This is a genomic window from Agromyces albus, assembly GCF_030815405.1.
GTDB lineage: Bacteria > Actinomycetota > Actinomycetes > Actinomycetales > Microbacteriaceae > Agromyces > Agromyces albus_A.
In genome coordinates this window covers 1,712,078-1,824,989 of record NZ_JAUSWX010000001.1, presented here as the reverse complement: position 1 = coordinate 1,824,989, position 112,912 = coordinate 1,712,078, and the positions used below count along the sequence as shown (strand labels likewise).

At 68.7% G+C, this 112,912-nt stretch carries 108 protein-coding genes, 1 tRNA gene and 1 pseudogene (2 of these 110 cut by a window edge); 62 read left to right on the top strand and 48 right to left on the bottom strand.

From position 1 onward, the window contains the following. The 3 genes from QFZ29_RS08570 to QFZ29_RS08560 all read right to left on the bottom strand — a co-directional run. A protein-coding gene (locus QFZ29_RS08570; RefSeq protein WP_306893735.1) for a carbohydrate ABC transporter permease crosses the window boundary here: on the bottom strand, positions 1–263 show its beginning. 556 nt of this gene lie to the left of the window's left edge; 263 of the gene's 819 nt are visible here — the first part of the coding sequence; the start codon lies at positions 261–263; its stop codon lies off the left edge, out of view. Next, positions 260–1,114, bottom strand: a complete 855-nt coding sequence (locus QFZ29_RS08565) for a carbohydrate ABC transporter permease (protein ID WP_306893734.1) — start codon at positions 1,112–1,114, stop codon at positions 260–262. The genes QFZ29_RS08570 and QFZ29_RS08565 overlap by 4 nt, the downstream gene beginning before the upstream one ends. Before the next feature lie 179 nt (positions 1,115–1,293). Continuing rightward, positions 1,294–2,577 carry an extracellular solute-binding protein gene (locus tag QFZ29_RS08560; RefSeq protein WP_306893733.1) on the bottom strand — a complete coding sequence of 428 codons (1,284 nt, stop codon included), beginning with the start codon at positions 2,575–2,577 and terminating at the stop codon, positions 1,294–1,296. Positions 2,578–2,913: 336 nt separating this feature from the next. Between QFZ29_RS08560 and rpsA the strand changes: the two genes are divergently transcribed. Beyond that, positions 2,914–4,362: a 30S ribosomal protein S1 gene (rpsA, locus tag QFZ29_RS08555; protein WP_129521207.1), complete on the top strand. Its 1,449-nt coding sequence runs from the start codon at positions 2,914–2,916 to the stop codon at positions 4,360–4,362. A gap of 53 nt (positions 4,363–4,415) precedes the next feature. Here the strand turns inward: rpsA and QFZ29_RS08550 are convergent, their stop codons facing one another. Next, positions 4,416–5,018, bottom strand: coding sequence for a DUF4126 domain-containing protein (locus QFZ29_RS08550; protein WP_306893732.1), 603 nt, complete (start codon positions 5,016–5,018; stop codon positions 4,416–4,418). Positions 5,019–5,070: 52 nt separating this feature from the next. Between QFZ29_RS08550 and coaE the strand changes: the two genes are divergently transcribed. From coaE to QFZ29_RS08490, 12 genes are all read left to right on the top strand, one after another. Further along, positions 5,071–5,700 (top strand): dephospho-CoA kinase, encoded by a 630-nt coding sequence (gene coaE / locus QFZ29_RS08545; RefSeq protein WP_306893731.1) that lies wholly within the window; start codon positions 5,071–5,073, stop codon positions 5,698–5,700. 10 nt (positions 5,701–5,710) lie between these two features. After that, positions 5,711–7,777, top strand: coding sequence for an excinuclease ABC subunit UvrB (uvrB, locus tag QFZ29_RS08540; RefSeq protein WP_306893730.1), 2,067 nt, complete (start codon positions 5,711–5,713; stop codon positions 7,775–7,777). 128 nt (positions 7,778–7,905) lie between these two features. Continuing rightward, positions 7,906–10,797, top strand: a complete 2,892-nt coding sequence (uvrA, locus tag QFZ29_RS08535) for an excinuclease ABC subunit UvrA (protein WP_306893729.1) — start codon at positions 7,906–7,908, stop codon at positions 10,795–10,797. A gap of 3 nt (positions 10,798–10,800) precedes the next feature. Next, entirely contained in the window at positions 10,801–12,735 is a 1,935-nt protein-coding gene (gene uvrC, locus QFZ29_RS08530) for an excinuclease ABC subunit UvrC (protein ID WP_306893728.1), read from the top strand. A gap of 37 nt (positions 12,736–12,772) precedes the next feature. Beyond that, complete coding sequence (gene rapZ / locus QFZ29_RS08525; RefSeq protein ID WP_306893727.1) at positions 12,773–13,648, top strand: RNase adapter RapZ; 876 nt, start codon at positions 12,773–12,775, stop codon at positions 13,646–13,648. Between the two features lie 61 nt (positions 13,649–13,709). Next, positions 13,710–14,690 (top strand): DNA-binding protein WhiA, encoded by a 981-nt coding sequence (whiA, locus tag QFZ29_RS08520; RefSeq protein ID WP_129521200.1) that lies wholly within the window; start codon positions 13,710–13,712, stop codon positions 14,688–14,690. A gap of 134 nt (positions 14,691–14,824) precedes the next feature. Further along, entirely contained in the window at positions 14,825–15,451 is a 627-nt protein-coding gene (locus QFZ29_RS08515; RefSeq protein ID WP_306893726.1) for a superoxide dismutase, read from the top strand. 93 nt (positions 15,452–15,544) lie between these two features. Continuing rightward, entirely contained in the window at positions 15,545–16,549 is a 1,005-nt protein-coding gene (gap, locus tag QFZ29_RS08510; RefSeq protein WP_129521198.1) for a type I glyceraldehyde-3-phosphate dehydrogenase, read from the top strand. A gap of 11 nt (positions 16,550–16,560) precedes the next feature. Further along, on the top strand, positions 16,561–17,775 hold the full coding sequence (locus QFZ29_RS08505; protein WP_306893725.1) for a phosphoglycerate kinase: 1,215 nt from the start codon (positions 16,561–16,563) through the stop codon (positions 17,773–17,775). Beyond that, entirely contained in the window at positions 17,766–18,554 is a 789-nt protein-coding gene (gene tpiA / locus QFZ29_RS08500; protein WP_306893724.1) for a triose-phosphate isomerase, read from the top strand. The genes QFZ29_RS08505 and tpiA overlap by 10 nt, the downstream gene beginning before the upstream one ends. Positions 18,555–18,635: 81 nt before the next feature. Further along, on the top strand, positions 18,636–18,887 hold the full coding sequence (gene secG, locus QFZ29_RS08495) for a preprotein translocase subunit SecG (protein ID WP_022888045.1): 252 nt from the start codon (positions 18,636–18,638) through the stop codon (positions 18,885–18,887). A gap of 14 nt (positions 18,888–18,901) precedes the next feature. After that, positions 18,902–19,258 (top strand): RNA polymerase-binding protein RbpA, encoded by a 357-nt coding sequence (locus QFZ29_RS08490; protein ID WP_306893723.1) that lies wholly within the window; start codon positions 18,902–18,904, stop codon positions 19,256–19,258. Between the two features lie 78 nt (positions 19,259–19,336). On the opposite strand, the gene pgl is transcribed toward QFZ29_RS08490, so the two are convergent. The 6 genes and pseudogenes from pgl to tkt form a co-directional block, all read right to left on the bottom strand. Then, entirely contained in the window at positions 19,337–20,107 is a 771-nt protein-coding gene (gene pgl, locus QFZ29_RS08485; protein WP_306893722.1) for a 6-phosphogluconolactonase, read from the bottom strand. Then, positions 20,104–21,069: a glucose-6-phosphate dehydrogenase assembly protein OpcA gene (locus QFZ29_RS08480; RefSeq protein WP_306893721.1), complete on the bottom strand. Its 966-nt coding sequence runs from the start codon at positions 21,067–21,069 to the stop codon at positions 20,104–20,106. The genes pgl and QFZ29_RS08480 overlap by 4 nt, the downstream gene beginning before the upstream one ends. Continuing rightward, entirely contained in the window at positions 21,066–22,607 is a 1,542-nt protein-coding gene (gene zwf, locus QFZ29_RS08475) for a glucose-6-phosphate dehydrogenase (RefSeq protein ID WP_306893720.1), read from the bottom strand. Before zwf ends, QFZ29_RS08480 begins: the two co-directional genes overlap by 4 nt. 17 nt (positions 22,608–22,624) lie before the next feature. After that, the gene (locus tag QFZ29_RS08470) at positions 22,625–24,229 is read right to left on the bottom strand and encodes a glucose-6-phosphate isomerase (protein ID WP_306893719.1); all 1,605 of its coding nucleotides are present in this window, start codon (positions 24,227–24,229) and stop codon (positions 22,625–22,627) included. Further along, a pseudogene (gene tal / locus QFZ29_RS08465) lies at positions 24,226–25,339 on the bottom strand (transaldolase). Before tal ends, QFZ29_RS08470 begins: the two are co-directional and overlap by 4 nt. A 26-nt stretch (positions 25,340–25,365) precedes the next feature. After that, positions 25,366–27,456: a transketolase gene (gene tkt / locus QFZ29_RS08460; RefSeq protein WP_306893718.1), complete on the bottom strand. Its 2,091-nt coding sequence runs from the start codon at positions 27,454–27,456 to the stop codon at positions 25,366–25,368. A gap of 324 nt (positions 27,457–27,780) precedes the next feature. Between tkt and QFZ29_RS08455 the strand changes: the two genes are divergently transcribed. Continuing rightward, positions 27,781–28,701, top strand: a complete 921-nt coding sequence (locus tag QFZ29_RS08455) for a heme o synthase (RefSeq protein ID WP_306893717.1) — start codon at positions 27,781–27,783, stop codon at positions 28,699–28,701. Positions 28,702–28,720: 19 nt separating this feature from the next. Here QFZ29_RS08455 and QFZ29_RS08450 read toward each other — a convergent pair whose 3' ends face one another. Further along, complete coding sequence (locus QFZ29_RS08450; protein ID WP_306893716.1) at positions 28,721–29,092, bottom strand: hypothetical protein; 372 nt, start codon at positions 29,090–29,092, stop codon at positions 28,721–28,723. Between QFZ29_RS08450 and QFZ29_RS08445 the strand changes: the two genes are divergently transcribed. Next, positions 29,093–31,981, top strand: a complete 2,889-nt coding sequence (locus QFZ29_RS08445; RefSeq protein WP_306893715.1) for a helix-turn-helix transcriptional regulator — start codon at positions 29,093–29,095, stop codon at positions 31,979–31,981. A gap of 37 nt (positions 31,982–32,018) precedes the next feature. Here the strand turns inward: QFZ29_RS08445 and QFZ29_RS08440 are convergent, their stop codons facing one another. Continuing rightward, positions 32,019–32,636, bottom strand: a complete 618-nt coding sequence (locus tag QFZ29_RS08440; RefSeq protein WP_306893714.1) for a gamma carbonic anhydrase family protein — start codon at positions 32,634–32,636, stop codon at positions 32,019–32,021. 32 nt (positions 32,637–32,668) lie between these two features. Next, positions 32,669–33,607, bottom strand: a complete 939-nt coding sequence (locus QFZ29_RS08435) for a COX15/CtaA family protein (RefSeq protein WP_306893713.1) — start codon at positions 33,605–33,607, stop codon at positions 32,669–32,671. Positions 33,608–33,866: 259 nt separating this feature from the next. On the opposite strand from QFZ29_RS08435, the gene sufB reads away from it, so the two are divergent. Genes sufB through QFZ29_RS08410 form a run of 5 tightly spaced genes read left to right on the top strand, consistent with a single transcriptional unit; the run spans position 33,867 to position 37,948 of the window. Continuing rightward, the gene (gene sufB / locus QFZ29_RS08430; RefSeq protein ID WP_306893712.1) at positions 33,867–35,285 is read left to right on the top strand and encodes a Fe-S cluster assembly protein SufB; all 1,419 of its coding nucleotides are present in this window, start codon (positions 33,867–33,869) and stop codon (positions 35,283–35,285) included. Positions 35,286–35,314: 29 nt separating this feature from the next. Continuing rightward, complete coding sequence (sufD, locus tag QFZ29_RS08425; RefSeq protein WP_306893711.1) at positions 35,315–36,469, top strand: Fe-S cluster assembly protein SufD; 1,155 nt, start codon at positions 35,315–35,317, stop codon at positions 36,467–36,469. Between the two features lies 1 nt (position 36,470). After that, a complete protein-coding gene (locus QFZ29_RS08420; protein WP_306893710.1) occupies positions 36,471–36,797 on the top strand; it encodes a non-heme iron oxygenase ferredoxin subunit in 327 nt (108 codons plus the stop codon). Between the two features lie 50 nt (positions 36,798–36,847). Continuing rightward, positions 36,848–37,609: a Fe-S cluster assembly ATPase SufC gene (gene sufC, locus QFZ29_RS08415; RefSeq protein WP_129521183.1), complete on the top strand. Its 762-nt coding sequence runs from the start codon at positions 36,848–36,850 to the stop codon at positions 37,607–37,609. Between the two features lie 9 nt (positions 37,610–37,618). Continuing rightward, positions 37,619–37,948 (top strand): metal-sulfur cluster assembly factor, encoded by a 330-nt coding sequence (locus QFZ29_RS08410; protein WP_129521182.1) that lies wholly within the window; start codon positions 37,619–37,621, stop codon positions 37,946–37,948. Here QFZ29_RS08410 and QFZ29_RS08405 read toward each other — a convergent pair whose 3' ends face one another. Further along, positions 37,949–39,991, bottom strand: a complete 2,043-nt coding sequence (locus QFZ29_RS08405; RefSeq protein ID WP_306893709.1) for a M3 family metallopeptidase — start codon at positions 39,989–39,991, stop codon at positions 37,949–37,951. A gap of 53 nt (positions 39,992–40,044) precedes the next feature. On the opposite strand from QFZ29_RS08405, the gene QFZ29_RS08400 reads away from it, so the two are divergent. Continuing rightward, complete coding sequence (locus tag QFZ29_RS08400) at positions 40,045–40,878, top strand: methyltransferase domain-containing protein (RefSeq protein ID WP_306893708.1); 834 nt, start codon at positions 40,045–40,047, stop codon at positions 40,876–40,878. 10 nt (positions 40,879–40,888) lie between these two features. Here the strand turns inward: QFZ29_RS08400 and QFZ29_RS08395 are convergent, their stop codons facing one another. From QFZ29_RS08395 to QFZ29_RS08365, 7 genes are all read right to left on the bottom strand, one after another. After that, the gene (locus QFZ29_RS08395; protein WP_306893707.1) at positions 40,889–41,113 is read right to left on the bottom strand and encodes a hypothetical protein; all 225 of its coding nucleotides are present in this window, start codon (positions 41,111–41,113) and stop codon (positions 40,889–40,891) included. Then, positions 41,113–41,559 carry a GNAT family N-acetyltransferase gene (locus tag QFZ29_RS08390; protein WP_306893706.1) on the bottom strand — a complete coding sequence of 149 codons (447 nt, stop codon included), beginning with the start codon at positions 41,557–41,559 and terminating at the stop codon, positions 41,113–41,115. Before QFZ29_RS08390 ends, QFZ29_RS08395 begins: the two co-directional genes overlap by 1 nt. Positions 41,560–41,567: 8 nt before the next feature. Beyond that, positions 41,568–44,150, bottom strand: coding sequence for a valine--tRNA ligase (gene valS / locus QFZ29_RS08385; RefSeq protein ID WP_306893705.1), 2,583 nt, complete (start codon positions 44,148–44,150; stop codon positions 41,568–41,570). Positions 44,151–44,277: 127 nt separating this feature from the next. Continuing rightward, positions 44,278–45,933, bottom strand: coding sequence for a dipeptide ABC transporter ATP-binding protein (locus QFZ29_RS08380; protein ID WP_306893704.1), 1,656 nt, complete (start codon positions 45,931–45,933; stop codon positions 44,278–44,280). Beyond that, complete coding sequence (locus QFZ29_RS08375; RefSeq protein ID WP_306893703.1) at positions 45,930–46,805, bottom strand: ABC transporter permease; 876 nt, start codon at positions 46,803–46,805, stop codon at positions 45,930–45,932. The genes QFZ29_RS08380 and QFZ29_RS08375 overlap by 4 nt, the downstream gene beginning before the upstream one ends. After that, positions 46,802–47,785, bottom strand: a complete 984-nt coding sequence (locus tag QFZ29_RS08370; RefSeq protein WP_306893702.1) for an ABC transporter permease — start codon at positions 47,783–47,785, stop codon at positions 46,802–46,804. The genes QFZ29_RS08375 and QFZ29_RS08370 overlap by 4 nt, the downstream gene beginning before the upstream one ends. After that, positions 47,763–49,421 carry an ABC transporter substrate-binding protein gene (locus tag QFZ29_RS08365; RefSeq protein WP_373426197.1) on the bottom strand — a complete coding sequence of 553 codons (1,659 nt, stop codon included), beginning with the start codon at positions 49,419–49,421 and terminating at the stop codon, positions 47,763–47,765. The genes QFZ29_RS08370 and QFZ29_RS08365 overlap by 23 nt, the downstream gene beginning before the upstream one ends. Before the next feature lie 129 nt (positions 49,422–49,550). Between QFZ29_RS08365 and QFZ29_RS08360 the strand changes: the two genes are divergently transcribed. The 5 genes from QFZ29_RS08360 (at position 49,551) to ndk (ending at position 55,669) form a co-directional block, all read left to right on the top strand. Then, entirely contained in the window at positions 49,551–49,946 is a 396-nt protein-coding gene (locus QFZ29_RS08360) for a GntR family transcriptional regulator (RefSeq protein WP_306893701.1), read from the top strand. 224 nt (positions 49,947–50,170) lie between these two features. Then, positions 50,171–53,476, top strand: a complete 3,306-nt coding sequence (gene ileS / locus QFZ29_RS08355; RefSeq protein ID WP_306893700.1) for an isoleucine--tRNA ligase — start codon at positions 50,171–50,173, stop codon at positions 53,474–53,476. Next, complete coding sequence (locus tag QFZ29_RS08350) at positions 53,473–54,852, top strand: bifunctional folylpolyglutamate synthase/dihydrofolate synthase (RefSeq protein WP_306893699.1); 1,380 nt, start codon at positions 53,473–53,475, stop codon at positions 54,850–54,852. Before ileS ends, QFZ29_RS08350 begins: the two co-directional genes overlap by 4 nt. Next, positions 54,849–55,250 (top strand): DUF4233 domain-containing protein, encoded by a 402-nt coding sequence (locus tag QFZ29_RS08345; RefSeq protein WP_306893698.1) that lies wholly within the window; start codon positions 54,849–54,851, stop codon positions 55,248–55,250. The genes QFZ29_RS08350 and QFZ29_RS08345 overlap by 4 nt, the downstream gene beginning before the upstream one ends. Beyond that, on the top strand, positions 55,247–55,669 hold the full coding sequence (gene ndk / locus QFZ29_RS08340; protein ID WP_129521790.1) for a nucleoside-diphosphate kinase: 423 nt from the start codon (positions 55,247–55,249) through the stop codon (positions 55,667–55,669). Before QFZ29_RS08345 ends, ndk begins: the two co-directional genes overlap by 4 nt. A 48-nt stretch (positions 55,670–55,717) precedes the next feature. Here ndk and QFZ29_RS08335 read toward each other — a convergent pair whose 3' ends face one another. Beyond that, entirely contained in the window at positions 55,718–56,344 is a 627-nt protein-coding gene (locus QFZ29_RS08335) for a vitamin K epoxide reductase family protein (RefSeq protein WP_306893697.1), read from the bottom strand. A gap of 275 nt (positions 56,345–56,619) precedes the next feature. Here QFZ29_RS08335 and QFZ29_RS08330 point away from each other — a divergent pair, with 275 nt between their 5' ends. Beyond that, positions 56,620–59,238: an Rne/Rng family ribonuclease gene (locus QFZ29_RS08330; protein ID WP_306893696.1), complete on the top strand. Its 2,619-nt coding sequence runs from the start codon at positions 56,620–56,622 to the stop codon at positions 59,236–59,238. Here the strand turns inward: QFZ29_RS08330 and QFZ29_RS08325 are convergent. After that, on the bottom strand, positions 59,221–59,517 hold the full coding sequence (locus QFZ29_RS08325) for a DUF4031 domain-containing protein (protein ID WP_306893695.1): 297 nt from the start codon (positions 59,515–59,517) through the stop codon (positions 59,221–59,223). The two genes, QFZ29_RS08330 and QFZ29_RS08325, sit on opposite strands and share 18 nt — an antisense overlap. Before the next feature lie 215 nt (positions 59,518–59,732). Here QFZ29_RS08325 and rplU point away from each other — a divergent pair, with 215 nt between their 5' ends. The 10 genes from rplU (at position 59,733) to QFZ29_RS08275 (ending at position 66,646) form a co-directional block, all read left to right on the top strand. Then, on the top strand, positions 59,733–60,041 hold the full coding sequence (gene rplU, locus QFZ29_RS08320; protein ID WP_129521794.1) for a 50S ribosomal protein L21: 309 nt from the start codon (positions 59,733–59,735) through the stop codon (positions 60,039–60,041). Between the two features lie 21 nt (positions 60,042–60,062). Further along, positions 60,063–60,320, top strand: a complete 258-nt coding sequence (rpmA, locus tag QFZ29_RS08315) for a 50S ribosomal protein L27 (protein WP_129521795.1) — start codon at positions 60,063–60,065, stop codon at positions 60,318–60,320. A gap of 74 nt (positions 60,321–60,394) precedes the next feature. Then, complete coding sequence (obgE, locus tag QFZ29_RS08310; RefSeq protein ID WP_306893694.1) at positions 60,395–61,981, top strand: GTPase ObgE; 1,587 nt, start codon at positions 60,395–60,397, stop codon at positions 61,979–61,981. Beyond that, positions 61,978–62,796 (top strand): glutamate 5-kinase, encoded by an 819-nt coding sequence (proB, locus tag QFZ29_RS08305; protein ID WP_129521797.1) that lies wholly within the window; start codon positions 61,978–61,980, stop codon positions 62,794–62,796. Before obgE ends, proB begins: the two co-directional genes overlap by 4 nt. 9 nt (positions 62,797–62,805) lie before the next feature. Beyond that, on the top strand, positions 62,806–64,074 hold the full coding sequence (locus QFZ29_RS08300; RefSeq protein WP_306893693.1) for a glutamate-5-semialdehyde dehydrogenase: 1,269 nt from the start codon (positions 62,806–62,808) through the stop codon (positions 64,072–64,074). A gap of 51 nt (positions 64,075–64,125) precedes the next feature. Next, a complete protein-coding gene (locus QFZ29_RS08295) occupies positions 64,126–64,332 on the top strand; it encodes a hypothetical protein (RefSeq protein WP_306893692.1) in 207 nt (68 codons plus the stop codon). 12 nt (positions 64,333–64,344) lie between these two features. Beyond that, positions 64,345–64,947, top strand: a complete 603-nt coding sequence (gene nadD / locus QFZ29_RS08290; protein ID WP_306893691.1) for a nicotinate-nucleotide adenylyltransferase — start codon at positions 64,345–64,347, stop codon at positions 64,945–64,947. Between the two features lie 449 nt (positions 64,948–65,396). Beyond that, positions 65,397–66,062, top strand: coding sequence for a hypothetical protein (locus tag QFZ29_RS08285; protein ID WP_306893690.1), 666 nt, complete (start codon positions 65,397–65,399; stop codon positions 66,060–66,062). Between the two features lie 44 nt (positions 66,063–66,106). Continuing rightward, complete coding sequence (gene rsfS / locus QFZ29_RS08280) at positions 66,107–66,481, top strand: ribosome silencing factor (protein ID WP_306893689.1); 375 nt, start codon at positions 66,107–66,109, stop codon at positions 66,479–66,481. 92 nt (positions 66,482–66,573) lie between these two features. Then, positions 66,574–66,646, top strand: a tRNA-Ala gene (locus tag QFZ29_RS08275). Between the two features lie 162 nt (positions 66,647–66,808). Here QFZ29_RS08275 and QFZ29_RS08270 read toward each other — a convergent pair. The 7 genes from QFZ29_RS08270 to QFZ29_RS08240 all read right to left on the bottom strand — a co-directional run bounded on the left by QFZ29_RS08270 (position 66,809) and on the right by QFZ29_RS08240 (position 72,432). Then, the gene (locus QFZ29_RS08270) at positions 66,809–67,816 is read right to left on the bottom strand and encodes a HoxN/HupN/NixA family nickel/cobalt transporter (protein WP_306893688.1); all 1,008 of its coding nucleotides are present in this window, start codon (positions 67,814–67,816) and stop codon (positions 66,809–66,811) included. A gap of 79 nt (positions 67,817–67,895) precedes the next feature. Next, positions 67,896–68,618, bottom strand: a complete 723-nt coding sequence (locus QFZ29_RS08265) for an urease accessory protein UreD (protein WP_306893687.1) — start codon at positions 68,616–68,618, stop codon at positions 67,896–67,898. After that, positions 68,615–69,409 carry an urease accessory protein UreG gene (ureG, locus tag QFZ29_RS08260; protein ID WP_306893686.1) on the bottom strand — a complete coding sequence of 265 codons (795 nt, stop codon included), beginning with the start codon at positions 69,407–69,409 and terminating at the stop codon, positions 68,615–68,617. The genes QFZ29_RS08265 and ureG overlap by 4 nt, the downstream gene beginning before the upstream one ends. After that, positions 69,402–70,076, bottom strand: coding sequence for an urease accessory protein UreF (locus QFZ29_RS08255; RefSeq protein ID WP_306893685.1), 675 nt, complete (start codon positions 70,074–70,076; stop codon positions 69,402–69,404). The genes ureG and QFZ29_RS08255 overlap by 8 nt, the downstream gene beginning before the upstream one ends. 9 nt (positions 70,077–70,085) lie before the next feature. Further along, positions 70,086–71,783, bottom strand: coding sequence for an urease subunit alpha (locus tag QFZ29_RS08250; protein ID WP_306893684.1), 1,698 nt, complete (start codon positions 71,781–71,783; stop codon positions 70,086–70,088). Further along, positions 71,770–72,120, bottom strand: coding sequence for an urease subunit beta (gene ureB / locus QFZ29_RS08245; protein ID WP_306893683.1), 351 nt, complete (start codon positions 72,118–72,120; stop codon positions 71,770–71,772). The genes QFZ29_RS08250 and ureB overlap by 14 nt, the downstream gene beginning before the upstream one ends. 9 nt (positions 72,121–72,129) lie before the next feature. Next, positions 72,130–72,432 (bottom strand): urease subunit gamma, encoded by a 303-nt coding sequence (locus QFZ29_RS08240; RefSeq protein WP_306893682.1) that lies wholly within the window; start codon positions 72,430–72,432, stop codon positions 72,130–72,132. A 465-nt stretch (positions 72,433–72,897) separates the two neighbouring features. Here QFZ29_RS08240 and urtA point away from each other — a divergent pair, with 465 nt between their 5' ends. From urtA to QFZ29_RS08200, 8 genes are all read left to right on the top strand, one after another. Next, positions 72,898–74,205, top strand: coding sequence for an urea ABC transporter substrate-binding protein (gene urtA / locus QFZ29_RS08235; RefSeq protein WP_306893681.1), 1,308 nt, complete (start codon positions 72,898–72,900; stop codon positions 74,203–74,205). 98 nt (positions 74,206–74,303) lie between these two features. Next, the gene (urtB, locus tag QFZ29_RS08230; RefSeq protein ID WP_306893680.1) at positions 74,304–75,188 is read left to right on the top strand and encodes an urea ABC transporter permease subunit UrtB; all 885 of its coding nucleotides are present in this window, start codon (positions 74,304–74,306) and stop codon (positions 75,186–75,188) included. 38 nt (positions 75,189–75,226) lie between these two features. Continuing rightward, positions 75,227–76,288, top strand: a complete 1,062-nt coding sequence (gene urtC, locus QFZ29_RS08225) for an urea ABC transporter permease subunit UrtC (RefSeq protein ID WP_306893679.1) — start codon at positions 75,227–75,229, stop codon at positions 76,286–76,288. Between the two features lie 2 nt (positions 76,289–76,290). Further along, positions 76,291–77,103 (top strand): urea ABC transporter ATP-binding protein UrtD, encoded by an 813-nt coding sequence (gene urtD / locus QFZ29_RS08220; RefSeq protein ID WP_306893678.1) that lies wholly within the window; start codon positions 76,291–76,293, stop codon positions 77,101–77,103. A gap of 1 nt (position 77,104) precedes the next feature. Continuing rightward, positions 77,105–77,791 (top strand): ATP-binding cassette domain-containing protein, encoded by a 687-nt coding sequence (locus QFZ29_RS08215; protein WP_306893677.1) that lies wholly within the window; start codon positions 77,105–77,107, stop codon positions 77,789–77,791. Between the two features lie 81 nt (positions 77,792–77,872). Next, complete coding sequence (locus QFZ29_RS08210; protein WP_306893676.1) at positions 77,873–79,579, top strand: purine-cytosine permease family protein; 1,707 nt, start codon at positions 77,873–77,875, stop codon at positions 79,577–79,579. A gap of 11 nt (positions 79,580–79,590) precedes the next feature. Then, entirely contained in the window at positions 79,591–80,145 is a 555-nt protein-coding gene (locus tag QFZ29_RS08205; protein ID WP_306893675.1) for a TetR/AcrR family transcriptional regulator, read from the top strand. Positions 80,146–80,176: 31 nt separating this feature from the next. Next, positions 80,177–80,764, top strand: coding sequence for a TetR/AcrR family transcriptional regulator (locus QFZ29_RS08200; RefSeq protein ID WP_306893674.1), 588 nt, complete (start codon positions 80,177–80,179; stop codon positions 80,762–80,764). Between the two features lie 217 nt (positions 80,765–80,981). Here the strand turns inward: QFZ29_RS08200 and QFZ29_RS08195 are convergent, their stop codons facing one another. After that, positions 80,982–81,407, bottom strand: a complete 426-nt coding sequence (locus tag QFZ29_RS08195; RefSeq protein ID WP_306893673.1) for a DUF1801 domain-containing protein — start codon at positions 81,405–81,407, stop codon at positions 80,982–80,984. 141 nt (positions 81,408–81,548) lie between these two features. On the opposite strand from QFZ29_RS08195, the gene QFZ29_RS08190 reads away from it, so the two are divergent. The 3 genes from QFZ29_RS08190 to QFZ29_RS08180 all read left to right on the top strand — a co-directional run bounded on the left by QFZ29_RS08190 (position 81,549) and on the right by QFZ29_RS08180 (position 83,393). Then, complete coding sequence (locus QFZ29_RS08190; protein WP_306893672.1) at positions 81,549–82,247, top strand: HNH endonuclease family protein; 699 nt, start codon at positions 81,549–81,551, stop codon at positions 82,245–82,247. 32 nt (positions 82,248–82,279) lie between these two features. Next, on the top strand, positions 82,280–82,777 hold the full coding sequence (locus QFZ29_RS08185) for a glutathione peroxidase (RefSeq protein ID WP_306893671.1): 498 nt from the start codon (positions 82,280–82,282) through the stop codon (positions 82,775–82,777). A gap of 106 nt (positions 82,778–82,883) precedes the next feature. Further along, positions 82,884–83,393 (top strand): hypothetical protein, encoded by a 510-nt coding sequence (locus QFZ29_RS08180; RefSeq protein WP_306893670.1) that lies wholly within the window; start codon positions 82,884–82,886, stop codon positions 83,391–83,393. Between the two features lie 47 nt (positions 83,394–83,440). Here QFZ29_RS08180 and QFZ29_RS08175 read toward each other — a convergent pair whose 3' ends face one another. The 6 genes from QFZ29_RS08175 to QFZ29_RS08150 form a co-directional block, all read right to left on the bottom strand. Further along, positions 83,441–84,874: a dihydrolipoamide acetyltransferase family protein gene (locus QFZ29_RS08175; RefSeq protein ID WP_306893669.1), complete on the bottom strand. Its 1,434-nt coding sequence runs from the start codon at positions 84,872–84,874 to the stop codon at positions 83,441–83,443. After that, on the bottom strand, positions 84,871–85,896 hold the full coding sequence (locus QFZ29_RS08170; RefSeq protein WP_306893668.1) for an alpha-ketoacid dehydrogenase subunit beta: 1,026 nt from the start codon (positions 85,894–85,896) through the stop codon (positions 84,871–84,873). Before QFZ29_RS08170 ends, QFZ29_RS08175 begins: the two co-directional genes overlap by 4 nt. Continuing rightward, complete coding sequence (gene pdhA / locus QFZ29_RS08165) at positions 85,893–87,014, bottom strand: pyruvate dehydrogenase (acetyl-transferring) E1 component subunit alpha (protein WP_306893667.1); 1,122 nt, start codon at positions 87,012–87,014, stop codon at positions 85,893–85,895. Before pdhA ends, QFZ29_RS08170 begins: the two co-directional genes overlap by 4 nt. 107 nt (positions 87,015–87,121) lie before the next feature. Next, complete coding sequence (locus QFZ29_RS08160; RefSeq protein ID WP_306893666.1) at positions 87,122–87,616, bottom strand: Lrp/AsnC family transcriptional regulator; 495 nt, start codon at positions 87,614–87,616, stop codon at positions 87,122–87,124. Further along, a complete protein-coding gene (locus tag QFZ29_RS08155; RefSeq protein ID WP_306893665.1) occupies positions 87,540–88,439 on the bottom strand; it encodes an oxygenase MpaB family protein in 900 nt (299 codons plus the stop codon). The genes QFZ29_RS08160 and QFZ29_RS08155 overlap by 77 nt, the downstream gene beginning before the upstream one ends. Continuing rightward, positions 88,439–89,572, bottom strand: a complete 1,134-nt coding sequence (locus QFZ29_RS08150; RefSeq protein ID WP_306893664.1) for a hypothetical protein — start codon at positions 89,570–89,572, stop codon at positions 88,439–88,441. The genes QFZ29_RS08155 and QFZ29_RS08150 overlap by 1 nt, the downstream gene beginning before the upstream one ends. Before the next feature lie 79 nt (positions 89,573–89,651). On the opposite strand from QFZ29_RS08150, the gene QFZ29_RS08145 reads away from it, so the two are divergent. Both QFZ29_RS08145 and QFZ29_RS08140 read left to right on the top strand, forming a co-directional pair. Then, positions 89,652–90,833, top strand: a complete 1,182-nt coding sequence (locus tag QFZ29_RS08145; RefSeq protein ID WP_306893663.1) for a glycoside hydrolase family 3 N-terminal domain-containing protein — start codon at positions 89,652–89,654, stop codon at positions 90,831–90,833. A 98-nt stretch (positions 90,834–90,931) separates the two neighbouring features. Further along, positions 90,932–91,495 (top strand): YceI family protein, encoded by a 564-nt coding sequence (locus tag QFZ29_RS08140; RefSeq protein WP_306893662.1) that lies wholly within the window; start codon positions 90,932–90,934, stop codon positions 91,493–91,495. Between the two features lie 55 nt (positions 91,496–91,550). Here the strand turns inward: QFZ29_RS08140 and QFZ29_RS08135 are convergent, their stop codons facing one another. After that, entirely contained in the window at positions 91,551–92,660 is a 1,110-nt protein-coding gene (locus QFZ29_RS08135; RefSeq protein ID WP_306893661.1) for a winged helix DNA-binding domain-containing protein, read from the bottom strand. A gap of 139 nt (positions 92,661–92,799) precedes the next feature. Here QFZ29_RS08135 and QFZ29_RS08130 point away from each other — a divergent pair, with 139 nt between their 5' ends. After that, the gene (locus QFZ29_RS08130; protein ID WP_306893660.1) at positions 92,800–94,398 is read left to right on the top strand and encodes an ABC-F family ATP-binding cassette domain-containing protein; all 1,599 of its coding nucleotides are present in this window, start codon (positions 92,800–92,802) and stop codon (positions 94,396–94,398) included. Between the two features lies 1 nt (position 94,399). Here the strand turns inward: QFZ29_RS08130 and QFZ29_RS08125 are convergent, their stop codons facing one another. The 3 genes from QFZ29_RS08125 to QFZ29_RS08115 are packed head-to-tail and all read right to left on the bottom strand — an operon-like array spanning position 94,400 to position 95,891. Beyond that, positions 94,400–95,230 (bottom strand): SURF1 family cytochrome oxidase biogenesis protein, encoded by an 831-nt coding sequence (locus QFZ29_RS08125; RefSeq protein WP_306893659.1) that lies wholly within the window; start codon positions 95,228–95,230, stop codon positions 94,400–94,402. Further along, the gene (locus QFZ29_RS08120; RefSeq protein ID WP_373426196.1) at positions 95,227–95,508 is read right to left on the bottom strand and encodes a hypothetical protein; all 282 of its coding nucleotides are present in this window, start codon (positions 95,506–95,508) and stop codon (positions 95,227–95,229) included. Before QFZ29_RS08120 ends, QFZ29_RS08125 begins: the two co-directional genes overlap by 4 nt. Next, the gene (locus QFZ29_RS08115; protein WP_306893658.1) at positions 95,505–95,891 is read right to left on the bottom strand and encodes a DUF3099 domain-containing protein; all 387 of its coding nucleotides are present in this window, start codon (positions 95,889–95,891) and stop codon (positions 95,505–95,507) included. Before QFZ29_RS08115 ends, QFZ29_RS08120 begins: the two co-directional genes overlap by 4 nt. 132 nt (positions 95,892–96,023) lie before the next feature. On the opposite strand from QFZ29_RS08115, the gene QFZ29_RS08110 reads away from it, so the two are divergent. After that, complete coding sequence (locus tag QFZ29_RS08110; RefSeq protein WP_306893657.1) at positions 96,024–96,734, top strand: beta-ketoacyl-ACP reductase; 711 nt, start codon at positions 96,024–96,026, stop codon at positions 96,732–96,734. 58 nt (positions 96,735–96,792) lie between these two features. On the opposite strand, the gene serB is transcribed toward QFZ29_RS08110, so the two are convergent. Both serB and QFZ29_RS08100 read right to left on the bottom strand, forming a co-directional pair. After that, positions 96,793–97,455, bottom strand: coding sequence for a phosphoserine phosphatase SerB (serB, locus tag QFZ29_RS08105; protein WP_306893656.1), 663 nt, complete (start codon positions 97,453–97,455; stop codon positions 96,793–96,795). Further along, on the bottom strand, positions 97,452–98,699 hold the full coding sequence (locus QFZ29_RS08100; protein WP_306893655.1) for a glucose-1-phosphate adenylyltransferase: 1,248 nt from the start codon (positions 98,697–98,699) through the stop codon (positions 97,452–97,454). Before QFZ29_RS08100 ends, serB begins: the two co-directional genes overlap by 4 nt. Before the next feature lie 81 nt (positions 98,700–98,780). Between QFZ29_RS08100 and glgA the strand changes: the two genes are divergently transcribed. The 3 genes from glgA (at position 98,781) to QFZ29_RS08085 (ending at position 101,184) form a co-directional block, all read left to right on the top strand. Next, positions 98,781–99,968 (top strand): glycogen synthase, encoded by a 1,188-nt coding sequence (glgA, locus tag QFZ29_RS08095; RefSeq protein ID WP_306893654.1) that lies wholly within the window; start codon positions 98,781–98,783, stop codon positions 99,966–99,968. A gap of 59 nt (positions 99,969–100,027) precedes the next feature. Beyond that, the gene (locus QFZ29_RS08090; protein ID WP_129520625.1) at positions 100,028–100,813 is read left to right on the top strand and encodes an ABC transporter ATP-binding protein; all 786 of its coding nucleotides are present in this window, start codon (positions 100,028–100,030) and stop codon (positions 100,811–100,813) included. 122 nt (positions 100,814–100,935) lie between these two features. Then, entirely contained in the window at positions 100,936–101,184 is a 249-nt protein-coding gene (locus QFZ29_RS08085) for a type B 50S ribosomal protein L31 (RefSeq protein WP_129520626.1), read from the top strand. Positions 101,185–101,252: 68 nt separating this feature from the next. On the opposite strand, the gene QFZ29_RS08080 is transcribed toward QFZ29_RS08085, so the two are convergent. Next, positions 101,253–101,954 (bottom strand): exonuclease domain-containing protein, encoded by a 702-nt coding sequence (locus QFZ29_RS08080; RefSeq protein ID WP_306893653.1) that lies wholly within the window; start codon positions 101,952–101,954, stop codon positions 101,253–101,255. Between the two features lie 112 nt (positions 101,955–102,066). Between QFZ29_RS08080 and QFZ29_RS08075 the strand changes: the two genes are divergently transcribed. Further along, complete coding sequence (locus tag QFZ29_RS08075; protein WP_306893652.1) at positions 102,067–102,960, top strand: alpha/beta fold hydrolase; 894 nt, start codon at positions 102,067–102,069, stop codon at positions 102,958–102,960. Then, positions 102,957–104,054 (top strand): glycosyltransferase family 4 protein, encoded by a 1,098-nt coding sequence (locus QFZ29_RS08070; RefSeq protein WP_306893651.1) that lies wholly within the window; start codon positions 102,957–102,959, stop codon positions 104,052–104,054. The genes QFZ29_RS08075 and QFZ29_RS08070 overlap by 4 nt, the downstream gene beginning before the upstream one ends. Before the next feature lie 31 nt (positions 104,055–104,085). Here the strand turns inward: QFZ29_RS08070 and QFZ29_RS08065 are convergent, their stop codons facing one another. Further along, complete coding sequence (locus QFZ29_RS08065; RefSeq protein WP_306896659.1) at positions 104,086–104,868, bottom strand: Sir2 family NAD-dependent protein deacetylase; 783 nt, start codon at positions 104,866–104,868, stop codon at positions 104,086–104,088. Positions 104,869–105,018: 150 nt separating this feature from the next. Here QFZ29_RS08065 and QFZ29_RS08060 point away from each other — a divergent pair, with 150 nt between their 5' ends. Beyond that, entirely contained in the window at positions 105,019–105,825 is an 807-nt protein-coding gene (locus QFZ29_RS08060) for a TrmH family RNA methyltransferase (RefSeq protein ID WP_306893650.1), read from the top strand. Positions 105,826–105,835: 10 nt separating this feature from the next. Next, positions 105,836–107,128, top strand: a complete 1,293-nt coding sequence (locus QFZ29_RS08055; protein WP_306893649.1) for a D-alanyl-D-alanine carboxypeptidase family protein — start codon at positions 105,836–105,838, stop codon at positions 107,126–107,128. On the opposite strand, the gene QFZ29_RS08050 is transcribed toward QFZ29_RS08055, so the two are convergent. After that, the gene (locus QFZ29_RS08050) at positions 107,110–107,895 is read right to left on the bottom strand and encodes an SGNH/GDSL hydrolase family protein (protein ID WP_306893648.1); all 786 of its coding nucleotides are present in this window, start codon (positions 107,893–107,895) and stop codon (positions 107,110–107,112) included. The genes QFZ29_RS08055 and QFZ29_RS08050 overlap by 19 nt on opposite strands. 62 nt (positions 107,896–107,957) lie before the next feature. Here QFZ29_RS08050 and QFZ29_RS08045 point away from each other — a divergent pair, with 62 nt between their 5' ends. Continuing rightward, positions 107,958–109,757, top strand: a complete 1,800-nt coding sequence (locus QFZ29_RS08045; protein WP_306893647.1) for a DEAD/DEAH box helicase — start codon at positions 107,958–107,960, stop codon at positions 109,755–109,757. 15 nt (positions 109,758–109,772) lie between these two features. Here the strand turns inward: QFZ29_RS08045 and QFZ29_RS08040 are convergent, their stop codons facing one another. After that, positions 109,773–111,041 (bottom strand): trans-sulfuration enzyme family protein, encoded by a 1,269-nt coding sequence (locus tag QFZ29_RS08040; RefSeq protein ID WP_306893646.1) that lies wholly within the window; start codon positions 111,039–111,041, stop codon positions 109,773–109,775. A gap of 108 nt (positions 111,042–111,149) precedes the next feature. On the opposite strand from QFZ29_RS08040, the gene QFZ29_RS08035 reads away from it, so the two are divergent. Both QFZ29_RS08035 and QFZ29_RS08030 read left to right on the top strand, forming a co-directional pair. Further along, positions 111,150–111,626 (top strand): Lrp/AsnC family transcriptional regulator, encoded by a 477-nt coding sequence (locus QFZ29_RS08035; RefSeq protein ID WP_129520635.1) that lies wholly within the window; start codon positions 111,150–111,152, stop codon positions 111,624–111,626. A 168-nt stretch (positions 111,627–111,794) separates the two neighbouring features. Further along, positions 111,795–112,886 (top strand): VIT1/CCC1 transporter family protein, encoded by a 1,092-nt coding sequence (locus QFZ29_RS08030; protein WP_306893645.1) that lies wholly within the window; start codon positions 111,795–111,797, stop codon positions 112,884–112,886. A gap of 1 nt (position 112,887) precedes the next feature. Here QFZ29_RS08030 and QFZ29_RS08025 read toward each other — a convergent pair whose 3' ends face one another. Further along, on the bottom strand, positions 112,888–112,912 hold the end of the coding sequence (locus QFZ29_RS08025) for a DUF3097 domain-containing protein (protein ID WP_306893644.1). It continues 842 nt past the right edge of the window; 25 of the gene's 867 nt are visible here — the last part of the coding sequence; its start codon lies off the right edge, out of view; the stop codon is at positions 112,888–112,890.

Genomic DNA, 112,912 nt, shown 5'->3' with positions numbered 1-112,912 from the left:
ATCGCGCTCACGATGACGGTGAAGGCCGTGGTGACCACTGCCACGACCGTGGTGTTGATGAAGTACTGCTGGAAGTCGAAACGGTTCCACGCGGTCACGAATCCCGCGACCGTCCAATTACGCGGGAGGATCGTCAGCGGCAGGCTGAAGAGCTCGGACCCGGGCTTCAACGAGCTGAGGAGGAACCACGCCGTCGGGAACAGGTAGAGCGCGGCGAGAACCCAGAGGATGATCGTGCTCGGGGCGGCACGGAACGTCTTCATGCGAGGTCCCGCTTCCGGTCGAATTGCATCTGGACGAGCGCGATGAGCACCAGGATCGCCATGAGCACCATCGACGCGGCGCTCGCGTACCCGATGTCGGCGCGCTCGAACCCGGTGCGGTAGATGTACTGGACGATGAACATGTTCTGCGTGCCGGGGCCGCCGCCGTTGAGGGCCTGCACCATCGCGAATTCCTTCATGGAACCGATCGTGGTCAGCAGGATCACCATGAACGACGTGGGGGCGAGCAGGGGCAGCGTGATGCGACGGAAACGAACCCAGGCGTTGGCGCCGTCGATCTCAGCCGCCTCGAGGTAGGACTTCGGAATGTTCCGGATTGCGGCGATGAACAGCAACATGTTGAACGCGGTGGTTGCCCACGTGCTCACGATGAGGATGAGGGCGAGTGCGAGGGATGCATCGGTCTGCCAGTGCAGTCCGTCGCCGCCGAGGAGGGTGACCACGAAGTTGACGAACCCGAAATTCTCGCCGAACAGCCACCGCCAGATGACGCCGGCGACGATCGGCGAGATCAGCCACGGAAGGAAGAAGATCACGCGTGCGGAGGACTTCCCCTTCGCGAGCGAGCTGGCCAGGAGCATCGCGATCCCCAGTGACACCACGTAGTGCAGCGGGACCGAGAGCGCGGTGTAGAGGAAGGTCCGCGCCAGCGATGCGTAGAACGCATCGTCGGCGAAGAGGTCGACGTAGTTGTCGAGTCCGATGAAATCGAGGTCCCCCACGCCGCTGTAGTCGGTGAAGGAGTACAAGAGGCCCAGGGCTCCCGGCCAGACGAAGAACAGCAGGAAGAGCACGACGGCGACGGAGATGAACACGAGCGGCGCCAGCACGTGGGTCGTCGACGTTCGACGCTTTCGTGTTCGACCCGCGCGGGGTATCGGTGCGGGCGGTTCTGCCGTGGTCGGCGTCGTCAGCGTTCTGACGCTCATGCTGTCTCCCGGGTCGAGTCGATCGGTGCGGTGCGGCGGTGTGGCCGCCCGGCGTGAGAGCTCCGGGCGGCCACACTCGCTCACGGCAGTGCGCCGAGTTGGTCGGAGAGCTGGTCGATGATGTTCTGGATCGTGGTGTCGACGTCTTGCTCGCCGTTGAGGTACTTGACCGTCTCATCGCGCACGGGGTCGCCCTCGGTGGTGACGCCGAGCACCTCGTACGCGAGATCGTTCTTCTTGATCTTCGCGGCGATCGCGTCGGAGGCGGCGATCTCCTCGTTGTAGAGCTCGAAGTCCTCGGCGTTGCTCGAGTAGGTGACCTCGAGGCCGTCGATCACCGGGAGGAAGCCGGATGTCTCGGCCAGCTCGCGGTAGTTCTCGGGCTCGTACAGCCACTCGACGAAGGCGAGCGCTGCATCCTCCTGGCCGCTGCCCTCGAAGACGACGATGTTCGCGGCGTTGCCGTAGTTCGTCGAACGGATGGGCTGCTTCGGCATGCGCACGGACTCCCATTCGAAGTCGGCGATGTTGACCGCGAAGTCGGCGATCTGCCACGACCCCGACATGTACGCCACGACGTCGCCGCTCTTGAAGAGGCCGTTCGGATCGCCGTCGGACAACCAGACCGACCGGGGCATGAACGAGTCGTCGTTGAGCGACGCGAAGTACTCCAGCGCTTCCTTGGTGGCGCCGTTCGTCTCGAACTGCCCGTCTTCGTCCGGCTGGAAGTAGTCAGACCCGAATTCGTAGAGGAACGCCTTGAGGCGGTGGGACGAACGGTCCATGACCATTCCGTACGTCGCCCCGGTGTTCGCCTGGACCTGCTTCACCGCGGCGACGTACTCGTCCCAGGTCCAGATGTCGTCGGGGCTCGTCGGGTAGGCGACGCCCGCCTGGTCGAAGAGCGTCTTGTTGATGAAGAGGCCGACCGCGGTGATGTCGGTGGGCACCGAGAGCACCTTGCCGTCCTCGTCGACGGCGGCGAGGTCGGTGCGGATATCGCTGCCCTCGGTGACGCTCGCGAGATCTACCGTCAGGTCCTTCCACACCGGGTCGATCCCTCCGACGCGGGCGAGGGCCGGCAGGTCGTTCGCCTGCGCGGCGTTCTTGAGCTTCGTGGGCAGGTCCTCGTTGGCGATGTCGACGATCTCGACCTCGACGCCGGTCTCCTCCTCGTAGAGCTCCGCCATGTGGGCGAAGCCGCCGCCCTGGTTCGCGTCGCCGGAGAGGAAGAACTGCAGCGGTTCGTCCGTGGCCTCTTCTTCGGCAGCCGGGCCGCCGGCGCAGGCCGTCATGAGCGCGAGCGTCGCTGCTGCCGCGAGGACGCCCATCGCACTGCTGCGTCGTCTTGGTTGGGATCGCATCATTGCCTCCTTCGTGATCGCTCGTCGCGGAGCGTCCATGAGATTCTCGCCGTCGCCGTGTGCACCGGCAATTCGGGAAAACGCTTTCAGGTTGGGCCATACTTTGTCAAGATAAACTTACAAAGTCCGGACAAGTGTCCACGACAGCACGCGTGAGCCGGGGGGACAGCCTCCCTCGGCGGGGCACGATCGTGCTCGGTTGCCGCCCGCGCCCGGATTCCGTTAGGATGGATCGTCACTCGTGTGACATCCCTGTCCGCATGCCCATCGCGGAACCAACAACACGCTCTACCTCTGCGACGGGCCCGATATTGTCCAATACGGAGCATTCACTACATGACAACCGCAACGACCAAGGCACCCAAGCAGGTCGCGATCAACGACATCGGATCTGCTGACGATTTCCTCGCCGCGGTCGAGAAGACTTTGAAGTTCTTCAACGACGGCGACCTCATCGAGGGTACCGTCGTGAAGATCGACCGCGACGAGGTGCTCCTCGACGTCGGATACAAGACCGAGGGTGTGATCCCCTCCCGTGAGCTTTCCATCAAGCACGACGTCGATCCCACGGAGGTCGTCAACGTCGGCGACACCGTCGAGGCGCTCGTCCTTCAGAAGGAAGACAAAGAAGGCCGCCTCATCCTGTCGAAGAAGCGCGCTCAGTACGAGCGTGCGTGGGGCGACGTGGAGAAGATCAAGGAAGCCGATGGCGTCGTGACCGGTTCGGTCATCGAGGTCGTCAAGGGCGGCCTGATCGTCGATATCGGCCTTCGCGGCTTCCTCCCGGCTTCGCTCATCGAGCTGCGCCGCGTGCGCGACCTCACGCCGTACCTCGGCCAGGAGATCGAAGCGAAGATCCTCGAACTCGACAAGAACCGCAACAACGTCGTGCTCTCGCGCCGTGCGCTTCTCGAGCAGACGCAGTCCGAGTCGCGTTCGACGTTCCTCGCGAACCTGCACCCGGGCCAGATCCGCAAGGGCGTCATCTCCTCGATCGTCAACTTCGGCGCGTTCGTCGACCTCGGCGGCGTCGACGGCCTCGTGCACGTCTCCGAGCTGTCGTGGAAGCACATCGAGCACGCCAGCGAGGTCGTCGAGGTCGGCCAGGAGGTCACCGTCGAGGTGCTCTCCGTCGAGCTCGACCGCGAGCGCGTCTCGCTCTCGCTCAAGGCGACGCAGGAGGACCCGTGGCAGGTCTTCGCCCGTACCCACGCGATCGGTCAGGTCGCGCCGGGCAAGGTCACGAAGCTCGTGCCGTTCGGTGCGTTCGTTCGCGTGGCCGACGGCATCGAGGGTCTCGTCCACATCTCCGAGCTCTCCGGCAAGCACGTCGAGCTCGCAGAGCAGGTCGTGTCCGTCGGTGAAGAGGTCTTCGTCAAGGTCATCGACATCGATCTCGAGCGTCGCCGCATCTCGCTGAGCCTCAAGCAGGCCAACGAGGGTGTCGACCCCGAGGGCACCGAGTTCGACCCGGCCCTTTACGGCATGCTCACCGAGTACGACGAGCAGGGCAACTACAAGTACCCCGAGGGCTTCGACCCCGAGACCAACGAGTGGCGCGAGGGCTTCGAAACCCAGCGCGAGAAGTGGGAGCAGGACTACGCTGCCGCCCAGGCTCGTTGGGAGGCGCACAAGAAGCAGGTCGCGCAGGCGAACACCGTCGCGGCCACCGACGAGACGTTCGCCGGTGCTGCTTCGTACTCGAGCGATGCCGCCGGCGCGGGAACCCTCGCCGACGACGCGTCGCTCGCAGCGCTTCGCGAGAAGCTCTCAAGCAACAACTAGTCGTTCGCGACGAACGGAAGGCCGGTCCCCGCGGGGGCCGGCCTTCCGCCGTTTCAGGGAGCGGTCTGCGGATGTCGCGAGCGCCGGTTCCGCCGGCGGCGCACGAGCACGACCACCATGATCACGATGAGCACGATGCCGACCACGACGAGCAGCGGGGCGAGGAGCGCCGCGAAGGCGAGGGCGAAGCTGCCGACATCTTCAGCGGCACTTGCGACGGGTGCGCCGACGCCCGCGGTCGCGGCATTGATGACCGGACGAGCGACCGCCTTGGCCAGGTGGACGAGGAGCGCGAGCACCACGCCGATCGCCACGGGCACCCAGTCCTGTGAAGCGACGAAGGCCTCGGGATCGGTCACCGCGGCCGTCGTGGCGCTGACTCCCGAGCCGAACGCGAGCCCGCCCGCCGTGGGCCTCACGATGGTCTGCACGAGGTCGTTCACGGAGTCGAAGCCCGGAATCTTGTCGGCGATGAACTCGACGACGAGCAGCACGACGAGAATCGCGAGGACCCACTCGTTCGAGAGCCACGCCCAGCCGGGCGGCAGGTCGATGAGCCCAGTGAAGCGGTCGAGTGCGCCGATGACCACGAGAGGAATCCACGCGTTCAGACCGGCCGCGAGTGCAAGCCCTGTTCCGGTCAGCAACTCGAGCATGCGCGCCCCTTCTCGGTCTTCGCGTCGAGTGTCGCACGATTAGAGTGGATGCGTGTATCTGATCGGTCTCACTGGCGGAATCGCCTCTGGAAAGTCCACCGTCGCGAGAAGGCTCTACGAGCACGGAGCAGTGCATATCGATGCCGACGACCTCGCGCGTCGCGTCGTGGAGCCGGGCAAGCCGGCGCTCGCGGCGATCGCCGAGGAGTTCGGCCCCGGCGTCCTCCGTCACGACGGCTCGCTCGATCGGGCGAAGCTCGGTGAGCTCGTGTTCGGCGACGACGAGGCCCGAGCCCGGCTCAACGCCATCGTGCATCCTGCGGTGCGGGAGCTGTCCGGCCGGCTGATCGCGAAGGCGGAGCAGGAAGACCCCGACGCGGTCGTCGTATACGACGTGCCCCTGCTCGTCGAGGCATCCGTCGATCACCCCTTCGATCTCGTGGTCGTCACGAGCGCACCGCGCCGCACGCAGGTCAAGCGCCTCGTCGAGGAGCGCGGGCTCGATCCGATCCAGGCGGAGGCGCGCGTCGACGCCCAGGCCGACAATGCCGCGCGGTTGGCGATCGCCGACGTCGTCATCGACACCGACGGCACGCTCGCGCACACCATGAGCCAGACCGACGCCCTCTGGCATCGCATCGAGGAGGAGCAGGCCGGCCGTAGTGTCGGCGGGCGATCCTAGACTGGAGAGCATGCAGGCCACCCGATCCGTTCGACCGTTCGAGGTCGTCAGCGACTATCGCCCGAGCGGCGACCAGCCCGCTGCGATCGCCGAGCTCGCGGGGCGCATCAACGCGGGTGAGACCGATGTCGTGCTGCTCGGCGCGACCGGCACTGGCAAGTCCGCGACCACCGCCTGGCTCATCGAGCAGGTGCAGCGGCCAACGCTCGTGCTCGCGCACAACAAGACGCTCGCCGCGCAGCTCGCCACCGAGTTCCGCGAGCTCATGCCCAACAACGCCATCGAGTACTTCGTCTCGTACTACGACTACTACCAGCCCGAGGCCTACGTGCCGCAGACCGACACCTTCATCGAGAAGGACTCGTCGATCAACGCCGAGGTCGAGCGGTTGCGTCACTCCACGACGAATTCCCTGCTCAGCCGGCGCGACGTCGTCGTGGTCTCGAGCGTCTCGTGCATCTACGGACTCGGCACGCCCGAGGAGTATCTCGGCGCAATGATGCCGTTGACGGTCGGCCAGCGCGTCGATCGCGACTGGCTCATCCGCAAGTTCGTCTCGATGCAGTACCAGCGCAACGACGTCGACTTCTCCAGGGGCAACTTCCGGGTGCGCGGCGACACGATCGAGATCATCCCGATCTACGAGGAACTCGCGATCCGCATCGAGATGTTCGGCGACGAGATCGAGGCGCTCTACAGCCTGCATCCGCTCACGGGCGAGGTCGTGGCCAAGCTCGACGCCGTGCCGGTGTTCCCCGGCTCGCACTACGTCGCGAGCACCGACGTGATGCAGCGCGCGATCGGCACGATCCGCGTCGAGCTCGAGGAGCGCCTCGCCGAGCTCGAGCGCGAGGGCAAGCTCCTCGAGGCGCAGCGCCTTCGCATGCGCACGACGTTCGATCTCGAGATGATGGAGCAGATCGGGTTCTGCTCGGGCATCGAGAACTACTCGCGGCACATCGACGGCCGGGCCGCCGGTGAGGCGCCGCACTGCCTGCTCGACTACTTCCCCGACGACTTCCTCGTCGTCATCGACGAGTCGCACGTGACCGTGCCGCAGATCGGCGCGATGTACGAAGGAGACTCGTCGCGCAAGCGCACCCTCGTGGAGCACGGCTTCCGACTGCCGAGCGCGCTCGACAACCGGCCGCTGAAGTGGGACGAGTTCAAGGCGCGTGTCGGCCAGACGGTCTACCTCTCGGCGACGCCCGGCCGATACGAGATGGGCATCGCCGACGGGATCGTCGAGCAGATCATCCGCCCGACCGGCCTCGTCGACCCGCAGATCGTCGTGAAGCCGTCGAAGGGGCAGATCGACGACCTGCTCGAGGAGATCCGGCTTCGCGCCGGGCGCGGCGAGCGAGTGCTCGTCACGACGCTCACGAAGAAGATGGCCGAAGAGCTCACCGACTTCCTCACCGAGGCGGGGGTCCGCGTGCGATACCTGCACTCCGACGTCGACACCCTGCGCCGGGTCGAGCTGCTCACCGAGCTCCGTGCGGGTGTCTACGACGTGCTCGTCGGCATCAACCTGCTGCGCGAGGGTCTCGACCTGCCCGAGGTCTCGCTCGTCGCGATCCTCGATGCCGACAAGGAGGGATTCCTCCGCTCGTCGACGTCGCTCATCCAGACGATCGGTCGCGCGGCGCGAAACGTCTCCGGCGAAGTGCACATGTACGCCGACGTGCTCACCGACTCGATGAAGTCCGCAATCGACGAGACCACTCGTCGCCGCGACCGGCAGCTCGAGTACAACCGCGCCAATGGCATCGATCCGCAACCGCTGCGCAAGCGCATCGCCGACATCACGCAAGTGCTCGCTCGCGAAGAGGCCGACACCGCGGCGCTCCTCGCCGGTCGTGACGCGAAGCGCAAGGCTCCCGTGCCGAACCTCCGTCGTGAGGGCATCGCGGCGGCAGGGGCCAACGACCTCGAAGAGCTCATCCGTGATCTCAACGAGCAGATGCTGCAGGCCGCGGGTGAGCTGAAGTTCGAGCTCGCCGCACGGTTACGCGACGAGGTCTCCGACCTGAAGCGTGAGCTTCGCCAGATGGAGAAGGCCGGGCACCTCGGCTGACCGATCTGCCGCATTTGGGCGGCGACCGATTGCAGGCGCAGCGGGCGAAACCGAGAATCGAACGTATGTTCGCTGACAGCACGCGCTCTCCGGGTGGGGGTGTCAGTGGGCTTCTCTAGACTCGTAAGGTGCCAGTTTCACGTCTCGATGCCCATTCGCACCTGAGTGTTCGCGGTGCCCGCGTTCACAATCTGCAGAATGTCGATGTGGAGATCCCGCGCGACGCGATGGTCGTTTTCACCGGGCTGTCGGGGTCGGGCAAGTCGTCGCTCGCCTTCGACACGATCTTCGCCGAAGGGCAGCGCCGGTATGTCGAGTCGTTGTCGGCCTATGCACGCCAGTTCCTCGGCCAGGTCGACCGCCCCGACGTCGACTTCATCGAGGGCTTGAGCCCGGCCGTGTCGATCGACCAGAAGTCGACCAACCGAAACCCGCGGTCGACCGTCGGCACGATCACCGAGATCTACGACTACATGCGGCTGCTCTGGGCTCGCATCGGCGTGCCGCACTGTCCGGAGTGCGGCGAGCGCATCCAGCGGCAGACGGTGCAGCAGATCGCCGATCAGCTCATGGAACTGGCAGAGGGCACACGCTTCCAGATCGTCAGTCCCGTCGTCTCGCAGAAGAAGGGCGAGTTCGTCGACCTCTTCCGCGAGCTCGCGGCACAGGGCTATTCGCGCGCGGTCGTCGACGGCGACGTGATCCGGCTGTCCGAGCCGCCCACGCTGAAGAAACAGGTCAAGCACGACATCTCGGTCGTGATCGACCGGCTCGTGGCCGGTCCCGATGTGCTCGGCCGCCTCACCGATTCGCTTGAGACGGCGTTGCGCCTCACCGACGGGCTCGTTCAGGTGAACTTCGTCGACGAGACCGGTCCCGCCGCGTGGAGCACCTTCTCCGAGAAGCTCTCGTGCCCCAACCAGCACCCGATCCAGCTCACCGAGATCGAGCCACGCACGTTCTCCTTCAACGCGCCGTTCGGCGCCTGCCCCGAATGCTCGGGCCTCGGCACACGCATGTCGGTCGACGACTCGCTCCTGCTCGGCGATCCCACGCTCAGCATCTCCGAGGGCGTCATCCTGCCGTGGACCTCACAGGGCAAGAGCCTCTACAACTACTACGAGAAGCTGCTCGACGGCCTCTCCCGCGATCTCAAGTTCTCGCTCGCCACCCCGTGGGAAGAGCTCGCCGACGACGCACGCGCTGCGGTGCTCCGGGGCGACAACTTCGAGGTCAAGGTGCGCTGGCGCAACCGCTACGGTCGCGAGATGAGCTACAGCTCCGGTTTCGAGGGCGTGGTGCCCTACATCGAGCGCCAGTACCTCCAGGCCGAGACCGATGCGCAGCGCGCACGCTGGTCCGAATACCTTCGCGAAGTGCCCTGCCAGGTGTGCGACGGCAAGCGGCTGAAGCCCGAGGTGCTCTCGGTGCTCGTGCACGACATGAGCATCGCCGATGCGTGCCTCCTGAGCCTCACCGACGCCCGTGCCTTCATGGACCGCCTCGACCTGACGCAGCGCGAGCAGACCATCGCGGCCCAAGTGCTCCGCGAGATCAAGCTGCGCCTCGACTTCCTCATCCGGGTCGGGCTCAGCTACCTCGACCTCGCTCGGGCCGCCGGCACGCTCTCGGGCGGAGAGGCACAGCGCATCCGGCTCGCCACCCAGATCGGCTCAGGCCTGACCGGTGTGCTCTACGTGCTCGACGAGCCGAGCATCGGACTCCACCAACGCGACAACCGCCGGCTCATCGACACGCTCATCGCATTGCGCGACCTCGGTAACACGCTCATCGTCGTCGAGCACGACGAAGACACCATCCGCACGGCCGACTGGATCGTCGACATCGGACCGGGCGCGGGAGTCAACGGCGGCACGGTCGTCCACTCTGGCAGCTACGCCGACCTGGTGAAGAACACGCGCTCGCTCACCGGCGATTACCTCTCGGGCCGCAAGGAGATCCCCATTCCCTCGCACCGTCGCCCCATCGATCCCGAGCGGATGATCCACGTGCAGGGCGCCGAGGCGAACAACCTCCGTGGTGTCGACGTCGAGTTCCCGCTCGGCACGTTCACCGCCGTCACCGGGGTGAGCGGTTCCGGCAAGTCATCGCTCGTGAACGACATCCTCTATCGCGTGCTCGCGAACCGCTTGAACGGAGCCCGCAAGGTGCCCGGCAAGCACCGCCGCGTCACCGGCCTTGATCAGCTCGACAAGGTGGTGCACGTCGACCAGGCACCGATCGGTCGCACGCCGCGCTCCAATCCCGCCACGTACACCGGGGTGTTCGACCGGATCCGCACCCTCTTCTCCGAGACGAACGAGGCGAAGGCTCGCGGGTACCTCCCCGGCCGCTTCAGCTTCAACGTCAAGGGCGGCCGATGCGAGGCGTGCTCGGGCGACGGCACGATCAAGATCGAGATGAACTTCCTGCCCGACGTCTATGTCGCGTGCGAGGTCTGCGGCGGCAAGCGCTACAACCGCGAGACGCTGCAGGTGCACTACAAGAGCAAGAACATCGCCGAGGTGCTCGAGATGCCCATCAGCGAGGCGGCGGAGTTCTTCGAGCCGATCTCGGCGATCCACCGCTACCTGAAGACGCTCGTCGACGTCGGTCTCGGCTACGTGCAACTCGGCCAGAGCGCCACGACCCTCTCGGGCGGCGAGGCGCAGCGAGTCAAGCTCGCGACCGAGCTCCAGCGACGTTCGAACGGTCGAAGCGTCTATGTGCTCGACGAGCCCACCACGGGCCTGCACTTCGAAGACGTGCAGAAGCTGCTCAAGGTGCTCGGCAAGCTCGTCGAGAAGGGCAACACCGTCATCGTCATCGAGCACAGCCTCGACGTCATCAAGTCGGCCGACTGGATCATCGACCTGGGGCCAGAGGGCGGCTCCGGCGGAGGGCAGGTCGTCGCCACGGGCACGCCCGAGCAGGTCGCAGAGGTCCACGACAGCCACACCGGCTATTTCTTGCGTGAGATCTTCGGAGCGGCATCCGTCCGCGCCGAGGTCGCCAGCTAGGCGATGAACGAGACCGTCGCGTACCGCCCGAGGGTGGGGGAGATCCCGACCGCTCCGGGCGTCTACCGTTTCCGTGACGCCGATCGCCGCGTGCTCTACGTCGGCAAGGCGAAGAATCTCCGGGCGCGGCTGTCGAACTACTTCGCGCCGTTGCGGAGCCTGCACGAGCGCACGCGCCGAATGGTCACCACTGCGACCTCCGTCGAATGGACGGTGGTCGCGAACGATGTCGAGGCGCTGCAACTCGAGATCACGCTCATCAACGAGTTCAGCCCGCCGTTCAACGTGCGATTCAAAGACGACAAGTCCTACCCCTACCTCGTCGTGACGCTCGCCGACGAGGCGCCGCGGGCCATGGTGTCGCGTCGCCGCGGCATCCCCGGTGCACGGTACTTCGGGCCGTATCCGAAGGTCTGGGCGGTCAACGAGACGCTCGAGGTGCTGCTCAAGCTGTTCCCGATCCGCACGTGCAAGGACTCCGACTACAAGCGCGCCATGGCGAGCGGCCGGCCTTGCTTCGCAGGGCAGATCGGACGCTGCTTCGGCCCCTGCTCGAGGCTCGTCACGATCGAGGAGCACCGCGAGAACGTCGACCGATTCGTCGCGTTCATGCAGAACCAAGACCGGCGCATCATCGGCGAGCTGACGCAGCAGATGAAGGCGGCGGCGGCGGCGCAAGACTATGAGACTGCCGCGCGCAGGCGCGACCAGCTCCAGGCCGCCGAGTCCTTCTTCGAGAAGAGCGCGGTGGTGCTCGGCGAGTCGGTCGACATCGACGTGTTCGGCATCGACCACGACGAGCTCTCCGCGGCGGTGCAGCTCTTCATCGTGCGTGGCGGTCGGGTGCGCGGCGTCCGCTCCTGGACGGTCGACAAGGAGCTCGACGTTCCGCTCGGCGAACTCGTCGACTCGGTCGTGCAGAACGCCTACGTCGACGACATCCGGCCGCCGGGCGAAGTCGTCGTACCCGAACTGCCCGACGACGCCGCCGCGCTCGAGACGTGGCTCGCAACGCTCGCGGGGCGCAAGGTGCGGCTCCGCGCCGCCCAGCGCGGCGACAAGGCGGCGCTGCTCCAAACCGCGACCCAGAACGCGAAGCAGTCCCTGATGCTCTACAAGACGCGTCGGAGCGCCGACTTCACCACCCGGTCCCGCGCGCTCGAAGACATCCAGGAGGCGCTCGGCATGGCCGACGCGCCGCTGCGAATCGAGTGCTTCGACGTCTCGCATCTCAGTGGCACCAACATCGTCGCGTCGATGGTGGTGTTCGAAGACGGCCTGCCGCGCAAAGACGAGTACCGCCGATTCACCATCCCGCAGTCGAGCGACGACACCGATTCGATCCACCAGGTGCTCACCAGACGGCTCGCCTACCTCTTGCAGCCCGGGTGGAACGGTGAGGTCGGCGACGTCGGTGCGGCGGGCCTCGAAGGGCCGGATGCAGCGACGGATGCCGCCGCGGCATCCGGATCTCGCAAGAAGTTCGCCTATCGCCCCAACCTCCTCGTCGTCGACGGAGGCCAGCCGCAGGTCGAGGCCGCGGCGCGGGCCCTCGCCGAATCCGGGGTCGAGGGCATCGCGCTCTGCGGCATCGCGAAGCGGCTCGAGGAGATCTGGACTCCCGATGCCGACTTCCCCGTGATCCTGCCGCGCAACAGCGACGCGCTCTTCCTCTTCCAGCGTGTTCGCGACGAGGCGCACCGGTTCGCCATCACGCATCAGCGACAGCGTCGCAAGCGCGACATCGGCTCGGTGCTCTCCGAGATCCCGGGTCTCGGCCCGTCGCGCGTGAAGCAACTCCTGCGTCACTTCGGCTCGGTCACGCGACTTCGTGCCGCGACCGAAGTCGAGATCGCAGAAGTGAGCGGCATCGGGCCGGTGCTCGCGGCGACGGTGCATCGTCAGCTGCGCGCTGACGGCGTGTCGGCGCCCCGGTAGGCTGGGGTGTCGACACGCGGAAGGGGACCTCGAGACGATGGCAGCTGAGGCCGAGCAGCAAGAGATGCTCATCGTCACTGGGATGTCCGGTGCGGGCCGGTCGACCGTCGGCAATGCTCTCGAAGACCTGGGCTGGTATGTCGTCGACAACCTGCCTCCGCAGATGCTGCGCCCGCTCGTCGAGCTCGTCGAACGCGCCGGCGCCTCCTTGCCCCGCATCGCGGCGGTCGTCGACATCCGCGGCGGCGACTTCTTCTCGGAACTCCGAGAGATCATCCAGGCGCTGCGCACGGGGGTGAACGTGCGCGTCGTCTTCCTCGACGCGACCGACACCGTGCTCGTGCGCCGCTTCGAATCGGTGCGACGACCGCACCCGCTGCAGGGGTCGGGCACGCTGCTCGACGGCATCGGCGACGAGCGTGCGCGTCTGGCCGAGCTTCGAGAGGCGAGCGACATCGTCATCGACACCACCGATCTCAACATCCACCAGCTCGCGAATCTCATCACCGAGACCTTCGCCGAAGAGGGCCAAGCCGGACTCCGGGTGACCATGCTGAGCTTCGGGTTCAAGTACGGCGTGCCCTCCGACGCCGATCTCGTGGCCGATGCCAGGTTCCTGCCGAACCCGTTCTGGGTTCCCGAGCTGCGCCATCTCTCCGGTGAAGACCGCGCGGTGTCGGAATTCGTGCTCGAGCAAGCGGGCGCGCGTGAGTTCATCGACGCCTATGCCAAGGCGCTGGAGCCGGTCCTGGCGGGCTACCAGCGTGAGAACAAGCGGCACGCGACGATCGCCATCGGATGCACCGGGGGAAAGCACCGATCGGTCGCCATCATCCGAGAGCTCCGCAAGCGAATCGAGAAGATGCCCGGGGTCGCCGTGAGTGTCAAGGATCGCGACCTCGGCCGCGAGTGACTCGGCGCGGCGTGACATTCGATGAGGCGCGACGACAAGATGACGAAAGATTGGACGTGAAGTGGCATTGACCGCGGATGTGAAAGAAGAGCTCGCGCGAGTCGACGTGCCGAAGACCAGCGTGAGGGCGGCTGAGCTCGCGGCGGTGCTGCGCTTCGCCGGCGGCCTTCACATCATCTCCAGCCGCATCGCGATCGAGGCCGAGCTCGACTCACCAACGATCGTGCGCCGGGTGACGCGCGACCTCGGCGAGATCTACGGCGTTCGCCCCGACGTGTCGGTGATCTCCCCTTCCGGCATCCGTCGTTCGAACCAGTACCTCGTGCGCGTGCTCGACGGGGGAGAGACCCTCGCCCGGCAGACCGGCCTCCTCGACGCGCGCCGACGACCGGTGCGAGGACTGCCGAACAAGCTCACGACGGGTTCGCGCGATGAGGTCGCGGCCATCTGGCGGGGCGCCTTCCTCGCTCAGGGGAGTCTCACTGATCCCGGCCGTTCGGCCGCACTCGAGATCACCTGCCCCGGCAACGAGACCGCGATGGCGCTCGTCGGCGCCGCCGGCCGGCTCGGCATCTCGGCGAAGGCACGTGAAGTGCGCGGCGTGCACCGGGTCGTGATCCGCGACGGCGAGGCGATCAGCGCGATGCTCGCCGTGATGGGCGCCACCGAGACGGTGCGCAACTGGGAGGCGCTCCGGCAGCGGCGCGAGGTGCGGGCCACGGCGAACCGGCTCGTCAACTTCGACGACGCGAACCTGCGGCGATCGGCGCAAGCCGCCGTCGCAGCCTGCGCACGCGTCGAACGTGCCATGGAGCTCTTGAGCGACGGCATCCCCGATCACCTGAAGTACGCCGGAGAACTTCGGCTCGCCCACCGCGATGCAAGTCTCGACGAGCTCGGCCACTACGCCGACCCGCCGATGACGAAAGACGCCGTGGCCGGCCGCATCCGCCGCCTGCTCGCAATGGCCGACAAGCGCGCCGCCGAACTCGGTGTACCGGGCACGGAGGCGAGCCTGCCCGCCGACCTCGACGAGGTCTGATCGCCCCTCGCTCTCGAGCGTCGTCCCGCGTCATACGCCACGCGGGCACCGCTCGCGACGGGCATAGACTCGAAAGGCAGCCGCGGAACACCGGGCAGGAGCCCGGCACGCCCGGCATCTGAGAAGGAGAAGCAATGGCTGACTACACCCTCCCGGATCTCGCCTACGACTACTCGGCGCTCGAGCCGAGCATCAGCGGCACGATCATGGAATTGCACCACTCGAAGCATCACCAGGCCTACGTCACCGGCGCGAACACCGCGCTCGCGCAACTCGCTGAAGCCCGCGACTCGGATAACCTCGCGAACGTCAACAAGCTCGAGAAGGACCTCGCGTTCAACCTGGGCGGGCACATCAACCACTCGATCTTCTGGACGAACCTCTCGCCCAACGGCGGCGACAAGCCCGCCGGTGAGCTCGCGTCGGCGATCGACGACGCATTCGGTTCGTTCGACAAGTTCCAGGCCCACTTCACGGCGACCGCGCTCGGTGTGCAGGGTTCCGGGTGGGCAGTGCTCGCCTGGGATTCGATCGGACAGCGCCTCATCATCGTGCAGTTCTTCGACCAGCAGGGAAACCTCCCCGCCGGCATCGTGCCCCTCCTCATGCTCGACGTCTGGGAGCACGCGTACTACCTCGACTACAAGAACGTGCGTGCCGACTACGTGAAGGCGTTCTGGAACATCGCAGACTGGGCGAACGTCCAGGAGCGCTTCACCACCGCACGCGAGAAGACCTCAGGGCTGCTGCTACTGTCGTAGCGGATGGTGTCCCCGGACCCGTCCGGGGACACCGCTGTCCGATCAATTCACCCTTGCAATAGCGCGATCGCGCACGTCAAACAGGAGACATCCGTGTCTGTAAAGATCGGCATCAACGGCTTCGGCCGCATCGGCCGCAACTACTTCCGCGCCGCCCTCGCGCAGGGCGCAGACCTCGACATCGTCGCGGTGAACGACCTCACCGACAACAAGACGCTCGCACACCTGCTGAAGTACGACTCGATCACCGGGCGACTCGACGCGACCGTCGAGTTCGACGAAGGACAGATCATCGTCAACGGCAAGGCGATCAAGGTCTTCGCAGAGCGCGACCCCGCCAACCTGCCGTGGGGCGAGCTCGGCGTCGACATCGTCATCGAGTCGACCGGCTTCTTCACGAAGGCCACCGATGCGCGCAAGCACATCAACGCCGGCGCCAAGAAGGTGCTCATCTCGGCTCCCGCCACCGATGAGGACGCGACGTTCGTCATGGGCGTCAACGAGCACGAGTACGACGCCGAGAAGCACCACATCATCTCGAACGCCTCGTGTACCACCAACTGCCTCGCGCCGCTCGCCAAGGTGTTCAACGACGAGTTCGGCATCGAGCGCGGTCTCATGACCACGGTTCACGCGTACACGGCCGACCAGAACCTCCAGGACGGCCCCCACAAAGACCTGCGTCGTGCACGTGCGGCCGCCGTCAACATCGTGCCGACCTCTACCGGCGCCGCGAAGGCCATCGGTCTCGTGCTGCCTGAGCTCGTCGGCAAGCTCGACGGCTTCGCCCTGCGCGTCCCGGTTCCCACCGGTTCGATCACCGATCTCACGGTCACCTCCTCTCGCCCGGTCACCGTCGACGAGGTCAAGGCCGCCTACAAGGCCGCCGCAGAGGGGCCCATGAAGGGCATCCTCAAGTACACCGAAGACGAGATCGTCTCGAGCGACATCGTCAGCGACCCGCACTCGTCGATCTTCGATGCGGGCCTGCTGCGCGTCCTCGGCGATCAGGTGAAGCTCTCGAGCTGGTACGACAACGAGTGGGGTTACTCCAACCGCCTCGTCGACCTCACCGAGTACGTCGCCGAACGTCTCTGAGCCGAGTCATCGTGACCCTGCGAACGATCGATACTCTCGGTCCGCTCGCCGGCAAGCGCGTCGTCGTCCGTTGTGACCTGAACGTTCCTCTGCAGAACGCGGTCATCACGGACGACGGCCGCGTGCGGGCATCGGTCCCCACGCTCGAGGCCCTCATCGGCCAGGGCGCCCGCGTCATCGTGGTCTCCCACCTCGGGCGGCCCGACGGAGCGCCCGACCCGAAGTACAGCCTCGCTCCCGTCGCGGCGCGCCTCGGCGAGCTGCTCGACGCTCCGGTCGGCTTCGCCGCCGACACCGTCGGAACGGATGCCGCGGCCAAGGTCGCGGCGCTCGGCGACGGCGAGGTGCTCGTGCTCGAGAACCTCCGGTTCAACCCGGGCGAGACCAGTAAGAACGAGGCGGAGCGCACCGCGTTCGCGGGCGAGCTCGCCGCGTTCGCCGACGCCGTGGTTTCCGACGGGTTCGGCGTCGTGCATCGCAAGCAGGCGAGCGTCTTCGAACTCGAGGAGCTCCGGCCGAGCGCGGCAGGACTGCTGATCGCCGCCGAGCTCGAAGTGCTCGACCGGCTCACCGAATCGCCTGAGCGCCCCTACACGGTCGTGCTCGGCGGATCGAAGGTCTCCGACAAGCTCGGCGTCATCGCACACCTGCTGCCCCGAGTCGACACCCTGCTCATCGGGGGCGGCATGCTCTTCACCTTCCTCGCTGCACAGGGCCACAAGGTCGGCTCGAGCCTGCTCGAGGAAGACCAGATCGAGACGGTGCGCGGCTATCTCGCCGAGGCGACGGAGCGTGGCGTGTCGATCGTGCTGCCGACTGACGTCGTCGTTGCGTCAGCCTTCTCGGCCGAGGCAGAGCACGTCGTGACGCCCTCGGATGCGATCGAGGAGACGCCGTTCGGGGCATCCGGACTCGGACTCGACATCGGGCCCGACACCGCAGCGGTCTTCGCCGAGCACATCCGCGGTTCGAAGACGGTGTTCTGGAACGGGCCCATGGGCGTGTTCGAGCTCGCGCCGTTCGCTGCAGGCACCCTCACGGTCGCCGAGGCCCTCACGGCCGTCAATGGGCTCAGTGTCGTCGGCGGCGGCGACTCCGCCGCCGCGGTGCGGCAGCTCGGGTTCTCCGACGACCAGTTCGGTCATATCTCAACGGGCGGAGGCGCAAGCCTCGAGTTCCTCGAAGGCAAGAAGCTTCCCGGACTGGAGGTCCTCGGATGGCAGTGAAGCGCACTCCGTTCATCGCAGGGAACTGGAAGATGAACCTCGATCACCTGCAGTCGATCGCGTTCGTGCAGAAGCTCGCGTGGAGCCTCGCCGACGCGAAGCACGACTTCGCCGACGCCGAGGTGGCGGTGTTCCCGCCGTTCACCGACCTGCGATCGGTGCAGACGCTCGTCTCGGCTGACTCGCTCCCGATCGCGTACGGCGCACAGGATGTCTCGGCGCACGACTCCGGGGCATACACGGGTGAGATCTCGGGGGCGTTCCTCGCGGCACTCGACTGCCGGTACGTGATCATCGGCCACTCCGAGCGACGCACCCTGCATGGCGAGCGCGATGCCGACATCAACGCGAAGGTGCTCGCTGCGCACCGCCACGGCCTCATCCCCGTGCTGTGCGTCGGCGAGACCGCCGAAGACCTCGAGGCGCATGGCCCGAGTGCCGTGCCGGTCGCGCAGCTGCGCGCCGCGCTGGAAGGCGTCGACGGGTCGAAGGGACTCGTCGTCGCCTACGAGCCGGTCTGGGCCATCGGCTCGGGTCAGGCCGCGACGCCCGATCAGGCCGAGCAGGTCGCCGCAGCTCTTCGTGGCGTGCTCACCGAGGTGTTCGGTGACGAGACCGCCCAGGCGACGCGCGTGCTCTACGGCGGCTCGGTGAAGGCGGCGAACATCGCCTCGTTCCTTCGCGAACCGAACGTCGATGGGGCACTCGTCGGCGGAGCGAGCCTCGACATCGCCGAGTTCTCGAGCATCGCGCGGTTCAAGAAGCACGTCGGAGCCTAGCCCGCCTCCTCGGCCGCGGCTCGCGTGCCGTTATACTGATTGTCGGCCCGACCCCCTGCGTCGTGCCCGGAAAGGTTCACCGTGGAGATTCTCCAGGTCGTCCTGCAGGTGCTGCTCGGTCTCACGAGCCTCCTGCTGACACTGCTCATCCTGTTGCACAAGGGCCGCGGTGGCGGTCTCTCCGACATGTTCGGAGGAGGCGTCACCTCGAGCCTCGGCGCATCGGGTGTCGCCGAGCGAAACCTCAACCGGATCACGGTCATCCTCGGACTCATCTGGGTGACCTGCATCGTCGTGCTCGGTCTCATCACCAAGTTCGACGCCGGAATCTGACGGGGGAGAAGAAGATGGCTTCAGGAAACAGCGCCATTCGTGGCTCGCGCGTGGGCGCCGGGCCGATGGGCGAACAGGATCGTGGCTTCCACGCCGATCGCGTCGCGGTGAGCTACTGGGACGCCCAGGGCAATGAGACGGTGCGGTACTTCGCAGCGAACCTGCCCGAAGAGGAGATCCCCGACACCATCGACAGCCCCTCCACGGGGCTGCCCGCCGGGCGCGATCGCGAGAACCCGCCTTCGGTCTCGAAGCTCGAGCCGTACAAGACGCACCTCGCCTACGTCAAGGAACGTCGCACCGACGAAGAGGCCGCTGCCCTGCTCGACGACGCACTCACGCAGTTGCGCATCCGGCGCGGACAGGCCTGAGGCACCGAACCAGAACCAGACATGAAGCAGGGCCGGCTCCAAAGGGCCGGCCCTGCTTCATGTCTGCGACGGACGTGTTCAGTAGTCGGGCGTGATGAGCTCTTCGGGAACTTCGGCAGCCGCTTCACGGTCCACGAAGAACACCGTGCGTCGGCGTCCCTTGATGCCGGCGACGGGCACTTCGTCGCGGCTCGCACCGGCGAGGGCGAGTCCGAGCGCTGAGGCCTTGTCGGCTCCTGCGAGCACGATCCAGATGCGCTGCGACGCGTTCAGCACGGGTCGTGTGAGGCTCAATCGCTCGGGCGGCGGCTTCGGCGAGTTCCGCACCGGGATGACCGTGCGGTCGGTGACCTGGATTCCCGATCGATGCGGGAACAGCGAGGCGATGTGCCCGTCGGGGCCGGCGCCGAGGAACGTGATGTCGAAGACGGGGTGCGGCAATCCGTCGACGCCGTGCGCCGCGAGTTCGGCTGCGTAGACGTCGGCGGCCTCGTCGAGCGAGATGCCGGCATCCGATGCCGGGAACGGGTGGACGTTCTCGGCCGGAAGCTCGAGCCGGTCGAGGAGGGCGGCTCGCGACTGTCCGTCGTTGCGCTCGGCATCTCCGGCGGGCACCCACCGCTCGTCGCCCCACCAGAAGTGCACGCGCGACCAGTCGACCGAGGTGTGGGCCGGCGACGACGCGACCGCCTCGAGCACAGAGGCGCCCATCGTGCCGCCGGTGAGCACGATGTGCGCGAGCGGTTGCGCGTCGAGGATGTCGAGCGTCTTCGTGATGAAGCGCGCCGCCACCGCTCCTGCGAGCGAGGCCTTGTCGGGGTGTACGAGCACGCGGCGCTCATTCGTCATGCGGCGCGGCCTCCTCCATCGTCGGCGTCCTCGAGCAGGGCGAGCCCGCTCGTGATCACTTCACCGTACAGCTCATCGGGGTCGAGGCGTCGGAGCTCGTCGGCGAGGCAGTCACGGAGATTCCGCCGCGGCAGGGCGAGATCGTGCAGCGGCTGGCTCGGCTGACGAAGCGTCGCGATGCCGGGCACGTCGCGCACGAGTTCGATGGCGCCGCCATCCCGCCCGAGTCGCACCCCGTGGATGCCGTGCGAACCGGCTTCCACACTCGTCAACTCGTAGGTGGTCGGAGCCGACAGCTGCAGCTTCAGCCACGCCGCGAGCAGTGTCGTCGAGGGGGAGTCGATCGCCCCCGTCACGTGGACGTCGGTGACGGGTTCGTATGGCGGCTGGTCGAGCACGGCGGCGAGTTGCGCGCGCCACAGTGTCAGGCGAGTCCACGCGAAGTCAGCGTCGCCTGGGGTGTAGCTCGAGGCGAGATTGTGAAGCGCGGCCTGGGGATCGGGCTGCGTCGAGGCATCCGTGATCCTGCGGTGTGCGATGCGGCCAAGCGGCGACTTGCCGGGAACCTCGGGTGCGGCAGCGGGCCACCAGGTCACCACGGGGGCATCGGGCAGCAGCAGGCCCATCACGAGGCTCTCCTCGTCGCTGGCCGCATCGCCGCACGCTCGAAGCACGATGACCTCGCTCGCGCCGGCGTCGCCGCCCACACGGATCTCGGCATCGAGCCGCGGCTCGACCGCCGAGGTCTCGGTGCCCGGCTCCCGTGAGACCACGATCACGCGCATCGGATGCTCGCGCGACGCGTCGTTGGCGGCCTCGATGGCCTCCTCTTCGGCGCCGGGGGAGGTGGCGATGACGAGCGTGAGCACCCGACCGAGCGCAACGACGCCGCCCTCTTCGCGGATCTTCACGAGGGTCTTCGAGACCTGGCTCGTGGTGGTGTCGGGCAGATCGACGATCATGGGCGTCTCCAGCTTCGTCCGTCGCGTTCCAGCAGCTCATCGGCCGAGGCGGGCCCCCAGGTGCCGGGGCGGTATTGCTCGGGCTGGCCCTGGGTCTCCCAGAACTCCTCGATCGGGTCGAGGATCTTCCACGAGAGCTCGACCTCCTCCTGACGGGGGAAGAGCGGCGGGTCGCCGAGCAGCACGTCGAGGATGAGGCGTTCGTACGCCTCGGGGCTCGCCTCGGTGAACGCGTGCCCGTAGCCGAAGTCCATCGTCACGTCGCGCACCTGCATGCCGGCGCCGGGGACTTTCGAGCCGAAGCGGATGGTGACCCCTTCGTCGGGCTGTACCCGGATGACGAGGGCGTTCTGCCCGAGTTGCGACGTCTGGCTGGCGGCGAAGACCTGCTGGGGTGCCCGCTTGAAGACGACGGCGATCTCGGTGACCCTGCGGCCGAGTCGCTTGCCCGCACGAAGGTAGAACGGCACGCCGGCCCATCGGCGGGTGCCGATGGTCAGCTTCATGGCCGCGTAGGTCTCGGTGGTGGACTCGGGGTCCATGCCGTCTTCGTCGAGGAAGCCGATGACCTCTTCGCCTCCCTGCCAGCCGCCCGCGTACTGCCCACGTGCGGTGCCCGTCGCGAGGTCTTCGGGCAGTCGCACCGCGGCGAGGATCTTCTCCTTCTCGGCGCGGAGGTCGCTCGCCTCGAAGGAGATGGGCTCCTCCATGGCGGTGAGCGCGAGCAATTGCAGCAAGTGGTTCTGGATGACGTCGCGGGCCGCGCCGATGCCGTCGTAGTAGCCGGCACGGCCGCCCACGCCGATGTCCTCGGCCATCGTGATCTGCACGTGGTCGACGTAGTTCGCGTTCCAGATCGGCTCGTAGAGCTGGTTCGCGAACCGGAGGGCCAGGATGTTCTGCACCGTCTCCTTGCCGAGATAGTGGTCGATGCGGAACACGGAGTCGGGCGGGAACACCGAGGCGACGACGTCATTGAGCTCGCGCGCCGTCTGGAGGTCGGACCCGAACGGCTTCTCGATCACGACGCGGCGCCACTGGTCGCCGTTCTGCTCGGTGAGCCCGGATCGCTTGAGCTGCTCGGTGACGAGCGGGAAGGACTTCGGCGGGATCGACAGGTAGAACGCGTGGTTGCCCATCGTGCCCCGCTTCTCGTCGAGTTCGCCGACGACCTCACGCAGGCGGTCGAATGCGGCGTCGTCGTCGAAGTCGCCCTGCACGAAGCGGATGCCGCGAGCGAGCTGCTTCCAGACGTCCTCACGAAATTCGGTGCGGGCATACTGCTTCACCGAATCGTGCACGACCCGTTCGAAGTCCTCGTCGGCCCATTCGCGGCGTGCGAAGCCGACGAGCGCGAAGCCGGGCGGCAACAGGCCCCGGTTCGCGAGGTCGTAGACCGCGGGCATGAGCTTCTTGCGCGACAGGTCGCCCGTCACGCCGAAGATGATGAGGCTCGAGGGGCCGGCGATGCGATTCAGCCGGTAGTCCTTCGGGGAACGCAGCGGATTGTGCTGCGCGGTGATCGGGGCCGGTTGCATGCGGTTCCTTCCGGCTCTCAGCCGACGGCGTCGAAGAGCGTGGCGATGTTCGCCCGGGGCTCGGTGAGCGTGAGCGTGAGCACGGGCCGGCCGTGCTCGGCGAGCACGCTCGCGTCGCCCGACGCCTGTGCGGCGATCAGCTGACCGAAGGTGAACGGGCGCTCGGGAATCTCGAGGTCGTCGTCGGCGGCCTGCGTGATCTGCAGGAACACGCCGACGGCGGGGCCGCCCTTGTGGAACTGCCCGGTCGAGTGCAGGAACCTCGGGCCCCAGCCGAACGTCACCGGGCGGCCGGACCGCGCGGCGAGCGCGTCGCGGAGGCGCGCGAGCTCGGGATGTGCGACGCGGTCGACGTAGGCCTGCACCGAGATGTAGCCGTTCGCCGGCAGCTCTTCGAGCAGCACGTCGATCGCCGAGACGAGATCGCTCGCCGCGCCGATGACTTCGGGAGTGCCGCGCACCTCGATGCCGTCGGCGACGAACGCCGCCGGGGCAGGCTCGGGCCGCGAGTCGAGAAGTCCGCGAGCGGCGATCTTCGCCGACTCGACGTCGGGCTGGTCGAAGGGGTTGATGCCGAGGATGCGGCCCGCGACGACGGTCGCGTACTCCCAGACGAGCAACTGCGCGCCGAGCGTGCCCGAGACGCGGATCTCTCCGGAGTCGTCGTGGCCGAAGACCTGGTCGCCCGCATCGCGGACGAGCCGCACGACCTGGAGGTCGGGGAGGTCGGCGCCGAGTTCGGGCGCGTCGACGTCGAGCACGACGGGCAGGATGCCGGTGCCGTTCTTTCCCGTCGACTCGGCGATGAGCTGCTCGGCCCAATCGGCGAATCCGACGATGTGGGTGCCGTCGGAGATGATACCGAGCTTGTCGCGGAGCGGTGCCGTTGCGGCCATCGCGGCTCCGAGCACGAGGCCCGGATTGTCCTCGGTGTCGACGGCGAGCGAGAGCTCGATCGTCTCGGCCTCGTCGAGGAGCTCGGAGATGTCGACGCCGGCGAGCCCTGACGGCACGAGGCCGAACGCTGTGAGCGCCGAGTAGCGCCCGCCGACGTTGGGGTCGGCGTTGAACACGCGGTATCCCGCAGCGCGGGCCGATTCGTCGAGCGGCGAGCCGGGGTCGGTGACCACGATGATGCGCGAGACGGGGTCGATGCCGGCATCGCGGAACGCCTGCTCGTAGACCCGGCGCTGGCTGTCGGTCTCGACGGTCGAACCCGACTTCGACGAGACGACGAGGGCGGATGACGCGAGCCGGTCGGCGAGCGCAGCGCGCACCTGCCCGGGTTCGGTCGAGTCGAGCACCGTGAGGGGCACCCCGCTCGTGCGGGTGATGACCTCTGGGGCGAGCGACGAACCGCCCATGCCGGCGAGGACGATGTGGTCGACGCCGTCGGCGCGGAGGCTGTCGCGAAGCGCGAGGATCTCGGGAACGAGCGGCCGCGAGATCGCGACGGCCTCGGTCCAGCCGAGCCGCTTCGAAGCCTCCTCTTCGGCCTCGGGCCCCCAGAGTGCGGCGTCGAGTCCGGTGATGCCGCTCGCGAAGTAGTCGGCCACGAGCCCGGGGACGGTGGCGCGCACGGCGTCGGCCGCGGCCCCGCTCACGGAGATGCGGAAGCTCATGCTGCTGCCTCCAGGGCACCGCGCACGGTGTCGAGCAGTTCGTTCCACGAGACGATGAACTTCTCGACGCCCTCGCGCTCGAGGAGCGCGGTGACGTCGTCGTAGTCGACGCCGACGCGAGCGAGCGCGTCGAGCACGGCGCCGGCATCGGCGTAGGCGCCGGTCACGGTGTCGCCGACGATCTCGCCGTGGTCGAAGGTGGCTTCGAGGGTCTTCTCGGGCATCGTGTTGACGACGCCCTGGGCGACGAGCTCGGTGACGTAGAGGGTGTCGGAGAGCGACGGGTCCTTCACACCGGTCGAGGCCCACAGCGGGCGCTGACGGTTCGCGCCGGCGTCGAGCAATGCGGTGGCACGCTCGTCGGCGAAGACCTGCTCGTAGAGCTCGTAGGCGAGCCGCGCATTCGCGACGCCGGCCTTGCTCTTGAGCCCGAGGGCCTCATCGGTGCCGATCGCGACGAGTCGCTTGTCGATCTCGGTGTCGACGCGCGACACGAAGAACGAGGCCACGGAGTGGATGGTGCTGAGGTCGATGCCGGCGGCCTTCGCACGCTCGAGCCCTGTGAGGTACGCGTCGATGACCTCGCGGTAGCGGTCGAGGCTGAAGATCAGCGTGACGTTGACGCTGATGCCGGCGGCGATCGTCTCGGTGATCGCGTCGAGCCCTGCGAGCGTCGCGGGGATCTTGATCATGACGTTGGGCCGGTCGACCTTCGCCCACAGTTCCTTCGCCTGCTCGATGGTCGCGGCCGTGTCGTGGGCGGAGGCCGGGGGCGACCTCGATCGAGACGCGACCGTCGTATCCGCCGGTGCGGTCGTAGACGGGGCGGAAGTGCTCGGCGGCGTCGCGCACGTCGTCGGTCGTGATCTCGAAGACCGCGGTGTCGACGTCGGCGCCTGCGGCGGAGAGCGCGTGCAGCTGCTCGGCGTAGGCGGCGCCGTTCGCGAGCGCACCGGCGAAGATCGTCGGGTTGGTGGTCACGCCGACGACGTCACGCTCGGCGATGAGCCGCTCGAGTCCGCCGGAGACGATGCGTTGACGCGACAGGTCGTCGAGCCAGATGCTGACGCCGGCCTCTGAGAGCGCGGCGGTGGGGGTGTTGCTTGACATGAGGGTGTTTCTCCTTCGTGCTCGCGTCAGGACGCGAGCGATTCCTTCGCGGCGGCGACGACGGCTTCTGTCGTGATGCCGAACTCGCGGAACAGGGTCTTGTAGTCGGCGGATGCGCCGAAGTGATCGATCGAGACGCTGCGGCCCCGGTCGCCGACGTAGCGCTGCCAGGTGAGCGCGATGCCGGCCTCGACCGACACTCGAGCCGTCACGGCGGCGGGCAGCACCGAATCGCGGTACGCGGCATCCTGCTCCTCGAACCATTCGAGGCTCGGCGCGGAGACCACTCGGGCCTCGATGCCGTCTGCAGCGAGCTCGTCTCGCGCGCCGAGTGCGAGCTGCACCTCGGAACCCGTGGCGATGAGGATGACGTCGGGCGTGCCCGACGGTGCGTCGGCGAGCACGTAGGCGCCCTTGGTGAGGTTCGAGGCGGCGGCGAGGGTGTCGCCGGATGCCGCGCCGTCGCCGCGCTCGAACACCGGGATGTTCTGGCGCGTGAGGGCGATGCCGACGGGGGCGTCGCGACGCTTCAGGATCTCGAGCCACGCTTGCGCGACCTCGTTCGCGTCGGCCGGTCGCACCACGGTGAAGCCGGGGATCGCGCGGAGCGTCGCGAGCTGCTCGATGGGCTGGTGCGTCGGGCCGTCTTCGCCGAGCGCGACGGAGTCGTGCGTCCAGACGAAGATCGAGGGCACCTTCATGAGCGCGGCCAGGCGAACGGCCGGGCGCATGTAGTCGCTGAAGATGAGGAACGTGCCGCCGAACGCGCGCGTCTTGCCGTGCAGGACGATGCCGTTGAGGATCGCGCCCATCGCGTGCTCGCGGATGCCGAAGTGCAGCACACGCCCGTAGGGGTTGCCCGCGAACTCGTGCGTCGACCACTCGGAGGGGATGAACGAGGGCGCGCCGTTGATCGTCGTGAGGTTCGACTCGGCGAGGTCGGCCGAGCCGCCCCAGAACTCGGGGAGCGCGCCGGCGAGGGCGTTGATGACCTTGCCGGATGCTGCACGGGTCGACACCTCGGTGCCGCCCTCGAAGCTCGGCAGCACCGATTCGATGTCGGCGGGAAGCTCTCCGGCCTCGAGTCGGTCGAGCAGTGCCTTGCGGTCGGGGTTCGCCTCGGCCCACTCGTCGAAGGAGCGCTGCCATTCGGCGCGTGCCGCTGCGCCACGCTCACCCGCACGACGCGTGTGCTCGAGCACCTCGGCGTCGACGACGAAGTTCAGCTCGGGGTCGAAGCCGAGCACCTCCTTCGTCGCGGCGAGCTCGGCGGCGCCGAGCGCCGATCCGTGGATCTTGCCGGAGTTCTGCTTGCCCGGGCTCGGCCAGCCGATGATCGTCTTCAGGATGATGATGGAGGGCTTCGACGTCTCGCCCTTCGCGGCCGCGATCGCGGCGTCGAGCGCGGGCACGTCTTCGACATACTCGCCGGTGCCTTTCCAGTCGACGGTCTGCACGTGCCATCCGTAGGACGCATACCGCTCGGCCACGTTCTCGGTGAAGGCGATGTTCGTGTCGTCTTCGATCGAGATCTGGTTCGAGTCGTAGATGACGACGAGGTTGCCGAGCTGCTGGTGGCCGGCGAGCGAGGATGCCTCGCTCGTCACGCCCTCCTGCAGGTCGCCGTCGCCGGCGATGACGTACACGAAGTGGTCGAACGGGCTCGTGCCGGGGGCTGCCTCGGGGTCGAAGAGACCGCGCTCGAAGCGAGCGGCGTAGGCGAAGCCGACGGCCGAGGCGAGGCCCTGGCCGAGGGGGCCGGTGGTGATCTCGACGCCCGCGGTGTGACCGTACTCGGGGTGGCCGGGCGTCTTCGAGCCCCACGTGCGCAGCGACTCGAGGTCGCTGAGCTCGAGGCCGTCGCCGGCGAGGTAGAGCTGCACGTACTGGGTGAGTGAGCTGTGGCCCGCCGAGAGCACGAAGCGGTCGCGACCAAGCCAGTCGTGGTCGGCCGGGTCACGGCGCATGACCTTCTGGAAGAGCAGGTAGGCGGCGGGAGCGAGGCTCATCGCCGTGCCGGGGTGACCATTGCCGACCTTCTCCACGGCGTCGGCCGCGAGGACGCGGGCGGTGTCGACCGCGCGGTCGTCGAGGGGTTCCCATTGCAGAGGTGCCACGAGGTGCTGTTCCTTCCGATCGTGACGGCGTCGGGCAACCGATCTGCCCCCGACCCGCCGAGGACGTTGCGGCGCGGTTCCGCCTGGCGAACAACCCGGTCGCAAGCCTCAACTGAACGGCGATTCCGGGTCACGCCGCCGGGCGCGCTTTCCTCAGTATATGGACTTGACGAGGCTCTGTGACGGGGCGTGACTTCACAGCGAGCGTCTGGGATTGTGAGGTTTCGGGCGTGCTCCGGAGCATCCGGATGACGCGCATGGCCTAGAATCGTCTGGGGTCGCGCGAGGTCCGCAGAAACCTGCCCGCGCGCCGGAAGAGGAACGATGCAGGCGACCGTAGACACCCGTGGCGCACGACCGGCGATGACCGCTCGGCGCAAGCTCGCCGCCTACCTCGCACTCACGAAGCCGCGCGTGATCGAGTTGCTGCTCGTGGTGACGGCGCCGACGATGATCCTCGCCCAGCAGGGGCTGCCCGACCTCTGGCTGCTGGTCGCGACCCTCATCGGTGGTGCGATGAGCGCGGGCTCGGCGGGTGCGTTCAACTGCTACATCGACCGCGACATCGATCGGCTCATGAAGCGGACGCGCGGTCGCCCGCTCGTCACCGGCGAATTGAGCGACCGAGAGGCGCTCGTCTTCGCCTACGCGCTCGGCGCCGCCTCGATCGCCTGGCTGTGGCTCTTCACGAACTGGCTCGCGGCGGTGCTCTCACTCGGGGCGATCCTGCTCTACGTCGTCTTCTACAGCCTCATCCTCAAGCGCCGCACCTCGCAGAACATCGTGTGGGGCGGGGTCGCGGGCTGCATGCCCGTGCTGATCGGCTGGGCAGCGGTCACCGGGAGCCTCGACTGGGCACCGTTCATCCTCTTCCTCATCATCTTCCTGTGGACCCCGCCGCACTACTGGCCGCTGTCGATGAAGTACAAAGACGACTACGCCGCCGCGGGGGTGCCGATGCTCGCCGTGGTGCGCGGCCGAGCGCAGGTCGGCCTCCAGGTCATCCTCTACGCGTGGGCCACGGTGGCCTGCTCGCTCCTGCTCATCCCGATCGCCGGCATGGGGCTCGTGTACTCCACGGTCGCGGTCGTCACGGGCGTGTGGTTCATCTCCGAGACGCATCGTCTCTACAGCCTCGCGATCCGGCACGAGCAGGTGTCGCCGATGCGCGTGTTCCACGGCTCGATCGCCTACCTGTCGCTCGTGTTCCTCGCGATCGGGATCGACCCGCTGCTCCCATTCTGAGTTCAGCCTCCGGATGCCGCTACCGCTGCTCGGGCACCCATGACGGCGCGGCGACGCCCGCGCCGGTCAGGTTGTCGCAGCGCACGAACTGGTTCCCGATCCGCGTGAGCTGGCAACGCTGCGCTGGACTGGACTGGACGATCGAGGCCGGTGGTGGCGTGTCCGGGCGTGCGCTGGCTGGACCCGCCGCCGCGAGCGAGAGGAACGCGGCGCCGGCCACGATGAAGACGCCGGTGCGGATGATCGATGGTGCGGGCATGATGGTGCCGCCTTTCGGATTGTGGTGGTGGGGCCACCATCCGCTCGGCGCGTCCGTGCCGCGTCGGGCATCGACCCTCAGATCCGTCTCGAAACCCCTGATTTGCGCGGGGTTCGGTGTCAGACTTGCCACGTGGCCGTGCCATCCGAGCCGTTGGACTCGGTATTCATCGGACGCGAACGGGAGCTCGGCAGCATCCGATCGCTGCTTCATCGCGCGGCGGGTGGGGAAGCGCAGGCGCTGGTCGTCTCCGGTGACGCGGGCGTCGGGAAGACCGCGCTCGTCGCGCGGGCCTGCGCGACGCTCCCGGACGCCTTCACTCTTGTCGGCACATGCCTGCCGCTGACGTCGATGTCCATACCGCTGCTTCCGATCCGTTCAGCCCTGCGCGGCTTCGGCCGCCCTGAGCCGGCACCGCCCGACTCGGTCGACACAGGAGAGGAGCGCGACTACGCCGTGCACTTCGACGCGTGGCTGGATGAGCTGTGCGAGCTCCAACACGTGACCTTCGTCATCGACGATCTCCAATGGGCAGATCGCAGCACGCTCGACACGCTCATGTACGTGTTGGCGGGCCCGGTGCGTCGGCGTCTCGCACTGGTGGCGACGATCCGTCGCGAAGAGGTCGGCGCGGGCCACCCGCTGCAGCGTTGGCTCGCGGACGTCCGTCGACTGCCCCGCGTCACCGAACTCGACCTCGATCCACTCGGCCGCCCGGAGACGGGGCAGCAGATCAGCGCATTGCTCGGCGCATCGGCGCATCAATCACTCATCGAGGATGTACACCGCCGAACGAGAGGGAACCCGTACTTCAACCGGCTGATCGTCGCTGGGCTCTTCCCGAACGCGCGGAACGTGTCGGAGACGTTCCCTTCGGACCTCAGATCTGCGGTCCTGCAGTCCTGGTACCGCCTTCCCGCTCCCACCCGGGAACTTGCGACGGTCCTGGCGGTCGGTGGCGCCGCCATGCACGCTGACGAGCTGGCCCGGGTCGTGGGCACGACCGAGGTCGACGAAGTCAGGGATCGGCTCCACGCCGCGGTGGACGCGGGGACTCTCGACCTGCAAGCCGACGGCGCGTTCTGGTTCCACCACCCGATGAACGTGGAGGTGCTGGAGGCCGTGCTCGCCCAGGACGAACGACGCGTGTGGCACGTGAGATTCGCGGAGCTACTCGAGGCTCGATTCACGAGCGGTTCGACCGACTTGGAGACCGTCGTGGCCATCGCGGACCACCGCTACCGCGCGGGCGACGCCCGCGCAGGGTATGACTGGGCACTCGTCGCGTCCGAGGCGATCGGCGTTTCAGGCGGCGCCGCCGAACGCCTCCGTCTGCTGCGGCGCGCCGTCACGCTGCGCCCAGAGCTGACGGACGTCGCGGTATCGCTCGACGACCTGCTTCGGAGACTTCGCTCGGCGGCCGCAGAAGTCGGCGCACATGCCGACGAATTGGACGCCGTCGAGCAGCTCCTCGACCGTACCGATCGGGCGACATCGCCGCTCGTCGCGTCCGAGCTCCTCGTGCGTCGCATGCACCTTCGCTTCTCGATGGGACTCTCGTTCATCGATCAAGCGGAGATGCGGGAGGCCGTTCGGCTCTCGCAGGTTGCGCCGTCGAGTTCCGAGTACGCACTTGCGTTGGCCGAGCTCGCACACGCCGAGTTGTGGCACGACAGCCCGGACGCGCATGAACACGCTCGCCGCGCTCTCGAGGTGGCACGTGCGTCAGGCGACACTCGTGCGCTCGCCTATGCACTCGGCGCGAACGCGATGGGCGCCGCTCAGGCGGGCGACGGCGCGAGGGCGGCGGCGTTCGCACGAGAGGGGATCGACTGCGCCATGCGCGTTCGCGACTGGTGGGCCTGCACGCACGCGGTGTTATGGGAGGGCAACGCACTGGACATGCGAGGTGCCGAGGGGTTCGCCGAGCTCCTCCGCCGGCGTCGAGAGCAGATGGAGACGCACGGCGCGCCGCATGCCTACCTCGCCTGGGTCTCCGCGAGCGAGGCCGCGGGCCGGATGGATGTCGGCTCGTGGCGAGAGTGCGAGGAATGCCTCCGGCTCGTGCTCGGCTCCGACCCGGGACCGTTGGCTGACGTGAGCGCGAGGCTGACGGCCGCCCGCCTCGCCACGTGGCAGGGACGCCAGAGCGAAGCGGAGAACCACCTCCAACGAGCCGACGAACTGATCGTGGCGGGCTCGCAGTTCCTCGCGTTCGAGTTCGCCACCGTGCGCGCGGAGGTGCGACTCGGCGCCGGCGACCCGGCGGGTGCGTTCCGCGCGGCGCTCGCTGGGGCATCGACCGAGGGGATCGCGCCGACGATGTGCGAATGGCTCATGCCGCTCGCGGCACGAGCGCTCGCCGACCAGGTGCAAGCCGCACGAGACGAAGGTCGTGCGGCGGCGGAGGTTCACGACGAGCTGGATGCACTCGTTGCGCGCTTCCCCCACGTGATCAGGGACATCGGACCGTCGACGGAACTGTGGGAGCACCAGATCGTCGCGCTCGACGCCATGTACGTGGCTGAGCGATTCCGCGCCCGCAGCGACCCCCGTCAAGCAGAGGCGTGGGTCACAGCAGTGACGGAGTGCGCGAGGGGCAACCTGCTCTGGGAGGAGGCGTACTCGACTTGGAGAGCGGCCGAGGCGCTCCTCGGTGGCCTACGTGATCGGTCGCGCGGCGCCGCGATGCTCCGCGACGGCCTCGCCCTCGCGGGGCGCCTGTGCGCCCGGCCGGTGGAGGAGGAATTGAGGGAGCTCGCGACCAGGGCGCGCATCGCTACAGCCGAGCCGGTCGCCGCGTCGTCGGTGGAGCCCGCGGCGTTGCACGGGTTCACCGCTCGGGAACGCGAGATCCTCGACCTCGTTGCCGTCGGTCGCACATATTCCGAGATTGCTCGCGCGTTGACGATCAGCGAGAAGACGGTGAGCTCCCACGTATCGCACCTGCTCGCGAAGACCGGCACCGCGAACCGGGTTGAGCTCGCCGGTCTCGTGCATCGAATCGCCCGGAACCGCTGATGGGCGCGCCCTCGGCCGCCGCTCGCCGATGGGCGACTCAGGTGCCGTTGGACGACTCGCCCGCGTCGAGCACCACGTCATTGGTGTGCGCCCCGTAGTACTCGGACTGCCGCCGCATGATCTCGCGCATGCCCGAGGGCGCCGGAGTGCCGTAGACGGTGCCCGTGAAGTCGAGACCGCGCTGGATCGCCCAGATCTCTTCGTGGCGCTCCGGAGGCAGGATGGTGGCGGGGTTGCCCACGGCGATCCACCCGATCGGGACGACCGATCCGGGCTCGACACGGCTGTTGACCTGCACGACGCCGTTGATCCGGACCTCGGCGCCGGTTCCGACGACCGCGCCGGGGAAGAGCGAAGCTCCGGTCGCGATGAACGCCTCCGATTCGACGATCGCGCCATTGACGTGCGTGTGCGGGCCGATCATGACGTCGTCGCCGACCACGGCAGGATGCGTCGCTCGGCCACGGATGAGCGCGTGCTCCATGATGACGACACGCGCACCGATCCGCACTTCGCCGTCCTCGGCGGTGAGCACGGCTCCGTGCAGGATGCGCGCGCCAGGCCCGACCGTCACGGCCCCCGAGAGCACCGCCGTGGGCGCGACGTACGCGGACGGGTCGACCTGCGGTCGGCCGCCTCGGTGTTCGATGCGCATGCTGGGTTCCCTTCCGTGCATCGAGGGGTGTCTCAGCGAGCGGATGCCGCGGCCGGCGTCTCCGACTGCGACTGCGGCGTGCCCACGGGACGCTTGATCCGCAGCACGACCACCGTCATCGCGGCGGCCGTGAGGGCGGCGAGCACCATGTGGACGCCGACGAGCAGGGGCGGCAGGCCCGAGCGGGCCTGGATGAGTCCGATTGTCACCTGCACGAGCTCGACCGCGAGGAGCGCGAGCGCCCAGCGCAGCGTCGGCAGGCGAAGTTGCCACGCTGCGGCGGCGAGTGCGAGCGTGAGGGCGAGGAGCGCATAGCCGGGCCAGGCGTGCACATGCTCGAGGAGCTCGGAGTCGAATCCGGTGCGACCGGCATCCGTGTCGCCGGAGTGGGGCCCGGAGCCGGTGGTGAGCACGCCGAAGACGATCGTGATCACGAGCACCGCGCTCGTCGCGTGCGTGAGCCCGGCGTACCAACCCGGCACGGCACGTTCGCGCGGCCCGGGGGACTGGTCCATGCGGGCGATGAACGCGGCCGAGACGCACACGAGCACGAGCGAGGAGACGTAGTGGAAGCCCACGATGAACGGGTTGAGGCCCGTCCACACGGTGATGCCGCCGACGATCGCCTGGGCGACGACCCCGGCGCCGACGATGAACGCGAGAGTGAAGAGGTCGCGCCGCTCGGCGCGGATGCGCCAGACGAGCACGAAGAGCACGAGGGCGATGATGCCGACGACGCCCGTCATCATGCGGTTCCCGAACTCGATGAGGCTGTGGTAGTCGAGCTCTTCGGTGGGCACGAGCGAGTCGGCCGTGCACGTCGGCCAGGTGGGGCAGCCGAGGCCCGAACCGGTCAGCCGCACGGCGCCGCCGGTGGCGATGATCATCGTCTCGGCGATGAACGAGAGCCATGCCACGAGGCGGACCTTGCCGTCGAGTCGATCTGGCAGCCACTCGCTGAGCCGATTCACGCTCGTTCGATCCTGATCCGGGCGCGCTGTGACGGTACTGGGAGTACTGACAGTACTGACCCACCGGCAGTGCGACCCTATAGACTTGAAGGGTTGGAGATTCCCGCGAGGCGCGCGACAACGCGCGATGCGGGTTCCCAGCCATCTTAGGTTCGCACTGGAGCCACCCGCACATCATCGCCCGATCCCGAGCACCTCGACTCGCGAGGGGAATGAGCCGGACTGATAACCGGTTGCACGGGAGGAGAAGAGGGAGAGCATGACGGACGTACTGATCGACCGCCCAGAACTTGCAGGACTCGGAGTCTACGAGTTCGGTTGGGCCGACTCCGACGCGGCCGGGGCATCTGCCCGCCGCGGCATCTCGCCCCAGGTGGTGGCCGACATCTCGGCGCTGAAGAGCGAGCCCGAATGGATGCTCCAGCGCCGGCAGCGCGCGCTGCAGCTCTTCGAGCGCAAGCCGATGCCCACGTGGGGTGCAGATCTCTCGGAGATCGACTTCGACAACATCAAGTACTTCGTGCGCTCCACCGAGAAGCAGGCCCAGACCTGGGAAGACCTGCCCGACGACATCAAGAACACCTACGAGAAGCTCGGCATCCCCGAGGCTGAGCGCCAGCGCCTCGTCGCGGGCGTCGCCGCCCAGTACGAGTCCGAGGTGGTCTACCACCAGATCAACGAAGAGCTCGAGCGTCAGGGCGTCATCTTCATGGACACCGACACGGCGCTTCGCGAGCACCCCGAGTTCTTCGAGGAGTACTTCGGGACCGTGATCCCCGCGGGCGACAACAAGTTCGCTGCGCTGAACACGGCCGTGTGGTCGGGCGGATCGTTCGTCTACGTGCCGCCGGGCGTGCACGTCGAGATCCCGCTGCAGGCCTACTTCCGCATCAACACCGAGAACATGGGCCAGTTCGAGCGCACGCTGATCATCGCCGACGAGGGCAGCTACGTGCACTACATCGAGGGCTGCACCGCCCCGATCTACAAGTCCGACTCGCTGCACTCGGCCGTCGTCGAGATCATCGTGAAGAAGAACGCCCGCGTTCGCTACACGACGATCCAGAACTGGTCGAACAACGTCTACAACCTCGTCACCAAGCGCGCCACCGCTGCCGAAGGCGCCACCATGGAGTGGATCGACGGCAACATCGGCTCGAAGGTCACGATGAAGTACCCATCGATCTTCCTCATGGGCGAGCACGCCAAGGGCGAGACGCTCTCGGTCGCGTTCGCGGGCCCGGGCCAGCATCAAGACGCCGGCGCGAAGATGATCCACATGGCGCCGTACACGCAGTCGTCGATCGTCTCGAAGTCGATCGCCCGCGGCGGCGGTCGTGCGGGGTACCGCGGTGAGGTCCGCATCGATGCCAACGCGCATCACTCGGCCAACACCGTGCGCTGCGACGCCCTCCTCGTCGACACCATCTCCCGGTCCGACACCTACCCCGCGATCGACATCCGCGTCGACGACGTGAAGCTCGGCCACGAGGCGACGGTCTCGAAAGTGAGCGAGGAGCAGCTCTTCTACCTGATGAGCCGCGGCCTGCCCGAAGACGAGGCGATGGCCATGATCGTGCGCGGCTTCATCGAACCGATCGCCCGCGAGCTCCCGATGGAGTACGCGATGGAACTCAACAAGCTCATCGAGATGGGCATGGAAGGATCGGTCGGTTAAGAATGGCCGCCGCAACGCAGAGCACAGCTATGCCCACCGCCGAGCAGCACGGTTTCCGACCGCACACCGACGGCCCCGTCGTGCCCGTCCAGACGCGATCCGAGCGATTCCGCTCCGTGAACGTCGACGACTTCGCGCAGGTCACCGGCCGCGAGCACGAGTGGAAGCTCTCGCCCGTCGCCACGTTCGCCGACCTCACCGGTGGCGAACTCGACGGCTCACGACTCGAGATCGAGGCGACGGATGCCGCGGGCGTGGAGGTCTCCTGGATTGACCGCGGCGACACACGCATCGGCCGCGCCGGCATCCCTGAGGAGCGGGCCGCCGCCAACGCGTGGAGCTCGTTCGACGAAGCGCTGCTCATCGCCGTCACCGGTGAAGACGAGAAGGTCGTCGCGGTCACCCGCTCCGGCCTCGGCGCCACGCCGCGCGCAGCGCACACGATCATCGAGGCGGCGCCGAACAGCCGCGGCCTCGTCGTGCTGCGCGGAATCGGCGACGCCCGGCTCTCGGAGAACGTCGAGATCATCGTCGGCGAAGGCGCGTTGCTCACCGTCGTCGCGCTCCAGGAGTGGAACGACGACGCGGTGCACCTCGCGAGCCACTTCGCCCGCCTCGACCGCGACGCGTTCCTCAAGCACATCGTCGTCTCGCTCGGCGGCAAGGTCGTGCGAGTGAATCCGTCGACCCACCTCGCCGAGCAGGGCTCCGACATCGAGGCGCTCGGCCTGTACTTCGCCGACGCCGGCCAGCACCTCGAGCAGCAGGTGTTCGTTCACCATGACGCCCCGCACACGCGCAGCCGCGTCACCTACAAGGGTGCGCTCCAGGGTCAGGGCGCCCGCACGGTGTGGATCGGCGACGTGCTCATCGGCAACGCGGCGGTCGGCACCGACAGCTACGAGCAGAACCGCAACCTCGTGCTCACCGACGGCACACGTGCCGACTCCGTGCCGAACCTCGAGATCGAGACCGGCGACATCGCCGGCGCCGGGCACGCGAGTGCGACCGGCCGATTCGACGACGAGCAGTTGTTCTACCTGATGGCGCGCGGCATCCGCGAAGACGAAGCGCGACGCCTCGTGGTGCGCGGCTTCCTCCTGGAGATCGTGCAGAAGATCGGCTCACCCGACCTCGAGGAGCGGCTGACTGCCGCGATCGAGTCTGAGCTCCTGGGGAGCTGACGTGGCATCCGTTCGCGTCTGCAGCATCGATGAGCTGGCCGTCGACCAGGCGGCCCGCTTCGTCATCGACGGAATCCCCATCGCGGTCGTGAAGGACTCGGCCGGCGACATCTTCGCGATCGGCGACACCTGCACGCACGGCGACATCTCGCTGGCCGAGGGGTTCGTCGAAGACGACACCCTCGAGTGCTGGGCGCACGGCTCCAAGTTCTCGCTCCGCACCGGCAAGCCACTCACCCTGCCCGCCTACGAACCGGTGCCGGTCTTCCGCGTCGAGCTCGTCGACGGCGGCGTCCACATCGATCCCTCGGTCACCCTGACCGTCTGACACAGCCTCCGGCCCGAGCGGCCGGCTACCGAAAGAGACCACACACGAACATGTCCGTTCTCGAGATCAAGAACCTGCACGTCAACGTCGAGACCGACCAAGGCACCCGCGAGATCCTCCGCGGCGTCGACCTGGTGATCAACGAGGGCGAGATCCACGCCGTCATGGGGCCGAACGGCTCCGGCAAGTCCACCCTCGCGTACACGATCGCCGGACACCCGAAGTACCAGGTCGTCCAGGGCGAGATCCTCCTCGACGGCGAGAACGTGCTCGAGATGTCGGTCGACGCTCGCGCTCGTGCCGGTCTCTTCCTCGCGATGCAGTATCCCGTGGAGATCCCGGGCGTGACGATCACGAACTTCCTCCGCACCGCGAAGACCGCGATCGACGGCGAAGCGCCGGCGATCCGCGGTTGGGTGAAAGACGTGCGGGAGTCGATGTCCGCCCTCAAGATGGACTCGGCCTTCGCCGAGCGCAACGTCAACGAGGGCTTCTCGGGCGGCGAGAAGAAGCGCAACGAGATCCTCCAGCTCGAGCTCCTGAAGCCGAGGTTCGCGGTGCTCGACGAGACCGACTCCGGCCTCGACGTCGATGCGCTGAAGATCGTCTCCGAGGGCGTCAACCGCGCGAAGGCCAACACGGGCCTCGGCATCCTCCTCATCACGCACTACACGCGCATCCTGCGCTACATCACGCCCGACTTCGTGCACGTGTTCGTCGCCGGCCGGATCGCCGAGCAGGGCGGCCCCGAACTCGCCGACCGTCTCGAGGACGAGGGCTACGACCGCTACCTCGAGCCCGCGGCGAAGTAGACTGCTGACATGGTCACCTCACTCGCTCCTGAGCGCTTCGACCAGGTCACCGAGGCGCTGAAAGACGTCATGGACCCTGAGCTCGGCGTCAACATCGTCGATCTCGGGCTCATCTACGACCTCGGCTGGGATGAGGAGAACGACGCCCTCATCATCCACATGACGCTCACGAGCGCCGGATGCCCCCTCACCGACGTCATCGAAGAGCAGACCGCCGAGGCACTCGACGGCACCGTCGACGCGTTCCGCATCAACTGGGTCTGGATGCCGCCGTGGGGTCCTGAGCGCATCACCGACGACGGACGCGACATGATGCGCGCCCTCGGCTTCGCGATCTGATCAACCGGCCAAGCCCCGTCGCCTGAGCAGCGGCTCGATCGCGGCATCCTGCCCGCGGAACTCCCGGTACGCCTCGAGCGGGTCCTTGCTGCCGCCGATCGCGAGCAGGTGGCCCCGGAACCGTTCGCCGTTCTCACGCGTTGCTCCGCCGTGCTCCTCGAACCACTCGATGGCGTCGGCGCCCGGCACCTCGCTCCAGATGTAGGAGTAGTAGCCGGCGTCGTAGCCGCCCGCGAAGACGTGCGCGAAGTACGTGCTCGCGTACCGGGGCGGAACGAGCGCGTCGTCGAGCCCCGCCGCGTGGAGCGCGGAGTGCTCGAACGCCTCGACATCCGTGACGAGGTCGTCGGCGGCCAGCCGGTGCCAGGCCTGGTCGAGCATTGCCGCAGCGAGGTACTCCGTCGTGGAGTAGCCCTCGTTGAAGCCGCGCGACTCGAGCAGGCGGTCGACGAGCTCTTGCGGCATCCGCTCGCCCGTCTGGTGATGCACGGCGTAGTTGCCGAGCACCTCGGGGCGGAGCATCCACATCTCGTTCACCTGGCTCGGGAACTCGACGAAGTCGCGATACACGTTCGTGCCGGCCTGCGACGGGTAGCTCACGCGCGCGAAGAGCCCGTGGAGTGCGTGGCCGAACTCGTGGAAGAGGGTCTCGGTCTCGTCGAACGTGAGCAGCGTCGGCTCGCCCGCAGCCGGCTTCGACACGTTGAGGTTGTTGACGACGACAGGAAGCGTGCCGGCGAGCGCGGACTGCTCGACGAGGGAGCTCATCCAGGCCCCGCCGCGTTTGGAGTCACGAGTGTACGGGTCGATGAGGTACATGCCGACGGGTGAGCCGTCGTCTTCGGTCACCTCGAAGATCCTGGTGTCGGCGTGGTACCCGATGAGATCGGTGCGCTCGCTGAACTGTACCCCGTAGAGCAGCGTCGCCGCGTGGAAGACGCCGTCGCGCAGCACGCGCTCGAACTCGAAGTACGGGCGCATCGCCTGCAGGTCGACGGCGTACCGCTCGGCGCGCACCTGCTCGGTCAGGAAGGCCCAGTCGGATGCCGTGACGGCACGTTGCCCGAGCTGCGCCGCTCGCGTTGCGAGATCGGCGGCCTCGCGGCGCGCATTGTCGGCGGCGATCGGCGCGAGGCGCTCGAGCAACGCGGCGACCGCCTCGGGCGTCCCCGCCGTCTCGTCGGCGGTGACCGCCGCCGCATGGTTCGGGAAGCCCAGGAGGCGTGCCCGCTCGGCGCGGAGGCGCACGAGCTCGAGGAGCGTCGCGCGCGTGTCGTGCTCGCCGCCGCGGCATCCGCGAGCCCGCGAGGCCGCGAGGAGCCGGTCGCGCACCTCGGGCGACTCCAGGTTCGCGAGCGCCGGTTGGCTCGTCGGTAACACGAGCGTGAGCAGCCAGCCGTCGAGGCCGCGGGCGCTCGCAGCCTCGCGCGCGGCCGACTTCGTGCCGGAATCGAGGCCCGCGAGCTCGGCCTCGTCGGCGAGGTGGAGCGCGAGGTCGTTCGTGTCGGCGAGCAGGTGCTGCTGGAACGCGGTCGTGAGCGTCGAGATGCGCTCGTTCAGCGCAGTCAGCCGTTCGCGCTCGGCCTCGTCGAGGGCGGCGCCCGCGAGGGTCGCCTCGCGGTGGTATCGCTCGAGCAGGTACGCCGACTCGGCATCGAGATCGAGTTCATCGGCAGCGGCGCGGAGGGTGTCGATGCGGGCGTACAGCCGCGGGTCGAGCCGGATCGCATCGCGGTGCGCCGACAACAGCGGCGCGAACTCCGACTCGATGGCGTCGATCGCGTCGTCGGAGTTCGCCGAGCTCGCATTCTCGAAGACGGGGAGCACTCGCCGCAGCAACTCGCCCGATCGCTCGAGCGCGACGATCGTGTTCGAGAAGGATGCCGGTTCGGTGCTGGCCGCGATCGCCTCGACCTCGTCGCGCTGCTCGCGCATGCCGATCGTGATCGCCTCGCGATAGTGCTCGGACCCGATGAGGGCGAACTGCGGAAGCAGGTACGGGAGCGGACTCGGTTCGAGGAACGGGTTCGTCTGATCGCCCATCCGTCAACCATAGTTCGTGTCGCGCGGCTCGCCCGGGAGCATAGGGTCGAGGTATGGACGAACACGCCCGGCCCGGCCCGGCTGCACCTCGAGACGCCTACACCCATGGCCATCACGAGAGCGTCCTTCGGATCCACTCCTGGCGCACAGTTGAGAACTCCGCCGCGTATCTCGTGCCCCACCTCAGGGAGGGTCTCCAGATCCTCGACGTCGGCAGCGGGCCGGGCACGATCTCGATCGACCTCGCCCGTCGGGTGCGGCCCGGCCGAGTCATCGGTGTCGACGCGTCGGAAGAGGTCGTCGCGAAGGCCAACGGCCTCGCTGAGAGCGAAGACGTGCACAACGTCGAGTTCCGGGCCGGCGATGCCTACGCGCTCGACTTCGACGACGACACGTTCGACGTCGTGCACGCACACCAGGTGCTGCAGCATCTCGGGCGACCGGTCGAGGCGCTGCGCGAGTTCCGGCGTGTGCTGAAGCCGGGCGGCATCGTCGCCGTTCGCGACGTCGACTACGGCGGCGTGATCTGGAGCCCCCCGTCAGCGGGCCTCACCCGGTGGCTGTCGCTCTACCACGACGTGCACGAATGGAACGGCGGCGAGCCCAATGCCGGTCGCCATCTGAAGCGGTGGGCGCGAGAGGCCGGGTTCTCCGACCTCGAGGCCGGCGGCACGACCTGGGTCTTCTCCTCAGCGCTCGAGCGTGAGTGGTGGGGCGGCTCTTGGGCCGAACGGGCGACCGAGTCGCAGTTCGCGGCGCACGCGATCGAGTCGGGTCACTCGAATCCTGAGGAGCTCCGCCAGATCGCCGAGGCGTGGCTCGATTGGGCGGCCGACGACGACGGATGGTTCCTCATGCCCCACGGCGAGATCATCGGCCGAGCCTGACGAGCGCGCGCTACCAGTCTTCGTCGACGTCGTGGGCGTCGACGATGGTGTCGCGCACGACGGTGCCGTCGTCGAGTTCGGCGATCGGTCGCCCCTCGAGCCAGGTGAGGGTCCAGTGACGGTCGGCGCCGTCGCCCGGGTGGGCCGCCTCCGCGGCGGCGATGCGGTCTCGGAGCTCCGCCGGAACGGATGCCGGCGGCTCAGCGCCGAACGCCCACCGCGTGCCGAGTCGCATCACGCGTCCATCTCGTAGGTCACCCAGCTCGTGCGCCGGGCGAGCTCGTCGTAGAGTCGCTGCGCCTCGTCGTTGTCGGCCGCCGTCGTCCAGGTCACGCCACCCGTGCCGAGGTCGGCGGCGCGAGCGTGCACGAACTCGATGAGCCCGCGCCCGATGCCGGCGCCGCGGTGCTCCTCATCGACGTAGAGGTCGTCGAGGTGGATGCCACGGGTCGCCCTGAGCGTGTCGGGTACGGCGCGGAACTGCGCGAGACCCACCGGCCGACCCTCGTCGTCGACCGCGAGCGCGGCTTCGAGCGGGTTGGCGTCGTCGCGTATCCAGTTCCACACGATGAGCGCCTTTGCGTCATCGAGTTCGGTGTCGTAGAAGTTGCAGTAGGCCTCGAAGAGCGGCAGCCAGCCGAAGAAGTCCTCATCACCGGCCATCCGGATCTCGTGCGTCATGGTTCCTCCTATTCCGACATGGTCTCGAAGACGACGTCGCGGACGTGGAACTCGTCGGCCTCGACGAAGTCGAGCTCTGCGATGCGTCCCACGGCCCGCAAGTCGGGTGCCGCCGCTTCGAGCAGGGCGATCGCCGCGGCGGGCGCCGCGATCGCGGCGCTCACGACCGGCGTCTTCTGCGATGCCTTGGCATCGGTCTTCGCGCGGCGGATGCCCGTGAGGGCGAGGCTCGCGAGTTCGAGGAGCTCGACGCCCGCTTCGCCGCGCGCGGCGAGTTCATCATCGGTCGGCCAGGGAGCGGTGTGCACCGAGGTCGAGTTGGACCAGCGCCAGGCCTCCTCGGTCGCGAAGGGGATGACCGGGGCGAAGAGTCGGAGCAGCACGCTGAGCGCGGTCTTCAGCGCGGCGACCGCCGAGGCCTGCTCGGGGCTCGGCGCGCCGTAGGCGCGCTCTTTCACGAGTTCGAGGTAGTCGTCGCAGAACGTCCAGAAGAACGTCTCGGCGGACTCGAGCGCGCGAGCGTGGTCGTAGGCGTCGAGCGCCCGCGTGGCGCGGTCGACGACGTCGCTCAGCTCGGCGAGCATGCTGCGGTCGACGGGCACGGTGACCGGGGCATCCGCCGATCCCTCGAAGCCCAGGATGAACTTCGCCGCGTTCAGCACCTTGATCGACAGTCGCCGGCCGATCTTCACCTGCGTCGGGTTCTGCGGATCGAACGCGGCATCGGTGCCGAGGCGCGAGGATGCCGCCCAGTAGCGCACCGCGTCGGAGCCGTGCTGCTCGAGCAGGGCCGCCGGAGTGACGACGTTGCCCTTCGACTTCGACATCTTCTTGCGGTCGGGGTCGACGATGAATCCCGAGATCGCCGCGTTGGACCACGGCGCGACGCCGTGCTCGAGCTCGGCGCGAAGCGTCGTCGAGAACAGCCACGTGCGGATGATGTCTTGACCCTGCGGGCGCAGCGAGTATGGGAAGACGAGCTCGAAGAGCTCGGGGTCGCGCTCCCACCCGCCCGCCAGCTGCGGGGTGAGCGACGAGGTCGCCCACGTGTCCATGACGTCGTGCTCGCCGACGAAGCCGCCGGGAACCCCGCGCTGTGCCTCGTCGAAGCCGGGAGCCGCTGCCGACGACGGATCGACGGGGAGCATCTCACGGGTCGCGACGATCGGCTCGTCGAAGAGCGGCTCGCCGGCCTCGTCGAGCGGGTACCAGACAGGGATCGGCACGCCGAAGAAGCGCTGCCGGGAGACGAGCCAGTCGCCGGAGAGGCCGCCCACCCAGTTCTCGTAGCGCACTCGCATGAAGTCGGGACGCCAGTCGATCTCTCGCCCGTGGCTGAGCAGGCGGGACCGGAGCTCTTCGTCGCGCGCGCCGTTGCGGAGGTACCACTGGCGGGTCGAGACGATCTCGAGCGGCCGGTCGCCCTTCTCGTAGAACTTGACCGGGTGGGTGATCGCCTTCGGCTCGCCGAGGAGGTCGCCCGAAACGCGGAGGCGCTCGACCACGGCCTGGCGAGCGGAGAAGGCGGTCTTGCCAGCCAGTTCGGCGAAGGCCGCGCGGCCCGCCTCTGACGTGATCGCGTCCGGGGTGTCGGCGATGATGCGACCGTCGAAGCCGACGATCGCGCGGTTCGGCAGTTCGAGCTCACGCCACCAGACCACGTCGGTGATGTCGCCGAACGTGCAGATCATCGCGATGCCGGTGCCCTTGTCTTTTTGGGCGAGATGGTGCGCCACGATCGGCACCTCGACGCCGAAGACCGGCGTCGTGACCGTGGTGCCGAAGAGCTGCTGGTAGCGCTCGTCGTCGGGGTGGGCCACAAGCGCCACGCAGGCCGGGATGAGCTCTGGGCGACTCGTCTCGATCTCGATGCCATCGCCGTCGGCTCGCCCGAAGGTCACCCGGTGGTAGTGCCCGGGCTGCTCGCGGTCTTCGAGCTCGGCCTGGGCGACGGCGGTGCGGAAGGTGACGTCCCAGAGCGTCGGGGCGAGTGCCTGGTAGGCCTCGCCGCGTTCGACGTTGCGCACGAAGGCGAGCTGCGACGCGAAGATCGACTCGTCGCCGATCGTGCGGTAGGTCTGGGTCCAGTCGACCGAGAGGCCGAGCATGCGCCAGACCGCCTCGAACTGCTGTTCGTCTTCGACGGTGAGGCGCTCGCACAGCTCGATGAAGTTGCGCCGGCTGATCGGCACCTGATCGGCGGCCTTGCTGCTCTTGCCGTCGCCGCCCTCGAACGGCGGCACGAAGCCCGCGACGTAGGGCAGGGTCGGGTCGCAGCGTACGCCGTAGTAGTTCTGCACGCGCCGCTCGGTGGGCAGGCCGTTGTCGTCCCAGCCCATCGGGTAGAACACGCTCTTGCCACGCATGCGCTGGAACCGCGCGACGACGTCAGTGTGCGTGTACGAGAAGACGTGGCCGATGTGCAGCGAACCCGACGCCGTGGGCGGGGGAGTGTCGATGGAGTAGATCTGCTCGCGAGTCGCCGATTCGCGGTCGAAGCGGTAGATGCCCTCACGCTCCCATGCGTCTCCCCAGACGGATTCGAGGCCCTCGAGAGCGGGCTTGTCGGGAATGCGCGGGGTGTCGGTCATGATGCTCCGGTTCGATATCGGCGGCACCGTGTCTGTGGTGAGGTGCCTGATTGTGACGATCCAGCCTAGCGGAGACCCTCGCGGGCACCGATGGCGCGATCTGGGACCCGCGGCAGCTCTTCGGCAGTCAGTGCACGAGTCGCGGCGAGTCGGCGACGAGTTGCGCGGTGTACGGGTGCGCCGGTTGGGCGAACACCTGCTCTGCGGCGCCGGTCTCGACGATCCTGCCGCCCTGCATCACCGCGACGCGGTCGGCCATGTGCCGCACGACGCCGAGGTCGTGCGAGATGAAGAGGCACGCGAGTCCGCGCGAGCGCTGGAGCTCGTCGAGCAGGTCGAGGATCTGCGCCTGGATCGTCACGTCGAGGGCCGAGACCGGTTCGTCGCAGATCAGCACTTCGGGCGACGCGGCGAGCGCGCGAGCGATCGCGACGCGCTGGCGCTGCCCTCCCGACAGGGTGAGCGGGCGCCGGTGGGCGACGGATGCCGCGAGCCCGACCTGCTCGAGCAGCGCAGCGACGCCCGGGGCGGGGGCGCCTCGCTCGGTGCCGGACGCCGCATCGGCGAGGATCCGGCCGACGTTCCATCGCGGATCGAAGGAGCTCAGCGCGTCTTGGTAGATCGCTCCGATCCGTGGGCGCATCGGACGTCGCTCCGCCTCGCGGAGCCGTGACCACTCGGTGCCGTCGAGCACGACGTCGCCGGAGTCGGGCTTCGTGAGCGCGAGCGCGAGTCGCGCGACGGTGGTCTTGCCCGAACCCGATTCGCCGACGAGTCCGAGCGTCTCGCCGCGGCGGACGCTCAGCGACACGTCGTCGACGGCGGTGAAGCGCCCGCCCGCGATCTCGAATGACTTGGTGACGTGGTCGAGTGCCAGCAGCGGGCGCTCGTCGTAGAGAGCGGCTGACGGCGCCGTGATCGCATCCGGAGCAGCAGCAGCCGCCTCGGCTGCGGCGGCGAACGGACGATCGACGACGCTGAGCGGCATCCCACGCGGCGTGCCGCTCGGGACGGCGGCGATGAGCGCACGCGTGTACGCGGTGCGCGGCACCCCGAGCACCTCGGCCGCCGTGCCCTCCTCGATGACCGTCCCATCGCGCATCACGAGGATCCGATCGGCGAGCTCGTGGACGACCGCGAGATCGTGGCTGATGAGCAGCAGCCCGGTGCCGTTCGCCGTGAATCGGGCGAGCAGCGCGAGGATCCGTGCCTGCACGCTCACGTCGAGCGCGGTCGTCGGCTCGTCGGCGATGAGCAGGGGCGGATCGAGCGCGATGGCTGCCGCGATGAGCGCGCGCTGGCGCAGTCCGCCCGACAGCTCGCCCGACCGCTGGCGCGCCGCGTAGGCGGGATCCGGCATGCCGACGCGGTGGAGGAGCTCGAGCACCCTCGCGCGGCGGCCGGCCGGCGGCATCCGCTCATGGAGGCGCAGCGGGTCCTCGATCTCGCGGCCGACGGGACGGAGCGGGTCGAGTGACACGAGGGCGTCCTGCAGGATGAGGCCGACGTCGCGCGCACGTACCCGCTGCCACTCCCGCTCGCCCGCCGACCCCAGCTGGCGACCCCGCACGCGCAGCCGCTCGCTCGTGGTGCTGGCGTTCGAGCCGGCGAGGCCGAGGAGGGCGCGCGCGGTGACGCTCTTGCCCGAACCCGACTCGCCGACGATCGCGACGCATTCGCCCGGGCTGATGCGAAGGGAGACGCCGCGCACGACCTCGGTGCCGCCGAACGCGACCCGGAGGTCGGCGACGTCGAGCACGGGGGAGTCGGGATCGATGCTCACGATCGCCCCCTGCCCCGCCGGGCGAGCGCTCGACCGAGCACGGTCGTGGCGATTGTGGTGCCCACGATCATGAGGCCCGGGAACACGGTCATCCACCAGGCGCCGGCGAGGTAGGTGCGACCGGCGGCGAGCATCGCGCCCCACTCGGCGGCCGGCGGCTGCGCCCCGAGTCCGAGATAGCTGAGTGCGGACGCCCACACGATCGCCTGGCCGATGCCGAGCGTGGCGAGCACGAAGATCGGCACGAGCGCGTTCGGCACGATGTGCCGGGCGAGGATGCGCGCGGAGGAGTGCCCGAGCACGCGAGCCGACTCGACGAACTGCGCCGAACGGATCGAGACGAGCTGCCCCCGGATGATGCGGGCGTAGCCGGGTGCGGTCGAGAGCCCGACGGCGATGGTGGCCGTGACCGGGCCCGGCCCGTAGATCACGATCACGAGGAGCGCGAGCAGCAGGCCGGGGAACGCGAAGAGCACCTCGACGACCCGGCTGACGCCGAAGTCGAGCGCGCGCCCGCCGAAGCTCGCGAGCACGCCGAGGGCGAGACCGAATGCGAGGCCGATGGACGTCGCCGTCACGCCGATGAGCAGGGACGTGCCGGTGCCCGCGATGACTCGGCTGTACACGTCGCGCCCCGATTCGTCGGTGCCGAACCAGTGCGCGAGCGACGGCGACCGGAATGCCTCGGCCGCCGCGATCTGGTTCGGGTCGTGCGTGGCGACGAGCCCCGGGAAACACGTCGCGGCGACGAGGAACACCACGAACGCGGCGGCGAGCAACGTGCCGACGCGCGGCAGCCGATCGCGGCGACGCGGCGGACGATGCTCAGCGGATGCCTCGACCGTCGTCTGGCGCAGTTCGAGCTCGCTCATCGGTTCGCCTCCTGCCGCAGCCTCGGGTCGGCGATGCGCGACGAGACATCCGTGAGCACCGTCATGAGCACGTAGACGAGCGCGATGAGCAGCACGACGCCGGTGACGACGGGGATGTCGCGGAGGGTGACGGCTTGCAGCAGCGTGCGGCCGAGTCCTGGCATCGCGAAGATCGTCTCGACGACGACGGCGCCGGAGAGTAGCCAGCCGAGTGCCCAGCCCGAAAGGCTGATGCCGGGCAGCGCTGCATGCCGGACGGTGTGCCGGAGCCGAACGCCCGTGGTGCTCTCGCCGCGCGCTCGCGCGGAGACGACGAAGGGCTGCTGCATCGCGTCGAGGAGGCTCTCGCGCATCACCTGGGCGAGGAAGCCGGCGAGCGGCACCGCGAGCGTGACGACGGGCAGCACGAGTCCCGCCGGCGTGCCGGTCGCGACGGGCGGCAGCCAGCCGAGGCCCGAGCTGAAGATCGCGATGAGCACCGCGGCGAGCCAGAAGTGCGGCAGCGCGGCCGCCGTCAGCTCGATGCCCTCCCCGACGGCCGTCGAGATGCGACCGCGTCCCGTTGACCAGAGCGAGAGGCCGAGCGCGAGGATCCACGCGAGCACGAGGGAGAGGAGCGCGAGGAGCATCGTGCCGCCGAGTTGCGCGCCGAGGAGCTCGGCAACCGGGACCTTGAGGGCGTACGACGTGCCGAGGTCGCCGCTGAGCAGCCGGCCGAGCATCGCGAGGTACTGCACGAGGAGCGGCTGATCGAGCCCGTAGTCGCGTCGCACCTGGTCGAGCGCCTCTTGCGAGGCCTGCGAGCCGGGGCCCCCGAGGATCGCTTGTGCGGGGTCGCCTGGGATCAGCCGGATCGCGAAGAACGTGAGGGTCGCCACTGCCCACATGACGAAGACCGCGCCGGCGACGAGGAGGCCGGCGTGGCGGATCGTGCGACCTCGCCGCTGCCTCCGCGGGTCAGCCGGCGAGCCACGCGTCATAGAAGCTCGGCGTCGAGACGGTGGAGATGGCGCGAGCCCCCTGCACCTCCGTGCTCAGCAGGAAGCTGTTCTGCTGGTCGTAGAGCGGCAGGAGGTAGTAGCCGCCGAGGATGAGCTGCTGTGCCTGCTCGTAGAGCTCGGCGCGCGCGTCGGGCTCGATCGTGGCGGCCGCTTCGGTGAGCAACGCGTCGACATCCGGGTCGTTCAGCTGGGAGAGGTTCGCGAAGTACCCGCTCGGCGCCGGGGTGAGGCTCTCGGAGTGGTAGACGATGCGCAGCACGTCGGGTCCGACCTTGGTGTACGGGGCGCTCACGATCTCATACTCGTGGGCGAACAGGGCGCCGTACCAGCCCGAGAGGTCGAGAAGCTCGATGACGACCTCGAACCCGGCGTCCTTCGCCGTGGCCTGCACCTGCTCGAACAGCGACTGCTCTGCGGGGATCGACTGGTTCGTGCTCACCGGGAAGCGGAGCGTCAGCCGGGCGCCGTCCTTGATGCGGTAGCCCTCGGCGTCGCGCTCGGTCCAACCGGCTTCGTCGAGGAGCTCGTTCGCCCGGTCGAGATCGGTCTCGAACAGCGACTCGTCGGAGTAGGCGAGCGCCTCGACGGAGGAGAGCGCGGAGTACGACCGCTCGGCGGTGCCGAAGAAGAGCGCGTCGATGCCGTCGTTGACGTCGACGGCGCGGATGAACGCCTCACGCACGCGCTCGTCGTCGAACGGGGCCTGGCCGGAGTTCAACTCGATGCGGTTCGAGGCGCCGGGGCGCGGCGCGTCGATCCACGTGAACGTGTCGCCCTGCTCGGCGGCGGCGATCGTGTCGGGCTGGGGATTGTCGATGACGTCGACCTGGCCGCCCTGCAGCGCCGCGTAGCGCGAGGCCGAGTCGGGCACGAACCGCCACTCGATGCCCTCGATGTAGGCGGGCCCGTCGTGCTCGGCATCGGCGGGCGGCGACGAGTAGTCGTCGTTGCGCACGAGGGAGATGTGGTCTTGCTTCACCCACTCGTCGACGATGAACGGGCCGGTGCCGACGGGCGCCTGGCAGTTCTCCTCCATGCCGCGGGCGATGCCGGCCGGCGACTGGATGGCGGTCCACGGCTGGCTGAGGGACTCGAGGAGCGCGCTGTCGGGCGTGGTGAGCACGAAGCGCGCCTCGAGGTCGTCGACGACCTCGACCTGCTCGACCTTGCCGAGCGCGAGGTAGCCGGTCGACGATTGCGTCGCCGGGTCCTGCAGGTGCTCGACGTTCGCCTTGACCGCCTCGGCGTCGAACGGCGTGCCGTCGGTGAAGGTCACGCCGTCGCGGAGCGTGAAGTCCCAGACGAGGCCGTCGGAGGAGACCTCCCACGAGTCGGCGAGCCACGGGATGATCTCGCCCGAGTCGTCGCGCGAGACGAGCGACTCGAGGAACTGGCCGGCGATGAGCGCCTGCGGGTAGTTGCCGCCGACGTGCGGGTCGAGGCACGTGGGTTCCGCGTCGCCGCTCGCGTAGGTGAGGGTGCCGCCGGAGACCGGGTCGCCGGATGCCCCGGGCTCGGCAGCCTGACAGCCGGCGAGCGCGATCATCGATGCGAGGCCGATGGCGAGGATGCCGAATCGGCGGTTCGGGCGGGTGGTCACTGGTGCAGCACGCATCGAGGTCCTAGCAGGAGGGGGAATTGAAGTCGGGGCGCCCTTCGTCGCGTGCCCGGACTCATCCTGTCACCGCGCGTCGCGGGCAACAAGCAACTTGTTCTACTTTCGATAGAACAATAGACTCAACACGTGCTCATCCGCATCGACCCGGCTCGATCGACGCCGCTCTACGAACAACTCGCCTCGGCGATCAGGGCGTCGATCATCGACGGCCGCATCTCGGGAGGCGAACGCCTTCCGGCGGCGCGCGAGCTCGCGTCCTCGCTCGACGTCAACATGCACACCGTGCTCCGCGCCTACCGGCTGCTGCGCGACGAGCACCTCATCGAGCTGCACCGAGGGCGCGGCGCGGTGGTCGCCGTGCGCATCGGCGGCCACGGCGCCCTCGCGGGCGCCATCCATGACCTCGTCGACGAGGCGAAGGCGCACGACGTTCCCGAGCAGGCCCTGCTCGAGCTCATCAGCGAGGCGTACCGGTGGAGCCCGTCGGCCCACGGCATGGTTCGTCCGGCGGCGACACGATAAGCTGGGGCGACCGACATCGATCCGGCCATCACCGGGGAGTCTTCGGAAGAACGCGAACGGATGCCTCGAGGCATCCGCTCGTCACTAGAACCGAACGGGCAGGCCCGTCACAGCCGACAATGAGGGGTCCCGGAGCATCCGGGGCAAGCGAGGTGGTACCGCGGCGGAGCTCGATCGAGCGGCCGGCGTCCTCGTGTGAGCATCCGTCCCCGCAAGGAGCGAGCGTGTACCCGCGTACCCCAGACGACCACGGCGTCGCCCCGTCGCCCGACTTCCCCGCCGTCGAGCGCGAGGTGCTGGCCTTCTGGAAGGCCGATGGCACCTTCCAGGCCTCGGTCGACCAGCGCGAGGGCGCGCGCGAGTGGGTGTTCTACGACGGCCCGCCGTTCGCCAACGGCCTCCCGCACTATGGCCACCTGCTCACGGGCTATGCGAAAGACCTCTTCCCGCGCTTCCAGACGATGCGCGGCTACCAGGTGCACCGCCGGTTCGGCTGGGACACCCACGGCCTCCCCGCCGAGCTCGAGGCGGAGCGCCAGCTCGGCATCACCGACAAGAGCGAGATCGAGGAGATGGGCATCGCGGCGTTCAACCAGGCCGCTCGCGACGCCGTGCTCCGCTACACGAAGGAGTGGGAGGAGTACGTCACGCGCCAGGCGCGCTGGGTGGACTTCGAGAACGACTACAAGACGCTCGACGTGACCTTCATGGAATCCGTCATCTGGGCGTTCAAGACCCTGCACGACGAGGGCCTCGCCTACGAGGGCTACCGGGTGCTGCCGTACTGCTGGCGCGACCAGACGCCGCTCTCGAACCACGAGCTGCGCATGGACGACGACGTCTACAAGATGCGTCAAGACCAGACGGTGACGGTCACCTTCCCGCTGACCGGGCCCAAGGCGGAGTCGCTCGGGCTCACGGCCGTGCGGGCCCTCGCCTGGACCACGACGCCGTGGACGCTGCCGACGAACTTCGCGCTCGCGGTCGGCCCCGATATCGAGTACGCGGTCGTGCCGGCGGGCCCGAACGGCACGCCCGACGCGACGGTACTCCGCGAGCGGGTCGGTGCATCCGACACCGAGGTGCTCGGCGGCGAGTACCTCCTCGCGCTCGATCTCGTCGGCAACTACGCCAAGGAGCTCGGCTACGAGGCCGCCGATGACGCGCGCGCCGCGGTGTCGCGCACGGTGCGCGGAGCCGAACTGGCCGACGTCACCTACGACCGCCTCTTCGAGTACTACGCCGACGTCGAGCACTTCGGGCTGCAGCGTGCCTGGCGCGTCCTCGTGGCCGACTACGTCACGACCGAAGACGGCACCGGCATCGTGCACCTGGCGCCCGCCTACGGTGAAGAAGACCAGAAGATCGGCGAGGCCTCCGGCATCCCTGTGGTCATCTCGCTCGATGAGGGCGGCAGGTTCCTGCCCGACGTCACGGATGTCGCGGGCCTGCTCTGGAGCGACGCCAACAAGCCGCTCACCCAGATCCTCAAGGCCGAAGGGCGCTTGCTTCGCCAGGCGAGCTACGAGCACTCGTACCCGCACTGCTGGCGCTGCCGCAATCCGCTCATCTACAAGGCGGTCTCGAGCTGGTTCATCCGCGTGCCCGAATTCCGCTATTCGATGGTCGAGCTCAACCAGCAGATCAACTGGGTGCCCGACAACGTCAAAGACGGCCAGTTCGGCAAGTGGATCGGCGGCGCCCGCGACTGGTCGATCAGCCGCAATCGATACTGGGGCTCGCCCATCCCGGTGTGGAAGAGCGACGATCCCGCGTTCCCGCGCGTCGACGTCTACGGCTCGCTCGCCGAGCTCCAGCGCGACTTCGGCGCGCTCCCGGTGAACGCCGCCGGCGAGCCCGACTTGCACCGGCCCTACATCGACGAGCTCACGCGTCCGAACCCCGACGACCCGAGCGGCCGCGCGACGATGCGACGCATCCCCGACGTGCTCGACGTGTGGTTCGACTCGGGCTCGATGCCGTTCGCCCAGGTGCACTACCCCTTCGAGAACCGTGAGTTCTTCGAGGCGCACAACCCGGCCGACTTCATCGTCGAGTACATCGGGCAGACTCGCGGATGGTTCTACACACTGCACGTGCTCTCCACGGCGCTCTTCGGCCGCCCCGCGTTCAAGAACGTCGTGAGCCACGGCATCGTGCTCGGCAACGACGGCCAGAAGATGTCGAAGTCGCTGCGCAACTACCCCGACGTCAACGAGGTGTTCGACCGCGACGGCTCCGACGCGATGCGCTGGTTCCTGATGTCGAGCTCGGTGCTGCGCGGCGGCAACCTCATCGTCACCGAGGAGGGCATCCGCGAGGGCGTGCGACAGCTCATGCTGCCGCTCTGGAGCACGTGGTACTTCTTCTCGCTCTACGCGAACACCGCTCGCGAGGGTGGCTACGAGGCATCCCGCCAAACCTCCTCGCCGGATGTGCTCGACCGGTACCTGCTCGCGAAGCTCGGCGACCTCGTGACCGCGGTCACAGCCGATCTCGAGGACTTCGACTCGCCGCTCGCAGCGGCGAAGCTCCGGGACTTCGGCGACGTGCTCACCAACTGGTACGTCCGGCGCTCGCGCGACCGGTTCTGGGCGGGGGTCGGCACTGACGGCGCCGGTCGTGAGGCGTTCGACACGCTCTTCACCGTGCTCGAGACGCTCACGCGGCTCGCGGCGCCGCTTCTGCCGCTCGTCTCCGACAAGATCTGGCGGGGACTCACCGGCGGGCGCAGCGTGCACCTCACCGACTGGCCCGAGGCGGCGGAGTTCCCAGCCGATCCGGCGCTCGTCGCCGCAATGGATTCCGTGCGCGAGATCAGCTCGGCGGCGCTCTCGCTGCGCAAGCAGTCCGGTCGCCGGGTGCGACTGCCACTTGCGAGCCTCACGGTCGTCACGACGGATGCCGCGGCGCTCGCGCCGTTCGAGGGCATCCTCCGCGACGAGCTCAACGTCAAGGCCGTCGACCTCGTCGCCCTCGACGAGTCGAGCGCGGGCGCCTACGGCGTCACGAAGCGGCTCACCGTCAACGCGCGCGCGGCCGGGCCGCGGCTCGGCAAGACCGTGCAGCAGGCGATCAAGGCCGCGCGCGACGGCGACTGGACGCTCGACGGCGACACCGTCGTCGCGGGCGGCATCGCCCTCGAGGCCGGCGAGTACGACCTGGTGCTCGAAGCCGGTGGCGCGGGCGACGGGTCGCGAGCGCTCGCGCTCCTCGCCGACGGCGGATTCGTCATCCTCGACACCTCCACGACGCCCGAGCTCGCGGCGGAGGGCCTCGCTCGCGACGTCGTGCGTGCCGTTCAAGAGGCGAGGAAGTCAGCCGGGCTCGCCGTGGGCGACCGGATCCGCCTCGGCCTCACGCTCGATCACGCCGGCGCCGAGGCGGCGACCCGGCACCGTGGGCTGATCGCGGGCGAGACGCTCGCGGTGGAACTCGACATCGCCGCGGCATCCGATGTCGCGAACGCCGTCGCCGCGAAGCCCGTCGGCGATGGATCCGCCCTTCTCATCGACTTGGAGCAGCGATGACCGACGACCAGACCGAGGCCTTCGACCGCGAAGAGCGCGAGGCCGCCGACGCCGTCTACGAGACGCTGCTCGCACGAGTGGGCGAGGGCTCGCCCGAGCCCCGGCTGCAGCCCACCCGGCGTGCCGTCGAACTGCTCGGCGACCCGCACCGCGCGGCGCCCGTCATCCACATCACGGGCACGAACGGCAAGACCTCGACGAGCCGCATGATCGAGAGCCTCCTGCGTGCGTCGGGCCTGCGCACGGGCCTGCTCACGAGCCCGCACCTCGAGCGGTTCACCGAACGGATCCGCATCGACGGCGAGCCCATCTCCGATGAGGCGATCGCTCGCAACTGGGAGGAGACCGCGCCGTTCATCGCGATGGTCGACGCCGAGCTCGAGGCGACCGATTCCGCGCCGCTCACGTTCTTCGAGGTGCTCACGGTGCTCGCGTTCGCGTGCTTCGCCGACGCTCCGGTCGACGTGGTCGTGCTCGAGGTCGGCATGGGCGGCGAGTGGGACTCGACGAACGTCGCCGACGGCCAGGTCGCGGTGTTCACGCCCATTGCGCTCGACCACCAGAGCCGGCTCGGGTCGACGATCGAGGCGATCTCACGCACGAAGTCGGGCATCATCAAGCCCGCGGCATCCGTCGTCTCGGCGAAGCAGCCCGACGCAGCGCGCGCGGTGCTCGCGGAAGCCGCCGAGTTCACCGAGTCGAGCCTCGCATTCGAAGGAGACGCCTTCGACGTGCTCGACTCCCGCGTGGCCGTGGGCGGCCAGCTCGTGTCGATCCGGGGCCTGGCAGGGGAGTACACCGAGGTCGTGCTGCCGCTCTTCGGGCGCCACCAGGCCGAGAACGCGGCCGTCGCCGTCGCCGCCGTCGAGACGTTCATCGGCGGGGGAGCGGTGCGGCTCGCTGACGAGGTCGTGCACGAGGGGCTCGGCACCGCGTCATCCCCCGGGCGCCTGCAGAGCATCGCCGCCGACCCAGCGGTGCTCGTCGACGCGGCGCACAACCCCCACGGCGCCGCAGCGCTCGTGACGGCCCTCGACGAGTACTTCGACTTCGACGAGGTCGCGTTCGTGTTCGGCGTGCTCGCCGACAAGGACGCCGCCGGCATCGTCGACGCCCTCGCGGGCACCGCTGGCATCTTCGTCGTGACCGAACCCGAATCCGACCGGGCCCTGCCCGCGGCGGAGCTCGCCGCGTTCGTGGCCGCCCGCGTCGGCGCAGAGCGCGTGCAGTTCGCGGAGCGCATCGACGACGCACTCGAGGACGCGCGCGGGTGGGCGGCCGATGCGCCGAAGCGTGCCGTCGTCGTCACGGGCTCGATCGCCCTCGTCGGCGAGGCGATGGCCATCGCCGCCGACCGCGGATGGGGCCGCGCATGAGCGAGGCCGCACCCGCCGCGGCGCCGCGCTCCCTGCAGCAGACCCTCGCGTCGATCGTGCTCGCCTTCGAGGTGATCGTCGTCTTCCTCGCGTCGCTCGTCATCTGGGGCCTCGCGGCTCCTGCCGGCGAGGGCGACCTGCCCGCCTGGGTCGCGCTCCTCGCGGGCGGCGTCATGATCGTCGCGCTCATCGCGACGATCGGCCTGCTGCGATTCCGCTGGGCGTATGCGCTCGGCTGGCTCATCCAGGCGCTGATCCTCGCCGCGGGGTTCCTCAACCCGACGATGTTCGTCGTCGGGGCACTGTTCGGCGGCATGTGGTGGTACTGCATGGTCGTCGGCGCACGAATCGACCGAGCACGGACGGCTGCAGCCGATCCAGGAAAGGAACAGGAATGACCACCCCGATCGAAGAGACCCTCGTGATCGTCAAGCCCGACGGCGTCGCACGCAACCTCACCGGAGAGATCCTCCGTCGCATCGAGGCGAAGGGCTATTCCCTCGTCGACATCCGGCTCGTCCAGGCCGACCGCGAGATCCTCGCGAAGCACTACGCCGAGCATGAGGGCAAGCCGTTCTACGAGCCGCTCGTCGAATTCATGCAGTCCGGGCCGGTGGTCGCCATGCGCGTCGCCGGCAACCGGGTGATCGAGGGAATCCGCTCGCTCTCGGGGGCGACCGACCCGACGACCGCGGCCCCCGGCACGATCCGCGGCGACTTCGGCCGTGATTGGGGCCTGCGCGTGCAGCAGAACCTGATCCACGGCTCGGACTCGCCCGAGTCGGCCGAGCGCGAACTCGACCTCTGGTTCACCTGAGCGGATGCCAGGCCGGCCGGTTGAACCGGCCGGCGGGCGCCCCTCGACTCAGCGGGACAGGTTCTGCAGGTCGATCATCACGAGCGGGATCGCGTTCATGTGCACTTGTGCGAGCGCGACGACGATGCCGTAGCAGACGACGGTGATGAGCGGGATCCACTTGAACCACGCGGCCGCAACGCGCTGCACACGTGCCGATGAGGGAATATTCCCGGCTCGCAGGTTGTGCAGGGTGACCGCCCAGAACGTTGGGATCGTCACCGCCCAGGTGAGCATGCACCACGGGCAGAGCACGTAGAGCACGTAGATGCTCTGCGCGATGAGCCAGACCACGAACACGAGCGCACCGGCCACGCCGAGGTTGAAGACGACCCAGAACCAGCGTGGGAAGCGTGCGCCGGCGAGCACCGCCACTCCGACGAAGATCACCGCCGGCCACGCCATGAGGCCGATGAACGGGTTCGGGAACCCGAACACCTCTCCCTGGGCGGAGTCGAGATTCACGCTGCATCCGACGAGAACGCCGACATTGCACGACGGAACATGGCCGGCATCGGCGAGCGAGAGCACCTTCTCGACCGACAGTTCGAACGCGGCGAGGAGGCCGAGGGCCCCTGCGATCACGAGGAGGATCGCCAGGGCGACGGGCCGAGCCTGCCGGGAAGAGTCCGCCATGCTCGGATTATGGCACGCCGTATCCACACCATGCTGTGAGACCGTGCGATAATCGAATGAGTCGTCCGGGCCGCGCCCGGCACGACGCCAATGAAGGCTTTGAGGATGCACCGCATCCGAGTGGGCGGGCGAACGCACCGCGAGACGTGGCGACACAGGCAACCTGCCGGTCGCAGTAATGAAGGATTGGCGGTTCTGCGCACGGCGTAGAACCGCTCGAGACGAGTACGGAACGACGGCGCGGCCGTCGGAACCGGCGTAGGAGTGCACCAGAGATGGTGGAAGGCAACGAGAAGAACAACAACGAACCCGAAACCGGCAGTGGCGCACCGAAGCGACGTGGGGGCCTTTTCGGAGCCCGACGTTCGGCTCGGAGCCGCGCGGGTCAGGAGCAGCGGCCTGCCGCGATCCTCGAACCCGCGCCCGCGTCGCCCGAGGTGATCGATACTGCGGCACCGGAGGCCGTGCAGACGGCGCCCGTGCTCGAGCGCGCGACCGCAGCCGGAGGCGACGACACGACGGCGGGGCCCATCACTGCGGTCGCGGTGAGCGACGAGGTCGCGACATCCGACACCGATGATGTACCGGCTCGCGCCAAGCGCTCGCCGATTCCGGCCGTGCTCTCGACGACGTCCCTGATCTTCCACGCCCCGCCCGTGCTCGTCACGCCCGAGGGCGAAGAGCCGCAGGCGCGTGGCGAGCGACCCGAGCGCGGCGAACGGCCTGAACGCGGTGGCTCGCCCGAGGGCGACGAGCCGTCGAGCGTGCGCCGCCGCACTCGCCGCCGAAGCGGCGAAGAGGGTCGCGCCACCGGCGATGAGTCGGCCAACACGGTCGTCAAGGTGCGCAAGCCCCGCGAGCCCGAGCTCATCACCGAGCCGCAGAAGGTCAAGGGCTCCACGCGACTCGAGGCGAAGAAGCAGCGCCGTCGTGATGGTCGCGATGCCGGCCGCCGCCGGACCGTGATCACCGAGGCCGAGTTCCTCGCCCGCCGGGAGTCCGTCGACCGCAAGATGGTCGTGCGCTCGAAGGCCGGACGCATCCAGATCGGCGTGCTCGAAGACGGGGTACTCGTCGAGCACTACGTCGCGCGCAATCAGGACTCCTCGCTCATCGGCAACGTCTACCTCGGTCGCGTGCAGAACGTGCTGCCGAGCATGGAGGCCGCGTTCGTCGACATCGGCCGCGGCCGGAACGCCGTGCTGTACTCCGGCGAGGTCGACTGGGATGCCGCCGCCGAGAACGGCCATGCGAACCAGCCGCGACGCATCGAGCTGGCTCTGAAGCCCGGCGATCGCGTGCTCGTGCAGGTGACGAAGGACCCGATCGGCCACAAGGGCGCCCGGCTCACGAGCCAGGTGTCGCTGCCGGGCCGTTACCTCGTGTACGTGCCGAACGGGTCGATGAACGGCATCAGCCGCAAGCTTCCCGACACCGAGCGCGCTCGCTTGAAGAAGATCCTGAAAGAGGTGCTTCCCGACAACGTCGGCGTCATCGTGCGCACCGCGGCCGAAGGTGCCACCGAGGAGCAGCTGACGCTCGACGTGAACCGTCTCATCGCGCAATGGGCCGACATCTCGAGCCAGCTCGAGAAGGTGCAGGCGCCCGCGCTGCTGCACTCCGAGCCCGACCTGCTCATCAAGATCGTGCGCGACGTCTACAACGAGGACTTCCAACAGATGGTCATCGCCGGCGACGAGGCGCGGCAGACGATCGAGTCCTATGTGCGCCAGGTCGCCCCCGACCTGCTCGAGCGAATCCAGCCCTACGAGGGCGAGCGCGACGCGTTCGACGAGTTCCGCATCTCAGAGCAGATCGAGAAGGCGCTCGACCGCAAGGTCTGGTTGCCGTCGGGCGGCTCGCTCGTGATCGATCGCACCGAGGCCATGACCGTCATCGACGTCAACACGGGCAAGTTCGTCGGCTCGGGGGGCAACCTCGAAGAGACGGTGACGAAGAACAACCTCGAGGCGGCCGAGGAGATCGTGCGCCAATTGCGCCTGCGTGACATCGGCGGCATCATCGTCGTCGACTTCATCGACATGGTGCTCGAGTCGAACCGCGACCTCGTGCTGCGCCGGCTCGTGGAGTGCCTCTCCCGCGACCGCACAAAGCACCAGGTGGCCGAGGTGACGTCCCTCGGCCTCGTGCAGATGACCCGCAAGAAACTGGGCCTCGGCCTGCTCGAGTCGTTCAGCGAGCCGTGCGAGGTCTGCGCCGGTCGCGGCATCATCGTGCACCACGAGCCGGTCGTGAAGCACCGCCAGCAGCAACAGCAACAACAGCAGCCCGAGCGGCGTCGTGGTCGCGGCGGTGCGCCGTCGCAGGCGGCCCAGCAGCCCGACGAGCCCAAGGCGCAGACGGGCACCCACGCGATCACCGACGATGTGAAGCATGCGCTCGCGCAGATCGCGGCGTCGACGATCGTGCACGCCGAGCAGAAGCCCGAGACCGCGGCATCGAATGCCGTGAGCACGACGCGGTCGGCTGACGAGTCCGATGGCGCCCCTGCGGCATCGACAGGGAGGACCGCGGGCGGTCGCCGCAGCCGTCACCGCCGGGTGACGCAAGAGCAGGGCGCTGCGGAGTCCGCTCCCGCCGCCGAGCCGACCGGCTCGACCGCGACCGTGCCGGTCGACGACACTGCTCGCGACAGCGTGCAGCTGCTCGATCTTCCGGTGCCGCCGGTGGAGCGCAAGCGTCCCGCGCGAGCGCCCGAGGCCGAGGTGCTGCTCGATTCGGTGCTCGACGCGCTGCCTGCTCCGAAGAAGGCGGGCGAGGGTCGCGCACGCAGCCGTCGCGTGTCGACTGCGGCGCTCAGCGGTGCCGGTGGGGCGCCCGTGATCACGCGCGCCGACGGCTCCGATGCCTCCGAGTCATCCGTCGACGACTGATCCCGACGCGCGGGCACGCCGTTCACGCGGCGTGACCCGCAGCCCGCTGCGGCGGAGCCGGGCGACGAGCTCGCGCGGCGAGACCGGCTCTGCGCCGGCCGCGACGAGCTCGTCGTACCGCTCGACGGGCACGTCGAAGTGGTCGAGGTCGAACGAACGCGGCGGCAGCCCGACGCGGCGGGCGAAGGCCTGGAGCTCCTCGATCGAGGCGTCGCTCACGAGGTGCGCCCACACGGTGCCGTGCTTGGGCCACAGTGGCGTATCGATGAGCACGGTCATGCGCCGATCCTACGCGGGAGGGTCCGCGACGCGCCGTAAGTCGCGCGTTTGACCGGCCACCCCTGATCGGATAAACTCGACCGTTGGTGCCACCGCTTATCACGGTGTGCCCGCACAGTTTTCTGGCAGTGACGACCCTCCTCCCCGCTGGGGTCCCGCGCAGTGACATCCCATCAGCAGCCGGAGCTCCGGCTCCCCAGAGATAGGTACGAGTAGTGGTTTACGCAGTAGTGCGCGCCGGCGGTCGGCAGGAGAAGGTCGAAGTCGGCACCATCGTGACGATGGACCGTATCAAGGCAGACAAGGACGGCAACGTCTCACTCGCCGCGGTCCTCCTCGTCGACGGCGAGAAGATCACCTCCGACGCCGAGTCGCTTGCCAAGGTCACGGTTACCGCCGAAGTCCTCAACGACCTCCGCGGTCCGAAGATCGTGATTCAGAAGTTCAAGAACAAGACCGGGTACAAGAAGCGCCAGGGGCACCGTCAGGAGCTCACGCGCGTCAAGGTCACCGGCATCAAGTAGCGGCCGCAAGGAGAATCAGACATGGCACACAAAAAGGGAGCGAGCTCCACTCGCAACGGTCGTGACTCGAACGCCCAGCGCCTCGGCGTGAAGCGCTTCGGCGGCCAGGTCGTCGGCGCGGGCGAGATTCTCGTCCGCCAGCGCGGCACGCACTTCCACCCCGGTGCAGGCGTCGGTCGCGGTGGCGACGACACGCTCTTCGCACTCGAGGCCGGTGCGGTCCAGTTCGGCAAGAAGGGTGGCCGCAAGGTCGTCAACATCGTGGCGGCCGGCGAATAGTCGACCGAACGATTCTGTGAGGGCGGGCTTCGGCTCGCCCTCACGCGTTTTCATCCGTGAGGAGGATGCAGCACATGGTCAGCTTCGTCGACGAGGTGACACTGTTCGTGCGTGCCGGTCACGGTGGGAACGGGTGCGTCTCAGTACGCCGCGAGAAGTTCAAGCCCCTCGCGGGCCCTGACGGCGGCAATGGCGGCAACGGTGGCGACATCGTGCTCATCGCCGACCCGAACGTCACCACCCTGCTCGGCTTCCACCGCCGTCCGCACCGTTCATCGGAGAACGGCGGACCCGGCATGGGCGACCACCGTTCCGGCGCGGCCGGCGAGACGCTCGAGCTGCCGGTGCCCGTCGGCACCGTCGTGAAGGACCACGACGGCGAGGAGCTCGCCGACCTCGCTGAGCCCGGCATGCGATTCGTCGTCGCGCCCGGCGGCCAGGGTGGTCTCGGCAATGCCGCGCTCTCGTCGACGAAGCGGAAGGCTCCCGGCTTCGCGCTGCTCGGCACGCCCGGGTTCGAGGGCGAGGTCATCCTCGAGCTGAAGACGATCGCGGATGTCGCGCTCGTCGGCTTCCCCTCGGCCGGCAAGTCGAGCCTCATCGCCGCGCTGTCGGCGGCGCGCCCCAAGATCGCCGACTACCCGTTCACGACGCTGCATCCGAACCTCGGCGTCGTGCAGGCCGGCGAGAGCCGGTTCACCGTCGCCGATGTTCCGGGCCTCATCGAGGGCGCGAGCGAGGGCAAGGGCCTCGGGCTCGAGTTCCTGCGCCACGTCGAGCGCTGCTCGGCCCTGCTGCACGTCATCGACTGCGCGACGCTCGAGCCGGGCCGCGACCCGATGAGCGACCTCGACGTGATCCTCGGCGAGCTCGGCGCGTATCCCGTGCCCGAGGGCCAGGTGCCGCTGCTCGAGCGGCCGCAGTTGATCGCGCTGAACAAGATCGACGTGCCTGAGGCACGCGAGCTCGCCGCGTTCGTGCGGCCCGAGTTCGAGGCGCGCGGCTACCGCGTGTTCGAGATCTCCACGGTGAGCCACGAAGGATTGCGTCAACTCGGGTTCGCGCTCGGCGAGGTCGTCGAGAACGCGCGACGCGAGGCGGCCGAAGCCCCCGCTGCACCGCGCATCGTCATGCGCCCGAGGAGCGTCGACGACGCCGGATTCACGGTGCGCGCCGAAGGCGGCAGCTACGGCACCCTGTACCGGGTGCTCGGCTCGAAGCCCGAGCGATGGGTCGCGCAGACCGACTTCACGAACGACGAGGCCGTCGGCTACCTCGCCGACCGCCTTGCACGACTCGGCATCGAAGATGCGCTCGTGCGCGCCGGAGCGACTGCCGGTTCGGCTGTCGTCATCGGCCCCGGTGCCGGAGTCGTCTTCGACTGGGAGCCGACGCTCACGTCCACCGCCGAGCTCATCACGGCCCCGCGCGGTTCCGACCTCCGTCTCGACGAGCAACGACGTGCCACGCGCAACGAGCGCCGCAGCGACTACCACGAGCGCATGGACGCGAAGGCCGAGGCTCGAGCCGAGCTCGAGCGCGAGCGCGCGGCCGGCATGTGGTCGGAGTCGGATGCCGAGGGCGAGCCCGTTGTCGAGGGCGAGCCGTCGAACGCCGCTGTCTCCGCTCAGGAGGGTGCGGGCGAGGAGGGCCAACGGTGACACCCCGGCGGCGCACGGAGATCCCACACGCCACCCGCATCGTCGTGAAGGTCGGCTCCTCCTCGATCAGCGGAGACAACGCCGGCCAGATCGCGCCCCTCGTCGACGCGCTCGCCGCCGCACATGAGCGCGGCATCGAGGTCGTGCTCGTCTCCTCCGGGGCCATCGCGACCGGCATGCCCTATCTCAAGCTCGACGAGCGACCCACCGATCTCGCGACCCAGCAGGCCGCGGCATCCGTCGGGCAGAACCTGCTCGTCTTCCGCTACCAGGACTCGCTCGACCGCTACGGCATCGTCGCGGGGCAGGTGCTCCTCACCGCGGGCGATCTCGAGAACCCAACGCCGCGCTCGAACGCGCAGCGCGCGATGGACCGGCTGCTCGCGCTGAAGATCCTGCCGATCGTGAACGAGAACGACACCGTCGCGACCCATGAGATCCGGTTCGGCGACAACGACCGGCTCGCGGCCCTCGTCGCGGAGCTGATCGGCGCCGACCTGCTCGTGCTGCTCTCCGACGTCGACGCGCTGTACACGAAGCCGCCGCACCTCGACGGGGCGAAGCGCATCGAGCACGTGCCGTTCGGCGACGCCCTCACGGGCGTCGAGATCGGTTCGGTCGGACGCGCCGGCGTCGGCACCGGGGGAGCGGAGACCAAGGTGTCGGCGGCGCGCATCGCGGCCGAGGCCGGTGCCGCCGTGCTGATCACGGCGACGAGCCTCGTCGCCGACGCGCTGGCCGGACGCGAGGTCGGCACGTGGTTCGAGCCCGCCCCCGAACGTCACACGGCCGATGGCGAACCGGCGCTCGCCTAGGCTGATTCCATGGAGCACCATGAAGTCGACACGAGCCTGATCGACGTGCGGCTCGCTGCCGCGAAAGACGCGTCATTCCGGCTCGCGCAGGCGACGACGGCCGAGAAGGATGCCGCCCTCGAACAGGTTGCCGCCATCCTCCGGGAGCGGTCGGCCGACATCGTCGCCGCGAACGCGCTCGACCTCGCCGCGGGCCGCGAAGCCGGCCTCGCCGCCGGGCTCCTCGACCGCCTCGAGCTCGACGAGCGGCGGGTCGACGCACTCGCCGAGGCGGTGCTCGAAGTCATCGCGCTCACCGATCCGATCGGCGAGACCGTGAGCGGCCGATCGCTCCCGAACGGCATCCGCATCGACCAGGTGCGCGTGCCGCTCGGCGTCGTCGGTGCGATCTACGAGGCACGACCGAACGTGACCGTCGACATCGCCGTGCTCGCGCTGAAGAGCGGCAATGCCGTCGTGCTCCGCGGCGGCAGCGCGGCAGAGCAGACGAACCGCGTGCTCGTCGCAGCACTGCGCGACGCGCTCGACGCGGCCGGTCTTCCGGCCGACGCCGTGCAGACCGTCGATGACTTCGGCCGCGCCGGTGCTCGCCATCTCATGCAGGCCCGCGACTACGTCGACGTGCTCATTCCACGTGGGAGCGCCGGCCTCATCCGTGCCGTCGTCGACGAAGCGCGAGTGCCGGTCATCGAGACGGGCGCCGGGGTCGTGCACATGTTCCTCGATGAGAGCGCGCGGGAAGACTGGGCCGTCGAGCTCGTACACAACGCGAAGGTGCAACGACCGAGCGTCTGCAATGCCCTCGAGACCCTGCTCGTGCACGAGGCGGCGGCTGCGCGGCTGCTGCCCGCGGTGCTCGACCGGCTCGAGGCATCCGGTGTCACGATCCATGCCGACGAGCGGGTGCGGGCACTCCGGCCCGAGGCGCTGCCCGTCACCGACGAGGACTGGGCCACCGAGCACATGAGCCTCGACCTGTCCGTCGGCGTCGTCGACTCGATCGACGACGCGCTGCGGCACATCCGTCGCTACTCGACGAAGCACACCGAGTCGATCGTGACGAACGACCTCGGCAACGCGGAACGCTTCCTGAACGAGGTGGATGCCGCGGCCGTCATGGTGAACGCCTCGACTCGCTTCACCGACGGTGCGGAGTTCGGCTTCGGTGCCGAGGTCGGCATCTCGACGCAGAAGCTGCATGCACGGGGCCCCATGGGACTGCCCGAGCTCACGAGCACGAAGTGGATCGTGCGCGGCGCCGGGCATGTGCGTGCCTGACCTCGCTAGACTGTCCGGAGCGACACCCGCAGGATTCGAAAGGAACGGCGAATGAGCCTCGTGACCGCAGTGCTGACCGAGACGGTGCACGCCAGGGAACTGCCGATCGACTCGTGGGTCTACGGTCTCATCGCGCTCGTCATCTTCGCCGTGCTCGCCATGATCGTCGCGTCGTACCGCGACGTGGCCAACCGCCACAGCAGCAAATCGGCAGCCTATGCTGCCCGCCACTCAGGAGACGAGCACGGCGGTCACTGAGCGGGCGGTCGCGTGATCACGGGCGAGGAACGCCGACCACGGGTCGGTGTGATGGGTGGCACCTTCGATCCCATCCACCACGGGCACCTCGTGGCCGCGAGCGAGGTCGCTCAGCACCTCGAGCTCGATGAGGTCGTGTTCGTGCCCACCGGCCAGCCGAGCTACAAATCCGACGTCACGCAAGCCGAGCACCGTTATCTCATGACCGTCATCGCAACGGCGTCGAACCCGCGGTTCACCGTGAGCCGCGTCGACATCGATCGTCCGAAGCCGACGTTCACGATCGACACGCTCCACGACATCAGGAGCCAGCGCCCCGACGCCGACCTGTACTTCATCACCGGTGCCGACGCGATCGCCCAGATCCTCTCCTGGAAGAACGTCGGCGAACTCTGGGAGCTCGCGCACTTCGTGGCTGTGAGTCGCCCGGGACATGTGCTCTCCGTTTCGGGTTTGCCAGAGCAAGACGTAAGCTTGTTGGAGGTTCCGGCACTTGCGATCTCGTCAACCGACTGCCGGGACAGGGTGCGCCGGGGATTCCCGGTGTGGTACTTGGTGCCCGATGGGGTCGTCCAGTACATCTCCAAGCACCACCTCTATCGGAGTGTCGAATGACGTCGTCACAGGAACCACCGCTCACGCGCCGCGAGGCTCGTGAGCGTGAGCGCCTGCGAGAGCAGCAGGCGCCTTCGACGACCCCGGATGCCGCACCCCCCGCTCCGCGCGATCAGCAGGCCGATCAGCCCGTTCGGGCCGTCCCGCCGCAGCCGGCCGCACCGCCCGCGCCGCCACAGAACCCGGCTCCCGCACCGGTCTTTGCAGCGCCGCGCCCCGCAGGAGGGTCCGGCCAGCAGCCGTCGCCGTTCGGGGGAACCCTGGCCGCACCGCCGCAGCAGAATCCGTTCGCCCCAAGGCACCCGCAGCCCGCCGCATCGCCGCCCGCACCTGCCGCACCTGCGCAGTTCGGATCGCGGTTCTCCGCGCCGACGGCGCCCCCGCAGCGGCAACCGAGCGTCGAGCCCAGCGCTCCCGAGCGTACGCTGACGCGACGCGAACTCCGGGCGATGCTCGATGCGCAGCACGAGCATGAGCTCGACCTCGACGACGAGGTCGTCGCGACGCCACCTGCTGCAGCCGTTCCGGCCGAGCATCCGTTGCTGTCGCCCCCGGTTCCGACGCGGGCACCGGCGCCGCACCAGCCGGCCGCCGAGGCGAGCCTCGCCGCCGACGCCGTCGTGTCACAGAAACCTGTCGGCCACTGGACCGCTCAGCTCAACGTGCCGGCCGACCGCGCGGAGCCGTTCGACCAGTTGCTCTCACGTGGCGGCGTGAGCCACGGCGTTCCGACCACCACGAACGCACTCATCCTGCCGTCACTGCCGAATCAGGCTCCGGCCGGCAACAACCCGCTTGCAGCGAGCGGTGAGATCATCGTCACCGGCTCGATCAACCTGCCGCGCAGTTACGGCGCGACGGGCGTGCACCCGAGTCACATCGACTCGGCCGACGTCGACCGGTTGTTCGACCAGGTCGAAGACGGGGCAGGCACCGGTGGCGCGCCGGTCGCGGCGACGCGCGCGATCAGCACCCAGGGCGCCGCTCGCGCGATGATGGCTCCGCCCAAGAAGGAGGGCGTGAACGCCCCTCTCGTACTCGCCGTCACCGCCGGCGTCCTCGCGCTCGGCGTCGTCGCCACACTCGTCATCGGCGCCGTCGCCGGCCTCTTCTGAGCCGGGGCATCCACATCGACTTCTCAGAATCCGGAAAAGAGCGTATGACCGCATCACACGAGGCACTCGACCTGCTCGCCATCGCGGCGCGAGCGGCAGACTCGAAGGGCGGTGACGACCTCGTGGCACTCGACGTGTCGGGTCCGCTGCCGTTCGCCGACATCTTCCTGCTGGTCACCGGCAACTCCGAGCGCAACGTCGTCGCCATCGCCGACGAGGTCGAGGCGGTGCTCGGTCGCTCAGGAACCCAGACGCGCCGTCGTGAGGGTCACGACGCCGGCCGTTGGATCCTGCTCGATTTCGGCGACCTCGTGGTGCACGTCTTCCACCAGGAGGAGCGCCTCTACTACGGCCTCGAGCGGCTCTGGCTCGACTGCCCGTCGCTGCCCGTCGCACCGCTCCTGACCGCGAGCAGCTGAGCGCAGCAGCGAGCGTCCGCTGAGCGGGTCTCGATTTCATGCGAGACCCGCGGCTGGTGTAAGCTCAATTCGTTGCCCCGAACGGGGCGTACGGGTCTGTGGCGCAGCTGGTAGCGCACCTGCATGGCATGCAGGGGGTCAGGGGTTCGAGTCCCCTCAGATCCACCGAAACCCCTGATGAACGCAAAGTTCTCAGGGGTTTTTTCGTTGAAGATCGCCCCTGAGGCCCTGGGCCTTATGAGCACACCCGTCCCGTTCACCTCTTCGCCGTCTCGCTTCATCGGGACTCGTCAACGCTGACGACGGGTTCTGTCTCGACCGACCGCGTCAACTGGTACGCGTCCGCGGCCGTCGGGTGACAAACAACACGGCTGCCCATGTGACCAGGAGCAGTGCCGTCAGCACGAACCCGAGGTCATCGATCCCGACCGATGCCAACCAAGGGAGGGGGCCGCCGAGGCCGAGATTCGCGACGAGCACGTTCGCGAGCTGGACGATCGCGATCAGTACTGCGGCGACGACGGAGAGCCCGGTCATTGCGATGGCGTACACCTCACCGAGGTGGCGACGACCGGGCTGCCAGGTATAGGCGCGACGCATTACCGCGCCCTGGGTGGTGTCGAAGGCGCTCATCCCGGCGGCGAACAGAATCGGCAGTGTGAGCGCTGCCCACCATGGCACGGCCACCAGCGTGGCGGCACCTGCCAGCGCGAGCAGCCCGATCTCGGTAGCGGTATCGAAGCCGAGGCCGAACAGCAGTCCGACGAGGTACATCCGGGAAGGGCGATCCACCGCTTTCTCGAAGGGCCCGAGCATCCGGAGCACCGGCCCGCCGGCGTGCCCGTGGCCGCGGCGCAGTGACGCGATGTTGATCGCGGCGATCACGACGAGGAAGACGCCCGAGACGGTGGGGCCGATGACCCCTGTCCAGGTGCGAAGGGCGGAGGAGTCATCGGCGAGTGATGAGCCGATCGCCGTGATCCCGAGGGTCAACAGGATGCAGAGTACGACGACGATCGTCGAGTGACCGAGTGAGAACCAGAAGCCGACCGTATTGGCGGGCTTGCCGCGTTCGGCGAGCCGGCGGGTGGTGTTGTCGATCGCGGCGATGTGGTCGGCGTCGAATGCGTGGCGCACCCCCAAGGCGTAGGCAGTGAGCCCGACACCGAGCGTCACGAGCGTGCCGCCACCGCCGCCGAGCGGGATGCGGGCCGGGATCACGAGGAGGACGAGGACACCCCAGCCCAGCACGTGCAGAAGCACGATCAGCGAGATGACCCCGATCGTGTTCCGCCGGATGCGTGTCGGGGTTCGGTCTTCAGAGAGTGCCGTCAACACGATTCCTTTCCGCTGTCGCCGGTAGGGCGGACCACGTGTTCCAGACCGTCGTGGTGGACGTGTCTTTGCACAGGCGTCACCGCCCGACGACCGGCTCAGGCGTGAGAAAGCGCTCCTCCGCGTGCGCGACCCACGCATCCCATACCGCGTCGAGAGGCGAGCTGTGCGTCTGGTCGGAGAGGTGGCGCGCCATCCCTCCTGGGCGATCGAAGTCGAGGTCTTTCGGGCGTGTGGGCGGGCGGAATCCGACGGCTATCACGGCATCGAGCACCCGGTTGTGGCCGAGCACCCCGGGCTCGGGCGCACTGCCGTCTGCATCCAGCCGCTCGAGGAGGACCGGTCCACCTCTGTCGACCACCGCGAGGGCCGAGATCAACCGGCCGCCCCACTCGCCGTGCCTGCCGAGCACGAGCGTCTCGCGGATCACCGCTCGCGCGTCGGACTCCAGGGTGAGGGAGCTACGGCGTTCGACCTCGGCCCCGTCGGTGACGACGAACGGCAGGCCGCGCCACAGCAGTGTCCCACCAGCCCCGATCCGGACTTCCAGGATCCACGACGAGCGCGCCCCGCGATAGGCGACGGTGCCCCCGACATCCTCGATCTCGAGAGTGCACGCCGGACCGACGTCGATCCCGATGTGCACGTGGTCGCCGCCGAGCAGCACCATACCGGCCGCGGCGACGGCGACGTGCGCACGCGTGGCATCGCGCCAGATCAAGCGCGGTGCGAGCGCGCCGACCGCGAGGTCCACGTGTGCGCGTGGCTCGCCCGCGGTGACCGCGATGCGCGTCGAGGTCACTCGTTCGCGTTCATCCCCGCACCGGCGTGCGTACGGGAGTGGTGGTGGTCCGAGGGGTGCGCGGCATCCTCGGGGTGCGAGTGGATGAATCCACCCTCCGGATGCTCGTCATCGGCGTGGAAGTGCGGGGCCATCGGGCCGGGGTCCTGCGCGATGTGGGTGCCGGCCCGGTGACTCGCGAGGATCGTGATAACCCATGCGCGCAGTGCCGCGACCGAGGAGGCGTCGTGCCGCGATAGCGCCAGCACTGCGCGCCCGTCCCGTGCCGCTTGGGCATCCGCCACCATCTGCGCCACGTCGACGTCGACATAGGGAGCGAGGTCGGTCTTGTTGACGACGAGGAGGTCGGCACGGCCGATGCCCGGGCCGCCCTTCCGAGCGACATCGCCGCCGCCGGCGACATCCAGGACGAAGATCTGCGCGTCGACCAGAGCGGGCGAGAACGTCGCTGTCAGGTTGTCGCCGCCCGACTCGATGAGCACCACGTCGAGGGGCGCGAAATCCCGCTCGAGGTCTTCGGCGGCGAGCAGGTTGGTGGTGATGTCATCGCGAATCGCGGTGTGCGGACAGGCGCCGGTCTCAACAGCGCGGATGCGCTCGGGGTCGAGCACGCCGGCGGAGCGCAGGAATCGGGCATCCTCATCGGTGTAGATGTCGTTGGTGATGACGCCGAGGCGCAGTTCGGCTGCAAGAGCCCGGCACACCGTCGCGATGAGCGACGATTTTCCGGTGCCGACGGGGCCAGCGACGCCGAGCCGGAGCGCGCGGGGGGCGAGCGGGGAGTCAGGCACGGAAGAGTCTCCTATTCGTTACGGCGTGATCCTCGGTCCACGCTTCGGCTTGGGGGGCGCTCGCGGCAGGGATCGCCTCGGGTGAGTCGAGTGCCGCGAGCTGCGAGATGAGGGGATCGACCGCGGCGCATGCATTGATCACGAGTCGCACGCCGTCGAGGGGGTCGCCGGGTTCCAGCTTGAGAAGGGCCGCGACCCCGCCGGCCATGTCGTCGTACACGGCCACGCGCACGAGGGTTTCGGCGTCGAGTCCCGTGTGTGCGGCGACCGCGCCCAGCACGATGGGGCGGGGCGGCGATAGTGCATCCCCGGCGGTCAGGGCGGCGATCGCCGGAGACTGCGGCCAGAGGCGCTGCGCGAGTCGAAGAAGTCCGCGGCCGAGGTCTGTCGAGGCGGTACGAGCCGCACGACTCGGGGTGCGCGCTGCCCACGCCCGTTCGATGGGTCCATAGGGCGCACCGATCAGGCCGGCCCGCCGCGCCACGACCGCCGTCGCCGCATCGACGAGCGTCGTCGTCCGCGCCCGGGCCTGAAGGAACGCGCCGACGTCGTGTCGCGCGAGCCCGCCCTGGATGGCCGGCTCGACACCCGCAGAGAACGCATGCCCGCCGGAGGGGAGTCGTGCGTCGGCAAGCAGCAGAGCGACGGTGTGCGCGGCAGAGTCCATGGATCGGCTTCAGAACAGGTTGTACAACTGGGCGAGGGGAAGGGATGCCGCGGGCGCCGGCTGCACGTCTTCACCGTCGATCGCGATCTCGAACGTGTCGGGACGAATGCGGATCGACGGCAGAACGTCGTTGTTCTTCATGTCGGCCTTGCCGATATGACGCGTGGGCTCGACCGCAGCGAGCCGGCGGCGCAGACCGAGCGTGTCGGCGAGATCCGCCTCGAGCGCCGTGGGCGAGACGTACGTCACGGACAGGTCTGCCCCGATCGTATCGCCGAAGGACGGTCGCATCATCACGGGTTGGGGCGTCGGGATGGAGGCGTTCGGGTCGCCGAGCGCGGCCCACGCGATCGCGCCACCCTTGATGACGACGGCCGGGCGGACGCCGAAGAATTTCGGGTCCCACACCGCTAGGTCGGCGAGCCTGCCGACCTCGATCGACCCCACGTCGTACGCGATCCCGTGAGCAATCGCGGGGTTGATCGTGTATTTCGCGACATAGCGACGCGCGCGCTCGTTGTCTGCCGGCATCCCGCCGCCCAACGGGCCGCGTCGGTGTTTCATGACGTGCGCGACCTGCCAGGTACGTGTGACCACTTCGCCGATCCTGCCCATCGCCTGCGCGTCGGACGAGGTCACCGACAGGGCTCCGATGTCGTGAAGGATGTCTTCCGCGGCGATCGTGGTGGCACGGATGCGCGACTCGGCGAACGCGAGGTCCTCCGGCACCGCCGGGTTGAGGTGATGGCAGACCATCAGCATGTCGAGGTGCTCGGCGACCGTGTTGACGGTGTGAGGGAGCGTCGGGTTCGTGGAACCGGGGATCACGTTGGGCAGCCCTGCGATCGAGAGGATGTCGGGGGCGTGACCGCCGCCGGCGCCTTCGACGTGGAACGCGTGGATCGATCGGCCGCCGATCGCCGCGATCGTGGACTCGACGAATCCCGCCTCGTTCAGCGAGTCCGAGTGCAGCGCGACCTGCAGGCCCCAGTCCTCGGCCGCGCGCAATGATGCGTCGATCGCGGCGGGGGAGGAGCCCCAGTCCTCGTGCACCTTGTAGCCGGCGGCGCCCGCGAGCGCCTGCTCCTTCAGTGCGGCCATCGACACCGTATTGCCCTTGCCGAGCAGCAGGATGTTGACGGGCAGGGGATCGAGCGCACGGTGCATGGCTGACAGATGCCACGCCCCAGGGGTGACCGTCGTCGCCTTGGAGCCCTCCGAGGGCCCCGTGCCCCCGCCCACGATCGTCGTGATCCCACTGGCAAGGGCCTCGTGGATCTGCGAGGGCGAGAGCAGATGGACGTGCGCGTCGATGGCGCCCGCGGTGACGATGCGTCCCTCACCGGAGATGACATCCGTGGACGGCCCGATGATCATGTCGATGCCGTCGCTGATGTCGGGATTGCCCGCGTGGCCGATCCCGACGATGCGACCATCTCGGATGCCGATATCGGCGCGGATGATGCCCCACCAGTCCAGGATGATCGCGTTCGTGATGACGGTGTCGAGGGCGCCATCCGCTCGCGTCGTCGTCGCCTGCGCCATGGACTCGCGGATCGACTTGCCGCCTCCGAAGACAGCCTCCTCGCCGCCGACGGTGAGGTCGCGCTCGATCTCGATCCACAGATCGGTGTCGCCCAGCCGCACCTGGTCTCCTACCGTCGGCCCGTAGATCGCCGCGTATCGTGATCGGTCAACCCAGAGCATGGAGCAGCTCCTGTCCGTCGATCTTGATCTGGATGCCGGGAACCCGGCGCGCCCCGCGGAGTGCCACGGCTTCGAGCGAACGCGACGCGCCTGGCTCGAAGCGCTGCGACGTCCCTGAGGGGATGTCGAGGCGGAACCCGTGTGCGAGGACGCGGTCGAACTCGAGGGCTCCGTTCACGTCAGGGAGGTGGATGTGAGAACCGATCTGGATCGGACGGTCGCCCGTGTTCACGAACACGAGCCGGATGCGCTCGGCCTCGCCGCGATCGGCGTTGAGCTCGATGCGCCCCGGTTGGATTCGGTAGGCGCCAGGGCCATGCGACGAATGGGATGCCACGGCGACTCCTCAGTCGATCGGGTGGTGGACGGTGACGAGCTTGCGACCATCCGGAAACGTCGCCTCGACCTGTACGTCGGCGAGCATTTCCGGAACGCCCGGCATCACCTGATCACGCCTGAGGACGGTGCGGCCCTCCTGCATCAGCTCGGCCACGCCATGTCCTTCCCTGGCCCGTTCGATGACCCAGGACGAGAGCAGAGCGACCGTCTCGGGGTGGTTGAGCAGGATGCCCCGTTCGAGCCGGTCGCGCGCGACCATCGCAGCGACCGACAGCAGGAGCTTCTCGGTTTCGGCGGGAGTGAAGTGCATTCGGGCCTCCGGCGGGTGATGTCAGAAGTGTGCCATATCGAGCCCGTTGGCCGGAGGTCATCGCCCGCCTGATTCCCCGCATTCGGTCATGAAAGCCCGGAATCATGCCGATTGTGCCGTGAAGTCCGGCTAATGGTTAACAGGATCGGAACAATCGAGAAATGTCAGAGTAATGCCACGGTCCCATGCTGGCACTACCGGAGCACTCGGCGATCACCTTCCGCCGATCCGAACCGGCATGCGAGGCCCGGCACCATCCGACATCGAGACGCACGCAGCACTGGCCCACCCCCTGCACCACGCCCTGATTCACCGATCAGCCCGTTCCGTCACTCCCTCGGCACGCTCTCCTTTCGGCGTCCCCCGGAATGGTGCCGGGGCGACGGCGTCATTCGGCGTGCCTGCAGGACGCAGCACCCAACCTGAGAACGCATCATCCTGCATCACACAGAAACGGAGATCCACATGAACGCGACACGAACTCGAAGGGCGCGCAGCCTGCTGGCCGTCCCCGCCCTCGCGGCGGCGGCGGCCCTCGTGCTCGCCGGCTGCGGTTCCCGCGCCGGCGACTCCTCGGAGCCGACCGGATCCGGCGCCGCGGCGTCCGAGAGCTGCATCGACACGACCGGCGACACGATCAAGCTCGGCTTCCTCAACTCCCTGACCGGTGGCATGGCGATCTCGGAGCAGACCGTCTCCAACGTTCTGCACATGGCCGCGGACGAGATCAACGCCGACGGCGGCATCCTCGGCAAGCAGATCGAGTACGTCCAGGAAGACGGCGCCACCGACTGGCCGACCTTCGCGGAGAAGACCGAGAAGCTGCTCACCCAGGACTGCGTCGCCGCGATCTTCGGCGGCTGGACCTCGTCGTCCCGCAAGGCGGTCAAGCCGGTCGTCGAAGAGAACAACGGCCTGTTCTTCTACCCGGTGCAGTACGAGGGCCTCGAGTCGTCGCCGAACATCTACTACACCGGTGCGACCACGAACCAGCAGATCATCCCCGCGATGGACTACCTTGCCGCGCAGGGCGTGAAGACACTGTTCCTGGCTGGCTCCGACTACGTGTTCCCGCGCACCGCGAACGCGATCATCAAGCTGTACGCCGCCGAACTCGGGATCGAGATCGTCGGCGAGGAGTACGTGCCCCTCGACAAGGATGACTGGACCACCCAGGTGTCGAAGATCGTCGCGGCGGACCCGGACTTCGTCTTCAACACGATCAACGGCTCGTCGAACGTCGGCTTCATCAAGGCGTACTACGACGCCGGTCTCACCCCGGAGACGACCCCGATCATCTCGGTGTCGATCGCCGAGGAGGAGGCGCCGGCCATGGGTCACGAGGTCACGGGCAACTACGCGTCGTGGAACTACTTCCAGTCGCTCGAGACCCCCAACAACCCGGGCTTCATCGAGCGCTGGCAGGCGTACCCCGACAGCAGCGGGGTGACTTCTGACCCGATGGAGGCCGCGTACATCTCGCTGTACCTCTACAAGGCTCTGGTCGAGGCGGCCGGTTCATTCGACGTCGACGAGATCAATGCCGCCGCTGAGGAAGGCGGGATCACCGTCGACGCGCCGGAGGGCGTCGTCACGCTCGACGGCGAGAACCACCACATCTCCAAGCCGGGCAACATCGGCAGGATCAACGCCGACAACCAATTCGACATCGTCTGGTCGTCCGACGGCTTCATCGATCCCGACCCGTACCTCGAAGGGTACGACTGGTTCCCCGCCGACGTCCGCGATGCTCTGGTAGCCGCCGCGGGCTGATCGCCCACCGGGCGTGGGGTCCCGTTCCGTCCGTGGAACGGGACCCCGCGCTCCGGAACCGCCTCCGTGACTCCCCACAGCAGAGAGAGCGAACGCACGTGGATGCACTCATACCGCCGCTGTTGAACGGCACCGCGCTGGGTGCGCTGCTGCTGCTCGCAGCGCTCGGGCTCACCCTCACCTTCGGCCAAATGGGGGTGATCAACATGGCGCACGGCGAGTTCATCATGGCCGGCGCCTTCATCGCCTACCTGACCCAGCTGGTCGTCAGCTCCAGCAACATCTCGATCGTGCTGGCGCTGCCGCTGGCCTTCCTGGGCGCGGGCCTCCTCGGCCTCCTCCTTGAGATCGGCATCATCCAGTGGATGTACCGACGGCCACTGGACACCCTCCTCGTCACCGTCGGGGTGAGCCTGATCCTGCAGCAGATCGCGTTGCAGATCTTCCCCTCCCAGGGCGTCCCCGTGGAGAGTCCCGGCTGGCTGGATGGGCGGGCGGATGTCCTCGGCTATGCGTGGCCGCTTCGCCAGGTGTTCACGATCGTGCTCGCTGCGGTCTGCCTGGCCGCCCTGGCGGCGTGGCTCAAGTACACGTCGTTCGGTCGCCGGATCAGGGCGACGGTCCAGAACCGGGACCTCGCCGAGACCAGCGGCATCGCCACGCGGGCGGTCGACCGCACCACCTTCTTCGTCGGATCCGGCCTGGCCGGGCTCGCCGGCGTCGCCGCATCCCTGATCGGCGGCACGAACTCTCAAATGGGCACGCAGTACATCATCCCGGCGTTCCTCGTCGTGGTCGCCGGCGGAGTCGGACAGATCAAGGGCACCGTGATCGCCGCGTGGGCCGTTGGCATCGCGTTGTCGTTCTTCGCCGATTGGACGACCGGAAGCATGGCACAAGTGCTCGCCTTCGTGCTCGTGGTGATCTTCCTGCAGTTCCGCCCACAGGGCCTGTTCACGGTCCGCACCCGGGGGTTGACATGACACGACTCAGAATGTGGCTTCCACTCATCGGCATCGGGGTGTTCGCCGTGCTGCTCCTGGTCGTCGCCCCCGCGGTGCTCTCGATGCATTGGATCAACAACCTCGGCAAGTATTGCTGCTGGGCGATCGCGGCGGTGGGGATCGGCCTGGCCTGGGGCCGAGGTGGGATGCTGGTCTTGGGTCAGGGAGTCTTCTTCGGGCTCGGTGCCTACGCCATGGCGATGCACCTCACGTTGGAGACCGCGGGCCCCGGCCGCCTGCCGGTCTTCATGATCCTGTACGACCCGTCGGCGCCGCTTCCGGCATTCTGGGAGCCGTTCCGCAGTGACACGTTCACCCTCATGGCCATCGTGCTGCTCCCGGTGATCGTGGCGTCGATCCTCGGCTACGCGCTGTTCAAACGCCGGGTCAAAGGGGCGTACTTCGCAATCCTGACCCAGGCGCTCGCCGTGGCGCTGGCCGTCCTGATCAGTTCGACGATCCGGGAGACCGGTGGGGACACGGGGCTCAGTGACTTCAAGTACTTCTTCGGATTCGTCCTCGACGACGACGCGAACAAGATCATGGTCTTCATGATCGCGGCCACGCTGCTCATCGTGTGCCTCCTGGTGGTGTGGCAGCTCAACCGCAGCCGCTTCGGCGAACTGCTGATCGCGACGCGGGATGCGGAGGAGCGCGTTCGGTTCCTCGGCTATGACCCCGCCAACATCAAGCTGGTCGCCTTCGTGGTCGCCGCCGTGATGGCCAGCATCGCAGGGGCCATGTTCGTCCCCATCGTCGGCATCATCACACCGGCGGAGATCGGCGCCTCCGCCTCGATCCTGATGATCGCCGGTGTGGCGCTCGGTGGCCGCGCCTCGCTGTTCGGCCCGGCTCTCGGAGCGATGGCGATCGGATGGGGTCAGTCGAGCCTCGGTTCCAGCTGGCCCAGTGGGTGGATCTACATCCTGGGCCTGGTCTTCATCCTGGTGACTCTGTTCCTCCCGATGGGATTGTCCTCGCTGTTCGGCAGGGCGAAAGGCCTGGTTTGGCGCTCACGCCGCACCCCAACCGCGCCCGCCGCCGCGTCGGCACCTGTGCTCGAGGAGGTGAACAAGTGACCATGACTGATTCACTTGTCGTCACCGATCTGCGCGTCGAGTTCGATGGATTCGTCGCCGTCGGCGGCGTCTCCTTCGACGCGCACCCCGGCGAGGTCCGATTCCTCATCGGACCCAACGGCGCCGGCAAGACGACGTGCATCGACGCCATCACCGGCTTGTCCAAGGGCTCCGGATCGGTGAAGCTCGGCGACCAGGAGCTGCTGGGCACGTCCGTCAACAGGATCGTCCGGCTCGGAGTCGGCCGCACCTTCCAGACCGCGAGCGTGTTCGAGCAGCTCTCGGTTCTGCAGAACCTCGACATCGCGGCAGGCCTCCACCGCTCCTCGCTCTCCCTGTTGCGTGCCCGACGCGGCATCGAACCGGCAATCGAGTCGGCACTGGAGGAGACGGGACTCAGCACGGAGCGCGAGACGCCCGCAGGCATCCTGTCTCACGGCCAGAAGCAGTGGTTGGAGATCGGGATGATGCTCGTGCAGGAGCCCCGCGCGTTGCTGCTCGACGAACCCGTCGCCGGGATGAGTCAGGACGAGAGAACCGCGACAGGCGAGCTGCTGCAGCGTATCGCCCAACGCCGCATCGTGCTGGTCGTCGAGCACGACATGGATTTCATGCGCCGTTACGCGTCGCGTGTCACGGTGTTGCACCAGGGCAAGGTGCTCTCGGAGGGCGCGGTGGCGCAGGTGCAGGCCGACCCGAAGGTGCAGGAGGTCTACCTCGGCACCGCCGGGGCCGCGACCACGACCGCCATGCTGGCCGTGGCCGACACGACGACCGCGGCGGCGGATACCGCTACGCAAGGGGAGGGGGCCTGAAGTGCTCGAGCTGAACGACATCCAGGCCGGCTACGGCCGCACGCTCGTGCTGCATGGCGTGACGCTGCCCAGCTCCGACAAGGTGGTCGCCGTGCTCGGCCACAACGGCGCCGGAAAGTCGACGCTGCTGCGCGTCGCGATCGGACTCGTCAAGCCGCGCAGCGGTCATGTGATCTTCGACGGCGAGGACGTCACGTCGTTGTCACCCAACAAGCGCGTCGCGCGCGGCATGGCATACGTGCCGCAGGGCCAGCAGTCGTTCTCTCAGCTGACCACGATGGAGAACCTGCAGCTCGTCGCCGACGGCCGCAAGCTCGGCAAGGCGCTCATCGAGCAGCAGCTTTCGCGCTTCCCCGCCCTGGAGAAGTTCGCCACTCGCAAGGCCGGTCTGCTCTCGGGCGGCCAGCGTCAGCAGCTCGCAATCGCCCGGGCGCTCATCACCGAGCCGAAGATGCTCATCCTCGACGAGCCGACCGAGGGCATTCAGCCGACGATCGTCGCTGAGATCGAACACACGGTGATGCAGCTCGCGCGCGAGGGCCTTTCCGTGCTGCTCGTCGAGCAGCACATCGGCTTCGCGCTGGAGGCCGCGGACAAGTACCTCGTGCTCGCGAGCGGCTTCGCGTCGAGGACCGGCGACGGCGGAGCAGCCGCGGCCCAAGGCGTGCGTGCAGCAATGGCGATCTAGCTAGCGCTGTCTGCGCGCAATGCGGCTGTAACACGCGAACCGAGACAATGAGGCCGACGTGCGAGGCGCAGGGAGTGCGACGTGGCGAGGGCAGACAACGCGCGGGCAGCCGCCGAGGACAGCCTGGAGGACTATGCCTTCCGCTACGTTCCGCGGACGTTCCGGCGCTGGAGCGCCGGCTCGATCGGGGTCACGGCCCTCGGCTCGATCGCCTTCCTCGCCGATTTCTCGATCGGGGCGAGCGTCGGGATCGAGCACGGAACGAACAATGCCGTGCTCGGCATCCTGTTCGCGTCGGTCACCATCTTCATCGTCGGCCTGCCCATCGCGTACTACGCCGCTCGCTACAACCTCGATCTGGACCTGATCGCGCGCGGGTCGGGGTTCGGCTACTACGGCTCGTCGATCACGACCGTGATCTTCGCCGTGTTCACGTGTATCTTCTTCGCCCTCGAGGGGGCGATCATGGCGCAGGGGCTTCACATCGCGGTCGCCATCCCGCTCCCGGTCGGCTACCTCATCTCCACCGTGGTGGTGATCCCGATCGTGATCTACGGGATGCGCGCGCTCGAGCGCCTGCAGTTCTGGACCACACCTCTGTGGCTCGCGCTCGCGCTGCTGCCGCTGCTCTGGGTGATCGTGTCCGACCCCGACGCGGTGAGCGCGTTCGTCGCGTTCACGGGCGCGTCCAACGGCGCCGTCAGTTTCGAGGCGATCGTCGCGAGTGCCGCAGTCTGCTTCGCGCTTACTCCCCAGCTGGCCGAGCAGATCGACGTGATCCGGGCGATGCCGCCGCGCACGCGCGTGAATCGGCGGTCATGGTGGGCCTCGCTCCTGTTCGCGGGGCCTGGCTGGGTGCTCTTCAGCGGCATCAAGCAGGTCATCGGTGTCTTCCTCGCGGTCTACCTCATCACCCGCGCGGACCCGGCTCTCGGCCAGCGGGCTGCCGAACCGGTCCGCCAATTCATCGCCCTCTACGAATCGATCATGCCGGAGTGGCTGGCGATCGGGTTGGCGCTCGTTCTCGTCGTCGTCGCCCAGGTCAAGATCAACGTCACGAACGCCTACTCCGGGTCGCTGGCATGGTCGAACGTGTACACCCGGCTCACCAAGACCTACCCGGGCAGATCGATCTTCATCTTCTTCAACCTGGCCATCGCGCTCGCGCTGATGTGGATGGACGTCTTCAGTCTCATCAGCTTCGTGCTCAGCCTCTACGCGAACGTCGTGATGGCGTGGCTGGTCACGATCGCCGCCGATATCGCGATCAACAAGCATGTGCTGCACCTCTCGCCGACATTCCCCGAGTTCCGCCGCGGGATGCTGCGCAATTGGAATCCGGTCGGCCTCGTGTCGGTGGGCCTGGCGTCGCTCTTGTCACTGGCGGCGTTCGGGGGCCTGTTCGGCGACTGGCTGAGACCGTTCTCGGTGCTGATCGCCATCGGCGTCGCCGTGATCACGACCCCGCTCATGGCGCTGGTCACGCGCGGCAGGTATTACCTGCGACGCCAGACGGATGGCATCGCCTCGCCGATACTCGATCCCGACGGCAACCCGTCGGGTGAGCGACTTCGCTGCCATGTCACCGGTTACACATTCGAGCGTCCGGATATGCTGGCATCGGCGGAGCGTGGGGCTCATGGCGAGACGCAGTATGTGTCGTCACTGGCGCTGACGCTGGACGACTCTGATCACTATGTGCTGCCTGCCGAGCCGACGTCGCGGCTGGACCATTCGCCAGGGCGGACGGCCGAAGAGACCAGACAGGCGAAGGGAAGGGGCGGATGATGGCGGAGGGAGTGGATACTCCGACCGCGATCCTTGCCAACGCCGCCGCGGCTCTGCGTGAGAGTCCGTTCGACGACATCTCATACCGCACGCTGGGCGACGCGGTCGGCGTGTCGGAGAGGACGGTCTACCGTCACTTCCCGACGAGATCGCATCTCCTGGAGGGCGTCGCGGGGTGGATCGAGTCCACCGAGTTCCCGTTGCCACCGTTCGTCACGATCCTGCAGTTCCAGGAGGCGTCGCGCGCCCGGTTCCTGGCCTTCGATTCGTCGCCGGCGTTCGCCTTCGTGTGCGCGCGCGCCGCATCCATCTCGCCTACCGGAGAGTCGGAAGCCACGTTCTTCACACGCGCTCTTGTGGCGATGCTGGCGACGAACCACCCCTCGGTGAACGAACGCGATCTGCGCCGGGTGGCGGCCGCGCTGCGCTACTTCGCGTCGGCGCAGTTCTGGGCTCGCATGCGGACGGGCTTCGACATGAGCGCACCGGAGATCTCGGATGTCTTCGATCGCACGGTCGTCCAGGTCTTGAGCCGCCTTCCCACCCTGTCACGGACATCGAGATGAATCGCTCCTTCTCGCGAGCGCGGGCGTGACGATGTCCGTCACATCTGAACGCGATGATCGATCGGCGGAGAACGTCAACCGCACCCAGGAGGCGATCCTCGCCGCCTACGCCGAGTTGATCGAAGAACTCGGCACCGACGACGTGTCGTTCCGGCTGATCGCGCGACGTGCGGGAGTCGGCGAGCGCACGATCTTCCGCAACTATGCGACACGGGTCGATCTGCTGCTCGCCGCGGCCGCATGGATCGAGCGCAGGATCTTCCCGCGCCAAGACTCTCCGAGCATCTTCGACATGCCCCTCACGATCCGGGCGGCGATGGAGTCGTACGACCATCGACCGGAACTGGCGCACGTCGTGGCCGAAACCACGATGCGAGGGATCAGCGGCGCGACGCCCAGCCCACGAAGGGCCATGCTCGAGGAGATTATCGATGCCGAGATCCCTGCGCTCGGAGATGCCGAGCGCAGGGCGATTGTTGCGGCCCTGGCTCACCTCGATTCGGCTGCGACGTGGGTCACCTTCCGTCGGGAGTTCGGTATGACCCGCAGCGACATCGCCGACGCTGCAGCGTGGGCGGCGGAGGCGGTGCTCGATCCGATACGTTCCCGCGTCGGCTGAGCCGAGTGAGTCCTCGACGGCGCCGGCTTCCCGCACGACCGGACAAATCCAGGGAAAGGCACACACGGAAGCGGCGGCCAACCGAATCACGAGTCACGACCACGCCGGAGCGCCAGCACCAACCCTGCCAGCCAGGCAGGCCCAGGCCAGCCACTTCGAGACATACAGCCGATTCAGATCAACGCAAGTTGGTCATCAGGGGTTTTCTCGTTCTTGCTCAGAAGAGATCCTCGCCGGGAAGTTCGGCGGCCTGGCGGATCCAGCTCGCAACGAGCGCTTCGTCGAACTCCTCACCCTCATGGAGGTCGAGGTAGCGCACGTGCTCATGCTTGGACTCACCCGGAGGCAGTGGATCCAACGATGAACCGGTGTGCCAGGTCACCTTCACGTGCTTGGTGAAGCAGTGGAAACTGAGGAACCACCCATTGCCCTCGATGCCGTAGAAGGGCGAGTTCCAGCGGACCGCCTTGCGCACGTCCGGGACGGTGCGCACGATGAGGTGGTCGAGCTGGCGGCCGACATCGCGCTTCCAGTCCGGCATCGCATCGAGATAGGCCTGGACGGGCCCATCGCCGTCGCCCTTCGGGATCTGCGGGTTGCCGCCTGCCAGCAGTCGCGGCTTCTCTGATGGCTGCTGTGCCATGCGCGTCATGTTAGCCGGTTCGTCGCCGCATTCGAAGGGTGCGCGCGTCGCGTCGGGGCACGGAAGTCACGCCCCAATAGGGTTGACCCACCCGTCCCCACACTCGCAACACCTTGAACGATTGCCGCGCACAGACCCGACATGCCCCGCTCCTCCCGAATCATCCCCGGCGCAATCGTCGCCTGCCTGCTCGCCGCACTCCTCATCTGGACCGGCGCCTGGAATCCGGTCGCCGACGCGCTCGACGACACCTTCGGCATCGAGGTCGAGGCGAGCGGTGAGGCCGCTGCAGCCCTCGCCGAACTCGACACGATCACTGTGAAGGGCAAGGCCCCGATGACGGGCTACGACCGCGAGGGCGTGTTCGGCTCTGCCTGGATCGACAGCGACCGCAACGGCTGCGACCAGCGCAACGATGTCTTGGATCGGGATCTGTCGGCCAAGACGTACAAGCCCGACACGGGCGATTGCGTCGTGCTCTCCGGCACTCTCGACGATCCGTACACCGGGGCGACCATCCCATTTGCGCGCGGGCAGGACACGTCCGCGGCGGTGCAGATCGATCACGTCTACCCGCTCGGCATGGCCTGGCGTCAGGGTGCGCAGCAGTGGACCCAGGAGCAGCGCATCGCGTTCGCGAACGACTTCGACAACCTCATCGCCGTCGACGGGCCGGTGAACGGCCAGAAGGGCGATTCCGGCCCGGCCGCTTGGCTGCCGCCGAACAAGGTCTATCGGTGCGAGTACGTCATCGACTTCGTCGAGGTCACCGCGAAGTACGATCTCTCGTTGCCGCAACCGGATGTCGACGCCGCCCGGCGCATCCTCGAGGCCTGCTGAGAACACGACGACGACGGGACGTATGCTGAAGCATGGACATTCGCGACATCCCGTTCACGACGATCGACGGCGACCCGACGTCACTGGCCGAGTGGGCCGACGACGTGGTGCTCGTCGTGAACGTGGCCTCGAAGTGCGGGCTGACGCCCCAGTACGAACAGCTCGAGGCGTTGCAGCGTGAGTACGGGCCGCGCGGATTCACGGTGCTCGGCTTCCCGTGCAACCAGTTCGCCGGGCAGGAGCCGGGCGGCGCCGAGGCCATCAAGGAGTTCTGCTCCATGACCTACGGTGTGACCTTCCCGCTCATGGAGAAGGTCAAGGTCAACGGCCGGAACCGGCATCCGCTGTATGCCGCGCTCACGGCCGTCAACGACGCCCGGGGCAAGGCCGGGCGCGTCAAGTGGAACTTCGAGAAGTTCGTGATCAACCCGGGCGGCGAGGTGCAGCGGTTCCGCCCCGACGTCCTCCCGCATGATCCGACGATCATCGCGGCGATCGAACGCGGGCTCGCCGACGAAGCGGCCGCCTGACCGATCATCGGAGCGGGTGACCCAGCCCACGGCGCGCTGCCTTGACCGCTCATGGCGCGCGGCCCACAATTGGGGGTCTACCGATTGCAGGGAGCGTGAGGAACGGATGTCAGACACGTACAGTCGTCCGATCATCGATGAAGGAGCCGCCACGGTCGTCATGGGCGCCCCGCAAAGCGAGGAAGGCGCGCCGTCGCAGCCCACCGGTGAGCCCGAGCGGCGCAGCGCGGGCACGTCCTGGAGCCGCGACTTCCGATTCATGCTCGTCGTGCTCGCTGCGATCGTGGTGCTGTTCCTCGCCTTCGCGCTGCTCATCGCGTTCAGCCCGACCGGCGCGGCGATCAGTGCCCTCGCGATCATCGCGGCACCCATCGCCACGATGGTCGCCGCCTACTACGGCATCTCGCTCGCGTTGCGCCAGGTCAGCGACGCACGCGAGACCGCCGACTCGTCGGAGGCGCGCGCACGAGCCGCCGAGGTCACCGCTCGCGAGTCCGACGCCTGGGCGGCCCAGATGGAGTCGGGGCTGCGCGTCGCCGTCGCCAAGCTCCGAGCAGCCGGACAGGACACCCGCGATGTGGAGCGTGCCGCGGGCACGCCCGACGAGTTCTTCTGAGCCGCCCCAGCTCACGGGCGGGCGAGGGGCATGGCCTCGGTGCGGGGCTAGAGCTCTGCGAGCACCGACACCGGGCGTTCGATGCACGTGCCGACGAACGTCAGGAACGCGGCCGCGTCGGCACCATCGCACACTCGGTGGTCGAATGAGAGCGTGAGCTCCGTGACGCGGCGCACGGCGAGCTCGCCGTCGACGACCCACGGTCGGTCGATGAGCCTGCCGATGCCGAGCATCGCGGCCTCTGGATGGTTGATGATCGCCGCCGAGCCGTCGACGCCGAGCGTGCCGTAGTTGTTCAGCGTGAAGGTACCGCCCGTGAGGGACGCGGGCGAGAACGCGCCCTTCTCGGCCTCCTCGGTGCGGGACGCGATGGCGTCGCGCAACTCGCGCAGCGACATCCGCTCGGCTCCGTGCACCACCGGCACGAGGAGTCCGCGGGGAGTCTGCGCGGCGAGTCCGAGGTTCACGGCCGAGTGGTAGACGATCTCCTCGCGCGCGGCGTCGAAGCTCGAGTTGAGAGCCGGATGCTTGTGCAATCCGGCGACGACGAATCGTGCCACGAGGGCGGTGATGCCGAAACGCTCACCCGTCGCCTCCTGCAGCTGTCTGCGCGCGTCGAGCAACTGGGTCGCGTCGACATCCATCCAGACGGTCGCCTCGGGGATCTCCCGGCGCGAACGCGTGAAGTGGGCGGCGGCGGCTCGGGCCATGCGGTCGAGCGGCACGCGGCGATCGCCCTCGATGCTCGCGAGAGGTGTCGCCGGGACCGGTCTCGGTGTGGCTTCGGGTGCCTCGAGGGCCTCGATCGGCGCGCCGGCGCGGGCGGCCATCTCCGTGCCGGCACGCTCGGAGATGAAGGACTCGACATCGCGGCGCACGACGAGATGATCGGGGCCGGAGCCCACGAGCTGACTCGCATCGAAGCCGTTCTCGCGCGCGATGCGCCGCACGATCGGGGAGACGACGGGGGAGCGCCGTGCCGGATCGAGTCGCGCCGGAGCCTGCTGCCGCTGGGGCGCCGGACCGCCCGGGGAGCGGCGCCCGAATCGGGCGGGCGTGCCGGGCGCCCGCTTCGTGATCGTCGACTCGCGCGTACCGTAGCCGATGAGCACGGCGCCGGAGCCCTCGGACGTGGGTGATGCTGCGGCGGCATCCGTCGCCTCGGCGACCTCGGCCACCGCGCGCTCTGCCGGTTCCGCCGAGGCGGCTTCGGCAGGTACGCCGGGCGGGGCCGCGTCACCGGCGCCGCCCGCCAGGGTCATGAGCACGCTGCCCGCGTGCAGTACCTGCCCGACCTCGCCGCCGAGCGTCTCGACGACGCCCGCAAACGGGCTCGGCAACTGCACGACGGACTTCGCCGACTCGAGCTCCACGACCGGCTGGTCGATCGCCACCTCGTCGCCGGGCTCGACGAGCCACGCGACGATCTCGGCCTCCGTGAGGCCCTCGCCGAGATCGGGGAGGATGAATGCACGGCTCATGACAGGTCCCATTCCCAGCTCGCGAGTGCGGCGAGCACGCGGTCGGCCGTGGGCAGGTGGTATTCCTCGAGCTTCGGCGACGGGTACGGGATGTCGAAGCCGGTGATCCGCAGCACGGGCGCGGCGAGATGGTAGAAGTTCCGCTCGGTCACGCGTGCGGCGACCTCGGCGCCGAAACCGCCGAACTGGGCCGCTTCGTGGATGACGGCCGCTCGCGAGGTCTTCCGTACGGAGGCCGACACCGTCTCGTCGTCGAACGGTGAGAGGCTGCGGAGGTCGATGACCTCGACTGAGAGTCCTTCGTCGACTGCCGCGTCGGCGGCCTCGAGGGCGGTGCGCACGGTGGGGCCGTAGCCGATGAGCGTCACGTCCGAGCCCTCGCGGACGACGAGCGCGCGGTCCATCGGCGCGGTGGTCACGGGCAGCGCGAGCGGCGCCTTCGCCCAGTATCGGCTCTTCGGCTCCATGAAGATCACGGGATCGTCGCTCGCGATCGCCTCGCGGAGCATCGAGTAGGCGTCTGCGGGGTTCGAAGGCATCACGACTGTGAGGCCGGGTGTGGACGCCCAGTACGACTCCGAGGAGTCCGAGTGGTGCTCGACGCCCCCGATCGCGCCGGCGCACGGAATGCGCACCACGAGCGGCAGGCTCACCCGCCCCTTCGTGCGATTGCGCATCTTCGCGACGTGCGAGACGATCTGCTCGAACGCGGGATAGCTGAACGCGTCGAACTGCATCTCGACGACGGGTCGCATTCCGTAGATCGCCATGCCGATCGCGGTGCCCACGATGCCCGATTCCGCGAGCGGCGAATCCCAGATGCGCTCGTCGCCGAACTGCTGCTGAAGCCCGTCGGTGACCCGGAACACCCCGCCGAGCGGGCCGACGTCCTCGCCGTAGACCACGACGCGGTCGTCCTCGGCCATCGCGTCGCGGAGCGCGGCATTCAGTGCGCCGGCCATCGTGAGCTGCGTGGGCGCGGATGCCGCGCCGCCACCGCTTCTCGTCTTCGTCGCGGTCATCGTGACTCCGCGGCAGCTTCGGCGAGTTCCGCCTCGAGGCGGGCGCGCTGTTCGAGCAAGGCAGCGCGTGGGTTCGCGTACACGTGATCGAAGAGCTCGAGCGGATCGAGCTCGGCCTCGGCGGTGATGACCTCGCGCGTGTGCGTGGCGAGCGCCTCGGCGGCATCCGTGATCTCGGATCTGGTCGCCTCGGTGAGGGCGCCCTCGGAGACGAGGTACTTCTCGAGCCGCTCGATCGGATCGCGCCGCTTCCAGTGCTCGACGTCACGGGCGTGGCGATAGCGCGTCGGGTCGTCGGAGTTCGTGTGCGCCTCGATCCGGTACGTGAGCCCCTCGATGAGCGTCGGGCCGCCGCCTGCTCGCGCGCGGTCGACCGCGGCGCGCGTCACGGCGTACACGGCGGCGACGTCGTTGCCGTCGACGTGGAAGCCGGGCATGCCGTAGCCGACCGCCTTGTCGGCGAGCGTGGCCGCGTGCGTCTGCCGCGAGAGCGGGACGCTGATCGCGAATTGGTTGTTCTGCACGATGAACACCGTGGGCGTCTGCCACACCGCGGCGAAGTTGAACGCCTCGTGCGCGTCGCCCTCGCTCGTCGCGCCGTCGCCCATGAAGGTCAGTGCGACGATCGGGTCGTGCCGCAACCGCGCGGCATGCGCGAGGCCGACGGCGTGCAGCGCCTGGGTCGCGAGGGGTGTGGTCTGCGTGGACGTGCGGTGCGCGCGCTGGTCGTAGCCGCTGTGCCAGTCGCCGCGGAAGGACTTCAGGATGTCGCCCGGATCGATGCCGCGCGTGAGCAGTGCGACGCTCTCGCGATAGGTCGGGAAGAGCCAGTCGTCGGCGGTGATCGCGGAGACGGCGCCGATCTCGCATGCCTCCTGCCCGTACGCCGAGGGATAGGTCGCGAGCCGACCCTGTTTCGTGAGCGCGGTGACCTGCACGTCGAACCGACGGGCGACGACCATCTTGCGGTAGAGGTCGAGGAGGGTCTCGGTGCCGGGCAGGCTGAACCCGCCGGTGGCGGCTCCGGTGACCGCGTGCCCGGCATTGTCGAGCAACCGGAGCGGCTTCTCGGAGGGAAGGGCTCGACGGGCTGCGTCATGCTCGACATTGAGGCTCATATGGCCATGGTGCGCCTCTCACGAGGCCGTCGCATCGCCTTTTCGGCAAGCGTGAACGATCGGCCCGGCGGGCACGAAACCGTTGCCGTGCGTCCGGTTCGCGGCGCTCAGGCGTGCCAGATGTCCAGGGTCTGCGCGGGCGGATGTCCGTCGAGTTCGGCGAGGATCAGGTGCGATCTCGTCGAGACGACGCCGGGCATGTCGTGGATGTCGCGCAGGATCGCCTGGCTCAATTGCTCGTGGTCGGGGGCGCTGACCGTGAGCATGATGTCGATGTCGCCGGAGACGGCCTGCACCTTCTCGACGAAGGGAAGTGTCGCGAGCTTCGCGGCGATCTCCTCCCAGGACACCTCGCCGATGCGGACGACGACGAGCGCGGAGATGTGCAGGCCGATGGCCTTGCGATCGATCTGCGCCCCGAAGCCGGTGATCACGCCGCGCTTCAGCAGCAGCTGCACCCGATTGTGGGCCGCGGTGCGCGAGATGTGCACGCGCTCGGCGAGGGTTCGCACCGAGAGTCGCCCATCACGGCTCAACTCGGCGACGATACGCCGATCGATGTTGTCGAGCGCCTCGTTCCGGTGCAGTGGTTGCTGGGTCATCGTCGTCCTCATGCTCAAGCTCAGCGTACCGGCTGCGGCGTCGCGCGCGTCGGAGAGATGCGTGCATCGGGGCGTGGCGGATCATCCGGGGCAGGAACGGCCAGACGGTCGCGATGGCGTCGAGCCATCCGTTGGCGACGTGTTCGACCCGGGGCGTCCACCGGAATCCGTACGCTTCTCGCACGTCAGGCGGCAGCAGCGCCGCGGTGATGAGTCGTACTGGGGGAAGGAACGCGGCGGTGCCGTACGGCAGCGCGGATGCTCCTGAGAGCAACGACCGGGCGACCGATCGGGCGTCGGCGCCGACCTCGAGCAGCGCGACCCGCTCGTCCCACCATGCGTCGAACTCGGCTCGGGATTCCGGCCAGCCGGCGGGTGCCGACTGCAGTCGGTGGCCGAGTGCCCCGTAGCTCCGTACGATCGCGTCTCCGGCCGCGGCGTCGAGCGGGCCCCAGAGCCGTTCGTGCAGTTCCAGTGCGACCGCGAGCAGCGTCGATGCGACCCAGCGCTGCGCATCGGCGTCGAAGGCGTTGTACTCGGGGGACTCTGCGGACGCGGGCCCCCGCACCGGCGCGTGCCGCGCGTTCACGGTGCGCACGGCGGCTTCGGCGATCTCGTCGTCGCCGAAGCCGATCGCGTAGACGTAGTCGAGGGTCCCGAGGAGGCGGTCGAGCGGCCGTTCGCGGAATCCGCTGTGCCGGGCGACGCCTCGGGCTACCCGGGGATCCGCGAGCTGGAGGAGGATCGCAGCCCCACCACCGAGGAGCAGCACGCCTTCCGCCCCGTGGCGGCGGAAGGCTTCGCGTTCGTCCTGATGTGGCATCAATACCAGTTGTACGCCTCTGAGTGCGCCCATGCACCGCACGGGGCCCCGTAGCGCGCCGCGATGTACGAGAGCCCCCAGTCGATCTGCGTCGCGGCGTTGGTGCGCCAGTCGGCGCCCGCGGCCGCCATCTTGCTGCCCGGAAGGGACTGCGGAATGCCGTAGGCACCGCTCGACGCGTTGTAGGCGTCGGCGCGCCAGCTCGACTCGCGCGTCCACAGGAGCACGAGGCAGCGATATTCGCCGTCGCCCCAGCCGTGGCGCGCGATGGCGCCGGCCGCATACGCCTTCGCTGCTGCCGGGTCGACGACGATGCCGGGCGGAGGAGCACCGCCGCCGCCGCCGGATCCGGCGTTGGCGGCCGCAGCTGCCGCTGCCGCTCGTCGTGCGGCCTCGTCGGCCGCCGCCTGCTGGCCGACCCGGAAGCTCCGCTCGAGCTCGACCGTGCGGTCGCGCAGGCTCGCGAGCTGGGCATACAGCGTATCGAGTGCGGCCTGCTGCTCGGCGACGCGAGCGGCGGCGGCCTCGTGCGCGATGCGAGCCGCTTCGGCAGTTGCGGCTGCCTCACGCGCGAGGCGGGCTCGCTCTCCTTCGGCGACCTCGGCTTGCGCGCTGAGCGCCGCCGCGTCCGCTTCGGCGGCGCGCGCTCGATCGACGACCGAGCCGTAGACGTTCGTCAGTTGCGCCGCCCGTGACAGGCCGATGAGGAGATCGTGGTCGTCGTCGGGTCCGAACAGGAGGCGCAACGTGACATCCGCGCCGCCTGATCTCGCGAGCACGGCCCCGACCCGGGCGAGCTGCCGGGCGGCCGAGGTGGCTTCGGCCTCGGCTGCATCGGCGCTCGCGCGCATCGTCTCGGCGCGTGCCGAGGCGTCCGCGTGCGCGGACTCGGCAGCTGCGGATGCGGCTGCCGCGGCGACGGCAGCGTCACCGAGTCGGCCGGATTCGGCCTCGAGCTCGTCGACGAAGGCCGTGATACGGCTCGCCTCGGCTTCACGTGACGCGACGTCGCGCTTGGCGGACTCCACGTCCTCCCAGCTCGGATACTCCTCGGCGGAGGCGGCGCTGGGCACGGTGAGGGTCGTCGCGAGCACCACGGCGAGTCCTGCCAGCAGACGGATCCCGGATCGCATCCCCACCCCCCTCGGGCCACGCGAGTCTACCCAGCTGCGGCGCAGCGTTCGTTCGGACACGCAGCGTAAACTCGGGCCGGTGCGAGTCAAGCGAACGGCTGCGCTGCCGTTCCTGATGACGGCGGTGCTCATCGGCTTGGCCGCATGCGCGGGCGGCGCACCGGCAGAATCACCCGAATCGAACACGCCGGCGCCTCCTGCGACGACAAAGCCGACGACAACGCCGCCCCCGGTCGACCCGATCGCCGCTTGGGTCGACGAGCGGATGTCGCAGCTCACGCTCGAGCAGAAGTCCGCCGCGCTGCTCATGCTGCATGCGCCCGGCACCGACCCGGCGCCGCTCCGCGCGCTCCTCGATGCCGGGGCATCCGGGCTCATCCTGATGGGCGACAACATGCCCGCCACGCCGGCCGAACTCGCCGCACTCACCACGGCTCTCGCGGTCGACCCCGAAGCCCCGCCGCTCATCGGCATCGACGAGGAGGGCGGTGAGGTGCAGCGGCTCGAGTGGGACGACGCGGCGGGCGCCGAAGGCCTGCGCGGCGAGCCGCCCGCGGCGACGCGCGACGCATTCGCCTCGCGTGCCGGGTACCTCGCCGAAGGCGGGATCTCAGCGAACTTCGGCATCGTCGCCGACGTGACCGCCGATCCCGGCTCGTTCATCTACGGCCGTGTGCTCGGCACCGATCCGGCGGGTTCGGCCGAGCGCGTCGCGGCTGCGGTGGCGGGGGAGCGCGGCGTCGTCGCGAGCACGCTCAAGCACTTCCCGGGCCATGGTGCCGCTCCCGGCGATTCTCACATGAGCGTCCCGAGTGCACCCCTGACGATCGAGGAATGGCGCGCCGGCCCTGCCCTGCCCTTCCGATCGGGAATCGACGCCGGCGCCGAGATGGTCATGACGGGCCACCTGGCCTATCCCGCGATCGATGCCGCCCCGGCCTCACTCTCCCCGGAGTGGCATCGGATCCTTCGAGACGAACTCGGCTTCGATGGCATCGTCGTCACCGACGACATGCTCATGCTGCAGCACAACGGCTTGCCCGAGTTCGCCGATCCGGGCGAGAACGCCGTGCGCGCCGTCGCGGCGGGTGCCGACCTGCTGCTGTACGTGCTGCCGGCGGACCCGGCAGAGTTCGGTATCTCGGTGCCCTCACTCGCCGGCGCGATCGCGGCGGCCGTGCAGAGCGGCCGCATCAGCCAGGAGCGCCTCGATGACGCCGTCACGCGCGTGCTGACGATGCGGCGAGCGCTCTCAACCTGAGTCGTATCTGGGTATTGGGAATACCTCCCGGATTCATGTGTTTGCATGTGTGTGGCCGATCGGCCGCGCGACATCGACCTGGAGAGAGACCGCTGAATATGACGAGCACCGCCCTGACGACCGAGATCCCCGGCTACAAGGCTGGCACCTGGAAGATCGACAACGCGCACAGCGAGGTCGCCTTCAGTCTCCGCCACCTCATGATCAGCAAGGTGAAGGGCAAGTTCGAGCGCTTCGACGCGACCTTCGTGACCGGTGAGAACCCGCTCGACTCGAGCGTGACCGCGTCGGCCGAGGTCGCCTCGATCAACACCAATGAGCCGGCCCGCGACGGCCACCTCCGCACGGGCGACTTCTTCGACGCCGAGACGTACCCGACGATCGACTTCGTGTCGACTGGCGTTCGCGTCGACGACGGCGACTTCAAGGTCGACGGCGATCTCACGATCCGCGGCGTCACGAAGCGCGTCACGTTCGACTTCGAGTTCGGCGGCTTCGGCGGCGACCCCTACGGCAACTACAAGGGCGGTGCGACGGCGAAGACCGTCATCAACCGCGAGGACTTCGGCCTCACCTACAACGCGGCACTCGAGACCGGTGGCGTGCTCCTCGGCGAGGCCGTGACGATCACCCTCGAGCTGCAGGCCGCGCTCGAGCAGTAATTCCACTCCATCGAACGGGCGGTCTCGCAGGTCGGGACCGCCCGTTCGCATGCCTTCACGTTCGTGCGGTGATCTCGCCGAGTTCGAGCCCCCAGAAGCGGGCCCACTCACCCAACGCCCGGCGGTAGGCCGATGGCTCGATGGCGGATGTCGCGTCGAAGCCGGCGAGCGCGACGGACTGCGGGCCGCGCCCGGGCGTGCGCTTCCACGTGCCCACGACGCGGCCGCTCGACACGAGGATCGGCTGGAAGACGCCGTTCGCACCCGGAACGACGCTCGTCGCGTGCACCGGATTGCACACCGCGGTGCGATCGGCGTAGCCGAGGAAGTACTCGTCGAACGCGGCGAGGGCCAGTCTGCTCCGCACGCGCGGTGTGTCGGAGTCGGTGTCGGCCGGCCACCCGGAGTCGGCAGCGACGAAGCGCTCGTCGTCGAACGGGGTGACGGCGTCTCCGGCGGCGAGGAGGCCGACGCGTGCATCGCTGAGCGTCAGGCCGCTCCACAACGCGAAGTCGCGAACGGTCGCCGGCCCGTGCCCGGTGATGTACGCGACGAACATGGCCGCGAGCGTCTCATCGCGGTCGGTGTGCCGAGCCGTGCCGGGTGCCCACTCGTCGAGCAGCACGAGTCGCTGTCCACGAGCCTCGGTCGGGCCCCAGCAGACCACCGCGTCGTTGGCGAGCCACCAGATGAGGTGATAGCCGCGCTGTCCGGTCGTCTCGATGCCTGCGGCGTTCCACGCCGCTTGCAGCTCATCGCGTGAGCGGGAGGCGCCGCCCGCGAGCTCCGTCTCGGCGACGGCGCGGGCGGACCGGTAGACGGCATCGTCGAGCTCGAGTTGCCGATGGCGCGTCGCCGCGCGCTGCAGCTCCCGCGGGCCGGTGATCGAGAGGATCGGGCGCAGCGACACGGTCGGAAGCAGATGGAGTGTGCCTCGCATCGGCCAGGACCGCACGATCTCGCGAGACGTGATCGCCGCATCGACATCGGCGGCGACCGAGCCCGGCACTCGCGCCCCGATCACCCATTTCGCGGCGGTGAGGTCCTGCGCCTGCATGGCGCCGAGCCTCGTGACCGCGGCGGTGACCGACGGCAGGCCGCTCCGCAGTCCGTGAGCGTCGAGGCGGGCGGCGCGAACGCGAGCGTCGCTGGCGAGCTTGGGCATGCCCCGAGTCTGGCGGATGCCGGTGACATCCGTCGCCCGCCGTACAGCTGCCGTCGATGTTCGGCCGCCCCGGACCGATAGACTGGGAGGCTGTGCCGCTCGGCACGCCATCCCACACCCGTCGCTCCGGAGGATTCCCGTGCTCGCCGTCCATGATCTCGAGATCCGAATCGGCGCACGAGTGCTCATGGAGCACGTCGACTTCCGCATCTCCCCGGGCGACAAGGTCGGCCTCGTCGGCCGAAACGGCGCCGGCAAGACCACACTCACGAAGACCCTCGCCGGCGAGACCCTGCCGACCGGCGGCCGCATCGATCGCGGCGGCGAGATCGGCTACCTCCCGCAAGATCCGCGCTCGGGCGACCCCGAGATGCTCGCCCGCACGCGCATCCTCGACGCCCGCGGACTCGGCTCGCTCGTGCTCGGCATGCACGAGGCCTCGATGCAGATGGGCAGCGACGACGCGGCCGTCGCCGAGCGCGCGATGAAGAAGTACGGCAACCTCACCGACCGCTTCACGGCGCTCGGCGGGTATGCGGCCGAGGCCGAGGCCGCCTCGATCGCCTCGAACCTGAACCTGCCTGATCGCATCCTCGACCAGCCCCTCAAGACGCTGTCTGGCGGCCAGCGCCGCCGCATCGAGCTCGCCCGCATTCTCTTCTCCGCCGCCGAGACGATGATCCTCGACGAGCCGACGAACCACCTCGACGCCGACTCGGTGGTCTGGCTCCGCGAGTTCCTCAAGGGTTATCGCGGGGGCGTCATCGTCATCAGCCACGACGTCGAGCTCGTCGGCGAGGTCGTGAACCGCGTCTTCTACCTCGACGCCAACCGCTCGATGATCGACGTCTACAACATGGGCTGGAAGCACTACCAGCGCCAGCGCGCCGCCGATGAAGAGCGTCGCAAGAAAGAGCGGGCGAACGCCGAGAAGAAGGCCGGCGTCCTGCAGTTGCAAGCCGCGAAGTTCGGCGCGAAGGCGTCGAAGGCTGCTGCGGCGCACCAGATGGTCGCTCGTGCCGAGAAGCTCCTCGCCGGCCTCGACGAGGTGCGCGCCGTCGATCGCGTGGCGAAGCTGCGCTTCCCGACACCCGCCCCATGCGGCCGCACCCCGATCACGGCGAGCGACCTGTCGAAGAGCTACGGCTCGCTCGAGATCTTCACGGCCGTCGACCTCGCGATCGACCGCGGGTCGAAGGTCGTCATCATCGGTTTGAACGGTGCGGGCAAGACGACCCTGCTCCGAATCCTCGCAGGGGTCGACCTGCCTGATACGGGCGTCGTCGAGCCCGGCCACGGACTCCGTGTCGGCTACTACGCCCAGGAGCACGAGACCCTCGACGTGCAGCGCAGCGTGCTGCAGAACATGGTGAGCGCATCACCCAACCTCACGGAGACCGAGGCGCGCAAGGTGCTCGGCTCGTTCCTGTTCACGGGTGACGACGTGCACAAGCCCGCCGGTGTGCTCTCAGGCGGCGAGAAGACTCGTCTCGCCCTCGCCATGATCGTGGTGTCGGGTGCGAACGTGCTGCTCCTCGACGAGCCGACGAACAACCTCGACCCCGCGAGCCGCGCCGAGATCCTCGACGCGCTCGCCCACTACGAGGGATCCGTGGTGCTCGTGAGCCACGACCCGGGCGCGGTAGAGGCACTGAACCCCGAGCGCGTGCTCATCATGCCCGACGGCACGGAAGACCACTGGAGCAGCGAGTACCAGGAGCTCATCGAGCTCGCTTGAGTCACCGCCGATCGAGGATCTCGTCCTCGATGTCGGCGTCGCCACGCTCGCGCCTCGGCTTGCGCGGCGGGGCCGGCGGGGCATCCGGTCCGGCTGCGAGCTCGGCGATCGCCCGCCGCTCCTGATTCGCCGACCACCCGAGTCCGATGAACCCGAGCAGGGCGAAGACGAACCACTGCAGGGCATACGACAGGTGCGGCCCCTCATCGCGTACTGGCCGCGCCGCGGCGAGCGGCGGTTCATCGCTCTCCGAACGCGACTCAACGAGCACGCCGTACGCGCCCGTGTAGCTCGGCTCGTCGATGCGAGCGGCGAGCTCGTCGAGGTCGATCGTCGCGAGCTCGATGCCCGTCGACGTGCGCCCGGCGATGCGGTCCTCGCCGGCCTTCAGCCGTGCAGTGATCTCGAGGTGCCCGTCGGGTGGGGGCGGCACTTCGCTCGGGCGCCCGTTGGGTGCTTGCGCGATCCATCCGCGATTCACCCAGAAGACACGCCCGTCATCGAGTCGGAACGGCGTGATCACCTCGAAGCCCGAGTTGCCCTCGAACGGGCGGTTTCGCACGACGACCTCCTCGTCGACGAGGTAGCTGCCCGACAGCTCGACCACCTCCCAGCGCTGGTCGACGTCGAACGCGGCCGGGTCGGGCAGCGCCTCGGAGAGCGGCACGGGCTCGGCGTCGTAGTTCGCGTCGATCCGCGCGACCTCGGCGAGCGCCTCGGCGCGGCGGTTCAACTGCCAGGTGCCGAGCGCCGAGCACGCGACCGCGAAGACGACGGTGAGGGCGAGGTACCCGGCCCAGCGCGGCGAGCGGAGGAACGACCACGACCTCACGAATCACTCCTCGTGGCGGCATCCGGAGTCGAACCGGCCTCGACGACGGTGTCGGATGCCGCGAACGGTCGCACCTCGACCGGGAACGAGCGCGCGTCGAGGAACTCGCGCAGGTACTCGACGTGCTCCTCGCACGCGAGCCATGTCTTGGATCGGTCGCCCGTGTGGATGCGCGGGTTGCGCCATTCGATGCGCCACGCGGCCGCTTCGCGGCATCCCGCGCGAGAACAGGTTGCCTGTGCGAGCTCGCCGCCCACACCGCCGAGACCGCCGATCACCGGCCGCCTCGCTCGGCGTCGGGTTCCTCGTTCGGCTCTGGCGCATCGGTCGTGGGCGCTTCGGTCATCGGCGCATCCGGCGTCGACGGCGCCTCGGCCGTGTCGGGACGCGCGCTCGGGCCCGCGGGGGTCGTCGGCAGCAGGTTGCCAGGGCGGAGCACTTGCGGCGCGCGCGTCGGGCCGCCCACGTTCGCGAGCACGACCGCGATGTACGGCAGGAAGATCGCCCCGGCTGCGAACACCACGAGCCACCATCCCTGTGCGAAGAGCATCGCGACGATGCAGAGCACCCGGATCGACATCGCGACCGAGTACTTGATCATGCGCGAGCGCCGCTCGGCCTCCGGCGAGGGCGGGAGCGTGGTGATCGACTGCTGCTTCATGATGCTCGCCGTGGGTCGCTCGGCGCTCCTCCGCCTCAAGCCTACGCCGCTGGGCACGGGCGGATACCCCGGAATGGACAGCCGTATGCTGGGACGGGCCGATCGGCCGCACGCACAGAAACGGAGTCCAGAATGACGACGAGCCGCACCGTCCTCGTGACCGGGGGCAATCGGGGCATCGGGTTCGCGATCGCCGGCGAGTTCCTCGCACAGGGCCATCGTGTCGCCGTCACGGCACGCTCAGGAGAAGGCCCCGAAGGCTCGCTCACGGTGCGGGCGGATGTCACGGATGCGGCATCGCTCGACCAGGCATTCTCCGAGGTCGAGGCGGCGCTCGGTCCCGTCGAGGTCGTCGTGGCGAACGCCGGCATCACCCGCGACACGCTTCTGTTGCGCATGAGTGAAGACGAGTTCACGAGCGTCATCGACACCAACCTCTCGGGCGCGTTCCGTGTCATCAAGCGCGCATCGAAGGGCATGCTCAAGGCTCGCTTCGGCCGGATCGTGCTCATTTCGAGCGTCGTCGGCCTCTACGGTTCGGCCGGCCAGGTCAACTACTCGGCGTCGAAGGCCGGCCTCGTCGGCATGGCCCGGTCGCTCACGCGTGAGCTCGGCGCCCGGAACATCACGACGAACGTCGTCGCGCCCGGCTTCATCGAGACCGACATGACCGATGAGTTGCCCGAGGCCCAGCAGGCCGAGTACAAGAAGAGCATCCCGCTCGGCCGATTCGCCTCGCCCGCCGAAGTCGCCAAGGTCGTCACCTGGCTGAGCGGCGACGACGCCGGATACATCTCGGGCGCCGTGATTCCCGTCGACGGCGGACTCGGGATGGGCCACTAGCGACCCACCGGTTCGAACCGGATGTCGCAGCCGACGGCCGATCAGCCGCCGGGTGCCGCTATCCGCGAAGTCCGAGGAGTGCGAGAACGCCCGACAGGTCTGGCCGGTCGATCGCGACGTGCGCGCGTTCGCGCACGATCGGCTTCGCGCAGAACGCCACGCCGAGGGCGGCGCGCCCGAGCATGAGCAGGTCGTTGGCGCCGTCGCCCACCGCGACGGTGCGACGCAGCGGGATGCCGCTGACCGCCGCCCATTCATCGAGCGCAGCGGCCTTGCCGTGGGCGTCGACGATCGGGCCGTCGACTCGCCCGGTGAGGCGACCGCCGTCGACTTCGAGCCGATTGGCCCGACAGAAGTCGAGCCCGAGGCTCTCGGCGAGCGGGTCGAGCAACTCATGGAAACCGCCCGACACCACGCCGATGCGCCCGCCCGCGGCGTGCACGCCGGCGATGAGCTCACCGAGGCCCGGCGTCGGCGTCATCCGCTCACGAGCCACGGCGAGCACGGCGACATCGAGTCCCGCGAGCGTCGCAACGCGCTCCCGGAGGCTCGCAGCGAAGTCGAGCTCGCCCCGCATCGCCCGCTCCGTGACCAGCGCCACGTGCGCGAGGCTGCCGGCGGCTTCGGCGAGCAGCTCGATCGCCTCCTCACGGATGAGCGTGGAATCGGCGTCGAGCACGACGAGCGGGCCGCTCGCGCGGTTCGGGGCGCCATCGGTCACGCGAGGGCCCGGACCCTGGAGCCCTTGCCGACCACCGTGATGCCCGTGTCGGTGACGATGAAGCCGCGTGCGATGTCGTCGGCGCGATCGACGCCGATGCGGGCACCCGCCTCGACCACGACCTCCTTGTCGAGGATCGCCCGCTGCACGGTGGCACCGGCCTCGATCCGCGCGCGGTCGAAGAGGATGGAGTCGGCGACATGCGCGCCGGAGCCGACGATCGCCCACGGACCCAGCACGCTGCGCTCGACGTGCGCGCCCGAGATGACCGAGCCGAGCGAGACGATCGAGTCGATGACCGTGCCGAGCGAGCCTCGCGCGTCGCGAGTGAACTTCGCGGGCGGGGAGTTCAGCTGCTGGCTGAAGATGGGCCATTCCCGGTTGTAGAGGTTGAACACCGGCAGCACCGAGATGAGGTCTTGGTGCGCCTCGAAGAATGAGTCGATCGTTCCGACGTCGCGCCAGTAGTAGCGGTCGCGGTCGGTCGAACCCGGCACGACGTTGTTCCGGAGGTCGTACACGCCCGCGTTGCCCTGGGCCACGAACGCCGGGATGATGTCGCCGCCCATGTCGTGACTCGAATCGGTGCGCTCGCCGTCGCGCAACACGGCATCGATGAGCGCGTCGGCATTGAACACGTAGTTGCCCATCGAGGCGAGCACTTCATGCGGCGCATCCGCGAGGCCCACCGGGTCGGTCGGCTTCTCGAGGAACCGGCTGATGTGGCTGGGACGCTCGGGATCGACCTCGATGACGCCGAACTGGTCGGCGAGCGAGATCGGCTGCCGGATCGCCGCGACCGTCGCGTCGACGCCCGACTCGATGTGCGCGTCGATCATCTGGCTGAAGTCCATGCGGTAGACGTGATCGGCGCCGACGACGGCGATGATGTCGGGCTGCTCGTCGTAGATGAGGTTGAGGCTCTGCAGGATCGCGTCGGCCGAGCCGGAGAACCAGCGCTTGCCGAGCCGCTGCTGCGCCGGCACCGACGCGACGTACGAGTTCAGCAGCCCGTTCATGCGCCAGGTCTGCGAGACGTGCCGGTCGAGACTGTGGGACTTGTACTGGGTGAGCACGACGATCTGCCGAAGCCCGGAGTTCAGCAGATTGGAGAGCGCGAAGTCGATGAGCCGATACTGCCCGCCGAACGGAACGGCGGGTTTCGCTCGGTCTTCGGTCAGGGGCATGAGTCGCTTGCCCTCGCCGCCGGCGAGGACGATGCCGAATACTTTGCGCGTCACCATGCCCCCCAGCGTAGCCAGAGCGAGGCCCCTGCGGGCACCGAAGTCGGAGCATGACGGATGCCGCTGCGCTAGCGTTGCACCATGCGCGTCGACCTGCTCACCCGCGAGTACCCACCCGAGGTCTATGGAGGAGCCGGCGTGCACGTCGCCGAGCTCGTGCGTGCCCTGCGTCGCGATCTCGAGGTCGTGGTGCGCTGCTTCGGTGCACCACGCGACGAGGCCGGCACGTTCGGCTATCCGGCACCCTCGGAGTTCGCCGCCGCGAACCAGGCGCTCGGCACGATGGGGGTCGACCTCCTGATGGCGAGCGACGCCGCCGGAGCCGACCTCGTGCACTCGCACACCTGGTACGCGAACTTCGCCGGCTTCACGGCGAAGCGACTGCACGGCGTTCCGCACGTCGTGACGGCGCACAGCCTCGAGCCGCTCCGCCCGTGGAAGGCCGAACAGCTCGGCGGCGGCTATCGGGTCTCCTCCTGGGTCGAGCGCACGGCGTTCGAAGACGCCGACGCGGTGATCGCCGTGAGCGAGGGGATGCGCCGCGACATCCTGCGTGCGTACCCGTCGATCGACCCCGCCCGCGTGGAGGTGGTCTACAACGGCATCGACCTCGAGGACTGGCGGCCGCTCGACGATCCCGACACGGTGCGCGCGCTCGGTGTCGACCCCGACCGCCCGGCGGTGATCTTCGTGGGCCGGATCACCCGCCAGAAGGGGCTGCCGTACCTGCTTCGCGCCGCGCGCCTGCTGCCTGAAGATGTGCAGCTCGTGCTCTGCGCGGGCGCGCCCGACACCGAAGACATCATGGCCGAGGTCACCGCGCTCGTCGAAGCCCTGCGCGCCGAGCGCAGCGGCGTCGTCTGGATCGATCGGCACCTGCCGCGTGCCGAGCTCACCGCGTTGCTCACGGCCGCGACGGTGTTCGTCTGTCCCTCGGTGTACGAGCCGCTCGGCATCGTGAACCTCGAGGCGATGGCATGCGGCGCACCCGTGGTCGGCACGGCGACCGGCGGCATTCCCGAGGTCGTCGATGACGGCGTCACCGGCGTGCTCGTGCCGATCGAGCAGGCCGACGACGGCACCGGCACGCCTCTCGATCCCGATCGCTTCGTCGAGGACCTCGCCGCCGCACTCACCCGCGTCGTCGCCGATCCGGCGCGTGCGCGGGCCATGGGCGAAGCGGGTCGACTGCGCGCCGAGGCGCGATTCGCCTGGGACGCGATCGCCGGCCGCACTCGCGAGGTGTACGCGGCCGTTCTGGCTCGATAGCCCGCCGGCGGAGCACGTGCGCGTCGGGAGCCCACTTCGTGCCCGATAGCATTGGGACCATGGCGAGTACGGTTCTGCAGTTCCGCGATGTGTCGGTGGTCCGCGACGGCAATTCGATTCTCGACGGGGTGACGTGGAGCGTCGACTCCGACGAGCGCTGGGTGATTCTCGGCCCGAACGGCGCAGGCAAGACGACCTTGCTGCAGATCGCCGCCGCCGGGATGCATCCCACGAAGGGCACCGCCGACGTGCTCCAGGAGTCGCTCGGCAAGACCGACGTGTTCGAGCTCCGGCCGATGATCGGCTTCGCGTCGACCGCGATGGCACGGAAGATCCCGCGCAATGAGACCGTGCTCGACGTCGTGCTCACGGCCGCCTATTCGGTGATGGGCCGATGGAACGAGGAGTACGAGGCCGTCGACCTCCGTCGTGCGCAGCGGGTGCTGAAGGAGTGGGGCCTCGAGGGTTTCGCCGAGCGCCGTTTCGGCAGCCTCTCCGACGGCGAGCAGAAGCGAGTCCAGATCGCCCGCTCGGTCATGACCGACCCCGAGCTGCTCCTTCTCGACGAGCCGGCCGCAAGCCTCGACCTCGGTGCGCGCGAAGAGCTCGTCGGGCTCCTCGGCGGTTACGCCTCGTCGCCCTCTTCGCCGGCAATCGTGATGGTGACCCACCACGTGGAGGAGATCCCGAACGGCTTCACGCACGCGATGCTCCTCGCCCACGGCGGGGTCGTCGCGGCCGGTCCGCTCGACGACGCGCTCACGTCCGACACCCTCACCGAGACGTTCGGGATCCCGATCGAGCTCAGCGAGGCCAGCGGGCGATTCGTCGCGCGCGCCGCTTGACGTACGCTTGCGACGATTCTGCTAGAATCGGTAGCTGGCCCGAGGGTCATCACGCTTTCCTGTCTGCGCGCGCTGCGTCTCGGCAGGTCCGAAGTCACCATCCGATCAACAAGGAAGTCTCCATGAAGACCGACATCCACCCCGACTACGCCGCCGTCGTCTTCCGCGACCTCGCTTCGGGTGCCACGTTCCTCACCCGTTCGACGGTCTCGAGCGACAAGACGATCGAGCTCGATGGCGTCACCTACCCGGTGATCGACGTCGAGATCTCGTCGGAGTCGCACCCGTTCTACACGGGCAAGCAGCGCATCATGGACTCGGCCGGTCGCGTCGAGAAGTTCAACAAGCGCTTCAAGGGCTTCGGCCAGTAAGAGCCGACACGAAAGGCGGGCGACCGAGGTCGCCCGCCTTTCGTCGTGCCTGCGAGCGATTCCGCTGCTCAGCGCACCGGCCACTCGCCCGATGTGGTGAACTCGGGACTGCCGTTCGCCCGCCGCCACGCCTGGTAGTTCTCGGCCTGCTCGCGGCTCCAGTCGACCTGCCGGGCATGCAGCGCCGCCACGGCGGTCGTCGCCAGCTCGGGAAAGGCTCGGGCGATCGCCTGGGCGACCCGGCCGGCGGCCACGGCGTCGGCGCCGGCGTCATGGGCGTCGATGAGGGAGACCCCGTAGTGCTCCGCCGTCGCGGAGAGGGTGCGCTTGCCGCGTCGATACCGGTCGACGGCCTTGTCGATGACGAGCGGGTCGACGACGGCACCGGGCACCGGCAGCGCGGTGAGGCCGTATCGCAGCGCTTCGCGATCGAGCAGGGTCAGGTCGTAGGCGGCGTTGTACGCGACGATCGGCAGGCCGCGGCCCGCGACCCCGGTGAGGGCCGCGATGATCTCGGCGACGGCGACGGGCGGTGCCTGCCCCTCGAGGCGCGCGCGCTCGGTGGTGACGCCGTGGATGATCGATGCCGCCATGGGGATCTCGACGCCGGGGTCGATGATCCAGTCGCGCTGCTCGATCACCTCGCCGTCGCGCCCGAGCACGCCGACGTACGCGGTGACGATGCGACTCGTCTCGACGTCGATGCCGGTGGTCTCGAGGTCGAAGACGGCCAGCGTGTCGGCCCAGGGAGCTGCGGTCGTGTCATCCATGTCGACAGGCTAGGGGCGGCCACCGTCAACAGCGGGGGAGCCGCTCGCGTGTCCGCGGCATCCGCTGCTGAGCGGGCGCTGTCGTCCAGCTCGCGCCCGTAGAATGGCGAGGATGATCGCTTCCCCGTACGCAGAGCAGCTCGCTCGCATTCCCGTGCGGGAGCACCGCACCGACGTGGCCGGCACCGAGACCGCCTGGTGGGAATACGGCGACGAGCGCGCTCCCGTGCTCGTGCTCGTGCACGGGTTCCGCGGCGACCACCACGGCCTCGAGCCGGTCGTCGCGCAACTGACCGGATTCCGCATCGTCTCGCCCGACCTGCCGGGCTTCGGCGGCTCAGCCAACCTCACCGACCGGCGCCACGACATCGACGGCTACGCGGCCTGGCTGACGGGGTTCCTCGCCGCAGTCGGCATCGAGGGCCGCTTCGCGCTGCTCGGCCACTCATTCGGCTCCATCGTCGCTGCCGCGGCGGTGGCCGGGGGTCTCGCGCCCGAGCGACTCGTGCTCGTGAACCCGATCGGCGCACCGGCCCTCGAGGGTTCCCGCGGCGTCATGACCCGACTCGCCGTGTTCTACTACCGCATGGCGGCCGCTCTGCCCGAGCGCGCGGGCTTCGCACTGCTGCGCAATGGAGCGATCGTCCGGGTCATGAGTGTGACGATGGCGAAGACCCGGTCGAAGACCCTGCGCCGCTGGATCCACGACCAGCACGATCGCTACTTCTCGGCGTTCGGCGATCGCGACGCCGTGCTCGAGGCGTTTCAGGCCTCCGTGAGCCACGACGTGCGCGAATACGCCCCGCAGATCGAGGTGCCGACGCTCCTCGTCGCCGCCGAGCGCGACGACGTCACTCCGATCGCTGCCCAGCACCGGCTCGCCACGCTGTTCCCCAATGCCACGCTCGAGGTCATCCCCGAGGTCGGCCATCTGATCCACTACGAGACCCCCGGCGACGCCGCGGCGCGCATCCAGAAGTTCCTGCGCTCCGGAGCACGCGCGTGAGGCTCGTCGTCGACTGCCGGTACATCCGCATCGGGCAGCACGACGGCATCAGCCGGTTCACGGCCGGCATCGTGACCGAGCTCGGCAAGCGGCATCCGCTCACCATGCTGATCAGCGACCACCGGCAACTCGAGATGCTGCCGCCGTTGCCGTGGCAGCTCGTGAGCCCGGTCACGAGCATCCGTGAACCGTTCGTGGCGCTGCAGGTGAACAAGCTCCGGCCCGATCTCGTCTTCACGCCTATGCAGACGATGGGCTCGTGGGGGCGCGACTACCGCCTCCTGCTCACGGTGCACGATCTGATCTACTACGAGAACCGCACCCCGCCGCGCGACCTGCCGCTCGCCGTGCGCCTGTTGTGGCGGCTCTACCACCTCGGTTGGTGGCCGCAGCGGATGCTGCTGAATCGCGCCGATGCCGTGGTCACCGTCTCGCAGACGACCGCCGACCTCATCCGTGAGCATCACCTCGCCGATCGCCCGGTGACGGTCGTGCCGAATGCCGCCGACGGCCTCGGCCGCCCAGAGCTTCCCCGGCGCAGGCCGGCCGCGAATCGGCTCCTCTACATGGGTTCGTTCATGCCCTACAAGAACGTCGACACGCTCGTGCGCGCCGTCGCCGCGCTGCCCGACCACGAGCTGCACCTCCTGAGCCGCATCACGCCAGTCGAGCGCACCAGGCTCACGAGGCTCGCGCCGCAAGCGAGACTCGTCTTCCATGACGGCGTGACGGATGCCGAGTACGCCGAGCTGCTCGCCGGCGCCACCGCCCTCGTCACGGCCTCGCGGGCGGAGGGTTTCGGCATCCCGCTCGTCGAGGCCATGCGACTCGGCACGCCCGTCGTCGTGAGCGACATCCCGATCTTCCGCGAGATCGGCGGCGCGGCGGCCCTGTTCTTCGATCCCGACAATCCCGAGGGGCTCGTGGCCGCATTGTGGGCGCTCGAGCGCGAGGGGGAGTGGGAGCGTCGTTCGGCTGCAGCAGTCGAAGCCGCTGCGGGGTACACCTGGAGCGAGTCGGCCGAGCGGCTGCTCGACCTCATGCGGCGCACGGTCGCACCCCAATCACCCCGGCGCCGACGCACCAGCGCCTGAACTCCCCGCGCACAGGTGGCGCGGCGCGGCGTCACGCCAACAGCGCGTCGGCCATGGCGGTGAGCGTCTCGCTCGCGCCGGCGTCGATCTTCACGACGGCGCGGCTGTCGCCCTTCGTGATGCCCCGGTTCACGACGATGATGGGCAGCCGTCGCCGGCGTGCCTGCTCGATGAGCCGCATGCCCGAGTTCACGACGAGCGACGAGCCCGCGACGAGCAGGACCTCGGCCGATTGCACAAGCGACGCCGCGGCCTTGAAGATGTCGGCCGGCACGAATTCGCCGAAGAAGACGACGTCGGGCTTCAGTACCCCGCCGCATACGGTGCACGCGGGGATGGCCATGGCTTCGACGTCGTCGACCTGCACGTCGCCGTCGGGAGCGAGCCGGATCGTGGTGCCGAGGTCGATCTCGGGGTTCAGCTCGGTGAGCCGGTCGGCGATCGCCTGGCGCGCATAGTGCTGGCCGCAGCTCAGGCACAGCACGCGATCCATGCTGCCGTGCAGTTCGACGACGTGACGACTGCCGGCGCGGCGGTGCAGTCCGTCGACGTTCTGCGTGACGACGCCTGAGACGACCCCGCCCGCTTCGAGCTTCGCCAGGGCCAGGTGTCCGGTGTTCGGCCGGGCGCTGCCGAAGCTGCGCCATCCGAGGTGACTGCCGGCCCAGTACCGCTTGCGCGAGTTCTCAGAGGCCAGGAAGGCCTGCACCGTCATCGGCGTGCGCACGGGCGCACCCTCGCCGCGATAGTCGGGGATCCCCGAGTCGGTGCTCACGCCGGCGCCCGTGAGAACGGCCACGCGCGCGCCCCGCATGAGGCCGATCGCCTCTTCGAGCAGGGCGTCGGTCGATACGGGTACTCCGGTGCCGATTGACACGCGTCTCCCTTCGACGGTGGTCTGATTCTAGACGTGTCGGTTTACCGGAATGTTTCGTGCACTGGCAGGCTGGAAGCGAGGAGACCCATGCACATCGAACGAGTCCGCGACGCGGCATCCGACACCGTCGCCGACTTCGCGCGGCTGACCGACGTGACCCTGCGAAGTGCCACCGAGCCCGAGCGAGGGCTCTACATCGCCGAGTCGGCGAAGGTCATCCGCCGGGCGGTCGCCGCGGGGCACCGGCCGCGCTCGGTGCTGATGGAGGAGAAGTGGCTGCCCGGATTGCAGGAGGCCCTCGCTCCGTTCGACATCCCGGTGCACCTCGCCGACCCCGACCAGCTCGAGGCGATCACCGGGTACCGCGTGCACCGCGGGGCCCTCGCCGCGTTCGAGCGACCCGAACTGCCCGATCCAGCGGAGCTGCTCAGGGCCGCCCGCCGGGTCGTGGTGCTCGAGGACATCGTCGACCACACGAACGTCGGCGCGATCTTCCGCTCGGTCGCGGCGCTCGGCGCCGACGCGGTGTTCGTCAGCCCTCGCTGCGCCGACCCGCTGTATCGCCGGAGCGTTCGCGTGAGCATGGGCACGGTCTTCCAGGTGCCGTGGACCCGACTGCCCGACTGGCCTGAGGCTGAGCGGATGCTGCGAGTCCACGACTTCGCCATCGCCGCGCTCGCCCTCGCCGACGGGGCCGTCTCGCTGAGGGCACTCGCGGCCGATCCGCCCACCCGACTCGCCGTCGTGTTCGGCGCCGAGGGCGACGGGCTCAGCCGGAACGCACTCGCCGCGGCCGACACGGTCGTCACGATCCCGATGTCGCACGGTGTCGACTCCCTCAACGTCGCGGCGGCGGCCGCCGTCGTGCTCTACGCGCTCAGCGCCGACGATTAGGCTCGAACGGATGTCACCGCAACTGCCGACCCTCGAACGCGAGCGCCGACCCGATCGCACCACGACCTACCGGCGGCGACGCATCGTCGTCTTCGGCTCGCTCGCGGTGGTGCTCGCCCTGCTGCTCACCGGCGGTATGTACGCGGGCAACACGCTCGGCGCTCCGATCCCCGCGGCGCAGCCGGCGGTGTCGGCTCCCGAGCCCATCGTGGCAGCCGCGCAGCCGCTCGCACTGCCGAGCTTCGGCGGCTACGCGGTCGGCGCCGTCGGCTTCGACGGACTGCTCGCCGCGAGCCCCGACCAGTCGCTCATGCCCATCGCGAGCATCACGAAGATCGTCACGGCACTGCTCATCCTCGAGGCCAAACCGCTCGCCCCGGGCGAAGAGGGCCCCGGCATCGAGTACACCGAGGCCGACGTCGATCTCTACTGGCAGGTCGTCGCCGAGAACGGCTCGGTCGCACCGGTGAGTGCCGGCACCACACTGAGCGAGCGGCAGAGCCTCGCGGCGATGCTCCTCGCATCGGGGAACAACTACGCGATCTCGCTCGCGACCTGGGCCTACGGGTCGATGGAGGCGTTCCTCGATGCCGCACAGGGCTGGCTCGACGAACACGGGCTCGAGAACACCCGGCTCGTCGATTCGAGCGGCATCTCCCTCGACAACGTCAGCACCCCGGCCGAGCTCGTCGAACTCGGGGAGATCGCCCTCGCCGATCCCACGGTCTCCGAGCTCGTCGCGACGCAGAGCATGGACCTGCCTGTGATCGGCACCGTCAAGAACTCGAACAAGCTGCTCGGCACCCATGGCGTCGACGGCATCAAGACCGGTACGACCGACGACGCGGCGAACCTGCTGTTCTCCGCGGACTACCCGGTCGGCTCGCAGGTCGTCACGGTCGTCGGCGTGGTGCTCGGGGGAGAGAACCACACCGTGCTCGATGAGGCCATCGCCGCGCTCCTCGACAGCATCGCACCCGGATTCCAGGAGGTCACGGCACTCGAGGCCGGCCAGGAGTTGGCGTCGTACTCCACGGCGTGGGGCGACACCGCCCGCGCACGCGCGGTGGAAGGGGCATCCGTCGTCATCTGGAGCGACACCCCGGTCGACGTCGAGGTCGTGGCCGCTCCCGTCACCGTCGCGGCGAGCGGCGCCGAGGTCGGCACGGCGACGGTCAGAGCCGGCACGCAGGAGATCGTCGTCGCGCTCGAACTCGACGCGGCGATCGAGGATCCGGGCGCCTGGTGGCGACTGTCGAATCCCGGCGCACTCGAGGCCGGGGCTCAGTCGCCGCGCGAGTAGGGCCCGGCGTCTGGCCGCTTCGCCGTGACGAAGTCGCCCGACGACTGGTGCCGCACCCGGCGGAGCACCCAGGGCACGAGGTACTCCCGGGCCCAAGCGAGATCTCCGGCGCGAGCCTGGCGCCACGTGCTGAGGGGCAGGGGCTCGGGCTTCAGCGGCTCGAGCGAGTTCTCGACGTTGAGCGCGGCGAGCACCATGCGCGCGACCGTGTGGTGGCCCAGGGAGTTGAGGTGCAGGCGGTCGGGCGCCCACATGCGCTGGTCTTGAATGGTGGTGAGCGCCCACAGGTCGGCGACGATGCAGTCGTACTTCGCGGCGATCGTGCGGAGGTTCTCGTTGTAGATCGCGACCTTGCCGCGGATGCCGCGGAACACGGGGGAGAAGCCGACATCCACTCCCGTGAAGATCACGATCGTCGCACGATCGCGTGAGAGCCGCTCGATCGCGTACTGGAACCTGCCGGCGATCTCGTCGGGATCGGTGCCAGGGCGAATGACGTCGTTGCCGCCGGCGGAGATCGTGATGAGGTCGGGGTGCAACGCGAGCGCGGGCTCGAGCTGTTCGTCGATGATCTCCTGCATGAGCCTGCCGCGCACCGCGAGATTCGCGTAGGCGAAATCCTCGACGCCCTGGCCGAGCACCTCGGCAACCCGGTCGGCCCAGCCCCGATGGCCGCCCGGCACGTTGGGATCTGGGTCGCCGATGCCCTCGGTGAACGAATCGCCGATGGCGACATAGCGAGACCAGGGGTGCTGCTGCGTGACCATGGTTCCATTCTGCACTCGTCGTGGTTCGAGGATGTCGGCCGCCTCGGGTAGCCTCGAATCCAGTGAGCACCGCGACCCCTTCCGGCCCCCTGCCGGGCACCTCGGCCGCCGAGCACCTCTCCCCGTCCTTCCCCGAGCGCGCCGCCTGGGGCACGGCGAGCAAGCTGCGCGCGTGGCAGGCCGAAGCCCTCGAGCTCTACCTGGCCGAACAGCCCCGAGACTTCCTCGCTGCCGCCACGCCGGGCGCCGGCAAGACCACGTTCGCCCTGCGCCTCGCGGCCGAGTTGCGCGCCCGCCGGGTGATCGACCGCATCACGGTGGTCGCGCCCACCGACCATTTGAAGCGACAGTGGGCGGATGCCGCGGCGCGCGCCGGCATCCGCCTCGATCCCGGGTTCCGCAATGCCCACGGCCGCAGCGCCCGGCACTTCCATGGGGTCGTCGTGACCTACGCCCAGGTCGCCATGCGGCCGGCCCTGCATCGGGAGCTCACGCTCTCGGGCCGCACCCTCGTGATCCTCGACGAGGTGCACCACGGTGGCGACGCGCTGTCGTGGGGCGACGCGATCCGTGAGGCGTTCGAGCCGGCGACGAAGCGGTTGTCGCTCACGGGCACGCCGTTCCGCTCCGATACCGCGCCGATCCCGTTCGTGCAATACGAGCCCGACGCCGCCGGGGTGCGCGTCTCGAAGAGCGACTACAACTACGGCTATGCGCGAGCACTGCACGACGGTGTCGTGCGGCCGGTCCTGTTCATGGTCTATGCCGGCCACATGCGGTGGCGCACGAGGGCCGGCGACGAGATGGAGGCGAAGCTCGGCGAGGACAACACGAAAGACATCACCTCGTCGGCGTGGCGCACGGCCCTCGAACCCACCGGGGAGTGGATTCCGGCCGTGCTGCGCGCAGCCGACCGGCGGCTCACCGAGGTGCGGCACGGGATCCCCGACGCCGGCGGGCTCGTGATCGCGACCGACCAGTCAACGGCGCGCGCCTACGCCAAGATCCTCGAGGAGATCTGCGGCGAGCCCGTCACGGTCGTGCTCTCCGACGAGAAGGAGGCGAGCTCGCGCATCGAGGAGTTCTCGGGCAACACGAGGCGGTGGATGGTCGCGGTGCGCATGGTGTCCGAGGGCGTCGACGTGCCACGGCTCGCCGTGGGCGTCTACGCGACGAGCGCCTCCACGCCCCTCTTCTTCGCGCAGGCGATCGGCCGCTTCGTGCGGGCGAGGCGGCGCGGTGAGACCGCATCGGTGTTCCTGCCGAACGTGCCCGGGCTCATGGCGCTCGCGGCTCAGCTCGAGCTCGAGCGCGATCACGCGCTCGACCGTCGGGGCGGCGATGAGGACGACGACGGGCTCCTCGACGACGAGCTGCTGAACGCCGCGAACCGCGAGGAACGCGCGTCAGAGGAGGCCGGGCTCGGCGCGTGGGAGGCGATCGGATCCGACGCGTCCTTCGACCGGGTGCTCTACGACGGCACCGAGTTCGGCACGCTCGCGGAACCCGGCAGCGACGAGGAGTTCGACTTCATCGGCATCCCCGGGCTCCTCGAGCCCGAGCAGGTCGCCGAGCTGCTGCGGCACCGGCAGTCACGGCAGTCCCGGCGAGCGGGCGAGCGACGACGACAGGTCGCTGAAGAAGAGAAGCCCGAACCCGTTGCGCTGTATCGCACGCTCAAGGAGCAGCGTTCGCTCCTCAACAGCCTCGTCGGACTCTGGGCGAGGCACACCGGAGAGGCACACTCGCAAGTGCACGCCGAGCTTCGGCGCGTCTGCGGGGGGCCTGCCGTCGCGCAAGCGAGCGTCACGCAATTGCAGGCCCGCATCGAGCTCTTGCGACGTCGCCTCGGCAGTCGCTGAGACGGCCGGCGGGAGTCAGCGAGCGGCCGCCGCTTCTCGTACGGTGCCGATCGACGCATCGGGCACGACGGATGCCGCAGCTCGGCCTGGGCCAGGAACGTCCAGTTCAGCCGCTGCATCGAGCGCCGTCATGAGATCGGCCGTGAGGTCGTCGACGTGTTCGAGGCCGATCGAGAGACGCACGACGCCCGCACCGGGCTTGGCTTCACCCGCGACAGGCCGGTGCGTGAGGGAGGCGGGGTGCTGCACGAGCGAGTCGACACCGCCGAGCGAGACCGCGTGCGTCACGAGGTCGCACGACTCCGTGAATCGTGCGGCTGCCGGATATCCGCCCACGAGCTCGAGCGCGATGATCGATCCCGGTCCGTCGAGCTGCGTACCGATGAGTCCCGAGGGGTCCTGGCCCGGCAGCCCCGGGTAGCGCACGTGCGCGACCGCCGGGTGTTCGAGGAGTCGCCTGGCGAGCACCTCGGCGGTGGCCTGCTGGGCGCGAACTCGCAGCGGCAGTGTGCGCAGGCCACGGTGCAGGAGATAGGCGCCCATCGGATGCAGCAGTCCGCCGGTGAGCGCTCGCACCTGTCGCAGCCGCCCCATCCACTCCTGGTCGCCCGCGACGATCCCGCCCATGACGTCGCCGTGGCCGCCGAGATACTTCGTCGCGCTGTGCAGCACGAGCGTCGCGCCATGCTCGACCGGCCGCTGCAGCACCGGGGTGGCGAAGGTGTTGTCGACGAGCACGGGCACCGAGCCGGCGGCATCCGCGATCGCACGCAGGTCGAGCAGTTCGAGTGTGGGGTTCGCGGGCGTCTCGACGATGACGAGACCCGTGTCGGGTTCGATCGCATCGGCGATGCCCGCGGCATCCGCCCACGTCACGCGAGTGCCGAGCAGACCGCTCGCGAGCACATGGTCGGTGCCGCCGTACAGCGGACGCACGGCGACGACGTGTGGTCGGCCCGCCGACGCCGTAGCGATGAGCGTCGCCGCGAGCGCGGCCATACCGCTCGCGAAGGCCACCGCACCCTGGGTGCCTTCGAGGCCCGCGAGTGCGTCTTCGAAACGTGCCACGCCGGGCTGCCAGAGGCGCTGGTAGACCGCCGAACGACCTTCGCCGAGCTCATGACCAGTGGCGAGTTCCTCGTAGGAGAGGCCTCCGGCCTCGACCGATCCGAGCGGATTGGTGGTCGAGAAGTCGATGACGGGCACGTGGGATCCGCTTTCTCGAACGCCCGCCATGCCGCCGTGCACGGCGCGGGTCTCGAGGTGCGACGACGATGTCTGCATGGGTCGAATCAAACAGATTCTGCACGATTCAGCAAACAGACTTGCAGGATCCATACGATACGCTTCAAACCTCGAATGTTCTGCATTCAACTTCCCAGGAGGCCCGCCGTGGCGCAGAAACCCGAACTCGATCGCGTCGACCGGGCGCTCCTCCAGGCGCTCTCCGCGAATGCACGCGCCTCGGGTGCTGCTCTCGCCGCCGAGGTGGGCGTCGCCGAGTCGACCGTATCGCTTCGTCTGCGGCGGCTGCAGGCGCTCGGCACCGTGCGCGGGTACCGCGTCGAGGTCGACCTCGCCTCGCTGGGCGTGTCGCTGCAAGCGCTCATTGCGATCCGGCTCGTGAAGCACGATCGCAGCGAGATCGACGCGTTCCGCGCGCAGGTACCGCACCTGCCCGGCGTGATCGGGGTCTTCCACATGGCAGGCGCCGAAGACTACCTCCTCCACGTTGCCGCTCGCGATGCCGAGGAGCTGCGCCAGTTCGTGCTCGATCACCTCACGGGACATCCGGCGGTGGCACACACCGAGACGAATCTCATCTTCGAGCACGTCGACGGCGACGGGTGGAATCGCCTCGTCGGCTGACGTGCCGCCGTTCGGCATTCCGAAAACCTGCCAGTTCTGCCCAGCGGGCGCGCCCCACCATGATCGCGCCGATATCGTGGCTGACGGCCGCGAACGCGGCGTGAACGCGACGGGGCGGGCGGGCGCCGAGCGGACCGCCCGAGCCTCCGGTGAACGGATGGAGCACGAGTGACCGAGCAGCCGAACGGATCGGCGGGCGACCGCGCCAGGTGGCGCCGCTACCTCGCCGACGAGCGCGCCGAGGCTGCGGTCTACCGCGAGCTCGCAGCGCGCCGCGATGGCGAGGAACGCGAGATCCTCCTCGCCCTCGCCGCCGCGGAGGGACGCCACGAGGCGCATTGGCTCGCGCTGCTCGACGGCGATGACGCCGGCACGCCCCGCGCCGACATGCGCACGCGCATGCTCACGGCCCTCGCCCGTCGCTTCGGCTCGATCTTCGTGCTCGCGCTCGCGCAACGCGCGGAAGCGCGGTCTCCCTATGCGACCGATCCCGATGCGACGGCGGCGATGGCCGCTGACGAACGGATCCACGGCGAAGTCGTGCGCGGGCTCGCCTCGCGCGGCCGGCGCCGCCTGGCCGGATCGTTCCGCGCGGCCGTCTTCGGCGCGAACGACGGGCTCGTCTCGAACCTGGCTCTCGTGCTCGGCATCGGGGCGACGGGCGTTCCCGCGGCCGTCGTGCTGTTCACGGGGATCGCGGGCCTCCTGGCAGGAGCGCTCTCGATGGGCGCCGGCGAGTACGTCTCGGTGCGGTCCCAGCGTGAACTGCTCGAGGCATCCGCCCCCGATCCCACCGCTCGCGAGGCCCTGCCCGACCTCGACATCGACGCCAACGAACTCGCCCTCGTGTACCGCGCGCGCGGCATGCAGGAGCAGGAGGCGATCGAGCACGCCGCTCTCGTCGTCGCTCGCGTCCACGCAGCCGAGCAGTCCGCGGCTCCCACCGACTCGCTCACCGTCGTCCACCACGACGATGAAGCCATCGGCACGGGCCTGTCGGCCGCAGTCTCGAGCTTCCTCTTCTTCGCGTCGGGTGCACTCATCCCAGTGTTGCCGTACCTCTTCAGCCTGACGGGTACCGTCGCCATCGTCACCGCGACCGTGCTCGTCGGCATCGCCCTGCTCGCCACTGGTGCGACGGTGGGCCTGCTCTCGGGTGCGTCGCCGCTGAAGCGAGCGCTGCGGCAGCTGGCCATCGGACTCGGCGCCGCCGCGGTTACCTACCTGCTCGGGCTCGCCTTCGGAACGACGATCGCCTGAGTCAGCGCGCCGTCGTCACGAAGTCG

Excerpts from the sequence above, each read along its gene's own strand:
- valS (WP_306893705.1), bottom strand. The coding sequence starts at position 44,150 with ATGACCGACACCCCGCGCATTCCCGACAAGCCCGCTCTCGAGGGCCTC.
- QFZ29_RS08075 (WP_306893652.1), top strand. The coding sequence starts at position 102,067 with ATGATCGCTTCCCCGTACGCAGAGCAGCTCGCTCGCATTCCCGTGCGG.
- QFZ29_RS08110 (WP_306893657.1), top strand. The coding sequence starts at position 96,024 with ATGACGACGAGCCGCACCGTCCTCGTGACCGGGGGCAATCGGGGCATC.
- QFZ29_RS08295 (WP_306893692.1), top strand. The coding sequence starts at position 64,126 with ATGAGCCTCGTGACCGCAGTGCTGACCGAGACGGTGCACGCCAGGGAA.
- sufC (WP_129521183.1), top strand. The coding sequence starts at position 36,848 with ATGTCCGTTCTCGAGATCAAGAACCTGCACGTCAACGTCGAGACCGAC.
- QFZ29_RS08250 (WP_306893684.1), bottom strand. The coding sequence starts at position 71,783 with ATGCTCTGGGTTGACCGATCACGATACGCGGCGATCTACGGGCCGACG.
- QFZ29_RS08190 (WP_306893672.1), top strand. The coding sequence starts at position 81,549 with ATGCCCCGCTCCTCCCGAATCATCCCCGGCGCAATCGTCGCCTGCCTG.
- zwf (WP_306893720.1), bottom strand. The coding sequence starts at position 22,607 with ATGCAACCGGCCCCGATCACCGCGCAGCACAATCCGCTGCGTTCCCCG.
- sufD (WP_306893711.1), top strand. The coding sequence starts at position 35,315 with ATGCCCACCGCCGAGCAGCACGGTTTCCGACCGCACACCGACGGCCCC.
- QFZ29_RS08160 (WP_306893666.1), bottom strand. The coding sequence starts at position 87,616 with ATGACCCAGCAACCACTGCACCGGAACGAGGCGCTCGACAACATCGAT.
- QFZ29_RS08060 (WP_306893650.1), top strand. The coding sequence starts at position 105,019 with ATGCACATCGAACGAGTCCGCGACGCGGCATCCGACACCGTCGCCGAC.
- QFZ29_RS08085 (WP_129520626.1), top strand. The coding sequence starts at position 100,936 with ATGAAGACCGACATCCACCCCGACTACGCCGCCGTCGTCTTCCGCGAC.
- QFZ29_RS08490 (WP_306893723.1), top strand. The coding sequence starts at position 18,902 with ATGGCTTCAGGAAACAGCGCCATTCGTGGCTCGCGCGTGGGCGCCGGG.
- QFZ29_RS08300 (WP_306893693.1), top strand. The coding sequence starts at position 62,806 with ATGGAGCACCATGAAGTCGACACGAGCCTGATCGACGTGCGGCTCGCT.
- QFZ29_RS08330 (WP_306893696.1), top strand. The coding sequence starts at position 56,620 with ATGGTGGAAGGCAACGAGAAGAACAACAACGAACCCGAAACCGGCAGT.
- QFZ29_RS08115 (WP_306893658.1), bottom strand. The coding sequence starts at position 95,891 with ATGAAGCAGCAGTCGATCACCACGCTCCCGCCCTCGCCGGAGGCCGAG.
- QFZ29_RS08455 (WP_306893717.1), top strand. The coding sequence starts at position 27,781 with ATGCAGGCGACCGTAGACACCCGTGGCGCACGACCGGCGATGACCGCT.
- pdhA (WP_306893667.1), bottom strand. The coding sequence starts at position 87,014 with ATGAGCCTCAATGTCGAGCATGACGCAGCCCGTCGAGCCCTTCCCTCC.
- urtD (WP_306893678.1), top strand. The coding sequence starts at position 76,291 with ATGACTGATTCACTTGTCGTCACCGATCTGCGCGTCGAGTTCGATGGA.
- QFZ29_RS08365 (WP_373426197.1), bottom strand. The coding sequence starts at position 49,421 with ATGCGTGCTGCACCAGTGACCACCCGCCCGAACCGCCGATTCGGCATC.
- tpiA (WP_306893724.1), top strand. The coding sequence starts at position 17,766 with ATGGCAGTGAAGCGCACTCCGTTCATCGCAGGGAACTGGAAGATGAAC.
- QFZ29_RS08175 (WP_306893669.1), bottom strand. The coding sequence starts at position 84,874 with ATGAGCCGTGCATTCATCCTCCCCGATCTCGGCGAGGGCCTCACGGAG.
- QFZ29_RS08135 (WP_306893661.1), bottom strand. The coding sequence starts at position 92,660 with ATGCCCAAGCTCGCCAGCGACGCTCGCGTTCGCGCCGCCCGCCTCGAC.
- QFZ29_RS08040 (WP_306893646.1), bottom strand. The coding sequence starts at position 111,041 with ATGCAGACATCGTCGTCGCACCTCGAGACCCGCGCCGTGCACGGCGGC.
- QFZ29_RS08050 (WP_306893648.1), bottom strand. The coding sequence starts at position 107,895 with ATGGTCACGCAGCAGCACCCCTGGTCTCGCTATGTCGCCATCGGCGAT.
- QFZ29_RS08550 (WP_306893732.1), bottom strand. The coding sequence starts at position 5,018 with ATGCTCGAGTTGCTGACCGGAACAGGGCTTGCACTCGCGGCCGGTCTG.
- QFZ29_RS08390 (WP_306893706.1), bottom strand. The coding sequence starts at position 41,559 with ATGACGCACGAGATCCGGATGGCCGGTGATGAGGACTTCTTCGGCTGG.
- QFZ29_RS08350 (WP_306893699.1), top strand. The coding sequence starts at position 53,473 with ATGACCGACGACCAGACCGAGGCCTTCGACCGCGAAGAGCGCGAGGCC.
- QFZ29_RS08325 (WP_306893695.1), bottom strand. The coding sequence starts at position 59,517 with ATGACCGTGCTCATCGATACGCCACTGTGGCCCAAGCACGGCACCGTG.
- QFZ29_RS08440 (WP_306893714.1), bottom strand. The coding sequence starts at position 32,636 with ATGCGCATCGAACACCGAGGCGGCCGACCGCAGGTCGACCCGTCCGCG.
- QFZ29_RS08180 (WP_306893670.1), top strand. The coding sequence starts at position 82,884 with ATGTCAGACACGTACAGTCGTCCGATCATCGATGAAGGAGCCGCCACG.
- rpmA (WP_129521795.1), top strand. The coding sequence starts at position 60,063 with ATGGCACACAAAAAGGGAGCGAGCTCCACTCGCAACGGTCGTGACTCG.
- QFZ29_RS08200 (WP_306893674.1), top strand. The coding sequence starts at position 80,177 with ATGTCCGTCACATCTGAACGCGATGATCGATCGGCGGAGAACGTCAAC.
- QFZ29_RS08285 (WP_306893690.1), top strand. The coding sequence starts at position 65,397 with ATGCTCGATGCGCAGCACGAGCATGAGCTCGACCTCGACGACGAGGTC.
- glgA (WP_306893654.1), top strand. The coding sequence starts at position 98,781 with ATGCGCGTCGACCTGCTCACCCGCGAGTACCCACCCGAGGTCTATGGA.
- QFZ29_RS08375 (WP_306893703.1), bottom strand. The coding sequence starts at position 46,805 with ATGAGCGAGCTCGAACTGCGCCAGACGACGGTCGAGGCATCCGCTGAG.
- rsfS (WP_306893689.1), top strand. The coding sequence starts at position 66,107 with ATGACCGCATCACACGAGGCACTCGACCTGCTCGCCATCGCGGCGCGA.
- sufB (WP_306893712.1), top strand. The coding sequence starts at position 33,867 with ATGACGGACGTACTGATCGACCGCCCAGAACTTGCAGGACTCGGAGTC.
- pgl (WP_306893722.1), bottom strand. The coding sequence starts at position 20,107 with ATGACGAATGAGCGCCGCGTGCTCGTACACCCCGACAAGGCCTCGCTC.
- QFZ29_RS08080 (WP_306893653.1), bottom strand. The coding sequence starts at position 101,954 with ATGGATGACACGACCGCAGCTCCCTGGGCCGACACGCTGGCCGTCTTC.
- ndk (WP_129521790.1), top strand. The coding sequence starts at position 55,247 with ATGACCACCCCGATCGAAGAGACCCTCGTGATCGTCAAGCCCGACGGC.
- QFZ29_RS08470 (WP_306893719.1), bottom strand. The coding sequence starts at position 24,229 with ATGAGCTTCCGCATCTCCGTGAGCGGGGCCGCGGCCGACGCCGTGCGC.
- QFZ29_RS08055 (WP_306893649.1), top strand. The coding sequence starts at position 105,836 with ATGTCACCGCAACTGCCGACCCTCGAACGCGAGCGCCGACCCGATCGC.
- QFZ29_RS08410 (WP_129521182.1), top strand. The coding sequence starts at position 37,619 with ATGGTCACCTCACTCGCTCCTGAGCGCTTCGACCAGGTCACCGAGGCG.
- QFZ29_RS08195 (WP_306893673.1), bottom strand. The coding sequence starts at position 81,407 with ATGGCACAGCAGCCATCAGAGAAGCCGCGACTGCTGGCAGGCGGCAAC.
- rapZ (WP_306893727.1), top strand. The coding sequence starts at position 12,773 with ATGGCAGCTGAGGCCGAGCAGCAAGAGATGCTCATCGTCACTGGGATG.
- QFZ29_RS08345 (WP_306893698.1), top strand. The coding sequence starts at position 54,849 with ATGAGCGAGGCCGCACCCGCCGCGGCGCCGCGCTCCCTGCAGCAGACC.
- QFZ29_RS08185 (WP_306893671.1), top strand. The coding sequence starts at position 82,280 with ATGGACATTCGCGACATCCCGTTCACGACGATCGACGGCGACCCGACG.
- QFZ29_RS08155 (WP_306893665.1), bottom strand. The coding sequence starts at position 88,439 with ATGCCACATCAGGACGAACGCGAAGCCTTCCGCCGCCACGGGGCGGAA.
- rpsA (WP_129521207.1), top strand. The coding sequence starts at position 2,914 with ATGACAACCGCAACGACCAAGGCACCCAAGCAGGTCGCGATCAACGAC.
- QFZ29_RS08240 (WP_306893682.1), bottom strand. The coding sequence starts at position 72,432 with ATGCACTTCACTCCCGCCGAAACCGAGAAGCTCCTGCTGTCGGTCGCT.
- QFZ29_RS08405 (WP_306893709.1), bottom strand. The coding sequence starts at position 39,991 with ATGGGCGATCAGACGAACCCGTTCCTCGAACCGAGTCCGCTCCCGTAC.
- QFZ29_RS08140 (WP_306893662.1), top strand. The coding sequence starts at position 90,932 with ATGACGAGCACCGCCCTGACGACCGAGATCCCCGGCTACAAGGCTGGC.
- QFZ29_RS08515 (WP_306893726.1), top strand. The coding sequence starts at position 14,825 with ATGGCTGACTACACCCTCCCGGATCTCGCCTACGACTACTCGGCGCTC.
- QFZ29_RS08560 (WP_306893733.1), bottom strand. The coding sequence starts at position 2,577 with ATGCGATCCCAACCAAGACGACGCAGCAGTGCGATGGGCGTCCTCGCG.
- urtA (WP_306893681.1), top strand. The coding sequence starts at position 72,898 with ATGAACGCGACACGAACTCGAAGGGCGCGCAGCCTGCTGGCCGTCCCC.
- uvrC (WP_306893728.1), top strand. The coding sequence starts at position 10,801 with ATGAACGAGACCGTCGCGTACCGCCCGAGGGTGGGGGAGATCCCGACC.
- QFZ29_RS08090 (WP_129520625.1), top strand. The coding sequence starts at position 100,028 with ATGGCGAGTACGGTTCTGCAGTTCCGCGATGTGTCGGTGGTCCGCGAC.
- obgE (WP_306893694.1), top strand. The coding sequence starts at position 60,395 with ATGGTCAGCTTCGTCGACGAGGTGACACTGTTCGTGCGTGCCGGTCAC.
- QFZ29_RS08170 (WP_306893668.1), bottom strand. The coding sequence starts at position 85,896 with ATGACCGCGACGAAGACGAGAAGCGGTGGCGGCGCGGCATCCGCGCCC.
- QFZ29_RS08100 (WP_306893655.1), bottom strand. The coding sequence starts at position 98,699 with ATGGTGACGCGCAAAGTATTCGGCATCGTCCTCGCCGGCGGCGAGGGC.
- uvrB (WP_306893730.1), top strand. The coding sequence starts at position 5,711 with ATGCAGGCCACCCGATCCGTTCGACCGTTCGAGGTCGTCAGCGACTAT.
- QFZ29_RS08370 (WP_306893702.1), bottom strand. The coding sequence starts at position 47,785 with ATGACGCGTGGCTCGCCGGCTGACCCGCGGAGGCAGCGGCGAGGTCGC.
- QFZ29_RS08150 (WP_306893664.1), bottom strand. The coding sequence starts at position 89,572 with ATGCGATCCGGGATCCGTCTGCTGGCAGGACTCGCCGTGGTGCTCGCG.
- QFZ29_RS08400 (WP_306893708.1), top strand. The coding sequence starts at position 40,045 with ATGGACGAACACGCCCGGCCCGGCCCGGCTGCACCTCGAGACGCCTAC.
- QFZ29_RS08335 (WP_306893697.1), bottom strand. The coding sequence starts at position 56,344 with ATGGCGGACTCTTCCCGGCAGGCTCGGCCCGTCGCCCTGGCGATCCTC.
- QFZ29_RS08255 (WP_306893685.1), bottom strand. The coding sequence starts at position 70,076 with ATGGACTCTGCCGCGCACACCGTCGCTCTGCTGCTTGCCGACGCACGA.
- QFZ29_RS08395 (WP_306893707.1), bottom strand. The coding sequence starts at position 41,113 with ATGCGACTCGGCACGCGGTGGGCGTTCGGCGCTGAGCCGCCGGCATCC.
- QFZ29_RS08065 (WP_306896659.1), bottom strand. The coding sequence starts at position 104,868 with ATGCGGGGCGCGCGCGTGGCCGTTCTCACGGGCGCCGGCGTGAGCACC.
- QFZ29_RS08480 (WP_306893721.1), bottom strand. The coding sequence starts at position 21,069 with ATGATCGTCGATCTGCCCGACACCACCACGAGCCAGGTCTCGAAGACC.